Here is a 115,343-nt window from a genome sequence, read left to right on the forward strand (position 1 = left end):
CAACCTAAAACCAAATTAAATTATTACAAAGATATTGCAGTATTGGCATTTCCTAAACCTCAAACAGATATAAAAATAGATGGTTTAGATTATAAAAATTTAACAGATCGTATTCGAAATCATTTGTTACCAGATACAAAAGCGATTACTGCTTCTGCCGTTATTAATAAAAATGACATTATTGATTTAACTTCAAAAATTACTAAAGACGGATTTATTGAATGGAACGTCCCAAAAGGAGAATGGATTATTTTAAGATTAGGACACACGCCAACAGGTAAAAGTAACCACCCAGCACCAGATGGAGGCCGTGGTTTAGAAGTTGATAAAATGAGTAAAAAAGCAGTTGATGTCTATTGGGATGGCGGCATACAACCTATTATTAATAAATTGGGAGATTTAATAGGAACAACTGTTAATAATTGTTTGATAGATAGTTATGAAGTAGGGACTACCAATTGGACTGCCGGATTTGATACTGAATTTAAAAAATTAAGAGGTTATAGTTTAACAAGCTATTTACCAACTTTAGCGGGTTATTACGTAGAAAGTGGTGAAGTGTCAGAACGTTTTTTATGGGATTTTAGAAGAACGATAGGAGATTTAATGTCAAAAAATTATTATGCTCATTTTGGAGAATTATGTCATGAAAACGGCATGAAATTTTCTGTAGAACCATACTGGGGACCTTTTGATAATATGCAAGTTGGTGCAACTGGAGATATAGTAATGTGTGAGTTTTGGAGTGGTGGATATCCGTTTTTCGATTCTCCTAAATTCGTTTCTTCGATAGCACATTTAAGCGGAAGTTCTATTGTTGGTGCCGAGTCTTTTACAGGAATTGGTGGTTGGGACGAGCATCCTGCTGTTTTAAAATCTATAGGAGACCAAGCTTGGGCACAAGGTATTACGCGTTTTATTTTTCATACGTATGTACACCAACCTTGGGATGTAGCTCCTGGTTTAGCGTTAAGTTATCATGGTACAGATTTTAACCGATTAAATACATGGTGGAGTCAAGGAAAAGCCTTTATGGATTATATTGCTAGGTCTCAATTTTTACTTCAACAAGGTCAAAATGTAGCAGATGTTTTGGTTTTTACAGGAGAATCATCTCCTAACACAGCTTTTTTAATGCCAGAAATTAAAGCCATGGGTTTTGATTATGATTTAATTGGAGCCAATAAATTAGCAGGATTAACGGTTAAAAATGGAGATATTTATACATCAGTTGGTAATAAATACAAAGTTTTAGTTTTACCAAATTCTAGTTGGATGAAACCTGAAACACTTTCTAAAATAGAGGCACTTACAGAAGCAGGTGCAAAGGTAATTGGTGAGCGTCCTTATAAATCTCCAAGTCTCGAAAATTACCCAAAAAGTGATGATAAGATTGATAAACTTGCAGAAAACTTATGGAATTCTGGTTTGGTAAAAAAAATAACAATAGAAGAGTTTTTATCAAAAAGTAAAACACCTTCTGATTTTAGAATTGAAGAAGGAGACGCATCAGACATCAGTTTTATCCACAGAAAAACAGAAGATGCAGATATCTATTTTATTGCCAATGCTAAAAAAGAAAGTAGAGAAATTACAGGACGATTTAGAGTAAAAGGAAAGCAACCAGAATTATGGAATTCAGAAAGTGGTGAGGTTAAAAGTCTTGCTGTTTGGGTAGATAATGAAGACGGAACAACAAGCGTGCCTATTCAATTAGGTGTGGAAGCATCTGTTTTTGTTATATTTAGAAAACCAGTTGCAGCATCTGCTCATATTACAAAAATTTCGGAAACACTTAAAAAACCTCAATTAGAACCTTTATCTAATTTGAAAATTATTAAGGCAGAATATGGTTCATTTTTACAAGACGGATTGGTAGATATCACCGATAAGGTAAAGGCAGCTGTAGAGGATAATAAATTAAAACTACAGGCAGGAAGAGGTTTTTGCGATTGTGATCCTGCAATGGGGTATAAAAAGGAATTCCGAATGGAATATAAAATAGGTGAAGAAATCAAGCGAATATACGTAGAAGAAAGAGAGTTTGTAAATATAGATGCTACTGATAAAGGATCTTTAACCATTTTAAAAGCAGTTTTTGGAAAGTTTAAGCCAGAAACTAAAGAGGTACCTAAATATTATAAAACATTTGATATTACAGAGAAAATTAAAGGCATGGTATCCTCTGGAGTTTTAGAAATTCCGATAGAAAAATCTTTAATAGATGGTTATGTTACCGAAGGTAAAAACAAAGTATTGCGTCTTACTTTTTCTACGGATGGGGTAGAGCATGTTGTTTCTGTTCCGGAAGGAAGAGTGCTTAACCTGTCTAAAGATATTTCTAAAACGAAACTGGTTAATACTAATGGAAAAGTAAATTGGGTAACATCTTATCCAGGAGAAATAACATACCAAACTTCTTTGGGTATGAATAAAACGATTAAAGTAAAATCGGTTCCAAAACCAATAGAGTTAGTAGGTGACTGGAATATAGAATTTAAAGAAAATTTAAGTACACCAATTAAAACCGTATTTAATAATTTGGTGTCGTGGTCTAATTCAGATAATAATGCTATTAAATATTATTCAGGAACAGCAACATATCAAAAAAACTTTAATATTTCTAAAAAGATATTTAAAAAAGACACCTCTTTTGAGTTAGATTTAGGAAGTGTTGGTGTAATAGCAGAAGTAATTATAAATGGTAAAAATGCAGGTATATTGTGGAAAGCACCGTTTAGAATTAATATTGATGATTTTGTAAAAGCAGGACAAAATACGCTAGAAGTTAGGGTAACCAACCTGTGGCCAAATCGTTTAATTGGAGACGAAAATTTATCGTTAGATTTTGAAAGAAAAGGAGAAAAAACAAAAAGTTTACCAAATTGGTTGCTAAATAATACACAACGACCGAGTAAGAGAACCACGTTTCCGGCTTGGAAGCATTGGAGTAAGAATGATGCCTTATTTGCTTCAGGGTTATTAGGACCGGTAAAAATTAATGTATTTCAAAAAATTATTTTAGAATAAAATATTTAATTATGAAATCTACACATTTAATATTTTTTATTGTTGCGTTTTTAAGTTTAGCCTGTCATAATAAAAAGTTGGTTAAAAATGAAAAAGTCGATGTCAAACCGAATATACTGTTTATCTCGGTTGACGATTTAAACAATTGGATAACACCTATTGATGGATTTTCAAATGCGAAGACACCTAATTTTGACAGGTTAGCAGCCATGGGAGTTACATTTACAAATGCACATGTTCAGGCACCTTTATGTGGGCCCTCGAGAGCATCTATCATGTCAGGATTGCGTCCTTCTACAACAGGTATTTATGGTATGACACCAGATAATGAAATCCGAAGATCAGGTAATCCTGCTACCAAAGACATTACATTTTTACCAGAATATTTTGAGAATAACGGCTATCATACCATGGGGATTGGTAAACTGTTTCATATTCACGCACCAGATAGTGTTTTTAATGAATCTGGAGGTCGTGTTAAAGGTTTTGGGCCCTATCCAGAAAAACGTTTTCTTTGGGATGGTTATGGAAAAGGTATCAAAGGAACACACGGAAGAACCAGCACAGACTGGGGCGCATTTCCAGAAAACGATACCTTAATGCCAGATCACCAATCTGTAAATTGGGCTATTGAACGCTTACAAAGAGCATACGATAAGCCATTCTTTTTGGGACTCGGGTTTTTACGTGTACATGTGCCGCTTTATGTGCCTCAAAAATGGTTTGATATGCATCCTTTGGAAAGCATACAAACACCAGCATATTTTGCAGATGATTTAAACGATATTCCATCTGTAGGTATGCAGATAAACGATTTACCCATGATGCCTTCCACAGAGTGGGCAATACAAAGTGGCGAATGGAAAAAGATTATACAAGCCTATTTAGCTTGTATGAGTTATGTGGATAATGAATTAGGGCGCGTGCTAGATGCATTGGAAACTAGTAAATATGCAGATAATACTATTATTGTATTATGGTCTGACCATGGGTACCGTTTAGGAGAAAAAGGCACCTTTGCAAAACATGCCTTATGGGAAACCGCAACAAAGGCACCTTTAATGTTTGCAGGACCTAATGTACCAAAAGGCAAGAAAATTGATGCACCAGTTGAGATGTTATCTATTTACCCAACACTTTTGGAATTAAGTGGATTACCAGCTTATGCTAGAAATGAAGGGAATAGTTTAGTTGCTATGATCCAAAATGATGAAGGATTGGAAGAGGCTAGAGCTATTACAACCTTTGGTATGAATAACCATAGCATTAAGGCAGATGGCTATAGATACATTCGTTATGAAGATGGAACTGAAGAGTTTTATGAGCATAGTAGCGACCCTAATGAGTGGAAAAACGAAGCTAGTAATCCTAAGTTTAAACATAAAATTGAGGCATTACAAAAACTATTACCCACTGTAAATTCCAAATGGGATGAAAAATCTAATTATACCTTTCAACCTTATTTTGTAAACCAAAAGATGAGGGTAAATGGAAAAGATACCGAGCCTGTAAAAGTTATTGGAGCAGATAGATAGTTAGGAGGAGTAGGCCAAATTTTGGAGGCCAATGGATAAAAATAAAATAATTAAGTGTAGTTAAAAACTAAAATTTATGTGTAGAATATTGCTAATAATCATGTTTTATATCGTTTCAACTTGTACTGTGTTTTCACAAATAAAGGTGGTTAACGAAAAGATCTCTATTGTTGATAAAAATGCGCTTACCGTTGAAGGTAGATTTTCTAGCGGAATAAACGGGCGCACATTTCAGAAAGACGCGTTGATTTCTCATAAGGGATACCAATATATTGTGAATTATAATAATGAACGTCGCGTTTGTATCAGTAGAAGAAAATTACCTAATGGAAAATGGAAAACGATTACGTTTTTAGATTATCACTTTAAAAGTAACGATTCTCATAATTCTATATCTATGGGTATTTGCCCTAATGATGGAACCATACATTTAGCTTTTGATCATCATGTAGATACCTTACATTACAGAGTTTCTAAAAAAGGATTGGCAAATAATCCAGAAACTATGAGCTGGAATGCTTCCGCTTTTGGTCCCATTATTTCAGAACTAGAAAAAGGAAAGAAAATAAAAATAACTTATCCAAAATTTTGGCAAACTCCAGATGGAAACCTTCAGTTTAATTATCGTGTTCGTGGGTCGGGCGATGGAGATCGTATGTTGGTAGATTATAATGCTAAAACGGGAAAATGGGAAAATACACGCCAGATTGATAATGGAAAAGGTGTCTTTCACGATCAATTAGGAATGAGTGAAACCAGGTGTTCATACCCTAATGGATACGATTATGATAATGAAGGAGTCCTACATGTTACATGGACTTGGAGAGAAAACAGCCAAGGTGCTAATCATGATTTAGTTTATGTTTATAGTGAAGATAACGGATATTCATGGAAAAATAATTTCGGTAAAACCTTAACAGAAATTCCTCACGTAAATTCAGAAGATATTGTGGTGCAGTCTATTCCTCGGGTATTAGGTTTAATGAATGATCAAGGGCAAACCATAGATTCTAAAAACCGATTGCACGTAGTTATGTATCATTGTACAGAAGAAACCATAACCAATGCAGGTAGTTTTTTAGGTGAATTAAGATGGGGGCCAAATGAAGCTAAGCGGTACCACCATTATTGGAGAGATACATCTGGGAATTGGCACAGTTTTGAAATGGACTTAAAAGTTGGCAATCGCCCAAAAGTATTCGCAGATAAGCATAACAATTTAATTATGATTTATGCCGGTAATGCTAAAAACGATTTGATTATAGCTACAGCAACAGCTAAAAAGAAATGGAACGATTGGGCTATTACACATACAGTTAAAGGCCCATTTATTAATGATATGTTGGGGGATTTTTATCGTTGGAAAACGGATGGTGTTTTGTCTATTTTAGTTCAAGATATTCCAAAGCCAAATAAAAAAAATAGCACTTTTAAAGTCGTCGATCTAACTTTTGACTCTAAACCATAAATAAGACCAAATTTTTATCTATTCTGATTATGAAATCATTTCTAACTCTATTATTAATAATGTTGTTAGTTTGAAAGCAAATGAAATAGGTATTAAAGAACAGCTATTAGATTTAAATATAGACTCTTTCTATAACTACATATTTTACCAATGATGTAAATTAAAAGATAATTTAGAGAGATTATGATATATATAACAGTTGGTTTTTAAGGAGTTCTAAAAATATTTCTAGATTAAAATAAGCCAAGCATAATTAATAAAAATTGCTGAGTAGTAAAGTTATAAAAAGATAACCTATTAAATTAAAGACATGTTATATAATTTTAAGAAGTTAAATATAATTTTTATAATCATTTTGGGTTCGCAGCTTGTTAAAGCGCAGTCTGTAAAACACCCCGCTATTTGGGTAACGCAAGATGAAAAACACGATGTTTTAAATCTTATTGAAAAGTATGATTGGGCCAAGAAATTAGAGCAGGATTTACATGTTGTTGTAGATGAAAAAGTAGAAGCGCATCAAAAAAATCCTTCAGCAATATTATCCCATATTCCAGAAATACCAGCCGATAATTCGTTAACCGAATTTGAAGCTGTAACCGTAGAAAATCACGCTGCAGTACTAACAGATGCCTCATATGCAGCTATGTTGTATTTCTTGACGGGTGAAGAAAAATACGCCCAATTTTCGGCAGATATATTATGGCATTACGTGTCTGTTTTATCTGATAGAAATCCTGAAAACACCACTATTTGTGGGAATCATTTTTACGATCCGCGTACATCTTACGCCCAATTTGCACTAGCATACGACTTCATTTATAATTTTTTAAATACACCTACAACCAAGGTTTATAAGGTATCTGAACGTAAGCAGCAAACTTTCGATAGAGACCTGTTTCAAAAGGTACTTTTAAATATGGTTGGCAGTAGCTTACAGGAATATGGCCGCCCGGATACGCATGGTAAATTTATTTCTAATCATCCTATTTTAACCGCTCCAGGAGTGCTTTATGGTATTCTATGTATTGAAGATGATAAAGAAAGAGAGCGTTTGTTTGATGTATTTTGGGAGAAAGGAACTGCACATCAAAATTCTTTTAAAAATACCATTTTACCAATGTTTGGTAAACAAGGTATTTGGCCAGAATCTACCAGTTATAGTTTTATGCCTGCTGTTACTCTAGTTTTAAATATAATAGATCGGGTTTACCCTGAAATGCATGTTACTCAGAATTACAAAAACATTTATAAAGGAAACTTTTTGTTCGATAATTTAAGAATGCCAGATGGTCGGTTTGTGAGATATGGTGATTCTAAAAGAAACCACGATGGTACCGAACAGTTATATAGGTATACACTAAACTTAGCACAACGCCGAGGATATTCAAATTTAGAAAAGCAGGCTAAAATAGCCTTAAGCCAAGCTTATCAGAGACTGGGTGGCTACCAACCAAAAATTTATCCTGCTACTTTTGATAGCACAGGACCTTTAAAATTATTTTGGGGTATACCTATCCCAAAAGATATAGATTCTAAAATAGATTTTAAAAAGCCTACAGTTTTGGTAGAACATGCTGGTATTGCCTTGCAACGAAATTATGTTGAAAAAGATAACGTATTGTATGGCTTATGCGGTATAATAGGAGGTGCTCATTATGTGCATTCTCATGTTACCGGAATAACTATGGAACTTTATGGAGCTGGCTATGTAATGGCGCCAAATGGAGGTTTGCCTCCGTCTGTAAAAGAAAGAAGGATTCCTTTACACGAAAATTATTTTAGACTCTATGCAGGTAATAATACGGTAATTGTTAACGGAACATCGCATGGTAGTCAGCCTGGTTCTTGGAAGGGAAGAGCTTATGTTTGGCAAAATACAGCAGTGAATATTGCATCGGAACCTAAACATTTAGAAGATCCTATTAGTAAGCATTTTAGCTTTGCAACTCAGTTTTTAAGGGATACTATTAACCATAGTGATCAAGAGCGTACATTGAGTATCATTCGTACTAGCGATAAAACGGCTTATTATTTAGATGTGTTTCGTTCTAAATCTTTAGACGAAAACAAGTTTCACGATTATATCTATCATAACATAGGAGATACTATAACACTTGAAAATGATAACGGAAAAGCGTTGAAAACTCAAGCTACATCACGGTATCAAACAGATATTGGAGACCCTGTCCAATCTCCAGGATGGCGTTATTTTAAAAAAACAGAATCAACTAAAGCGATCAAAGATGGAATAAAGGCAAAATTCCAAATAAAAAATGATAACCGATTTATGCATATGTATGTTCCTAATGGAATGGCACGAAATTATACCACAGCTTTGGCTCCTCCAACCCGAGAAGCAGAAAATGGATATGTTGATAAACCGACTCAAGTTTTGGCAATACGGCAACAGGGTGAAGCTTGGAAAAATCCTTTTATCGCCATTTTTGAACCTACTCTAAATGCAATCTCTAGTGTGCAAAAGGTTATGACTTTAAAGGATGGAGATAAGGTAGTAGGGGCTACTATCACTTCAAAAGTTGAAGGTAAAACCATTACTGATCATGTGATTTCTTTGGATAAACCGGAGGCTACATATTATAGTAAGAAATTGGATTTAAAATTTAAAGGCCGATTTGCAGTCGTTAGAGTGGAAACTTTTAAAAGCAAACAAAAGACCAAGCTTTATATAGGAGAAGGAAGTGAACTCTATTTTAACACTTATAAACTGGTCAGTGGAAATTTAAGAAAAGCCACTCAATCTTATGGCGGCTTGTAAAGGAGTAAAATAAATCTAATTTAAATTGGGTTATTGTTGAACTATGAGCTAAGTCAGTTTCTTAAATAATTGATAATTTATGAGTCTATGTTAGATTTTCTCTAACTTACAAAAACGGAATATTTAAAAATTTAGCGTTGTACAGGATAAGGCAGTATAGCATTTATATTTTAAATAAATAAATTAGCAATCACTATAACAATAAAATAAAGAAATAGTATGATTAAAATTTTGAAAGGGGCTGTTATTATATGTACAGCTATTTGTGTTTCAAGTTGTGCTCAGGTTAAAAATAGCGAAGTACCATGGGTATCTTTAGTTAAAGGTAATACTTTGGAAGGGTGGAATATAAAAGGAGGAAATGCTACTTATACCGTAACAGACGGCGTAATTACTGGTACAACTGCAAATAATACTCCAAATACATTTTTATCGACAAATGAATACTATGATGATTTTATTTTGGAAGTTGATTTTAAAGTAAATCAAAGTATGAATTCTGGAATTCAAATAAGAAGTAATAGTTACCCTTATTATCAAAATGGTAGAGTACACGGCTATCAAGTAGAAATTGATCCTTCTAAAAGAGCTTGGAGTGGTGGTATTTATGAAGAAGGTAGACGAAAATGGTTAAACCCAATTGACGACCAAAATTTAGAAGCAAAAAAAGCTTTCAAGAAAAATGAATGGAATCATTATAGAATTGAAGCTATTGGTGATACCATAAAAACTTGGATAAATGGTATGCCTGCCGCATATTTAATTGATGATAAAACAGCTACTGGGTTTATAGGTTTACAGGTGCATAGAATTAACGATGCTCAAAAACCAGGGAAAACTATTTCTTGGAAGAACATAAAAATATTAACCCAAGATCTAAGTAAATACTCTAAAAAATCTACTTTGAAACCAATCGTGACAAAAAATCAGTTAACAATTGATGAAAGTAATAAGGGCTGGAAAATGCTTTGGGATGGTAAAACTACAAATGGATGGCGTGGAGCCAAATTAGATGCTTTTCCAAATAAAGGTTGGGTAATTGAAAATGAAGAACTTATTGTGTTGTCGTCTGGTGGAGCAGAGTCTGCGGCAGGAGGAGATATTGTTACTGAAGAATTATATGGAGATTTTGAACTTAAAGTAGACTTTAAATTAACGGCAGGAGCTAATAGCGGAATTAAATATTATGTAGATACAAATATTAATAAAGGCGAAGGCTCTTCTATAGGCCTAGAATATCAAATTTTAGATGATGCACTTCATCCTGATGCTAAATTAGGAAACCATGAAGGGAGCAGAACAGTTTGTTCGTTATACGATCTAATTCAGGCAAACACTGAGAAACCAATAAATGCAATTGGAGAATGGAATAGTGCCTACATTTTATCTAAAAATAATCATGTAGAACATTGGATAAATGATGTTAAAGTTTTGGAATATGAGCGAGGAAGTGACGAGTTTTTAAAGCTAGTTTCAGAAAGTAAATATGCCAAATGGCCAAACTTCGGCCTATTAGAGAAAGGTCAAATTTTGTTACAAGACCATGGAGATAGAGTTGCATTTAAAAATATAAAAATTAAATCCCTTTAATACTTATGACATCAAGAAGAAACTTTATAAAAAAAACAACTTTAGCAGGTGCAGCTATTACAGTAGGTAGTTCCGCCATGGCTATGTCTGCTAAAAGCTATAACAATATTATAGGTTCAAACGAACGTTTAAACGTTGCAGTAGCAGGTTTAGGTAGAAGATTAGGGGCCTTTACGGAACCTATTGGGCTAAAAGAAAGTAACGTGAAATTACTTTATTTATGCGACGTTATGGAAAGTCAACGTTTAAAAGGTCTAAAAGAATTTAGGAAATATATTAACTACAATCCTGCATTAGAAAATGATATTAGAAAAGTATTGGATGATAAAGATGTTGATATATTAATTAATGCAACTCCAGATCATTGGCATGCACCAGGTTCTATTATGGCCATGAAAGCAGGCAAGCATGTCTATGTTGAAAAACCATGTAGCCATAATATGTACGAAAATGAACAATTGGTAAAAGCGTCAAAGCATTTTAACAAGGTGGTACAAATGGGAAATCAGCAACGTTCTGCAGGTCATACTATAGAAATTATTCAAGAAATTCATAATGGTATTATAGGAAAACCATATAAAGCTGTGGCTTTTTATAATAACAGCCGTGGATCTGTTCCTCATCAAAAAAGTGCGCCTGTACCAAACGGTTTAGATTGGGATTTGTGGCAAGGCCCGGCTCCTAGACGTGATTATACATCAGAGACATGGGATTACAATTGGCATTGGTACGGTTGGGACTATGGTACAGCAGAGGCAGGTAATAATGGAACACACGAATTGGATGTAGCACGTTGGGCACTAGAAGTAGATTTTCCTCAGCATGTATATGTAGAAGCTGAAAAGCGTCATTTTGTTAATGATGGTTGGGAAATGTATGACGATATGGAGGCTACCTTCAAATTTGCGGACAACAAAGTTATTAAATGGGACGGAAAGTCCAGAAATAGTTATGGTACTTACGGCAATGGTAGAGGTACCGTTATTTATGGAACAGAAGGAACTGTTTTTGTAGATAGAGGTAAGTACATTTTATATGATCGTAGAGGAAAAGTTATTAGAGATAGTAAAACAGTCTCAAATGAATCAGGAACAGCTTTAGGTGGTGGTGGTGCAATATCAACAAAACACGTTCAAAATCTTTTTGATACCATCCGTGGTAAAGCTAATTTAACAGCTCCTATTGATGATGCTAGTAAAAGTATGGCGTTAGTGCATTATGCTAATATTGCTTATCGAATTAACAAAGGGTTTGATGTTAATGATAATACAGGTGCCATGTATAATCGTGATGCTATGGCGTTATGGAGTCGTAAATACGAAGCGGGTTGGGATCCTAAATTTTAATATTAGGGATTAATTAATAGACATGAGTTCGAATAGAAAGAAGTTCTATAATTAAAAAGAAATATGTTAAAGGAAACCGTAGTTAAGTAATTAAATTTATTTTTTGGGTTAGTTTAGTTTGAAAGAGGCAGTAATAATATTACTGCCTTTTTGTATGTATTTGTACTTAAATAAGGGGTAAGACGATATGCTAAATTGAATTTCGATCAATAAGACTAAATGGGTTTTTAATTTTACCTTTTTTATTATTAATAATCATTTCGGCAGCTGTTTCTCCCATTTTTTCAAAATCTGTTGAAATAACAGCGATATCTAATAATCTTTTAAATGGAGTCTCATTATACGATATGATTCCCACATCTTGCCCAATAGTAAGGCGTTTGGTTTTTATTATGTCTAGTAGTTTAACCAAATTATCATCAGAAATTGTAATAAATAATTGTCTAGAATTAATACTTTCATCTTCTTTAATTTTATTAAGAATTTTAAAATTAAATAGATGTTCATTGCAGAATTTTATAAATCCACAACGTATTTTATGAAAATAGGGATAAGTTTTTCCTTCTGGAATAACTAAATTCAACCTTTTGTAGTTAGCTATTTTTTTTAATCCGGTTTTGAGTGCATTGTAAATATCATTTTCAAAATCTTCATATATTTCTATGATATCACCATCTATGGTTAATTCGTTATTATCCATTAAAACAAGTTTTTCTCTAGGTATACTTGTTATGGCTTTTAGTGCGTCATTCTTAATATTTATTTGGTTAACATTGCTACATTTAAAATGTGGTATTATAACATAATAATCATACCTCATTTTATTCTTTTCCATCAAGTTAACGCAAAATGATTTTTCACTATTATAAATTTCAAAATCCGTATGATATTCATTACCAATGTTTTTTAGGAAAGAATGGTATGTTTCTAATTTGTAAGCACTTAATTTATTGACAAGAAATAGAATGTTTATTTTTGAGATTAATTTAGTTCTGTTTATATAAACGCCCTTGCCCTTTATCCCAATAATTATTTTCTTATCCTTTAACACGTTGTAAGCCTTTTCTACAGTGTCTCTAGATACTTTGTATTCTTTGCTAAAAACATTAATCGATGGAAGTTTTTCATTCATTTTAATGCTTCCTTTTGATATGTTGTAGGTAAGACTATTGGCTATTTGTAAATATAAGGGAGTTTTATTGCTTTTTTTGAACTTTAAGTCTTTAAGTAAATTCATAAATGAGAAATTAACTAATAGTTAAAAAGTGAAAACTTACACTTTTATAATAAGAGTTTAGGAACTAAAATCTTTTAATATAGTACTGTTTTAAAAGAACTTGTTGTTAAAAAAAAGGTAATCTACTTAATTAAATAGACTACCTTTTTATTTTAAAATCTCTTTAATATTAGAAATATTTAGCATAAACTACTTTGGTTTGCAAAAACTCTTCCATACCATGCTTGCCATCAGCGCCTCCAATACCCGATTTTTTCCAACCAGCGTGGAAGCCTTGCATAGCTTCAAAGTGTTCGCGATTTACATAGGTTTCGCCAAACTGGAGCTCGTTGGTAATTTTCATGATATTATTAAAATTCTCAGAAAACACAGAAGAGGTTAACCCAAATTGAGAATCGTTTGATAAGGATATAGCTTCGTCTATTGAATTAAACTTCATGATAGGTAACACAGGGCCAAAAACTTCTTCTTGAATAATTTCCATTTGTTGAGAAACATTCGTTAAAAGTGTTGGTTCGTAGAAATAACCTTTATTAAAATTTTCGGCACGTTTTCCCCCAATTAATACTTCTGCACCTTCTTTTTTTGCGAACTCTACCATTTCAGAAATCTTGTCGATTTGAGATTGAGAAACTAAACTACTCATATCGGCATCGATTCCTGTTAGGGCATCGTCAATTTTCACCTCACTAATTTTTTTCGTAATTTTTTCTACAAACTGATCATATATATCGTCTTGAACATAAACTCGCTCAGCACAATTACATACTTGTCCGCTAAAAATAACTTTAGAAGACACAATAGCATTAACAGCTAAATCTAAATTAGCATCAGAGCACACAATAGCAGGTGCTTTTCCTCCTAATTCTAATGATACTTTTGTAATGTTTTTAGCAGCAGCTGTAATAATTTGTTGTCCAGCACCAACGCTTCCAGTTAAACTAATAATGCCTGTAATAGGACTTTTAGAAAGCGCATTCCCAATAAGTCTACCAGATCCACAAACAAAGTTTAATACACCTGGAGCCATACCAATATTCTGAATCAATTCAGCAAATTCCATAATGGTATTTGGTGCTTCAGAACTTGGTTTAATTACGCATGTATTGCCAGTAATTAAAGATGCCGCTACTTTACGTGCCATTACAAAAAACGGGAAATTCCAAGGGCAGATACCTACCGCTACACCAATGGGCACTTTATGTAAATAGATATGTTCTTTTTCACGGTCACTTTGAATAATTTCACCTTCAATTCGTCTTGCCCAACCGGCGTTATAATCAAAATAATCGGCGGTAACATCAATTTCTACTTGGGCTAAACCAATAACTTTAGCTTGTTCTTTAGATAATGTTTCAGCCAAATAAACTCTATTTTTTCTAATAATATCTGCCATTTTATGTAGAAAAGCACCACGTTGTACAGCAGGTAATGCTTCCCATTTTGGTTGTGCATCTTTAGCGGCTTCTAATGCTAAATTTGCGTCTTCAGCAGAACCTGTTGGGATTGAGCTAATAACTTCTTCATTACATGGGTTTAAGACGTTAATTCGAGTTGTAGAGGTTGAGTTTATAAACTGACCGTTTATATATTGTTTATATGTTTTCAAAGTATATTGATTTTAATGTTATTATAAATAAGTTTAGTTTTTTTTGTTTTGAAAATACTTACTAAATATTAAGAAGAGTAGTCCGCATAATAACCAAGCAGGCAGTGTGACAAATGATAGAAAGACATCAAATTGTATAGATATGAAGTAGAATAAGCCAAAGCTAATAGCCCAAGCCCAAAATACAGATTTGCTAAAAGATAGGTTTGCCGCCTCAGCGTAGTTTTTTATAATACCCGCTTTTTTATGAAAAAAATGTTCGAATACAATGATAGCTCCAAAAGGTGCTAAAATAAAACCGTATAGCGCAACAAAGCCTAAAAGCTTCATGGCGAAAGCAGGAAACAGACCGGCAATTGTTGCTAATGTACCAGCTAAAATGGTCACTTTTGCAGTTGATAATTTAGGTAGAATAGCTTGAAAGGCTAAACCAGCTCTATAAATTGTTGGGTTAGCGGTTGTCCAACCAGCTAATACTACGGCAATAATTCCTAAAACACCAATAGCGTTATATGCCATGGGACCAGGAGCTACAGGAGGAGCTTGTCCGTTATTTAAATATGATAATGCTTCTGGAGACTGAATATATACAGCATAAAGTAGAGCAGCAGCAATCCATGCCATATAGTGCCCTACGTACATTCCTGCGGCAGTAGCCCATCCAGCTTTTGCTTCTTTTGCGAACCTAAATACTGATAGATCGGACATACCAATATGCATGGCGCCATTAGCAAACCAAGACCAAATAACAACATGCCAAAAGGTGAATTTTGTTTGACCAGGAAAGGGTTCTGAACCTTCACCCCAAATATCCCAAAATTTAGAAAAGCTATCTACACCTAGTTGGCTCAAAGCTACAATTCCACAAGCAATAAAAGCTAGCACAATAATTGGAGACATCCAATTTGCTGCTTTGGTAACGGTGTCATAACCGCGTGCCGCAATTAATGAAATTACGGCTCCAATTACAATTACTATAATAACCCACGTCATTCCATTTGGAAGTGTATCATCCAATTTTGGCATAGGCATATTAAAAGGAATACCTACGGCAGTAGCAGAAACCGTGATCATAGAACCTGCTAAAAAGCAGAATAAAATACCGTTGGCTAAGTTATAGCCTGTTACCAATTTTTTTCCGCAAATTTTTTCTAATTGATAATATAGAGTCAGCCTATTTTTAACAGCTATTTCAGCTGTTAAAAAACGCCAACTTAATACTGCTAATAAATTTCCTATTAGTAAACCTATAATTAAATCGAATGCACTTACACCGGCTGTTAGAAATAATGGACCAATCATAAATTCTGTTCCAGCTGCATGTTCACCGGCATACATACCTATAAAGCTTTTCCATCCTTTTAATTTGGATGTTGGTACCGGGGTTCTTTCAAATTCTCCTCCTGCAATATCTTCAATTGCATCTTGTTCTATACTTACTTGGCTCATTTAGTTGGTTGTTTTTTTTATACGATGTATTAGTATTTATAATTTTAGTGCTGTTAGGATAAAAACTTTTTTCTTAAATCTTCAACTTGGTCATCATTGATAGGTACCATTTGTCCTAAAGAATTTCCTAAAACAATAGATTTAGCACTGAATTCAGCAACTTCCAAATAATCAAAAGTTTGAAGTAATTTATCTCCTGTAATAATGACTGAATCATTTTCAATAATTAAAGCCGTAGCGCAGTTATCAACTATGGTAGAATTGTTGTTTTTTCTAAAATGATCCCCATATTTTACGACATTAATGTCTTGTAAAAAGATCCAGCTTTCTGGTATGGTACGTACATTTAAGTATTCTCCAGTGACTCCGAACGCCATTAAGTAAGGTGATTGCGTCATAATTATAGAATTTACATCAGGGTTACGATTGTAAATTTCTTGATGAATCCAAGCCGCTCTACTTGGTGTTTTACCAGCTTCTCGTTTTCCGTCTTTAATTTGGACAATATCATGAATGTTTAAATCCCAACGGTTACTTCCTGTTGGAGTAATAAGAAAGTCATTCTTGTTCCAGCGCATAGATACCGTACCGTAAGAACTTATCATTAAGCCTTGTTGGCATGAGCGTTGAACAATTTTACAAATTTCTAAACGTTTTTCAACTTCGTCTGAAGGATAATGAACGCTCTCCATTTCAGGCAATACACCGGTTGCTTGTGCTTCAAACTCTTCAATTTGTTCATCTGTCAAATATTTAGGAGTTCCAATTTGAGAACCATATAAAATGGTACTTGCACAAAACTCTAAAGCTTCAAAACGTTCAAAAGCGTCAGTTAAGTCGCTTCCCCCTAAAACAGTACCATGATTTTCCATGATAATGGCTTTGTACCCTTTTTTAAACTCGTCGGCAATAACATCGCCTAAATCTTCACTACCAGGCAACCTATACTTTGCATAACCAATAGGGCCACAAATATGTTTTGCTTGAGAAATAATATTTGTGTTTGGTATTTGTCGTACAATACTAAATGATACTAATGCAGGTGGATGCGCGTGAATTACAGATTTAATATCTGGACGTGCTTCATAAATAGCTTTATGGAATGGAAATTCGGAAGAAGGTTTGTGTTTTCCAATAACAGTTCCATCTTTTTGTACACAAATAATATCTGAAGCTCTTAAAGACCCTTTGTCTATAGCCGAAGGTGTAACCCAAATATTACCGTTATCATCAATAATTGAAATATTACCACCAGATGTTGTGGTCATGCCTCTTTTGTATATTCTACTAATAATAGTAGTAATTTGATCTCTTGGATGTTCTAAATTTATTTTCTTAGACATTGTAAGTATTTTAATAATAATTAGTAGTTAATCACCTATTATAAACGGGACGTGTTTTTTTAGAGCGTAATTCTTTTTTAAGAATTTAGAGTTTAAACGTGTATCTGAAATAGATATGGCAGCTCCAAGTGCAGAGCCTAGAGACGCTTGTGTAGTTCGTAATTTTTTATCCCTAAAGTAGTGTGATAGCAATTTTATATAAAGGTCGTTGTCGCTAAACCCGCCGTCTACATACAACCTAGTAATGTCGTCATTACCAATGGCTTTTTTTACACATTTAATTTGTAATAAAACGAGCTCGGTCATTAATTGGTGGTAGGCGTGATCATATTCAGTATACGCTAGTTGCGTTTGTTCTGGCATATCTTCATCTATTAAGCCTTCCCATTTAAAAGCATGTTTAAAATCTTTTACAATTTCTAAATATGTATCATAATTAAATTTTACTTTTCTGTGGTAATCTTCATCAACACCGTAGCGTTTATTTAATTTTTCAACCTGAATTTTATATTCGTTACCTAAAAATAATCGAGAGGCTTTAACTGGTTTACCGTTAATACGCATGTAATTAATGGCATCTCTATCATTAGTATCCTCTGATATTGGGTTTTCTGTAAACGGGTTAAATGCTATGCTCCAAGTGCCTGTAGAAATAAGTACAAATTTTTTATTGATACTTCTAACGTAGGGGAGTAAAGCCGCAGAGCTATCGTGTATTCCTACACCTATTTTAATACGGTTACCATTGTAATTCATGTTAATGCTCGTTTCTGTAGAAACGATAGGAGGAAGAATTTTATTTAAACCTTCCTTATATACCCATGGGTGGTAATCTTTCGCTTGATAATCCCAAAGTGCAGTATGGCACCCAATACTTGTATATTCGCTTAAAGGCACCCCAGTGAACACATAACTTAAATATTGAGGTAAGTGCAAAGAATACTTAATTTTATTAAATACTTCGGGTTTTGTTTTCTTTAACCAATAGAGTTGTAAACCGGAATTGAGCATGCTTAAATCGGCACACCCAGTTTGTTTTAAGAAATCTTCTTTTGGTCCATATTCCTCAAAAAAAGAGGTAATAATGTCCTCGGGGAGCGCTTTAGTGTAGTTATATAAAGGAGTTACGGGGTTGCCCTCTTCATCAATATGAACAAAGCTTGCACCATAAGTAGAAAAGTTAATCGCTTTAACCTTGAATTGTTCTGCTTTAAGAATACGATTAAAAACGTCTTTAAGCCATTTTTGCAATGCAATAAGATTCTCAGTTGGATGGCCGTCTTCATCTTCTATTTCATCAAATGAAATATATTCCTTGTGTACTTCTTTAAAATCTTTATCGAATAGGAAAAACTTTTTATTAGTTTTTCCTATATCAAAAACAGCTGTTACATTTTTCATTTTATTTTAAATTAAAGGCCTGTAGCAATTGTGTTCTTTCCTCTTTCTTTTATAAGTCCGCCGCGAACATCTAATGCTCTGTAAGCATTAATAGGGCTTAAAACACCGCCTCTATTTAATCGTGCTTTTTCTAATAATGGCCTTACATCGGTACGGTAAGCACCCTGTAAAATTTCTTGACATTTCACCACATCATTATCCATTTGTGCTGCTTTTAAAGCGGCTTGATCGATAAGTAATGCTTTGGCATAAGCTTCCTGAATGGCTTCTAAAGATTGAATTAAATCTTCTAAAGGATCTTTTACATTATGGCTCGCATCAATCATCCATGCTAAATCTGGATTTTGAGGATTATTTTCCATGCCGTAAACCAATTCGTTAAAAATTAAGAACAAGGCATAAGGTTTAATGCTTCCAACAGTTAAATCATCGTCACCATATTTACTATCATTAAAATGAAAACCGCCTAATTTTCCTTTTAGTTGAAGGATAGACACAATTTGTTCGATGTTAGAATTTGGAAGATGATGTCCAAGATCGACTAAAGTGAATGCTTTTTCACCACATTCGTTAGCTAACATCAATGAAGCTCCCCAATCTTGAATAACGGTACTGTAAAAATTGGGTTCGTAAGGTTTGTATTCAATAAGTAATTTCCAATCGTCTGGCACACCTTTGTAAATATCCTTTAAACTATCTTGTGTATTTTGAAATGCCGTTTGAAAATTATTTTGTCCTGGAAAACAAGACCCATCAGACAACCAAACCGTTAAGGCTTTAGAGCCTAGTTTGTTTCCGATATTGATAACATCTAAATTATGTTCAATAGCTTGTTGACGAACGGCTTCGCTGGTGTTACTTAACGAACCGTATTTATAACTTTCTTTTGCGTTTTTTTGATCTTGAAAAGTATTTGAATTTACGGCATCAAACTTAATATCTAATCCGTTAGCCAATTCTTTAATCGCATTATAATCTGATGGCACATCCCACGGAATGTGAAGCGATACTGCACCTGCCGTTTGTGTTAAAGCGTGTAAAACACCAACATCTTCAATTTTTTGTTCTAAACTAGAAGGTTCTCCATAAAATGAAAAACGTCCAAAACGGGTCCCACCAGCACCTAATGCCCAACTTGGTATAGCCACTTGGAAATCGGCTAATTTAGATACAATGCTAGTAACATCATGTCCTTTTTTTGTTAATTTGTTGGCTAAAAAATCAAAGCTTTCGTTATGACTTTCTAATCCATTTTTATTATAATCAGAGATTTGCTCTTTTTGTATTTTCATAATTTTAATATCTTTTTAAAAGTAAAAACTCCCATAAACTTCAACTAGAACTTATGGAAGTTTTTCACTAAACAAACTATAACTAAACTAATTTTTGTGTTGTTAACGAACAAAGGCATTCGCCATGCCACCATCAATATTTATAATATTTCCTGTCGATTTATCTAAAATTCCAACTAAAGAAAATACGCCATTAGCAATATCATCTGGAGTAATAATTTCATTTAAAAGATTTCTTTTTGCATAAAACGCAGGTAATTCTTCAACAGTAATACCGTTGGCTTTTGCACGACCTTCGGCCCAAGCACCTTCCCAAATTTTACTTCCAACGATAACGCCATCTGGGTTTACGGTGTTTACTCTAATTTTGTCTTTTGCTAATTCTGCAGCCAATAAACGAACCATGTGTTGTTGTGCTGCTTTTGCTGTACCATAAGCCACATTGTTTGGCCCTGCTACTAATCCGTTTTTACTAGCAATAGCAATATAATTTCCACCTAAACCTTGTTTGCGCATAATGGCTGCCGATTGTTTTGCTAAATCGAACTGTCCTTTTACTAATATATTTTGTAGAATATTCCAGTCGTTATCCGTAGTCTCTTCTAATGGTTTTGAAATGGCTAAACCTGCACTGTGCACGATAATATCGACTCCGCCAAATTCTATACATGCTTTTTTGTAAGCCGATGCAATAGAATCGGTGTTTGTTACATCGCAAATAGCATAAGTAGAAACATCACGCTTGTATGTTGCATGCGCTTCTTTTAAACTATCTTCATTAATATCGGTAAGTACTACATTAGCCCCTTCAGCAGCTAGTTTGTCTGCAATAGCTTTACCAATTCCACCACCAGCACCTGTAACCAAGGCTACTTTTCTAGATAAAGGTTGCTCTTTAGGCATACGTTGTAATTTGGCTTCTTCTAACAACCAATACTCAATATCGAATGCTTCTTGTCTAGGTAAAGAGGTGTAAGCGGTAATGGCTTCTGCACCGCGCATTACATTGATCGCGTTAATATAAAACTCATTGGCTACACGTGTAGTTTGCTTATTTTTGGCAAAACTAAACATCCCAACACCTGGATAAATTATAATTACTGGATTTGCATCACGCATATCAGGACTGTTTGCTTTTTTACATGTATTATAGTAATCAGCATATTCTTGTCGGTAGGCATCAAAAGCAGGCTCTAATTTCTTTAAAATAGCATCAGCATCTGATACATCTTCGTTTTTATTTAATGTTAATACTAGCGGCTGAATTTTTGTACGCAAGAAATGGTCAGGGCAAGAGGTTCCCATTGGAGCCAGACGTTCTAAATCATTACTATTTATGTATTTCATAACCACATCTGTATCAGAGAAATGACCAATCATTCTGTTCTCAGAAGAGCATAAACCTCTTAAAAGTGGCATAATTTGAGCCGCTTTTTCTAAACGCTCTTCTTTTGGTAAGCTTTCAATTTTTTGACCACCAAATACACTCCCTTTTTCTTTTATTTTTTTCTCAATAAATTCAGAAGCCATTTCAATAACTTCTAAACTGTTCATGTAACATTCATAAGAAGTGTCTCCCCATGTGAATAAACCGTGACTACCTAATACAATACCTCTTATTCCAGGATTGTCTTCTAAACATTTTTCTATTTGAAGACCTAAATCGAACCCTGGACGTTGCCAAGGCACCCATCCCATAGTATCTCCCCAAATCTCTTTGGTGACTTGTTCACTATCTTTCGCTGCTGCAACTGCAATGAGTGCATCTGGATGCAAGTGGTCTATATGAGCGAAGGGTAATAAGCCATGCAAAGGGTATCAATTGAAGGCGCTTTACTATCTAAATCATAAATACAGTGGTTAAATAAACCTACCATGCGGTCTTCATCTTCCAAGCCTCCGTAGACATTTTTTAAATCGCGTAACCTGTTGGTATATATGCCTGCAATACCACTTCTGTTTAAAGTGCCAATATCACCACCGGAACCTTTAATCCACATTACCTCAACATCTTCATTGGTAAGTGGGTCTTTTTCTATGGTTCTGCAGCTTGTGTTACCACCACCGTAATTCGTAATTCGTAAATCTGCCCCTAAAATATTAGATCGGTATAAAAATAAATCTACTTGGTTATCACCTAATGATAATGCCTTTTGATCGTCCCATAAATAATCGACGTATTTAAAAGTTTTCGTATTGTTTTCCATAATGGTTTGTTTGTTAAAAATGTTAGTTCAAAAGTATATTCATTAACCAATTTGTCTATCCTGTAGTACCTTGTAAATTATAAGTGAAAAGAGTAATTATTTTAAGTGGTTTTGGTGTTAATTAATTGATTATTAGTTATTAATGATGTTTGTTTAGAATGATTTTAAATTAAAAAAAATGAAGCGATTTTTGCTCATTTCAGGAATCATGATGAGACCTTTTTCTGGGTTAATACCCAAATCTGCAAATTGTGAAAATCCAGAAATCACTTCTTTTACATCACCTTTTTTGTTAATTTTTAGTAATCTTCCTCCTGTCCAATCCGTAGCGTAATAATATGGACCATATTTAATGACACCGTCAAAGTTTGCTATTGGTAATCCTTTTCCAATAGGACTTATTTTTTTTGTTTTTAGGTTTATCGTCTTTAGAGTTCCTTTTTTGCTTGTTTCAAATGTAGCGCGATTGGTCATTGGTCCCCAAGTAGCTACAATTAATTCATTTTTATCTACCCACAAACCATTTGGGTATTCTAACAGGTCATTTTTTACAAAGATTTCAATATTACCACCTTCCGGAAGTTTATAAATGGTATTAGTAAAGGTATCAGATATATAAATATCTCCATTTCTAGAAGCGGCTACATCATTAATAAATTCAGAGTTTGGTAAATTTATTTTCCTAATAATTTCACCTGTTGAAATATTAATTTCTACCAAAACTCCACGGTCTCCTACATATAATAGATTTTTATATGAAGCCATTCCGGTAGGTGCATCTAAGCCTTCTATCCATCTATTAGAAATAATGTTTCCGTTTTCGTCTAGTCGTGTTATCCAACCATAACCATCTTTCTCAAGAGTTACTTTTTCGCCTCCTAAATTTGAAATAAACCACGATTTTGAAATGCTATCCCAATAGGCATTTTCTGGATTGTCTAAAATATGATTGAGATCATTATTTTGGATTTTATAAGTTGAATCTACCATAGTATTCCACTTTGTTATAGAGCGCGATAGATGCTCTTTAGGTTCATCTTCAATACCAAAGGTGTGTAACATCGTTTTACCTTTGAATTTTATTTTTTGTAAAACGGAAACAAATTTAGAAACGTCATAATCGCCTTGATCTAGTGGTTTTATAGCGTCAGACCAATTTGCTTTATCATTTGCAAACATGGTTACATTAGTGCCGGAAATAGAAGCGAATTTTAAATATGGCGCTGCTTTTATAGCAACCTCAAGAAGGCGATTGCCATTTCCGGCACGCATTTCATGGCATAAATGTAATGTTAGAAATAAGTTTGGTTCATTAACTTCTTCAATGTATGGAATAGCTTCTTCTGCAGATTCTATAAAACAGTTATCATGTGGATAAATAACAATATCCTTATTAACTTTTTGAGCTTCTTGAGCCATTGTTTTTAATAGAAGGAGCGTCTTTTCTTTGGTGGCATTTCCATTTATAATAACCCACATTGCTGTTCCTTGAGGTAGCGCAGCTAAGGTTCTTCGCCACATTATGTTTTGAGTTTCAATATTATTTGAGAAATTGAAACCGAAAAACACAACGGGTATGGTAAGCTTACCACTAGAGAATTCCTTAGTCTCTAAATAAGACTTTAGTATATCCCTTTGTTTATCGGATTGCACTCTAAGTGTTGTACCGCTATATCCTAATTTAGCAAACAGTTTTGCGCGTTCGGCTATCGGGATGTGCTCCATTTTAAAATCAAAAGCATATAACGACTTATCTATGCCTTGTGCATTTGTAGATATTGAAAGAATAAAAAATAGTAATTTTAATAGTGTTTTCATTTTAATGTTATTGGTTATTTTACTGATTTTAAATAATGATTTCTAAATACTGAATCTTGTTCGTTAAAATCTTTTGTTGGTATTCCAGAGTTTTTAAGTTCCTGTCCCCATTGTTTTAATCTTTTCTTTAATACTTTCGCTTTTCGTGGATATGTATTTATTAGATTTTCGTTTTCATGGGCTGCTGAAGTAACATCAAATAGGTACTCGTGTTTTCCTGACTTTAAAAATTTATAATCTCCCATTCTTACAGCTGATTGTCCCCAAAACCTCCAAAAAAGGGCTTGATGTGGATCGCCTTTTTTTGTGTTATTTAAGTAGGGGATAAGGTTGGTGCCATCTAACTCATCTGTTTCTGGTAAACCAGCCAAAGCAATGCAGGTTGCGGCAACATCTAGTGAAATAACAGGCTTATCATAAACTAAACCTTTGGGTAAACCTGCTGGCCAATTTATAATATAGGGTATTCTTATGCCTCCTTCCGAGAGCATACCTTTTTCTCCAACCCAAGGTGTGTTTTTAGAGCCATCCCAACCTGGTCCAACACCTGGGGTATCGGCCATGTTTAGTTTTATTGGCGCACCATTATCACTTATAAAAAAGATGACTGTATTTTCGTCTAGCCCCAGTTTTTTTAGGGTCTCTTTTATTTTACCAACACCATCATCTATAGCAGACATCATGGCTAAGCAATATTGTCTTCGTTTTGGCATATCTTCAGGGAAACGATCCATGTATTTTTTTGTAGCCCCTAAAGGTACGTGTGGCGCAAAATAGGATGTATAATAAAAGAACGGCTTGTCTTTGTTATTCTCTATAAATTTTACCGTTGCATCGGTTTGAATATCCAGTCTATAGCCCGCTTGTTTTATCCAATGCGCTTCCATATTTCTTTCTCCGTCTAACGTATAAGTTGTCCAATAGTCTTGAATATAGCCTTGAAATGTGTCATCAAAACCTCTATTAGAACTCATATAAGGTATTTTTCTTTCGAAAGGAATATCACTTGGTTTCACTGTTTTAATATTTAGTTCGGGCATATGTTCTTTTAACCATTTTTCTTGTTGATGGTTAGGTTCTAAATGCCATTTTCCTGTCATACCAGTAACGTATCCTGCTTTTTGCATACGTTGGGATATTAATGTTTCGTCTAAGGGCAACGGTATAGTGCCATTATGATCTAGTCCAAAACGTTGTTGGTATCTACCAGATAATAGTCCTGCTCTAGAAGGAATACATTGTGGAGCGGTTACATAGCCTGCTGTCATTCTAACTCCAGTTTTTGCCAATAAATCAATGTTTGGGGTTTTAATATCATCAACTTGCCCATTTACACCAATGTCGGCGTATCCTTGGTCATCTGTGAAAATGACAATAATATTAGGCTTGGCTTGTGCAAATGTTTGTGCATGAATTAAAAAAAGTAGAATTAAAAAGGAGGTTTTCTTCATATCATTAATATTTAGAATTATATAGGCTTCCTGTAAGTGTTTTAGAGACCTCTAAAGTATTTAGAAAGAATAATAATACTATCATGCCCTTTCTGTAGACGTACCGTATTCAACAGGATAGTTTTTTGAAAAATGCAACGTATTTTTACCTTTGATAAACAGTATTACTATGGAAAAGTGTCTTTTGTTTTTTTTTATATTCCCTATTTGTCTTTTTTCTCAAACTGGCGCTACGACTTTAAATGTAGATACCCAAAAGTATAATCAGATAGAAATAAGTGTTTTAGAGGATGATGTATATGATGTTAAGACTTTGGGAGAAGACCCTTATGTATTTATAAAGCCTTTATCTCATAATTTAATTAAAGAAAATAACCAACTTTCGTTTGAGTATTTCTGTCCAACGGGTTTAGACCATATAGAGGTGTATTTTTATCCCTTAGGGGAACAGGTTAAGAGTGTTATGGTTGGTGATATAGGCAGTACCGAAGGATGGGTTTTGTTTAGAATGGATCTTAGTGAATATGTTGGAGAATGGGGAAAGGCAGGAGATTTTTTAAGATTGGATTTTGGAACTGCCCCAGCTTTGAATATTCAAATAAGAAACTTAGAACTTCGGGCTATGAGTGCTAGAGAGTTAGATATTCAATCTAATAAGGAGGCAAAGAAGCAACAGGAATTAAATTTTGAGAATGATTTAAGATTTTATTTGGATAAGGAATTTCCAAATAGCATATCAAATGTTTTGGTTACCAACGACAAAGTGAAATTGGCAGGAGAAATTTCAAAAACAAAAAACTATTATATAGCCGAAATTGATGTTCATGAAAATGGAACAGAATTGGAGAAATTTGAGTTTTTGGAACCTATAAAATCTAAAAACGGGCACTTTGATGTTGAAGTAAATCGCTATGTAAAACGTAATGGATATAAACAAGATAGATTGTTGTCAAAATGGATGATTGTTGAAAAAGAAGATAATCAATACAAAGGCGTTTCTCATGCAAGATATACCGATTCTGTTGTTCCGAAATATCGCTACCCATTTGTTAAACCTGCTACTAAAAAAGGGTTGGGAGGTTATAGTATCAATCGGGCAGCGCCATATACCGATTTGGATAGTTTAGGTATTACTAGCGTGACGGTGAATATCATGATAAATAGATTTTTTCGCTCTGGTCCATCGCCCCAAAATATGTCTTTTGAATATATGGGAGAAACCTATTATGTAGATAAAAAAGAAATAGACCGTCAAGATAAAACGTTTTTAAGTACTGCCGCAAGAAATATTGAGGTGTCTGCCATATTACTTGTGGATAAGGCTTCAAAATCTTTAGATAAAAAAATAGGCGCTATTCTAGAGCATCCAGATTGCGATCCTTCTGGTATTTATACCATGCCCAACCTAACCACACCAAAAGGTGTTAGGTATTATGCTGCTGTTTTAGATTTTTTGGCGAATCGCTATATGAGGCCTGATAAAAAATATGGGCGTATCCATCATTGGATAATCCATAACGAAGTGGATGCTGGATGGGTATGGACGAATGCAGGAGAAAAAACCGCTTTAGTTTTTATGGATATATACCATAAATCCATGCGTATGTCTCATAATATTGCAAGAAAATATAATCCCAATTCAAAAGTATTTATAACACTTACTCATTACTGGAATTGGACGTCCAATCCACATTTCTATCATTCTAAAGAACTGCTTGAACAATTGTTACAATACTCTAAAGCTGAGGGCGATTTTGAGTGGGCTATTGCGCAACACCCTTACCCTGAGTCGTTACGAGAGCCTAAGACTTGGCTCGATAACAAAGTAAGCTTTGATTTTAATACTAAGCTAATTACTTTTAAGAATTTAGAAGTGCTAGATGCTTGGGTAAAACAGCCTGAAGTCCTTTTTAAAGGACAAAAGAAACGACTTGTATACTTGTCTGAAAACGGAACAAACTCTCCAACTTACAGTGCCCAAGATTTAAAAGAACAAGCGGCAGGCATGGCTTATGCTATGAAAAAGTTGAAGTTTTTAGATGGTATTGATGGTTTTCAATATCATAATTGGCAAGATAATCGTAAAGAAGGCGGACTGCGTATTGGGCTAAGACGTTTTCCTGATGATAAAGAAGACCCTAGTGGTATTAAACCCGTTTGGAAGGTGTATCAAGCTTTTGGTACCGAAAAAGAAGCCGAAGTTTACGACCAGTATAAAGAAATTATTGGAATTGATCATTGGGATGAAATTCATCATAAGGATCCAATTAAATAGTAAAAACAGGTTATTTAAAACAAAATTCATATTAAATAATATATTTATGACAGTAATAAAAAATAGCATGTACTGCTTAATAGGACTACTCTTGGTAGGTTGCCAATTTAAACAGGACAAAAAAAATAAAGAGGAAGTGGAAGAAATTTCACGTCCCAACATTATTTTTATTCTTGCCGATGACTTTGGTATAATGGATAGCCAGGCTTATGCCAATAAGTTTACGGGCACGCATCCGGATGAAATGTTTTATGAAACTCCAAATATTGACAAACTAGTAAGTGAAGGCACTTCGTTTTCACAAGCTTATGCCAACCAATTATGCTCACCTACACGAGCAAGCATATTAACCGGTAAATATGCTGGACGTGTTGGTTTTACTACAGCAATGCCACCAAGAGCAACTTATTATAATCAAAAAGCAGACGTGCCTAAAGGCTTTTATGTACACGATGTTTTTGAGCATAAAGATAATATTAAGATAGAGCAAGCATTAATAAATGGAATTTCTAATTCGGCCGTTCCAACAGGAAATGCCATTGATGGAGGTAGAGATGAACTCTCTATAGCAGAAGCTTTGAAAGATTATCATTCAGCTTTTATTGGTAAATGGCATGTGGGTGGTTTTGGAGCAAAAGGGTATCAACCAAAAGACCAAGGTTTTCAACCTTTAGCATGGTATGATGCCGGGGGATCAGCTTATTATAACTGGAAAGGGGCTTGGAATAATAGAACCAATAAAATGTTTCCAAAAGTTTCTCCTGAGGCTCTAGAAATTGGTGATTCGGGAAAAGAAACTAACGAGGATTATTTAACCGATGATCTTACCTCACAGGCGCTTGAATTTATAGAAAATAAAGCTGGAAATACCGATAAACCTTTCTTTTTATATTTTTCACATTTTGCAATTCATACACCGTACCAAGGAAAAGACGACGAAATAACTCATTTTCATGTTAAAGAAAGTAAAGGATGGAACGGGCATAAGGACCCGGTTTATGCATCTATGATAAAGAGTTTAGATCGTTCCGTTGGTGCTATTTTAAATAAATTAAAAGTATTAAATATAGAAGAAAATACGCTTGTTGTGTTCATGTCTGATAATGGAGGTATAGATGCAGAAGTTACTCCAAATGATAAAGGAACCAATAACGACCCATTTTTAGGAGGAAAGGCATGTGTTACCGAAGGTGGAATTAGAGTTCCTTTAGTTTTTAGATGGAAAGGTAAAGTGCAAGAAGGGAAGTGGGTAGATGTTCCTGTAGACTGTACGGATATTTATCCGTCTCTTTTAGAGGCGGCAGGATATAATTCAAAAGAAATTGTTGCTCAAAATAATTTAGATGGCGAAAGTTTAATAGCTATGCTCTCAGATTTAGATAATGAAAATAAAAGCTATTCAAAAACAACTCATTACTGGCATTATCCGTTTAATGTAATTTATAATAGTCCATATGAGCCTTTTGCGCTTACACCACATTCTGCTATTAGGGATGGTGATTATAAGCTTATTTTTGATTGGTATGGTAGATTGTATTTATATAATTTAGAAAAAGATCCTTTTGAAAAACACAATTTAGCTGAAGAACGCCCAGAATTAAAAAAAGAGATGTTTAATAAATTAATGAATTGGTTAAAACTAAATATAGATAAGCGCTATTGGCCAAGTGTAAATAAAAATTATAATCCTAAGAAAGAAGTAAGAGAGCAGCCGTTTGTAGATCTGTTTTCGTCGTATAAAGAACAGATATAATCTTTATTTTAGATTTGTGATTAAAAGAAAAGCTCTTTAGTTTAAAACACTAAAGGGCTTTTCTTTTTATAAGCTGTTGCTTTATAATTCCATTATCTCGATATTTTTAAATTCAACAGGATGGCTTTCACTTTGGAGTGAGATATAGCCGCTTTTTAAAGGTATTCCCTGTTTTGTTTTCCAAAATTCGGCGTTAAAATTTACATTGCCGCCATACTGCGGTTTACTATAGCGTAATACCTCTTCTCCATTGATCATGTGTTTGATAATAGAATCATTTCTAACCTCTATTTCAACATGTACCCACTGCTCTCCATGATAGGTTTTTGAAGTTGATTGCACAATATGCTGTGTAGTTAATGTATCGTTGTATTTTACATGTGTACCAGGAGAGCATAAGTTTCCTGTAGAACGCTCATCGGTGCCATTGCCTCCTAAAAGTTGTACTTCAATAGAAACAGGGAAGTTTTGGTTTAAACCAATACCATTTGGGTCTTCGCAATGAAACATAATACCACTATTCCTCTTTGCCCATGGAGCACCATCCGAAAGTTGATTGCCAGTAAATCTGTAGTCCATTCTAAATTTATAATTTGAAAATGGTTTTTTATAGTAAATATGTCCAAAAGAATTATTGAATACATTATCATATTCGTCGTAGTTTACTTTCAAAATACCATTTTCAACTACAAAAGTGTTCTTGTAATTATTACCAACTTCATGCCCTTTAATTTTAACAATCCAATCGTTAAGATCGTTTCTCGTTAATAGGTTTTTCCATGATGTTTTTTTTATTTCCGAAGTTTTATTTTCTTCATTTTTTTTACAATTGAATAAAAATGAAATGCAGAAAACAAGGTAGAGTATTTTGAATAATTTTGTCATCCTTTTTTAGTTTATAAAGACCAAGCTCTTCCATTAGGAACATCTTCGATAGACATACAACCTATTTGAATTCCTGGTACAGGATCGTAATTTAATATTTCTTCTCCAATTTTTTCAGAAGTAAAATACCCAAATAACGTATATGTTCTTACAGCAATTAAAAACTTATATAAGGCACGGTTTTTTATCTGTGGAGTTGTTAATTTTTCAACAGGAAGCCTTTGTTCTTTAAAAATAGTGGCAGTATCTTTACCAGAAATATCGAAATAAGATGCTAAAAGCGTTTGAAACTGTTCATTACTGCCTTTTGCTACGTCAGAACCAAACTGAGTTTTAAATTTTTCAGAAAAAATTGAAGCCCCTTTTTTAAATAGGTCTTGATTTTCTTTGGTCTCAATATCATAATACATCATATCTAAAAATTGAGGCACATTAACATCTAAAGCACCTGGCGTGTCTGAAGCTGGTAAAATAATATCCACCAACAGGGTTACTATATGTTTTTCTTCAGAAGATAAAAATAGAGGAGACCAAGTGTCAACTTCTGCCGTACAAGAAGATAACATATTAAAAATAGTTGGTGCTGCTACTGTGTAGCCCAAACTCATGGTTAAATTTTTTATAGCGGTTCTTCTGTTCATGATTTTAAGTGTTTTTATTTTTTTTGAATTCGGTTGCGGCATGGTTCGCTGCTCTAGCCGTTAATGCCATATAAGTTAGGGATGGGTTTTGGCAAGCAGATGATGTCATACAAGCACCATCAGTCATATAAACATTTGGTACGGCATGTATTTGATTATGTTTATTTAAAACTGATGTTTTTGGATCTTTTCCCATTCTTGCAGTTCCCATTTCATGAATGCAGGCACCCAAAATAGGTTCTCTTTCATGACCTCTCACATTTTTATACCCTGCGGCATTTAACATGGCAACCGCTTGGGCTTTCATATCTTTTCGCATGTTACGTTCATTCTCTTTTATTTCAGCATCAAAAGTTATAGTTGGTAAGCCCCATGCATCAAGCTTATTGTAATCTAGTATCATTTTGTTTTCGTGATATGGTAAGCATTCTCCAAAACCACCCATGCCTATGCGCCATGGGCCTGGTTTTAAAGCTTTGTCTTTTAGTGCCTTTCCAAAGCTTAACTCTGCAACGGCATGCTGCCAATTGGTTCTACTTGCTCCACCTTGATAACCAAATCCGCGAACATAGTTTTTAGTGTTTGTTTTGTCATCACCAAGGTTTTTAAATCGAGGGATGTAAAACCCATTTGGACGTCTGCCTTTGTAATATTTATCATCAAAACCTTCAACTTCTGCTGATGCTCCAATGCCATAATGATGATCCATCAAGTTATGCCCAAGTTCTCCGCTATCATTACCCATACCGTTAGGGAATCGTTCAGATTTAGATTGCATTAAAATACTTGTAGATGCTATAGCAGAAGCACAATTAAAAATAATAGATGCCTTAAAAAACAGTTTTTCTTTGGTGTTTGCATCAATAACTTTTACACCCGAAGCTAATCCTGTTTTTTCATCATAAGCAATTTCATAAGCTATAGAATCTGGCCGTAAATGCATATTGCCCGTACGTTCTGCTGCGGGTAATGTTGAAGAGTTACTACTAAAATAGCCTCCAAAAGGACAACCACGAACGCAACGTGCTCTAAATTGGCAGTTTGAACGGCCTTCATGCATAGCGTTTCCTGTTAAATGCGCCACACGACCAATAGTTAGTAATCGATCATCATCAAATTCGTTTTTTAAGATTTTTTGTAAATCTAGTTCCACACAATTTAACTCCATGGGCGGGGATAGTTTTCCATCGGGTAATTGGGATAAGCCTAGATTTTGCCCAGAAACACCTATGAATTTTTCAACTTTGTCGTACCAAGGTTCAATATCTTTATACCGAATGGGCCAATCCACACCATGTCCATCTTTTTTGTTGGCTTCAAAATCCATTTCGCTCCAACGGTAACTTTGTTTACCCCACATAATGGAGCGTCCACCAACATGGTAGCCTCTTATCCAATCAAATTTTTTAGATTCATTATACGGGTGCTCCTCATAATTTGCAAACCAATGTTTAGAATATTGATTGATAAAACCGCTTCTACGGTTTTTTGTTTGCCCTTTTATTTCATCAGGAGCAACTTTACCACGATGTTTTAAATCCCAGTCATCTGTATACATTGTAGGATAGTCTTCAATATGTTTTACCATTCTACCTCGGTCAAGGACTAGCGTTTTTAATCCATTCTCACAAAGCTCTTTTGCAGCCCAACCTCCGCTTATTCCTGTACCAATTACAATGGCGTCATAGGTAGTTGGGTGTTTAGTTATTTTTTCTTCAGTCATTTAAGTTGTTTTATTTGTAATAAAAACAAAAAGAATCTAGATACTTTCGTTTTTTATTTTTGGAAATAAATTGGGTGTAGTTGTTTTATTATAATTTTTACAGGAAGGTCTCGGTGTCCTTCAGGGTGTTTAAATTTAAAAAACTTTTTAAAAATAGTTATCCTGTACTATCTGCCTATAGGTAATACCAAATGTAAATTTATTAACCTTAAACTACTTAACATGGTTTTACAGGATAGTTTTTACTAGAGTATTTGTTTTATTTATACAAGGAATTAAAATTATAATCCTAACACTATGAGACTTAATAAATTTAAAATAGTATTATTTGTTTTTACAATGGTTTTTTTTAATCTTATTGTTTTAGCGCAGCCTAATTTAAAAACTAAGGTTTCAATTAAAGATAATCAGTTTTATATTAATGAGGAATTAACGTATAAAGGGCGATTTTGGGAAGGCAATAAAATTGAAGGATTACTTATGAATTCCAGAATGGTTCAGGGAATTTTTGATGATTTGAATCCTGAGACTGTAGATGTGTTTAAGTATCCAGATACTAAAAAATGGGATGCCAATAGAAATACCAATGAGTTTATTGCAAATATGGCTGAATGGCATAAACACGGTCTATTAGCGTTCTCATTAAATCTTCAAGGTGGGGGCCCATTTGGATATAAAAACCACAATTGGATTAATTCTACTTTTGATGAAAAAGGAAATTTGAGACCAGCTTATATGGCACGTCTTGAAAAAGTATTGAACAAAGCTGATGATTTGGGGATGGTGGTTATTTTGGGGTATTTTTACTTTAGGCAAGATGAAGATTTAGAAGATGAATCAGCTGTATTGAATGCTACAGATAATATAACTGCATGGATTCTTCAGAAGGGGTATAAAAATATTCTTATCGAAATTAATAATGAATGTAACGGACCATACGATCACACCATTCTTACACAACCTCGTGTACACGAACTCATTCAACGCGTAAAGAAAATGAGTAATAATAAATTACTGGTAACAACGAGTTACGGAGGCGGGATTATTCCGCAGGAAAATGTACTTAAAGTGTCAGATTTTATTTTGATTCATGGTAATGGTGTTCATAAACCTTCTGGAATTACCGAGATGGTTGAAAAAACTAAAAATGTTGCCGGATTTTCAAACCAACCAATTCTGTTTACAGAGGATGACCATTTTGATTTTGACGCAGATCACTACAATTTTAAAGCAGCAATAGAATCGTATGCCTCTTGGGGGTATTTTGATTTCCGCTTGGATGGAGAAGGTTTTGAAGATGGTTACCAAAGTGTACCTATAGATTGGGGAATTAATTCACCTAGAAAAAAAGCCTTCTTCAAAAAACTTAAAGAAATTACAGGATTCTAAATAGATATACTTTTTATTTTAAGTTTGAAGTAATTATATATTTACCAGCGTGAAGTGTTAGTTTTTCGGCTATGCCTTGGGCATCTGATATCTTGTTAGTTTCTACTTTAAATGCTTTTGAATCCTTTTCAACATTAATAAGGGTGCCAGGAACTCTTAACCTAGCTTCAGCACCTGCAGGAATTTCAACTTGCCATGTCAAGGTAGATTTATTCTGATTCCAAGAACTTTCAATCATGCCCATAGGAGATGAAAAACGGCATTTAACCCATTCTAATTCAGGAATAATCTGTGGTTCTAAATGGATTAAGCGATAACCTGTTAGTTTTGAATTTGGCTTAATTCCCGCTAACCCTTCATAAAACCAACTCACAAAGGCTGCTTGAAACGGATGGCTCATGGACTGTTTATAATTATCTAAGTTCTCGTTTTCGGTTGGCCAGACTTCCCAAAATGTGCTAGCGCCTTTACTCATAAGATGTTTAAAACTTGGTGCGTTTTCATTTTGAAGTACTTTCCATAGGGTTTCGTGATATCCGAATCTTCCAAGTACAGGCCATAATGATGGCATACCAAATACACCTGTTTCAAAGTGATAATTAGCAGCAATAACTTGTTGGTTTAGGGCTTCGGCTGCTTGCGCTTGATGCTCATGGGATAATACATTCCAATCAACTGCAATGGCATTAATTGTCTGGTCTGGTATCAATATTCTGTCTTTTCCATAGAAAGCTTTAGTAAATGCTGTACGAATGTCACTAGCCAGTTTATCGAAATATAAATAATCTTCTTTATTACCGATAAGTTGCGCTGCATCAGCAGTAATTCTTGCACTACGGTAATAACAAGCCGTAGAAAGCATGGGTGTTATTTTGCCATAAATTTCACGCTCGGTTTTTCCTTCTGGGTTGCTTACTATGGGTTTACACCAATCGCCCATGCCAGAATATACAATGCTGTTTGTTGAAATACCTTGTAAATGTTCTGTCCATTGTTTTATGGAATTATAATGCTCTTTTAATGATCTTATATCTCCTGTATGTGCATAAATATCCCATGGGATAAAAGCGATGGCACTTCCCCAATCTGGAGAGCCTTCGCCGATAAATCGTTTACCTGGCGCAACCATTGTGGGAATACCATATTTTTTTATCTGTTTTGTACGTTCGCCAAACTCATCTCCAAAGCATAACATAGGAGCTGAAACTTCTGCTGTTGTGGCAATATCGGTCGTGTATTTTCGCCACATACTCGCGGCATCAAAACGATACATGGTGTAAGGAACGGTTAAATGTGCGTCTCCTGTCCAACCACAGCGTTCACGAACAGGACAATCCATAGGTATTCCCAATACACCACCAGATTGTGTCCAATGTGCCATGTCAAAAATTTGATTTAGAGTATCGTCTGAAGATGAAAACTCGCCAGTTACAGTCATATCTGTATGAACAACCATACCTTGAAGTAAATCTTTTGTTGGTATTTTATTTTTTAATTCGCCATTGCTTATTGTTACTTCAGCAAAACGAAATCCGTGATAGGAAAACCGAGGTTCCCAAATTTCTTCGCCGTTACCTTTACAAATATATGTATCTGTTTGGATGACTTTTGTTGCACGAACGCCACTCGTTGCAAAGTTTAATTCGCCAGTAGAAAGTTTGTCTTCTGCAAAACGAATAGTGATTTTAGTATTTGGCGTCGCATCAATTTTCATTTTTGCCCAACCAACAAGATTTTGTCCAAAGTCAAAAAACCAAGTATTTGGATGTAATTGGTTAATCTCTTTTACAAATACGGTGTCTGTTATGCGGCAAGGTGGTAATTGTTGAGCAACTAATGTTTTTCCTGGTACGGTTTCTAAATTTACAGGTTTCCAGCTACTAGTGTTGTTTTGATTTTTAGACCATAAAGGGTCGTATAGATTTGAATTGTAGTTCTCGCCAGCATAAACATTAGAGGCTGTGATAGCACTAGATTTACAAAGCCAGTTTTCATCTGTTGCAATGATAGAGGTGCTGCCATCATCAAAAGTGATTTCAAGTTGGGCCAAAACTTTTGGTTGTCCGTAACTCAATCCGTTTGCTCCCCAAACTCTATCTTGGTTGTAAAAGCCATCTCCTAACCAAAACCCAAGTGTGTTTTGACCTTGATTTAGTAATTTACTCACATCGTGGGCAACATAAAAACTTCGGATATTGTAATCTGTTTGAGCAGGTTGTAATAGTTCGTTTCCTATTTTTTTCCCGTTAAGCCAACTTTCATGCATGCCTAATCCACATACGTAAAGTCTTGCTTTGGTAATGGTTTTATTTATTTCAAATGAATTTCGAAACCAAGGTGCTGATTTCTGGCGAAGTTCAGGATGCATACCAATCCATTTTCCAGACCAATCTGACTTGTTTTTTAAACCAATTTCAAAATGAAAAGTCTCGCTCCATGCTCCTCGACTATCATCTTCTAATACGGCTCTTACCCGCCACAAAGCAACAGTTCGTGCAGGAAGTTTCGAAGCATCAAAATAGAACCAAGGACCATTTTCGATTTTAGTAACCGTTAATTCGAGGAGGTTTCCATTATTCTGCTCTAAGTCATTTTTGTTGTCTGCAACGAGTAATTCATAGCCAATAACTTTTTGTTCGGATATATGAGAAATAGGTTGCCATGATAATTTTGGCATTGCTTCGTCTGTAACTATCCAATGATCAAAACCTTCAGTTTTTAAGTGGCCAATTTCACCTTCTTTGTTGCCATTGCTAGTATTACAACCATTCAGAGAAACTAGTAAAACCATAATAAGAATAATATGAAACTGACTAATATATTTGGGTTTATTTTTCATTATAAATGCTATGTTTTTACCGATTATTTTTTGACTGTGGACTCCAAGATAGAGAAATTTCAAGTAATTTAGGAGGACCGCTAAGCGATTCGTCATCACCAACTTCTATCATTCGTTTTGATATCATTTTGCGTAACGATTTCAGTTTCTTAGAATATTTTGACAGTGCTGCAAGATTATTTTGTTCTAAAGGATCTTGCTCAAGGTTATATAGTTCCTCAGCGGGATTACTATGATAATCTTTTAAAAAATCGGCCGCAGCAGGATCTGTTTTTGCCGCTTCAAGATAGGAAGCCCAGTGTGGAGCAGAACTTTTAGCTTTTATCTTATTTTTTGATAAAACATCCGTATGCGTGGTGTATGCAAATTCTGGATGTAAATTCCGAATGTATTTCCAATTGTCTACTCGAACCGATCGGATAGGATATACATTCATTTGTTTATCCCCTTTATGTGTAGCATATATTACTTCTCTATGCTTTTTCTCTTTTCCATAAAGTACATTTGCAAATGATTTTCCATCAATGTTTGTTGGTATTTCTCCATCCATGATGTCAATAATTGTTGGAATGATATCAATCCAGCTTACCATGGCACTTGTTGTTGTATTTGGGGCAATTTTACCAGGCCATGAAACAATTAATGGACAGCGAATCCCTGTTTCATAAAGAGACCATTTTCCAAAAGGCCATGCCATTCCATGGTCTGATGTAAACAAAGTGACGGTATTGTCATTCTTTAAGTAATGTTTGGTCATTTTTCTTACTGTACCGAGTTTTGAATCTAAGTTTTCAACGGCTTGAAGATACCTACTCATTTCTAATTTTGCTTCAGGTGTACTGTAGATTCTTTTGTTAATTACTACATTTTCTGTTCTGACTTTCGTGTTTTTTAAGCTAGGATACGGTCTGTGTGTATCAGTAAATCCAACAAATAAAGCTATTGGACGTTTGTCTTTTCTAGTTTTTAAAAAGTTTTCTAATATGGATAATTTGAGGTCGCTTTTTAAACCACTATCTAGTACTGTAACCTCATCAGGAACATAGTCTTGATGATGTTTCTTTTTACCATGTGCTACTTTTCCTTGAAAAACAACTTGGTATCCTTGCTCAATTAATTTTGGTACTAAAGAGCTTACACCAGGCTTTAATGGGAATTCATGATTTCCTACGATACCATTGTTATAAGGCATCATTCCTGTAAAAAGAGCAGCTCTACTAGGTCCACAGGCTGGTGAAGCAACATAAGCATTATCAAACCGTATTCCCTCGTCTGATAGTTTTTGTATATGAGGTGTTTTTATTCCTGTACTACCATACGGTGAAGAATGGTAAACCCCATGATCGTCTGCAATTATGATAACTAAGTTTGGTTTTTTTTCTTGAGAATGAGATAGTATACTTGTGAAAAAGCAGAAACTTAAAATTATTTGACTTATGAATTTCATGATGTTAATTTTTTATTTTCGATTTCATAATTGAAAAGTTTTCAAGTAATTTTGGTGGACCACTTAGGGATTCATCATCATTAACTTCTTTCATATGTTGTGTCACTTTTTCTCGAAGTGAAGCAAGTTTTTTAGCACATTTAGGTTCTTCCGCAAGATTGTTTTGTTCTAAAGGATCTAACTCAATATTATACAGTTCTTCTGGAGGGTTAGTATGATAATCTATTAAAAAAGCAGCTGCGTTAGGATCTTTTTTTGCTGCAGCTAAATAGGAATTCCAGTGACGGCCAGCATGATTTGCATGTAGTTTTGTCATTGGGATTTCCGTAGCCCAAGCATCAGTATGCGTTGTATAGGCAAACTCTGGATGTAAATTCCGAATGTATTTCCATTTCCCAATTCTTAGTGAACGAATAGGATACACATTTTTTTCATTATCTCCTTTATGAGTTGCGTAAATAGCGTCTCTGTGTTTGTTTTTCTTTCCTAAAATGACTGCAGTAAAAGGTTTCCCATCAATATTTTTAGGTACTGTTCCATCTGCAATATCTATCAATGTAGGAAGTAAGTCAATCCAACTAACCATTGCTTTTGTTGTTGAATTTGGTTGAATTTTTCCTGGCCAAGAGATTAGTAATGGTGTACGTATTCCTGTTTCATAAAGAGACCATTTAGCAAACGGCCACGCCATTCCATGATCTGATGTATATACCGTCATCGTATTTTTTTTGTCTAAATAGATATCTGACATTTTTAGGATATTTCCAAGTTTGGTATCTATAGATTCTGCTGCTTGGATGTATCTACTCATTTCTAATTGAGCTTCAGGAGTGGTATAGATTCGTTTGTTTATAATAACATCCTCTGGTTTTATTCTTGATTCACCTGCTGGTGGGTAGGGGGTATGTGTATCTGTACATCCCACAAATAGTGCTAGTGGACGGTCATTATTTCTTGTTTTTAGAAAATTTTCTACAACACTTAATTTTTGATCTTGTGTAGGTGCTCTTTTTAGAATTTTCACTGCTTTAGGTACATAGCCTTTATGTTCATTGTTACGTGCATGTGCAACTTTACCCTGAAAAACTACTTCATACCCTTGTACTATAAGATTAGGAACTAAAGATAATACACTGGGTTTTAAATTTTTTTCATGATTTCCAACGATTCCATTATTATAAGGCATTAAACCAGTGAACAAAGCAGCTCTACTAGGAGCGCAGGCGGGCGATGCAATATAGGCATTGTCAAAACGCATTCCCTCATCTGCGAGTTTTTGCATATTTGGAGTTTCTATAATTGTTGATCCGTAAGGTGTAGAATGAAATACACCATGATCATCCGCAATTATAATAACCAAATTTGGCTTTTTCTGTTGTGCTGAACAGATACTAAAAAAGAGAAGGAAGCAGCTACATATTATTTTTTTTACAGTTATCATGTTTTAAATTGTAATTTTATTTTTTTATAGTCAGTATTTTTACTGGTCCCATAAGTCCTGAATTTAAAAGTTTAGCATCTGCTTTATAATGATTATGAGCAGCGTATGTTTTTCGTTTTGAAGTTGCAGGAATTCCCGTTCCATCCATTAGCCAACTAGGAAGTGTTTTATTAGAATTATTGAAGTTAGGATATTGTGCATCTCCAATAAGACGATTTGGCCAAAGGTTAGTTACTTTAACTTCTAATGTATTCTCTCCTTTTTTTAGTACGTCTTTAATTTCTATTTGGAATGGAGGTTTCCATAATGTTCCAAGATCTTTTCCATTCAATTTAACTTCTGCTATTACTGCAACTTGTCCTAAATCTATTAGAATGGATTTCTTTTTTTTACTTGTATCAAATTCAAAATTTGTTTTGTAAGTAGCTGTCCCAGAATAATATTTGATATCCTCATTGGTATGTTCATTCCAAGGAGTTAATTTTTTGAATAGTATCGTTTCATTTGTACCAAAATTCTCGTTAAAAGTTACATTCCAATCACCGTTGATATTTTGAATCGTTTTATAAGTAGGAGAATTGAATGTCCCCCTAGTTTTTTTAGTTTCCTTTTGGAATACAACAAATATAGATTGTGCAGAAGTCATATCTAATTGAACTTCAGTAGTTCCGTTTTTCAATTGTTTCCAGTTGAGGTTTTTAGAAATCTTACCTGTTTCAGGATCCCATAGTTCGGGTTGTTTTCCTGTTACTCTAAAAGTGCAAGTCCCTTTGTTAGCATCATAACATTGATTGGAAACAAAATAGAAATCACTATTGTCAATTTTATGATGAGCATACTCCATTCCTAACGGTAATTTACAATCTGGAGTTACCGCACTTAATGACTTTTTATAAGTTGATGGTAAGTGGATCAGTCCCGAGTCCCAATATTTCTTAACCAATTCATTAAATTCTTTCGTTGCGTTTGGATTGGTTTCTATTCCCGGAGTTCTTATTGGTTTTTGAGCAATTACAATAGCTCCATCTTGAGCTAGTTTTCCAAGTTTTTTAATAGATTCTATTCGCATTAATAGATCTCTTTTTAACGAGAGTATTCTGTAGCGAGTATCCAATAACTTCCCTTCGTAGCTTACTCTAATTTCTCCATTTTCTCCGACACTCAAATCATCTAATGAATCAATACCTGCTACGTCAAATTTATAACCTTCTAAAAAGTCAAAATCTAAACGTTCTACTTTTCCTAAAAAATTATTAAATCCACGCTCGTCACCATACATAACCAATGCATCTGCTTGGTTCGTTCCTGTTTGCATTATAAATTGACATCTAGCAATATAGTCAAGCCATGGTTTAGATTTATAAAACCAAGTATTGTTTCGATGTATGTTAGATCCAAATCTACTCATTGTCATTCCTGGCTTTATATTATCATTCCAAGGTTGATGTGCAGAGGTGTGGAAATAGTAGCGATTAATTCCTTCTGTAAAAGCTTTGTCTCCTATAATCTTTAAATTATAAGGATGTACCGACCAATCTCCTTTCATTCTTGTAAATGCTTCTGCACCTACAACTGATCTGCCAGATAAATGTGCCGCTGAAGACGAAATATGGCTGGTCCATTTCCAAATATTTCTTTGTCCTTTCGCTTTATCTTTATGCCAAAATTCAGTCATTGGGATGTCAACAAGTTTACTCACTTCTGGAGCATCAAAAGATCCAGAACCGTATGCTTCTGTAGCTAATTTAAGTCCGTTCTCATGACATTTTTCTTTGAAGAATTTAAAGTAGTTCTCATACATTTCATCTGCAACAGTTTTTCTGAAATCCCATAAAACACGTTCAGAATATTCATTACTTTCTATAATACGACCAGTTGCACAAAGCAATCTAGGAGTTAAATCATACCCACGCTTTTCTTGAAAAGCATCTTCAAAGTTGTCCGTCCAATTTTGATGCCCTACTTCATAACTATCTATAAGAATTGTAGTATATGCCTTGCTTCCTTTAGCATCCTCTGTTGTTTTATCTAGTAAGGCCTCCCAGTGAATTGTAACAGCTTCCTTACTTAATTTATCTAATTCTAAACCGATACCACCTTTTGAGGCAGGTCTAGTTTTTGCAGCTGTTGTTGTGTAACCAATACGAACTACTGTCCAATTATCAGATGGAGGTGTCCAATTCAGTTTTCCATTTGCGTCCATTTTATCAGTAAGAATTACCACATCGCTTAGTTTTATAATGGCTTCTTTAGGAGCTTTTTTAGAAGTAGGAGTAAATTCATCTGCTTTCGCTTTTAAATCTGTCAATGACTTTGCTTCCCAGTTAGAAATTCTATACGCAGCATTTTTTGGTTTTGGAAAGGCTAGAATCGCAATGTCTTCATAAAAATAAAATTCTTTTTGAATTTTATTTAATTCAGGAAGTTCTAAATAAATAGGGCTAGTTGTTTTCTTATGTATTTCTTTCTCACTCCAAACCAAAACCTTCATAGAGTTTTTGGGTTTGATCCATGGCCCACCCGTACTAGACCACCCCGATGCGCTATTAATACCCATTTCTAATCCTAATCTATCAGCTTCTGCAATAGCAAATGCTACTTTGTCGTGATACTCTTTGGAGTTAAAAACAGTTCCTCCATGAGGAATCCTCAGTCCAACATCAAATAATTGAAATCCACTTAAACCTACTTTTTTAAAAGATTCTAAATCTTTGGTTATCCCTTCTTTGGTAACATTACCATTGACCCAATGCCACCAGGTATGTGCGCCTGCTGATTCTGGTGGATTCACGAAGGCTTTTTCTAATCCGTTCTGAGCTGAACAACTTGATAAAATCAATAAAAATATTAATGAAATATGATTGTAAAATGCAGGTTTTAAAAATTTATTTTTCATAATAATACTTAGCAAAGCGCTTTAAATTTATGTTTTTTTGAGATAGTGCTTATTTGATTTTAGTTATTTTAGAATCAATTTTTTTGTTAAAGCCCCCACTTTCACAAAGTATAATCCTGTAGCTCCAATCTGGTTTGTTGGTATTGAAATTTTGTTACCAATTATTTCATTTGAGGAATAAACAAGTGCACCAAGCGCATTGAAAACATTTATTTTAGAATTAATATTAGAGTTATTTAAAACAATGTTTATCTGGCTTTCGGCAGGGTTTGGAAAGAGTTGAAAATCATCTTTTTTTTTATTTTCAAAATCTGAAACAGAAAGTAAACTAGCATAATAGGTGTCTAATTGCGTAAAAGCCGTTTTAATTTCGGCTGGAGTACCTTGAAGTAATATCGTTTCTTGGCGTAATTTTTCATAAACACCTGCGTATTCACCAGTTAGCTTCGATCTATCAATTAATCCATTTAACTCACTTCGAAAACCAATCCAAGACATTGATGGTGTACGATATTGTCCGTCAAGATAAAAATCTGAAGTTGTTCTATTGTCGACATATACTTCAGAATTATCTGATTCTTTTACTCCAACAACATTAAATTCGTTTAAATAAGATAACGGTAAATAAAAGCCTAAAGCGTTTCCTGAGTTTTCATCATTTGAATCGGCAACAATAAACCTAAGTTTTAACTCCTCTATTTTTCCTTGAAATTGTTTTTGACGAGCTTTAATTACCCAAACTCCATTTTGTTTTTGTTGGTATCGGTAACCTGGATTCCAAATAGCTACGTCATTTCTAATACTCCAAGATAAAATGATACTGTTCATATTATCAATGCCTCCAGGATATACACCAACAGGATTTACAACCGAAATATCTGATAAAAATTTACTATCATTCCATTTGCCCGCTGCTTTCAGTCCAACCTCGTTAAATTGTTTCATAGCAGCTTTTGGTTCGGTAGATGATCTTACAAAACGATATTCTAAATAATGACGGATAGCTGGTATAGCGAGTCCTGCTTTCGAAGTATAATCTTCATATTCTCCGTAATAATCAAAATCGCTATGCACTTCAGCTTCTTGTCTTGTGAAGACCTGCCCATCTATAGTAACTGATAGATTCGTTTCGTCAATACCATCGTTATCGCTATTTCCTCCATCATCATTGTATGGATCAACCCTTATATTTTCAGATTCAATATAGTCATAACCACCATCACCATTATATAAAATACAGCCACGGCTTGGTACAACTAATTTACTACTTGAGACTGTTGTAATACTACATTCCGTTCCTGCATGATCACTAAAACCAGCTTGAGTTGGGTTATATTGTCCACCTCTTCCCATATCACGAATTGAAGATTGACCTCCACGACCATATCTCTGAGCTTGAATTCCCATAATATTTCCAATGCCAGGAATTTCAATTTGTGTGATATAACCACCTCCATATTGATTGATTCCAACAATAAATCCATTAGAATTTATACTATGCGTAATGTCTCGTCTTTTGCCAATATTATTAGAAATAATTTTAAATTCTTGTGCAGGTACTATATCTGTAATAAAAAGAAGAATAGCTAATGGTAATAATTTTTTCATTTTGATATTTTTAAGTGAAGATTATCTTCATAATAAGGTAAAAATAGAAGGCTTTTTTGAATTATTCATCCTGCCGAATCTGTGGAAATATATTTGAATATTGAAATTTAATTCATGGGGTTTTTCATTGCTCGTTAAATCATAGAAGCGTTTTTTAACATGGTTTTACAGGATGGTTATAGCAATTTAATTGCTTTAATTTATGAGATTTTAAGTCAACAAATTAATCATCATATAGATTTTAAATTATACCATGAAAGAAAAAGTAATATTTGTTTTAGCATTAGTAATATCTCTAAGCGGTTGTCATTCAAATAAAAAGAAAGAGGTAGTTGAGTCATTAGAAAAGCCAAATGTTTTATTTATAGCTGTAGATGATCTTAATGATTGGATAGGTGTTTTGGGTGGACATCCGCAAGCTAAAACACCTAATATGGATAAATTAGCTTCCCGAGGTGTGCTTTTTAGTAATGCACATTGTCAAGCACCTGTTTGTAATCCTTCTAGAGCAAGTATGATGACGTCTTTATACCCAAGTACTTCAGGGATTTATTTTTTAAATCCAGACATTAAAGATTCGCCTATAGCAAGTAAGAATACTGTGATGCCAAAGCGATTTCAAGCTGAAGGGTATACTGTTTTTGGAGGCGGCAAATTATTGCACAATGGCGAAGGGATAAACGAAACTCATATTCCAAATTACGCCGGACAATTTGGAGGTTTTGGGCCTATGCCAAAAGAAAAAATTAGTACATATCCAGGGCATCCATTATGGGATTGGGGTGCTTTTCCAGAGACAGATAATCAAATGCCAGATTATAAAATAGCCTCTTGGGCAGAAAGTAAATTAGAAGAAAATTACGATAAGCCCTTTTGGATGGGGGTTGGTTTTTATCGTCCGCATGTGCCACAATTTGCACCGCAAAAATGGTTTGATATGTATTCATTAGAAACTCTTCAATTACCAAAAACTATATCAGATGATTTGGACGATATTTCACCTTATGGAATAGATATTACAAGAGAAAAACACGTGTCTCCAACTCATGAATGGGTTTTAGAAAATGATGCTTGGAAACCTCTTGTGCAATCTTATTTGGCGTGTGTAAGTTTTGTAGATGAACAAGTAGGACGCGTGATTACCGCTCTGGATAATGGCGAATATGGTGATAATACATATATTGTATTCTTCAGCGATCATGGATTTCATTTGGGCGAAAAAGAACGTTATGCCAAACGAAGTTTATGGGAAGATGGCACGAGAGTGCCTTTAATAATTGTTGGTCCTGGTATTGAAAAAGGAAAAGTGTGCAATAAACCAGTACAATTATTAGATGTCTATCCTACCTTATTGGAATTGACAAATATTAAATCAGATTCTAAACTAGAAGGACATTCTTTAGTGCCACTATTGAAAAATCCAAATTCAGAATGGTCTCATTTTGCACGAACCAGTTTCGGGCCAGGTAACTATAGCATAACTTCTGAAGACTATCGTTTTATTCAGTATAAAGATGGTTCTGAAGAATTTTATAATCATAAAATGGATCCCAATGAATGGTATAACGAAATAAAGAATAAAAAATATACTGCAATCATTGCGAAGCATCGTTCCCAGTTACCTAAAAAACAATATAAAATATTAGGAGAAGGATCTACAGGACATTTGTCATATGAAGCATCTGATAAAAACAGCAAAAACAATTAAAAATGAGATACACTGAATTAATGTAATAGGTATTCATTGGACAGTAAAATGAAGCAGAAAACCTATTTTGATAGGTTTAATTGTGCTAGAGATATTCCGTTAGAGATTGCCTTATGGTTGTGCTCTGGAGGGTATATTCAAACAATCACCTAGCTTAATACGATAGACCTTTAAGATGGTCAAGATTAAAATAAATCAATCATTTAATACCCATTAAAACTCGAAAAATGAAAAATTGTAAAACCTTTCTCTTAGTGTTCTTTTTAGTAATAACATTAACAACAGTAGCAACCGCACAGCCGAGTCGCTCTAAAGTTGGTATAAGACCTTATCCTCGAGACAGTGCTCATGAAATGACTGGAGGAGACAGGGTTGCTAATTGGCGGCCCGGTATAGGAAATTATGATGATGTGTTGAAAGCCGATGATTTTACCGCTTTGAATATCGATGTAGTAAAAGGATACAATGGGGTCTTTCGTACCAAACAACGTTTTTTTGAACATTACATCCATCAACAAGGTGGAGATTGGGTTGATGCCAATCCGAAAACCAATAAGCTGATAATGACAATTCGCCAATACGAACAGGATGGGAATGAGGTTAAACATATCATCATTTGTCGTGAAGGCTGGCTGTATGACAAAGTGAATGGTGATACAGGACCAATTGATGGAGACCCAAGAATACTTCATCAAAGAGATGTAGACGATACACGAAAAGTATTCAAAGATGCTCATGCTCTTGGACTGATAAAAAACGACAATTACAAACTGATACAAATGGTTGTTCATCCTGCCGTCTTTCTTGACGATCCAAAAGCAAGAGAAATTGTTAGTACGATGGATGGTGTCTGCATAGAATCTCATCAGTATAATCGCTATTGGCCTTTAGGAAATGAGATATCAAACCCTGAGGAAATAGCAAGAGGTGCTAAATGGGTTTTAGAGCAAGGTAAGGATTATCTTTTTTATTATGGACCCTACCAGTATAAGGATTGTGATACTTACACCGACTTTCTTGAAAGAGAGTGGCTGAAGGCTTTTTGGAAAAGAGGATTGCCAAAGCATCATGAAAACATGTATTACTACCTGAATGCGTTTCCGCATGGCTGTGGTAATACTAGACCGGTTGGCCCTGAATCAGATCCGAACTCCTACCTCGGGTTTGCCAAATGGCTGATAAAGGAATTGGAAGGAGGAAAATAAGAATAGAATAGTAACTAATAACAATTAGCTGATGGTATCAAGAAAGAAACTGCTCATGTTGATTAGTCTCGTGGTTATCGCTTTTAGCGCAATAGCACAGGACGACTTGAAGAGCAAAGAGCAACAACTTATCAATACCGATAAGGAACCCAAAATGACGAGTAAAAAATTCAAATTCCTTTTTGATGGTGAAACATTAAACGGATGGACGCCAAAGCAGGGAACCATGAAATTTGAAGTTGTTGATGGTGAGATTGTGGGAACATGCAGCGAAGGGCCCAGCACTTTCTTATGTGCCGACAAAGAATATGTAGACTTTATTTTTACTTGCGAAACCAAGTGGGAAGTTGATGGCAATACTGGTGTGCAAATTCGGTCAAGAATTAGAAAAGATGAGAATCGAAATACGGTTTTTGGCCCTCAAGCAGAAATGGAAGATTTAGACAAAAAAGGCCGTGGTTGGTCCGGAGGCATTTATGGTCAGAGTTGTGGTGGTTGGTTTTATCCGCTAAAGGCACCTGAACATGCGCCATTGAAAAATGCCATAGATCGCAGTGGATGGAATCGGCTCACGATTAAAGTGGAGGGCAATGTGTTTAAAACCTGGGTAAATGGAATTCCTGCTGCGCATTGGATTGATGAAGAGAACGAATACCCAAAAGGGTTTATTGGCTTGCAGGTACATGGCGGGAAACAGGGTATTATTCACTGGAGAAATCTGAAAATAAGGGAACTGTAATCTGATTCTGAAACATTTTCAAACTAAACATTATTAAAAAATTGCTAGACTATGAAGAAATCAATCCTTTTCTTTTTTCTTATTGGGATGTTCGTTCAGCTTTCAGCTTCTAATGAACAAAATCTGTTGACCAAGGCTGCTAATCTTGATCAGCTCAAACAAATGCTGGCAATGAACCAGGAATGGGTTTCATATCCGGCATACTCCAACCGATCGGCTTGGATCAAACTCCTCGGAGAAAATGGAGAAATCATGATTCGTGACGGAGAGGGATATTTGAGTTATGAATGGCAAGTGGTTCGAGCAACCGATTACCTCGATTACAAGCGAACGGGGAACCGTAACACTATGCAAGAGCCTTATTTTGAAAATCAGCGAGCCTTTAGTGCTTTGGTTTTGGCTGAACTTGCCGAGGGTGAAGGGCGTTTTCTCGATCAGATTATTGATGGGGTTTTTGTGAATTGCGAAATGACTTCCTGGGTGCTCTCCGCACATTTTAAGATTTCAGCAAAAAAGGAGAAAAACCATTTTCCCGATGTAAAAGAAAATCTTATTGGATTATACTCATCACAAACAGGTGCGATGTTATCCTGGACTTATTATTTTCTTCATGATGAATTTGATAAAGTAAATCCGTTGATCTCAGAACGTTTACGTTCTGAACTTCAAAAACGAATTCTTGATCCATACATGAATATGAATTACTGGTGGACGGCACTTCCTCCATTTCAGGATGAAAGACTAAATGTAAATAACTGGAATCCATGGTGCAATGCTAATGTTTTACAATGTTATATGTTACTCGAAAATGATCGTGATAAATTGGCTCAAGCAGTTTATCGTTCCATGCGCTCGGTCGATCAGTTTATTAATGCCAATAAAGATGGAGCCTGCGATGAGGGACCCAAATACTGGGGGGTGGCAGCAGGTAAAATGTATGATTACCTCTCATTGCTTGAGAAACTTACTGATGGCCAGATATCGCTGTTTAATAAACCGGAGATTAAGAGTATGGCTGAATATGTTTATCGGGCCAATGTCGGAAATGATTGGGTAGTCAACTTTGCAGATGCTTCAGCAAAATTGCAGGGAAATCCGTACCTTATTTACAGTTTTGGGCGTGCTGTAGAAAGCGATGATATGATGCATTTTGCTGCATACCTTAAAGAAAGGAATCCTGAGAACAGTATTGTTAATTCTCGCGATATTGATAGAACTTTGAGAAGCGCCTTAATATCTGGAGAATTGGAAGCTACGGAACCCAAGTTTAACGTCCCGGCTTATTCATGGTATCCAGAAACGGAGTATTGTTTTATGAGCGATGATCAGGGAAGTTTTGTAGCTGCAAAAGGCGGTGACAACAACGAAAATCATAACCACAATGACGTGGGGTCTTTTATTTATTACTCCAATTCATTGCCCATAATTATGGATACGGGAGTAGGATCATACACGGCAAAAACATTTGGGCCGCAACGCTATAGTATTTGGACGATGCAGAGTAATTATCATAATGTGCCGCTAATAAATGGTGTTAGTCAACATGCTGGTGCTGATTTTAAAGCGATGAATACAGCATTTGATAAAGAAAACATGCGATTTACTACAAATATTGTAAATGCTTATCCAAAAGAGGCTAAGGTGAAATCATGGAAGCGTTCCTATAACTTAAAAAATGGTACGCTGATCATTGATGATCTGTATGTCTTGGAAAAAACAATTGAACCGAATCAAATTAATTTCATGACATGGGGTGATGTCAATTTGGATGTTCCGGGAAAAGTGATTATTAAAGTGAAAAATGAAACCGTGGAACTCCGCTACGATAAGAAAAAATTGAAGGCAACAATAGAAACAATTGAACTTGAAGAGAAAAAGCTGTCACAGGTTTGGGGGGATGCAATTTACAGACTTTCGCTAAATGCTAAAATGCTGGAAACGGAAGGTAATTATCAGTATAGCATTCGAAAAGTTAAATAAAGACCAAATAGAGGTGACTGCGTTTAAGATTCGATGAATCTTTCCTTTGGATTAAAGATGGCCTACAAGATCCTTTGCCCAGTAGGGGAGAGCCCGAAGAGGATTAAACTTGAATTAAATTGACATAAATAAACTACAATTTATTCAAGAAAAACTAAACAATAGACCTCGGAAAATCATTGGTTATAAAACATCTAAAGGGATGATAGATTTTGAACTAGAATTTGTAGCTTATTAAAATCGAAAAAAAAAATGATAGGTCCTGGAATTGAAAAAGGAAAAGTATGCAACAAACAGGTGCAATTATTAGATGTGTATCCTACCTTATTGGAATTGACAAATCTTAAATCGGATTCAAAACTAGAAGGAAATTCTTTAGTACCATTGTTGAAAAAACTAAATGCAGAGTGGTCTCATTATGCACGAACCAGTTTCGGGCCAGGTAACTATAGCATAACTCCTGAAGACTATCGTTTTATTCAGTATAAAGATGGTTCTGAAGAATTTTATAATCATAAGATTGATCCACAAGAATGGCACAACGCTATAAACAATCTCGAATATGTTGATGTTATTGAAAAGCATCGCGCTGAAATACCTCAAGAGCACTATGAGATTTTAGGTGAAGGTTCTACCGGGCATTTATCTTATGAAGCATCAGGAAAGAGAAATATTAATAATACCAAATATAAATTATGAAAAAAGGAATGATAAAATTAAGTGCGTTGTATCCAAATACAGAAGATAGTTATTTTGATATCGACTATTATTGTAATACGCATACTCCAATGGTTGCTAAGTTTTTAGGAGATGCAATGAAACATGCTGCTGTAGAAGAAGGTTTAAGTGCTTTTGATAGAGGCTCTGAAAAACCTTTCATGGCTATCGGCCATTTGTATTTTGACACTTTAGATGACATGCACAATGCTTTTGAGCCTTATATGGAAGAGATTATGGGAGATATAAAAAACTACACTAATGTGCAACCCTATTTTCAAATAAGTGAAGTTAAAATTTAAGTATTTCTTATAAAAAAATACAAGAAAACACTCCTAATTAAAAACTTAGATTTTTAATTAGGAGTGTTTTTCATTTTACCTTTTTAACAGGAATACCATAACGTAGCAAAATACTTTTCATTAAACGTCCCGGATAATTAGTATATCGTTTGTTTAGTGCTACGGGTGTTATAGACCAATTTGCAAATTCATCCTTTAAACTAGCGGTTTCCATACCACAATCATCCAGAGCGGTAAGCGCAGCTATAACAATTAATATATTGTCTTTTCTTTGAGCTAACTCAGAAAGAAGTGTTAATGCTATTTCTGAAGTTTTAGAATTATTTCCATGTTTAACCAAAGCCCAAGCTGCTGCAATTTTTACATCATCCGAGGTATCTGATAGTGCCTTTTTTAATGCTTTTTCACTTTTTGATACAGCATCTTTACCATGAATCATCATACCCATAGTGGCCCAATATCTAACAATGTTATTCTCATCGGTCATTCGTTTTTGTAGCTCACAAACATCATCCGGATTCATAAATGAAGCTATTTCAGCTGTAGAAAATATGCGTTCAAAAGGATATAATTTTTCATCATGACCAAAATCATAAGGTGCCATATTACTATTAAATCGTTCATTCTCTGGAATAAATCCAACATCTCGAATATCAAGAGCGTAATCTTGTTGTGCTTTACGCATGGTTTTTAAAATAGCTTCGTGTTTTTTTGAATTCGCGAGATTATTAACTTCATCCGGATCATTTTTAAGATCATACAGTTCTTCTGGAGCCTTTGGTGTTTCCCAAAAAAGACTTTGTGCCTTGTTCAGTTTTCCTTGGTCATAGAGTTTTTTCCATACTGCAGTTGAGGAGAAAGACATACGAATTTGTGTATCTAACCATTGCCCTTGTGAAAACTGGGGCATGTAATTTCTAAGATAAACATAGCGTCCGTTAGAAACACTTCTTACTAAGTCTAAACGTTCGTCCATACGACCACGGAATCCATAAACAAATGGTTGCTCTTCAGTTTGATAATCTCCTGCGAAAGCGTGTCCTTGCATCCATTTAGGTGGCGCAATACCCGCAATACTAAGCATGGTTGGTGCGAAATCCACAAAACTTATTAAACGATCAGACCGCCCACCAGCTTTATATTCTTTAGGAGCAAGATGTTTCCATTTCTCAGGAAAATAAACCACGACTGGTACTTGAAGCCCCGCATTATTAGGCCAACGTTTATTACGAGCAAGTCCACCGCCATGGTCGGCGAAATAGAAAACAATAGTATTATCTTCTAATCCAGCTTCTGCAAGTTCAGCAAGACGTTTACCCGCAACAGAGTCTACCACAGTAATACTATTATAATAAGCAGCCCATTCTAATCGCATAGCTTCACAATCTGGATGGTATTTTGGTAATTTTACTTTGGCAGGGTCGTGTAAAGATGGTTTCCTCTTGTTTTTAGCAGTTCGAGTTATGTCATGTATATGGCCTTCATGACTTTGTGTATTATTAAAATAGGCGAAAAAAGGTTGTCCTGGTTTGCGCTTATTGTAATGTGCTCTGTTAGAAGATTCATCCCAAACCCCTTTAGGAGTACTTAGATTATAATCTTCTTTTCCATTACCAGAACAGTAATATCCAATATCTCGGAGATATTTTGGAAACATATTTTTCTCCATTGGATAAGGAGACATACTACGCATGTGCTCTCCTCCTGAACTTGGTCCAGAAATGCCAGACCAGAGTGTGGTTCGAGCAGGAGCACAAACGGGAGCAGAAGACCATGCGTAATTAAAACACATGCCTTTTTCTGCAAATTTATCTATGTTTGGAGTGGTAGCAAATGTATCGCCATAAGCACCCATATGGGGGCCATGGTCTTCAGCAACAAGCCATAGGATGTTTGGTTTAGAAAGAAGCTTCTTGTTGTGTTGATGTTGAGCATTTAAGAACATTGTGCTTATAAGAAAAATAACTAGTGATTTCATTGGTGTTAGTTGCTAAGGTTTAGGTTTTGTTGGTATTGCATTTCAAGATGAAGTCCGTTTTTTCTTATCGGACTATATTTTGAATTGTTTATTATTTAATAACTCTATTAGTGTATTTAGGGAATTAAATTTTCTTTAATTTTATATATTTTACCATCAGATTTTGTTAAAAGATAAATATTACCATCACAATCTTGACCAAATCTTAAATCTACACGTGAGCTTTTAGTTAGTTTAGACATTGTTGTTGGTTTGCCATGAATGGAAACCTTTAGTTTTTTTAAATTCCGTTGTTTTGCCTCAAATAAGTCTCCTATATAGAGCGATCCTGTAGGAATATCTCCGAATATATATTTTCCACGAAATTTTTCACCTCTTGCAAAAAATCCGCCACTAATAGCTACACCGTCTTTTTGATTGTATTGAAAAATGGGATATGTAGCTCCGTAGTCGGCATCATTATCGGGTAAAGCATAAGCTAAACTTTGATTTCCATTGGGATTTAGAGCAAAATTTCCTTCGCGTATAGGCCAGCCATAAAATTGTCCCGAATCTATCAAATTTACTTCTTCCATAATTTTATGACCAATATCACTGGCAAATAACCTACCGTATAAATCCCAAGAAAAACGTGTAGGGTTTCGGAGTCCGTAACTCCAAATTTCTCCTTTTAAAAGGGCTTGTTTAACAAATGGGTTTTCTGGAGGAATTCCGTAAGCGCCATTTTTACTATTGTTTCCCATTGGGTCTATTCGTAAAATTGTTCCCCAAATTTGCGAACCTCCATGCTGGGCAACTTGAGGATACCCTTTTATCACGCCGCCGCCATCACCTACACCTATATAAAGCATTCCATAATCAGATTCATCTTTAGTGGTAACAGGGTTAAAGCCCATTTCCTGTATACCATGCATAAAGCCAACAAAATCTATTCGTAATAGTTCTCTGGAATCTCCCTTAAAAATGTTTTTGTTTGGAGTTTTAGTTTTCCATTCTTTTACAACCCATTGTATTTTAGCAGGAATACTATCGGGCAAACTAAAATCTGAAGGTTTACTTAATTTTGGTTCGGAGTGTGCTGTATAGAATAATCCATTTTCCTGAAAATCAGGATGAAAGGCAAAACTACTAAAACCTGCACCTAAGCCTGGTTCGTGAATAAAATCGGGGTTATAATCAATTAAAGAAAGGTAGGGCTCTACTTTTTTATCCCTTAATTCGTAGAGGCTACCTCTCATGTCATTAATAAAGATACGGCCAGAACTCCCTGCACAATCCAATTTATTAAGTCGCGCTAAAATAGGTTTTTGGGTTGTTGCAGGTGCTTGAGCCACAAACTCCAATTCTGCAACCAAATGAGAGTATTGTAAGGTGTCCTTTATAGTTTCTTTAATGACATCTAAAGAGTTATTATTTTTTAACTTTTGGTTTTCCTGTTTATGTATATAACTTAATAGGGCGTCTAAGTTGGTCTCCGAAAGATCTTTAAATCCGGGCATAGGGATTTTGTAAGTTTCAAGTAGTTGTGTTGCTCTTGAGTCATTGTCTGCCACCATTTGAAGTGGGTTTTTAATAAACTGTTTTATCCACGAAGTTTCAACACGTCTTGTAAGTCCACGGAGGTTAGGTCCAATAGCATCTTGTTTAAAATTATGGCAATGACTACATTTTTGCTCAAAAATGGCCTTTCCTTTTTTTATAGATTCCGGTTTTAAACTAATAGTATGTCCTAATTTTTGTTTTGTTTCAGATTGACAGCTAACAATAAATAGGACTAAAATAATTAGATGATAAAATTTCATTTTTAGGAATATTCTTTTTTTTAACTAAATTTTTGATTCAAATTTATAACGGCCTGAGCCTATCTCGTATATTTTATAGTTTTCATGTTGGCCTAAAAATTTTATTTGTTTTGAGTTTATGGGTATACCGCTTTCGGTAACTGTATTTTTTTTATTCGAAGGCATGTAAATTTTACCAGTAGTATTTACAGGAAGTTCAACTTCTAAAGAAAAAAGAGTTCCGTTAATGTGCCATGAAGAAACAATATCTCCATTTATAGACCCATATGTTGCGTTGAGATTTGATACGGATTTATCGCCTAGTTTCGGACGAATGATAATCTTATTAAAGCCTGCATCTTCCGTATTGATTCCTGCCATATCACTAAACAGAAACTGAGAAAAAGCGCCAAAAGCATAATGGTTAAAAGAATTCATTTTGGCATTCATTTCACCATTGAAACCTTTTTCGGGGGTGTAACTGTTCCAACGTTCCCAAATAGTGGTGGCTCCATTTGCAATTTGAAAGCCCCAACTAGGATATTCTTTTTTGAGTAGTATCTGGTATGCTAAATCTGAACGGCGAATTTTAGATAAAGCAGGAAGTAATTGTCGAATTCCTAAAATACCTGAGGAGGGTAAATTATCATTTTCTTCTAAAAGATTTACTAAATGTTCTCCCGCTTTTATTTTTAGTGCTTCGGGGAGAATATCAAAATAAATAGCTGTAGCGTAAGCCGATTGAGTATGTCCTGTAAATCCTTTTTCGCCTTCAAAATAGCCTTTTCCATCCCCATATATAGTTTCATCTATTTGAAATTTTCCGTTTTCATCTATATAATGTTTTATAAATGCAGCTACTGAAGTTTTATAAGTGGATTGATAATAATCAGCCTTTTCTTGGTTACCTATGGCGGCACTCATTTCTGCCATTATTTTTAATGCATATTGATAATACATCGACGCCATAATATCGTGTGCCAGATGTTTGTCGGTCATGGATAGCCAATCTCCAAAACCTCCTTTTGGTTTAGCTTCTGCCCATGAATCTTCAGGATAAAATTTATCGTTTTTACTTTTTTCTATATGATAATCCATAAAGCGCGTCATAGACTCATAATGGTCTTCTACTATTTTAGTATCTCCGTAAAACTTATACGTATTGTAAGGTACCATAACACCTGCTTCCATCCATCCTGGAGAAAACCATTCTAATTTGGGGTAGGGTTGAGGTGCAAAAACAGCGTAAGGTCCAAAATCATATTGAGCATCACGAACATCAGCAAACCATTTTTTATTAAAAGCACCAAGATTAGCATTGTATAATGCCGATTTAGAAAAAATTTGAACATCGCCCAACCAACCTAAACGCTCATCGCGTTGGGGACTGTCTGTTGGAACTTCCATGAAATTAGAACGCTGCGTCCAAATCACATTTTCAAACATTTTATTTAAGATAGTATCGGAGGATGTAAATGAACTTTCCATTGGTGTGGACGAGCCAAAAGCGATACCCGTTATGGTATTATGGTCTGGTTTGTTTTTTAGTCCAGTAACCTCAACGTATTGAAAACCATGATATGTAAATTTTGGTTCCCATATTTCAACACCTTCGCCTTTTAAAATGTAAGTATCAGTTGCTCTGGCAAATCTTAAATTTTCGGTCATGAGCTTACCATCATCGTATAAACGTTCGCCAAAACGCATGATAATCGTGTCGTTTTTGTTTCCTTGTACATGTAAACGTGTATGACCAGCAAAATTTTGTCCCATGTTAAATACATAAGTTCCTTTGGTTGGTTCTGTAATTTCTGCAGGTTTTAATTCATCATAAATTTGGATGCTATTTCCTGGATAGGCTTGAAGCACACCTTTTGTCCCTTCGTGAATGTATACGTTATCCCAATTTTGGTCGTCATAATTAGAAGTATTCCAATTGGGTAATTCTAAATTAGCGTTATAACCAGTTCCCATAAGTAAATCGGCATATACTATGGGACCTTCCTTAGCTTTCCAACTTTCATCTGAAACGATGATTTTTTTGGTGCCATCTTCATATTGAATTTCTAACTGAGACAATAATGCTGGATGTGATCCATAGAGTTCTCTATTTCTCGGTTTTGATAATACTTTTGGCCCAACATAACCAGCATACCAACCATCGCCTATAATAGCACCTAGTGTGTTTTCTCCTTGGTTTATAGCACTACTAACATCATAGGTTTTGTAATAGATGCGTTTGTTATAGTTAGTCCATCCAGGCGTTAATAAATCTTGTCCTATTTTTTTTCCATTTAATGCTATTTCAAAAATGCCTAATGCCGTGACATAAAGTGTAGCTTTTTGGATTGTTTTGTTAACTGAAAATGATTTTCTTAAATATGGAGCAGGAGGTAAGTGTAAAGTGTCTTTTTTATTCTTATCGTCTGTTTTAAAACCAATCCATTTTGCTTCCCAATCCGTTTGATTTAGTAAACCCGTAGTCCAAAAATTTGTGTCACTCCATTCTGAAGCGACATTATTTTCGTCCCAAACTTTGATTTTAAAATAGCAATGTTGTCTCGAATTCAGTTTGCTACCTGCGTAACGAATTTGTGAGTTTTGATGTGAATTTAGCTTACCAGAATCCCATAACAGGTTATTATCATATTCAAGGGCTTTTTCAGAACTAGCGACTTTAATTTGGTATGCAGATTGTTTCTTGTTTCTTTCATTTGAAACCATGGACCAACTGATACTTGGATGTGGATCATCAATTCCTAAAGGGTTTTCAAAATAGTTTACGGTTACTTTTTTAATAGAAATACCTTCGTTAGTTTTTTTACAAGAAAAGACTAGGGTTAGTAGAAAAAGAAGCACTATTTTTTTATTCATTTGTACTAATACTTTTGGGTTGAGTAATACTATGCCATAATTATTACTAACAATATTAGGATTTTAAATAGGTTTTAGTATCCTGTTGCTTCATGTTTAATAAAAAGGTAAAGGTTTGATGTTTTAGACGGCACTCGTTATAAACGAGCGAGAGTTAGGGCTTTATTCCCACGCTACCACAGGAATCACTTGGTGTGGTAATAGGGACCTAAATACATAAAAAAAACGCCTTAATTTCTTAAGGCGTTTTTTTTAAGGAACATAATTTATAGTTAATAAATTCACTTATTCCTTTGTCGTTTCTCCAATGACTCTATTTACAACGTGCAAAATACCATTTGTAGCTTGTAAGTCACTTATTGCTGGAAGTATTCTGCCAGTACCGTCCTTGTCTGTAAGTGTTGAACCAGCCATATTTACAGTAATTGTTCCTCCATCTAAAGTTGTTATTTCTCCATCAACAAACCCGTCAATTGGTGTTATTCCATTAACAATATGTCTTAACAAAACAGCGTCAACTGTTTCTGTAGGGATATCTTCTATATTTTGAACTCCTAAACTTGTTTTTAAAGTGTTAAATGCAGATCCTAATGGTGCAAAAACGGTAAAAGGACCTAATTCTGTTTGGTTATTTAAAACTTCACTGTATGATGGTTGAAGTGTGGGAGAACCTAAATCTTCTACATGAATAATAGCATCAACTAAACCCGAAAAGCTGGGATTTGAGCCAATTAATATTGCAAGAGTAGCTGGAGGAACAACACCATTTACAACATGTATAGTCCCATTTTTAGCGTTAATTTGATTACCAGTTACAGGTACAGAGTTAAAAGCTAATCCAGATATTCCATTAAAATAGATGTTTACGTTAGTATTATTTGGTCCTGTTGCCAAAGTTTTATCATATCCAGTTCTTAGCGCTTTAAGGCTTGTAGTCGTGTAACTGCTATCTGGTATAACGTGGTTTAATAAAAGTTCGGTTAAAACTGTATCTGGTATATCCTCAAAACTAAGAAAATCATTATCATCAATATAATTTTCAAAAGCGTCATTTGTTGGTGCCAATATGGTTTTCTTTCCATCCGCAGCTAAAACACTAGTTAGGTTAGCTTCCTCTAAAAATGCAACAAAAGAACTAAAATTCGGATCCGCACTTAAAATTTCAATAATATTCAGTTCTTCAGTATTTATAGCATTACCATCATCATTCTTAATTTGAGTAATACCATCTTCTTCACAAGATGAAATTACAAAAGTCGCTAATGCGATTAAAGATATTTTTTTTAGATAGCTTAATGTTTTCATATTTACAAGGTTTTAGTTTATTTGTTGAAGCAAATATAAAATTCCACTATGTAATTCGCATCCTGCCGTTCCTGTATTAGCTTTAAGCTGAACTAGGTGTAATTTGAGTAATATTTCTATCCTGGTTTTGTTGTTTTTTCTAAAAATGAAGATATTTTTAATTTTATCATCATTTTTTAGTATTTAAATATTTTTTCAGTTTAAATTAAATACCCAAACTAACATCCAAAAGTGCAATAGCATCCATAATTTCCTGAGGTGTGCCATAAAGTATATAAACTTCATTTCTAAAGGCTTCATAAGTATTTGAATCTAATCGTGTTCTGTTGATCATACCTCTAATAATGTTTACAAACCCATATTTACTCATAGAAGCAATCCGCTTAGGGGAATATTGTATGACATCCTTAATAGCTCTATTGTCTTCATAACTAATGCTTCCATCTGTTTCATTAAGGCCTATAATCATATTTCTATTAATATCTGTTTTAGGACGATAAATAGCCAAAGCTCTGCCTTCAGTTTCAATATTAGATTCAGCATTTATAAATAGGGTATGATCGCCATTTGGAAACTCATCATCAGTTTTACCAACATCATCCATAATAAGTGTTTCCCATTGTCCGTTTGTTTTTCTATAGTAGGTGTAGGTTGGCGTCCATTTAGCCCTGTCATGTCTTAAAGACCAAACGCTCGTCATTCTATTCATATCCTTGTCAGATCCTTGATGTACACCATCAGGAGCATTTCTTGAAATATCAGGCTGAACCGCATTGGCGTTCCATAGTTTTGTGCCAGCTCTATGTTGATTGATGCAATGTCCTGGCGGACGGATAAAGGATATTTGGTAGTAATGACGTATGATGGCTATATCAATGCCATTTTTACCAGAAAGGTCTTCGTAAGTGCCATAATAGTCGAATTCACTTCGTACTTCATCCAATTGTTTTCCAGGTAAATCTTCCTCATCTAATCCATCTTCATCGGTATTTCCGCCATCTGTTTTGTATGGATCGGCCCCAACATTTTCCCATCTAGTAAAGTCATATTTCCCATCACCATGCCAAAGCGCCAATGGTCTTGGTTCAACGACTAGCGTTTTATAATCTGAGGATTGAGTAATTTCACATTTTGAGCCTAAGGTTTCATTAAAACCGGCTTGAGTGGGGTTATATCGTCCGCCATGAGAAGCGTCCCTAATGGCTACTTGTCCAGCTCTACCATATAGATCGGCTTCTTTATCCATAATATCGCCTAAACCAGGAATAATCACTTCATTGATTACACCACCAGCATTTGAGGTAATACCAATTTGAAATCCAGATGAGCCAGATGTTAAATGGTGTGTTGTAATTCTAGGATTAGATTCTGAGATGATTTCAAAAGTTCCATTTTGAGTTTCTTCCTCCTCTTCTTTTTGGATATCTTCAATATCTGAGTCCTTTTGGCAGCTATTTACCAATGGTAACATTGTAAGTAATATGATGCCTAAAAAAATAAGTTTATTTCTGTTCATAACGCGTGCTTAAAATTTGATATAAAAAATATTAAGAATGTCAAATATATCTTTTTGAAGTTCTATTTGTATCCTGCCGTTTATGGTTTAAGCTAATTATAGCTACTTGTTTTTCCTATTGAGTAATTAGTAAAAAAAAGGAATGTGTTTAATAAGGTACTACACTTATATAATCTCTAGTTTATCTTCTTAGCCTAATAGTGATAGGCAGTAAAGGGCAGGATAGATTTTATAACATTTATGTGTTTATTTACACAAACTTATTGAAGAGTCTAATAATTACAAGTTGTATCACGTATGAATTTTCTATTGAAAAATTTTAAAATTATCATAGTTTTAACCGCACTTATATTCCATAGTTGCGAAACACCGAATGAAGTTAAAAAGCCCGATTTAGGGAAGTTGAAAACCGGATTTGTAACCCCTTCGGAAGACAATACATTATGGTGTTATTGGTATTGGATTGGTGATGATATTTCTAAAGATGGAATTACCAAAGATTTAGAAGCTATGAAAGCTGCTGGTATTGGTGGCGCTTTAATAGGAAATATAAATCCTGATGAAAAAGATGGTAAAGTGCCTATGCTAAGTGAAGATTGGTGGAGCCATATGGTACACGCTGTAAATGAAGGAAAGCGTATCGGTGTTGATATAGGAGCATTTAACTGTCCAGGATGGAGTCAATCAGGAGGCCCTTGGATAACATCAGAAATGGCGATGCGCTATGTAACGTATTCTGAAGTGAAAGTTGAAGGCGGTAAAACTATAGATTTAAATTTGGTACAACCTGAAAAAGAATTCCAAGATACTTATGTTTTAGCGTTCCCGTCAATAGGTTACGAAGCGAATACGACTTCAGTAAAAAACACCAAAATTGTGGTAAAACCGAGTATCAAAAACGCTATGAATCTTATAGATGCTGATACGGTATCTGTAGCCAGTTTTTCAAATAGCGTCGGTAATTATGAAATTGAATTAACTACAGAAAAAGCATTAAACGCTAATAGTTTGCGCATTATTCCTGGTAGAAAAAACATGTTTTTAAGTGGAGAGATTTTTGCTAAAATGGATGGTGAATATAAAAAGATTAAAGCATTTACTGTTGACAGGAGAAAGCTAACACCAAATGTGGGGGCAGATAAATATGCACCCTTATTGGTAAGCTTAGCAAATATAAAATCTAACAGTTTTAAAATAAAATTTAAACAATTAATAAAAGGGAACCCTGCTCAGCAAAAAGGTGAATGGGATCTAGCAGAGGTTTCTATTTCAGAAGCTTCAGGAATGGAAAGTTATGCTAGAAAAAGTTTAGCAAAAATGCACCCAACACCTTTTCCGGCTTGGGATAGTTATAAATGGAATCAGCAAGAATCTGTAGATTCAGCTTTAAAAGTGGGTTCTAACGCAGTTATTAATATCAGCGATAAAATGGATGCTAATGGAAAACTTAATTGGGAAGCTCCTGCAGGTTTGTGGACCATTCAGCGTTTTGGGATGACTCCAACCGGTACAAGAAATTCACCATCGGCACCGCAAGGAAAAGGGTATGAGGTTGATAAAGCTAATAAAGCCTTGGCTCAATTTCATTACAAACAATTTATTGGAGAATTTTTAAAACGCATTCCAGAAGAAAGCAAAAGTGCTTTTAAATATGTTATTGCAGATAGTTATGAAATGGGGTCGCAAAACTGGACAGATGGTTATGCTGAAAAATTTGAAGCCAAATTTGGTTATAGCCCTATAAAATACTTACCTGTTTTTACAGGCAGAATTGTAGGAAGTGTTGAAGAATCTGAACGTTTTTTATGGGATTTACGTCGTTCTATTGCAGATGCCGTAGCTTATGAATATACAGGTGGGCTTAGAGAGTCAAGTAATGAGGATAATTTGCAATTGTGGTTAGAAAACTATGGACATTGGGGGTTTCCTTCAGAGTTTTTAATGTATGGAGGGCAGTCGGATCTGGTAAGTGGTGAATTCTGGAATGAAGGTACTTTAGGAGATATTGAATGTAAATCGGCTTCTTCTGCTGCTCACATTTATGGAAAAAACAGAGTCTCTGCCGAAGCGTTTACCGCAGGACAACGTTCTTATGTTAGGCATCCAGCAATGCTAAAAAAACGAGGCGATTGGTCTTTAACCGAAGGTATTAATCATTTTGTATTGCATTTGTACATTCATCAACCAGATGATAACAGAGTACCAGGAGTTAATGCTTGGTTTAGTACAGAATTCAACCGTCATAACACATGGTTTAAAAAATCGAAAGCTTATTTTGATTATTTGAGAAGATCACAGCATATGCTACAACAGGGTAAATATGCTGCAGATGTGTGTTATTTTATTGGTGAAGATGCACCAATAATGACAGGGGTTAGAAACCCTGAATTGCCAGAAGGCTATTCCTATGATTATATTAATGCTGAGGTTATTTTAGATAGAATGACGGTTAATGATGGCAAATTTGTATTACCAGATGGTATGAGTTATAGCCTAATGGTGTTACCACCGTTTGACACGATGAGACCAGAGTTATTAGAGAAAATAGAAGCGTTAGTAGCCCAAGGTGGAAAAATTTACGGACAAGCACCCAAAAAATCTCCAAGCTTACAAAATTATCCGGAAAGTGATATTAAAGTTAAAGAAATAGCCAATAAAATGTGGGGATCTAGCGACGAAGCATTAAAAATGTATGGGCAAGGGGCTATTGCTGATGGTTTGGAATTACAAGAGGCACTTACAAAATTAAATATTGATAAAGATGTTGATTTAAACGGACAAGCATCTGTGCTTTGGACACACCGAACAATGCCAGGAATAGAAATTTATTTCTTAACCAATCAGAGTGATAAAGCTATTGAGTTTACACCTTCATTTAGAGTAAAAGGGATGAAACCTCAACTTTGGGATGCCATTAATGGAACAATTAAAGATTTACCCGATTTTAAAGAACTAAATGACCGTACATCAGTACCAATAAAAATGGAAGCTTTGCAAAGTTGGTTTGTTGTTTTTAGTACATCAAATAACATGGGTGAAACATTAAAAAGTGAAAGTAATTTTCCTGAAACCAATATCGTTCAAACATTAAATAATCCATGGAAGGTTGATTTTAAAAACAAAGACATTGGACCAAAACAAGTTTTAGAACTTCCTAAATTAACAGATTGGATTGAAAGTGAAAATGATAAAATAAAGTTCTATTCAGGTACTGCTGTTTATACATCTAATTTTAAGTATTCTAAAGAAGAAGAAATGACAAATGTGTATATAGATTTAGGAAAAGTTGGAGTTATGGCATCTGTGAAAATTAATGGAAAAAATATAGGTACCACATGGATCGCTCCTTTTAAATTAAACGCAACTTCTGCTCTTAAAAATGGCGAAAATACTATAGAAATAGAAGTGGTTAATGTTTGGAGAAACAGATTGACGGGAGACCGAGAATTAGATAAAGATGAGCGAACTACTTGGGTTATTGTTGATAGTGCCAAAAAAGAAGAGGAATTGATTTCATCAGGACTATTAGGGCCTGTAACTATTCAAACAGTAAAGAAATAGCTAGCCATGAGAAATTTTATTGTTGGAGTGTTAATTCTATTAACTATAATAAGTTGTGAAGGTTTCAAGAAAAACAAAAAAAAACAGTTGCAACAATCGTAGATACAAACTTAAAGGAAGTTGGCATAGATAATGGTATTTTAGAATTAAAATTAGATTTAACCAGAGGTGGGGCTATTTTTTATATTTCGGAATCTGGAAAAGAAAGAAATATTGTAAATGTGCATGACGAAGGGCGCTATATTCAGCAATCTTATTATGCAGGAAATATGTTAAATAGGGTTAAGGAAGGTCAAAATCCAAATTGGTCGCCATGGACGTGGAATCCTATTCAGGTAGGAGATTCTTTTGGAAATAGAGCGGAGATATTAGCTGCTACAAAAACAGAGAACACATTATACGTAAAATGTATTCCTATGCTATGGGATATGAATAATAAACCTGCAGAAGCCATAATGGAGCAATGGAGCACCTTAGAAGGTAATGTTATAAAAGTACATAATAAATTAACCTGCCACCGTACAGACACTATTTATGGAGAAACGGGAGCAAGAAGTCAAGAGCTTCCTGCAGTATACCCTATTTCGGCACTTAAAAATTTATATAGTTATTTTGGAGAAGCACCATTTACGGGCGATACGTTAGATAATCCTGAGGTTGAACATTTAGAAGATGGTTTTTGGGGGCGTTATAATGAAAATAAAGTTACAGAACATTGGATGGCATTTGTAGATGATAATAAATGGGGTATGGGTGTTTATACGCCAATATCTTCAAATTTTTTAGCAGGAATGGCGGGTGCTCCGGGTTTTGAAAGTACAGATAGTCAAACCTCTTATATCGCACCATTAAAATCTGTACAATTAAAGAAAAATGATGTTTTTGAATACGATTATTGGTTAGTCATAGGTAGCCTTGATGACATTCGTTTAGAAATTTATAAACTAAATAATCGCCTTTAATTATAAATAGTTAAGGATTAAATCATGATTAAAAAACAGTCGTATATAATTTGCTTAACTTTTTTGTTAGGATTGTCATTATTCACTTTTGGTCAACGCGGTAAGGAATATAAGATTTATCAGTTTCCGAAAAGTGAAATTCCTAGAATTGATGGTCGTTTTTCAGATTGGGAAAATGTTCCGAGTACTTATGGCATCGGTTTAAAAGATATGAAAAAAACTGTAAGAGGTTTAGGTTCAAATTTAGACCCAAAAGATTATGATATTGAAGTTAAAGTAGCATGGGTTAAAGACTTAGATAGACTCTATTTTTATGTTGAAGCTTATGATGATTATTGGGATTTTAGTGAGAAAGGACTTCGTCAGGATATTTTTGAATTAGTAGTTGATGGTAATTTATCTGGAGGGCCTTTCATTAAAAAAGATAATGGCAATTTAGATCATTTCACTTTTGAAGCATTGCATTTTAAAGGCCATGGCGCACATGCTCAAAACTATCATATTTTCACACCTGTCCTAGATAAAGATCCAGCTATGGTTTGGGGCAATACACCTTGGATAAAAAATTTTCCGTATTTCAATATTGCTTACGACTATAATTTTAAACATGGCGAAAAAGGAAATCTTAAAATGGAGTTTTGGATAACACCTTTCGATCATGCAGACATTTCTGGAATTGATAAATCAACAATAAGTCAATTAAAAGAAAATGAAATCATTGGTTTGTCATGGTGTGTTATTGATTACGATGGCGAAAAATCTAGAGACTTTATCCATTTGGCAGACGACCTCAAAATGATTCGTGATGCCAGTTATTTGAATTTCTTTCGGTTAATGCCTTTAGATGAAAATCACAGAAAACCAATAGAAGCAAATTGGTCATTTCTAGAATTAGATAGAAAAGAACGATGGATTCAGTTTAAAGATGAGTCATTTGGAGTAATAGAAACATGGCATTGGGATTTTGGAGATGGAAAAGAGTCTTTTGAAAAAAGTCCATCTCACTTTTATGATAAAGCCGGAGAGTGGATTGTTGTTTTAACAGTATCTGGACCTAAAGGCGAAGACATACGTTCAAAAGTTTGGGATGTAGTTACCGAATAATTTGTAGATTAATTAAAATATATAAATACATGATACCATTTAAGAAACTAAGCCTTTTGGTTATAGGCATTACTATGTTACTTTCTTGTAACTTAAAAAAAGCGAATACCACTCAAGTAACAAAAGAATCTAAACCCAATGTCCTAATTATTTTGGCAGACCAATGGAGGGCCCAAGCAACAGGGTATGCCGGGGACCCTAATGTAAAAACACCAGCCTTGGATAGTTTAGCGGCAATAAGTGTTAATTTTAAAAATGCGGTATCAGGAATGCCTGTATGTTCTCCTTTTAAAGCATCTCTATTAACAGGACAGCGACCTTTAACACATGGTGTTTTTATGAATGATGTGCAATTAGATACCAATGCGGTAACTATGGCAAAAATTTTAGCAAAGGAAGGATATAGTACAGGTTTTGTGGGTAAATGGCATATTGACGGACATGGAAGGTTACAAAATGTAATGCCTGGTAATAGAAGACAAGGATTTCAATTTTGGATGGGAAATGAATGTACGCACAATTACAATGGATCTGTATATTATGATAATGATGATCCTAAAAGAAAAATTTGGAAAGGTTATGACACGTTTGCACAAACTGATGCTGCTATTAATTATATGAATGATAGAAAATTGGCTAACAACCCATTTTTAATGTTACTTTCTTATGGAACGCCTCACGCTCCTTACCATTCAGCCCCCAAAGAATATAGAGACTTATTTAACCCAGACGATATTAAGTTACGTGAAAATGTTCCTGTTAATATGAAGAAAAAAGTAAGAGAGGATCTCGCTGGTTATTATGCACATATTACGGCCTTAGATGATATGATAGGAAAGGTTGTCCGAAATTTAAGGGAAAATAGCCAGCTAGATAATACTATTATTGTTGTAACCGCAGATCATGGAGATCTTTTGGGGTCTCATGGCGCCTATAAAAAACAACAACCTTATAACGAATCTGCTGGAGTTCCTATGTTATATTATATTCCTGAAAAATTAAAAATAGCTCCAGGAATAAAAGATGCTTTGATGAATTCGGAAGATATATTACCAACTATTTTAGCTTTGTGTGATGTTAAAATTCCTGACACTGTAGAAGGTATTAACTATAGACCTTATTTGGAAGGCAAAGAAAAGAACGTTGGAGAGTCTACTTTGTTAACCTGTGTACAGCCATTTGGACAATGGAATAAAGTGCAACATGGAGGTAAAGAGTATAGAGCGCTTAAGACTAAAAGATACACTTATGCGAAAGACTTAGACGGTCCTTGGTTGTTATTTGATGACGAGAAGGATCCGTATCAAATGAATAATTTAATTGGAAATGTAGCCTATGCTTCGTTACAAAAAGAGTTAGATAAAAAGCTAATAGAACGCTTAGTTGAAACAGAAGACGATTTTCTTCCAGGCATGGAATATATTAAAAAATGGGGATATGCTTTAGACGCAACTGGTACTGTGCCTTACACACAATAAACTAATAGTTTTTTAGCTTATAAATATAAAAGAAAGACCTCCTTTACTCATCCCAATGTTAAGGAGGTCTTTTGTATTTACAAATTTGTTTAAAGTCTAAGTTTATTATTTTGTATCTCCTTTTGGACCATCATAGTCATATTGAAACCAACCAATATCAATATATCCTTTTGCTTCTGAGTTCATGCTGTAATAGCCAACCATATTGGGTGTGAAACCACTAAATAGTAAACGGACTTCATTTCCAAATTGTGTAAACATTTTTCCGTCTAAACTATAATAAAAAGTAGCTAAACCATTTGTGACTTTCGCCTGAAACCAAATCATTTTTTGATTTATAAAGCTTCCTTTTTGAATATTAGGAGCGTCATTTTTACCAGATCTAAACAAGAGTTGTAACTTCTTTTTTTCTTTTTTGATAGCAATGGCATTATTTTTAAGAGAAGAAATATGAAATCCAATTTTTTGTCCAGACTTCATTTTAGAAAGGTCTATTTTGATTGTCATTACATTATTATACCGACCCATTAAACGTTGTCCGATTATATTTGGAAGTTCATCTAGACTGTTGTTTTTTGAGGAAGAAGGGACAGATGATTTTAATCTTAAAAAACCAGGTCTTTCTGTGAGTGACCATTTTGACATATCCATTACAAGCTTGAATATAAAGAGGTAAGAAAGGATTTAGAAAAACTAACATTGACTTGGATGAAGGAATATAATGATGAATTCTATGGAGCTGACGAATTTAAAAAGATATACCCTAATAAAGAAAAGTGGAAATATAATTACACAAAAAACATTACAGAATTATTTGCAGAAACCCCAATTAACTAAATTCACAATAAAATGAAGGTAAAGAGAAGTAATATAGTGCGGTTGACGGTTAATGGAATCGTGTGTTTTTTTATATGTGTATTAAGTCTGAAAGCTCAAGATAAAGGGCCAAATATTATTCTGATAATGGCAGATGATTTAGGGATGGAATGTATTGAAGCATATGGAGGAACTTCTTATAAAACTCCTCATATAAACAAACTTGCTATGCAAGGTATTCAATTTGAAAATTGCCACGCGCAACCAGTTTGTACACCTTCACGTGTACAAATAATGACAGGTAAATATAATGTGCGGAATTATACACGTTTCGGGGAATTAGATAGAAGCCAAATAACTTTTGGAAATCTTTTGAAAAATACAGGTTATAAAACTGCTATAGCTGGAAAATGGCAATTAGGAAAAGAAGAAGATTCTCCGCAACATTTTGGATTTGATGCATCCTGTCTTTGGCAGCAATCTAGACCAAGATTTGATAGTTTGAGACATGATACTAGGTTTTCAAATCCGGTTCTTCAAATTAACAATAAAGTACAGCATTTTACCAATGGGGAATTTGGCCCTGATATTGTTAGTGACTTTATTTGTGATTTTATTGAAGAGAATAAAAATGAGCAATTTTTTGCTTATTACCCAATGCTTTTAGCACATTATCCTTTTGTTCCCACTCCAGACTCTAAAGATTGGGATTCAAAAAGTATGGGCTCTCTAATTAATAAAGGAGATCCTAAATATTTTGCAGATATGGTTGCATATATGGATGGAATAGTTGGAAAAATTGTAGCTAAAGTAGAAAGTTTAGATCTTAGTGAAAATACAATTATTATTTTCACTGGTGACAACGGAACTGAAAAACTGATAACCTCAATGCTAAACGGTAAAGACTATCCAGGAGGAAAAACACGAACTACAGATAATGGAACTCACGTTCCTTTTGTGGCAAGGTGGGATGGGAAAATTAAACCAAATACGAAAAGTTCTGACTTGATTGATTTTAGTGATATTTTGCCAACAATTTGTGATATTGCTAATGCTGATATACCTTCAGAATTCGTTGTGGATGGAACTAGCTTTCTTCCTCAGCTTCTTGCCGAAAGGGGGACTTCTAGAAAATGGATTTACAGTTGGTATTCTCCTCATGGAAACCTAAGAGTACTAAAAGAATTTACTAGAAATAAAGAGTATAAGTTGTATTCAACAGGGAAATTTTATAATGTCAAAGATGATTTTTATGAGAAGAACCCTCTTCCAATGGCAGGCCTCAGTGAAAAAGAGAGACAAGTGTATAAAGAATTAAAAAATGCACTGAAAATTTATAAACTTGCTAGAGTAGAAAAGAAGTAAAAAGACATTTTCTATTTAAATAGAAAAAATAGTTTTGACAAAAAAGAAAGTCGGAATAGAATTTAATAAGTAGATGGAAAAATAGGAATCTCTCGCAAAATAGAATTAGACAAAAACTTTTAAAACAAACTGGGGACGAAATTCTTACAGCTATTGATGGATATGTTAAAAAAAAAAGGGCTTTGAGATGAAAACAAGTTGGTAGTTTTTTTATAAATTTATTAGTATAGATGTATTTATTAGTTTTTTTTTTTTTTTTTTGAGTTTATTGGACATTGAGGTAGGTACGCTTACCAGAGCCTTTATCTTCTTGAGTAATGTAATGTATGCTCTTAGCTGTGCTTTTAGAGGTGTAGATAGGTTCATCATTTTGTTCTTTCCGTTCATGGGATGGGAGATTGGTGTCCGCCTAAAGGAATTGGTAACATTTAATGCCTTGTACAGCAAGATTGATTTAAAGTATTACTTTTTTATATTTCGTATTTATAATTTCTGACAATTTGTTGTATTTCATAAATACAACAATCCTTTAGGAACTAATTAAACTTGTCTTAATAAAAGTCTTCTCATTTGGGGATTTAAAAAGAGGGGAGGTGAAATAAGTTTGATGTATTGCTTGTTTTTAACGTGATTAATACAAGTAGTCAATCTTGTTATAAGAATAATTTCCATTAATAAAAATAGGCCTCCTTAATTTTTTTAGAATTAGGGAGGCCTATAGTTTTAGTTATTATTATTTCACCAATAGCTTTTTAACAATAGTTTTATTATAATCCGTGTTTATTCTTACGAAATACATTCCTGAGTTTGCATTTATAAGGCGTATGGTGTTCCCCGTTATTTCTGATGGGATTATACGCCCCGTAATGCTGTAAACAGTTATGTTTATTGCATCATGATGTTCTTCTATACCTTTTATCTTTACTAGCTGGCCAGAAACACTAGGATTAGGGTATAACGCGAGGTTATCTTCTAAAGAGCTATTCTCTATAGATAAAGGTTTACATATGTTTTCTGGATCAACAGCATTATTTGCACGAATCCAATCAATTTCAAAAGTGACATTAGTATCTGAAACAGGATCTATTCTAAGCCCTTTAATTATTTTACCTTGCCATTCGCTATTAGAACTTAAATCGAAGGAAAGCGTTTGGTAATTGCCATTACCCGTGTAGTTTGCAAATACCGTTCTAACTGCCGCAAAATTTCCTGTTTCATTTTTCCAAAATATTTGCACTCTAGTATTGGCTTTATTGGCTTTCATTCTTATACTTAGTGTACTAATATCGGAGCCTGACATTTCTAAAAAGTCATTTTTTAAAATTTGAGCATCACCACTCGTGGCTGACGATGTACCCTTTAAAACGCCCGAATCTTCCACTACAGTTCCATTAATATTTCTTTTTGTAAATCCATCAAAAATACTACTGTCACCGTTAAATTCTAATGCAAAATCTGAAGCCGTATTGGGGTCGCGACATAGGCTTATTTCTTCAGCATCTAACAGACCGTCTCCATCAGAATCTTGAATTATAGCGGTCGATGAAACACTATAATTTATTGGTATGTCGGCTCCAAGTTGTATGGAGTTAATTTGTACATTAGAGGAGGATACACTGTGGATGTTTCCCATATTAGATTCATGAAAACGCAGTATTAATTTTTTAACTTTTGTGAATTTATCAAATTCAGAGTCTTGGCCTATACGAATGTTTTCAATGTCAGAAGAAGCGTAAGTTCCTAAGCTTAATGTTCCTCCTTCAGTATCCTCCATTAAAACTTCTACATCAGGTCCGGTATAATTAATATTTAAAGTATTGAAATATTCCCAGACTTGTCTGCCTTCTAAAGTAATAGTGTAATCTGTATAACCTTCTATACCATTGCCATTATTTTCTGCTGAAAATGATACATTGTTGCTTCCGTAAGAAAACGTAGGTGCAGTTAAACCATCGGTAGTGGCGGATGTATCTCTAATGTCATCTCCCTTGCCATAATCAATAAGGGTAACAAAATCTTGAATACTTGTTCTATCGTTACAATTACCATCTACACAAATTCTAAAAACTAGGTTTTGAAATCTAAAGTCTTGACCAAATTGCCATTGAGCAGATTGAGGTGCAATTCGATTGGTTATAATTTTCGCATAGATTGTATTATCCTTAAAGAGGTAAGCTTGAGTTGCGCTATTTTTTAATTGTGTAAAATTAGCTACTTCAGTAGCTCCAACTACAGTTGCAGACGATGGCATATTTGGATACACAAGAATTGTAGTTTCTGAATTTGTCTTAGCGCCATCCATTCTTGCTATCATATAATTTGGAAACTTATGATATTGGAAATAATATTTATAGTCTAAATCATTAGATATAACCGGTGCATCAAAATATATGTTTTGAGTTTGTATATTAAAAACGGCATGTGTTGTTTTATCTGGATATTCTGTAATAAAATAGCGTGGTGTAAAAGGACCATTGGATTTATCTAAATTATCAAGATCTCTTAAATAGTTATATTCTGTTACAGAGGTTATCCAAGCACCCCATTCTGGCTTTTCAATAATATTTGTTTGTTGAGCGTTAGCACCCTTTTCATAAAGATTTTTGCCATTAGGGTTTGGTGAAATAATTGGAGATATACGGCTGCCTGCTGTTCCAGTCAGACTTCCATCTTCATCAATTATACCGCTTAAATACATATAACTTACAAAGGATGTATTTGTAAAATCAAATTTATTCGCTTCGGGTATAGCGGGGTCGAAAGTTATACCTCTGGCAAAATGATTGGTCGATTTTCTTGACGCACCGTTTGTTTGAAAACAATAGGCATTAGCACCGTTAGAATCAAAACCAGCAAAATGTGTATCTACAATTCCAGATGGGCCATCGTATATGCTGTGACCTCTAAAGCCATTGTTAAAATGTTTTGCACCTAAGCTAGGGTAGGGTAATGTTCTACCTGCTTCTATTTCGCTTGCAGAGGTAGGAGTCCCTATATTATCAGATTTACCTACTACTAATGAATTAAATAATGTTTGAGTATAAGAGAAAAAATCTGAACGACCGTTATCAGCAAATGTACACTCATGAAAATCCATTTTATTGGCTCTAATCCAAACATTTCTATCTACTGATTTGTATCCGGTAAAACGATTAATAATGGGTACAAATTGAGTTCCATTAGCATTTTGTGGTCTGTAATGTCCATTGGTTAATTCTTCTGTTACTTTATCTACGCCACTATCTATTCCCCAATTAAATAAGTTTGAATGTGCTTTGTTATCATCAAAAATACCCATAGGTTGAATCCCTGGTTCATAGCTTGATCCAGATTCATTTATAGGTTCTTCTAAAACGAGATGCCAAAAACCCGAACCATCCGACCCTGCAGCAACATTTCCTATAAAATCATTGTTGGGGTTTGTAATCCAAAATGTTGAAGGAAAAGCTTCTTCGGGTACTCCTCTGTCTGCTCCAATTCCTATATCATTAGGTGTTACTTCTTCTCCTATAACTGGTCTTTTACATAACACGCCTAAGTTATTTATGAAACTATTTCCTGTTTCATCCCCATCTTCAAGAAAAAAACCATGTCCAACAAAATCAAAACCAACATTGCCTTCAACAACGGTATTATTAGTACCATGAACGGTTATAAGTCTGTTGAAGGAGTGATGGATTCCAGCGTTTTTTATATACTGCCCTGTGGCATCACTTACTAAGTGCCAATGCCATGGATATTTAGCTACTTTAGATTTTTGTCCCATTCTAAACAACTCAATATTGGATGCTCTAGATACCGACCCAGGCATAGACATAATGTGTCCGCCAAAGCCATTTGTTTCACTAGACGCATCTCCTCTTACTTTTAAATTATGGGTTAATAAACCAACTTCTGCTCTTTCATCTAAAGTAAGGTCTACAGTACCATTATTGTAAATTTGTTCAACACCCCAATGCATATAAGTTAATGGTGTATTTAAGCCTATTGTAGTTCCTGATACTGAAGTTATTGTTCTTTTTTCTGCTTGATGTGGGTCGAAATCTGTAGATGCAATCACTATTTCATCGCCTATTTCCCAATCCATAGTTTCTTTTAAGGTAATGCTAGTTACTCCAGATGAAGCGGTTGCGTTTAATTGTGTCCAAGTTTTTTTAACGATGCCATGAAGTTCTAATCTTGCACCAGACATCACACCAATTAATTTTGTACCCATAAAAGCATTCCCCATTAAAACACCATTTGGATCAGATCCTGTAAGGGTTACGATACCATTTGCTGAATATGGGTTAGCAACACTACCTACTTGCATGAGTCCTCCGTCTTGAATCATAATACCTTCGGTAATTAATTCAAAATCTGTTGTTAAGTTAAACGGACTTAAAATACCAGAAACACTTACGCTTCTTGCTTCCATTGTGCCGGATAAAGTAACCCTAATGCCATTAGGAATTATAACGTCGTCTATGTTTGATGGCACTTGATTTGTACTCCATGTAGAATTGCTATTCCAGTCACCGTTAGAAATAGCAGAAATTGATGCTAGCGTGTTGGGGAGACAATTGTATTTTGAACTAATTAGTTCTTTTTTTTTATCAATTTTAGTGTAAGATGAAGTAGTTACAGTAACACATAAAACAGTGAAGTAAAGTAATAATTTTTTCATAAATATTAATTTTTAAATGAGTTAAAAGTGTATAATATTTAGTAAAAATCGCTAATAACCTTAAGAAAACCATCCTGTTATTTCTGCCCTTTATTTAAAGGGAGTTTAGTTAATTGGTTGGTTTTTAGGCTGTGTAAATGTTTAAGTAGTTGCTGTTGAAATTCTTTTTGAAGTAAAGAGGTTTGTACGTTGTTAAATAAATTTGTCCATTCCTTAGGGGCTTCTTTCAAATCATAAAACTCGCCAGTAATAATATGTTTTTCAGAATAATCTAAGGCATTTTCTTTTCTGTTGAAGACTAAAATAAGTTTATGGTTTTTTGTTCTCCACATAAAAGCAGCTTCTCCAGGACGCTCGTGTAAGGCTGAAAAAGCAGCTTCGTTTCTATTTTTATTGAAGAGGTTTTCTCCTAATAAAGGTTTGTCTTGATCTATTCTAGAAAATTTTAATAGGGTAGGCAAGAGGTCTGTGTTTTCTGCAGATAAATCATCAACTGAGTTTGGTTTTATATCTTTTGGTAAAGCTGTTCCTGAAATAATCATAGGCACTCGTACACTAGCATCATATAAATTATATTTATTGAATTTGTAATAACGCGAGCCTAACATTTCTCCGTGGTCGGAAGTATAGACGATTAAAGTGTTTTCTAATAAGCCTTTTTGCTTTAAGGCTTTTAAAGTTCGCCCCATCATATCATCTATCCAAGTTATGTTGGCATAATAGCGCAGGGTCATTAATTTCCATTCTTCTTCTGATGTATTTTTCCAATAGTCCTCATACATTTTTCTTCGGTTTACACCTTCAGAATGTGGTGATTGATCTTGCTCCCAATTCGGTTGTTCCGGGTATGTAATGTTGTCTAAATCATATAAATCTTCATATCCATTAGGAACGTTATGTCCAGCATGTGGTTTCATATAAGACAGATATAAAAACAAAGGTCTGGCGTCATTTCTATTCTCTATGTAGTTAATGGCTTGTTTTGTTATCCATCCGTCTCTGTGATCTGTTTCATCTAATTTACTTGTAAATCCGAGATAGCCTAAATTATTTTCTTCCCCTGCACCCATATCCTTTATTTCGGCATCATATCGCTTTTTAGATTCAGGATTCATTTCTAGCATACTTATAGAACCATCTTCTTTTATTTCAGAAACATAGCGCGTTTCAAAACCTCTTGTGTTTGTTTTAAATTTCCCCCAATGGGTTTTTCCAAAACCAGCCGTTTCATAACCTGCTTCTCTAAAATATTCTGCCATGGTTTTTACAGGAACATCTTCATCTTTTAAGCCGTCACTATTTCTATAAACACCTGTTTCATTTGGGTATAAACCCAACATCATAGAGTTCTGCTAGGCACGCACATAGGCGCTTGACAAACGGCTTGATTATACAAAACGCCCGTTTTTGCTAAACTATCTAGAGTAGGCGTGAGGACTTGTTTATTGATGATTCCTAAAGCGTCATAACGATGTTGATCATCCATTAAAAAAATGATGTTTGGCCGCTTTAATTTGACTTCTGAAGTTTGTTTTTCTTCAGATTTATCTTTACCGGATACGAAAATGCAGAGTGTAATAAGTAAAGCTATTTGTTTTAGAGTTTCCATAAAATTGATGAAAAAAGCGTATTTAAAAGTCTATTATAATCGTTTAATGTATAATTAACTTCTTGGTTATAAAACTATTTTCATTTTGAAAACGGAACTTTATAAAATATAACCCAGCATCGGCATTGGTTAGTTTTATCGTATTACCCTCAGAATGATATTGAATTGTTTTACCTGTGATATCTGTTACAATAATTTGTTCAATATTATCAGACTTTAAATTTTTGAAATTAACAACACGCCCTTTTTTTGATGGGTTGGGGAATAATTTAATAGCACTATCATCAAGTTCAAAGTCATTTGTAGATAAAGCTGCATATCTAGTGTTATCAAAAGCCTGTGCTTGGGTTGGACCGCCATCTAAACCTTGAAATAAACGTCTTTGTTCGATTAGAGATAAAGCGATTCCCGTCATAGTATTATCATAAGTAGTACCATCATTTATGGTTTCAGGATAAAAAGTAAAAGCATTATTATAAGTTACAGGCATAATAATGACTCTATTACTTCTCATAAAATTAAAATCCATTAGGTCTGTACCAAGCCATCTCACAAAATCTCTAAATTGTTGAAAACCGCTAGGTGTTCCATAAGGATTGGTCATTGTATTTACCGGAACTTGAAAAATAATACGTTTGTTGATGGTGTTTGGATTCGTCCAAAGCCATTTAAGCAACGTTTGTCTTGAACCTGCATTATCATACCACAATTTCGGTTTAGCTTCAATAGTAATGTTATCTACCAAATTGCTTTCGCACCAAGATCTGCTTTCAGCACCATTATTTCGTGCATTATAGATGAGTTTTACATTAGGGAGGTTGGCATCCAACCAAGTTCTCATGGTTTGAACTTCTTCTAAAGTATATTTATAAACCACTCTAGTACTTGGGTTGCTACCTACAAAATTATCAAAAAACATAATTCCATTTACTGTATAACCTGCATTATCTATTTGAGTGAATTTTTTTTCTAGAAAAGGTATTAAATCGTCTCTGTCAGGGAAAGCATCACTTTTAAAAAAAGTTCTAGGAACTGGAATAAAACCGTTTTTACCACCTAATTCATAGGTGTTTACTAGATTATTAAATTGACCAGTAGTCAGAGACTCTTCGCCTTCACTTGGTGTTCCTGCAGCTGGTCTTACAGGCGTATTATTAATATTTAAACCTTCAACTAATTGAGCTGTATTTGCCCAAGTTTCTTTTTTGAAAATGGCATTTTTTGGTGTGCAAGTGGTCCCTAACCAAACTTCAAATTGACTATGGCTATTTATAGACACTAGTACAAAAGCTAATACTATTACTATTGAGGATTTATTTTTCATGAAATTTTTTAAGGTTTCACTTAAAGAATATTTTTTTAGTTTTTTGATTGACCAGCTTCTCTGTTTCCTGTGCCTTTTTCAATACCAACATTTAAATCTCCTAATTCTTTACGAGCATATTCTACCACTTTCATTAGTTCTTTTTCTTTTTCAGGATATGTTGCAATAACGTTGTATTGTTCCCCAGGATCACGAGTCATGTCAAATAGTTGGGGTTCTGTAATAACTACATTTTTCCGTTTACCATTTTGTCTATCGTTTCCTATGTCGTTTTGATAGCTTTTGTATGTATGAGGTAATATGAGTTTCCAGTTTCCTTTTCTAACACCGTTTAGGTTGTTTTTTCCGTAGTAGTATAAAATGGTTTCTCGTGGATCAGATGTGAAATCACCTTTAAAAAGGGAACTAATATCAACACCATCAATTTTATTTTTAGATAATTTTCCTTTTGACATTGCTGCTAGAGTAGGAAGTAAGTCAATAGCACAACCTAATTTATTACAAACCGTTCCTGCTGGGATTTTATTTGGATAACGAATGATGAACGGCACACGTTGTCCGCCTTCCCAACTACTTAGTTTACCTTCTTTTAAACCACCAGATGAACCTGCATGGTTTCCAAAACTAAGCCATGGACCATTGTCTGAAGTGAAAATAACAATGGTGTTATCCATAATATTATTCTTTTTTAAGGCTTTAGTAATCTCTCCGACAGACCAGTCAATTTCCATCATGACATCACCATACATGCCTTGTTCACTTTTTCCTTTAAACTTGTCAGATACTCCTAAAGGAATATGTCCCATGCTATGAGGTAGGTATAAAAAGAAAGGTTTATCAGCATTCTTATTTATAAATTCCACAGATTTCTCTGTATACATAGTGGTCAAGTTATCTTGATCTTCAAAACTGGTAATATTACTAACTGTTTTATTGCCTTCAATTAAAGGCAGGTCAGGAAGCTTACCACGTCCTTTATCTTTTGGAAGTCTTTCTCCTGTCTGGCTACTATAGGGCCATATATCATTTGAGTAAGGCAATCCAATAAATTCATCGAAACCATGTTGTAATGGTAAAAATTCTTTCTGCCAACCTAAATGCCATTTACCAACGCAAGCTGTTGCATAACCTTGATCTTTAAACATTTCAGCAATAGTGTACTCATCTGAGTTCAATCCCGTATTATGAAATGGAAATAACGCACCGTTAATGCCAACTCTATTTGGGTAGCATCCAGTCATGATTCCAGCCCTAGATGCACTGCATACGGGTTGTGCTGCGTAAAAATTAGTAAAGCGCATGCCTTCGCTTGCCATTTTATCAATATGTGGCGTTTGAAAACCAGTAGCTCCATAGACACCAACATCTCCATAACCTTCATCATCTATAAATACAATGATGACATTTGGTTTACCTGAGTTTTTACTTTGTGATTGCATCGTTTTGTAGCTAAAAAAAAGGGATGCAATTAGTATTAATAGAATGTGTTTTTTCATTTTTAGATGCGTTTATTTACTGAAGTTAAACGCGTTAAGGTGAACAAGCTCGCCTTTATTGCCTTTAAATACGAAATATAGATTATGCGTTTTCTTTTTGTTTTTTAATGTAGTAGATACGGTTTTGTAACTGTCCCAACTGCCTGTATTTGGTATGTTACAGGTGCCTAATAATTCTCCTGTTGGACTATCTAATCGAATTTCTATGGTTGCATTATCAACTTTTGAAGCCACCTCAAAATTAATAGTAGTATTAGCATCCATTTTTATGATGCTTGGAAAGTTTACATAGTCGTTATTTTGAATATTTTTCAAAACAAAACCATCTTGTCCTTCTTTTTTCTGAATGCCTTCAGACTTTTTAAAAAACCATTCAGCCTCGATAGTATCCCATAATGCACTATAGCTTCCAACACCAGTTTCATAATATTTACCTGTTTCTATAAAATTGGGGTCGCTAATCATATCACCATTATCTTTATAGTGTAAATAAGTCATCATAACTTGCCTATATGCTCTATTGTCATAAGGAGCGCATGTAAATTCCCAAGCATGGTAACTTTGCCCATTGTAATTTGCAAAACTAGCGTGTCCTTTGGGTTGTCCAGTACTTCTTTCATTAACGTAAGGCCCTTCTATGTTTTTGGACGTTCTATAAATTCCTGCACAGCTTAAATAATACGTGTCTCCATATTTATGAAAATATTGATGATCTCTAGCTCTCCCTTTTTCTCCAAAACCAAATTCGGTATCGGTTTTTAACGAAATTGGTTCTCCTTTTAGTGAGACCATATCATCGTTTAATTCAATAAGTTGGTAGTACAACATTTTATTTAGAATAAACCCATTTCTACCGTATATCAGATAGTGTCTCCCATCGTCATCTGTAAAAGTGGTTGGGTCATATTCGTAATTTTCAGACATTCCTTTTGGTAAAAAGGCTTTGTTGTAAATATCTACGTAAGGTCCTTGTGGAGTATCTGCAACCAATAAACCTGTTTCTTCGCCAGCGTTAGAAAAGTAGAAATACACTTTATCATTTTTAAAAGCAAGATCTGCGGCCCAACATCTTGTGCTAGCTTCACCTAAATAAGTATCTTTTGGATCTATATGTGCTTCAACTTTCCAATCTCGTAAATCGGTAGATGAAATAATAGTCCAATAGGTCATTTTAAATCCTTTGTTTCCAATAGCATCGTCTTTGCCAATAGCCATATACATTTTTCCATCATGAACCTTCATGGCGGGATCTGCATAGCCTCTTATAATTGGATTCTGAGAATATGCTTTTTCACAATTTATAAGAACAATAAAAGAGAGTAATAATATTTGAAAAACAGTTTTCATAAGTTTTTTATTTTTTAGTAGCTTGGATAGTTTTTAATAGGAAATATTGGGGGTATTCCAAATTTTGATTTACTTCCTTTTTTATAATTAGGATTTTTTACTGGAACTAGAGCATCAATATCGTTAAGATAATTATCGAGCATTTTTGTCATGCTCTGAACTAGTTTTTCTTTATTTGCCGCAATGTTATTGCTTTCAGAAATATCTTCTTTTAAGTTGAATAATTTATATTCGGGAGTTCTGTTAGGTCCTTCACCATACACTTTTAGTAATTTATAATCTTCGTGCCATACTGCTGTTGTAGGATAGTTGCCTGTGGCGGGAACATAATGTGGAAAGTGAGAAAATACCGCTTTTCTGTTTAGTGGTTTTTGTTTAGTTAGTAAGTCACTTAACGATATACCATCTAGTTTTTGCTCTGGGTTTTGCTTTGTATTTGTTATATCTAATAGGGTTGGATAAAAGTCGGTGCTTTGAATGATTTCATCTGAAGTAGAATGTGGTTTAATTTTACCTTTCCAAGATACAATACAAGGCACTCTAATACCGCCTTCATAGATATTTCCTTTACCAAAACTTAAAGGGTAGTTGTTGGTTGGAAAATCTCCATTAACCACGTCGTACATGTTTCCACCGTTATCAGAATAGAAAACGATAACCGTATCTTCCATAATATCAAGAGCTTCTAATTTATCCAAGATGGCACCTAAACTCTCATCTACTTTCTCCATCATGCCTCCCATAATTGGGCTGTTTTGTTTGCCACGAGGATCTTTTTTAGCCGCATATTTGGCAATTAATTCTTTTGGTGCTTGATAAGGGGCGTGGACACCATATTGCCATACGTTTAAGAAAAAGGGTTTGTCTTTTGTCTGATTGTCAAGAAAATTTACTGCTTCTTTTGTAACTCTATCTGTTATGTATTCGTGCTTTTCTCCGTTTGGTAAATTCGGTATTTTATAAGGCGAAAAATAACTTGGAGGTCCTGGATGTTGTTGGCCGCCAATATTTATGTCGAATCCATGATCTTCTGGCCAATAGCCTTTTTGACCTAAATGCCATTTACCAATATGAGCGGTTGTATATCCATTATCTTTTAAGGCTTCGGCAATAGTAAATTGATTTGTAGTAAGAAAGGTTCTTGAATCTGGTGTTGCCATTTTTTGCCAGGGCGCTCCTTTTTTTGCACTTAAATCTTGATTTGGGTTTGGAGGTAAATGGCCTCCAGGCATAGTAATACGAACTCTTGCAGGGTCTTGACCTGTTAAAATACTAGATCTGGTTGGCGAGCATAGCGGGTTAGCTGCATAGGCATGGGTAAATTTCATTCCCATTTTTGCTAACCGCTCCATGTTAGGGGTTTCGTAGTATTCACTTCCGTTTATACTGGTATCCATCCAACCCATATCATCAACTAAGAAGAAAATAATATTAGGTTGTTTTACTGTTTTTATCTCTTTTTTTGTGTGAGAACCACATGCAAGCACGCTTGTAAGAAGCGTTGCTAAACCAAAGGTTTTTAGTGTTTTTATCATGAATTTATTGAATTACTTTTAACCCTTTTGGAGCGTCTATTGATGTAGTTATTTTACCGTTAGATTCTTTTTTATGACCGACTTTTAATACTCCAAATTTTGTTGGAAACGTACCGTTAACAAATTCTAAATCGCCAAGGTGTGGTTCTAGTTTTATAGTATTTCCGCCATCTAAAACATTTACGCCTAACACATGCTGTGTTAACCAAGATGTTGGTCCGCTTGCCCAACCATGGCATAAACTATGTCTTAATCCTACATAACAAAAGGCTCCAAAATCTTTATGAATATCACTTTTGTTTTCAGTGGGAACTTCGTCAATTCTTCCGCTAATTTTGCCTTCTGTAATATTAAAACCTTCCCAAAACGTTGTAGCACCTAAATCTAACATGCCACCCCAATAGTCTTTAATAACATTTATAGCCCCGTTGTAATCATCGGCTTTAGCCATAGCTTCTAAAATATAATAGCCATAAAATGTAGACATATTTTCTACACCATTTTTTGTTAAAATTTCTGAATTAATTTGTTTTGCTTTTGCAATATCTGCCAATACCATTAAGGAGGCTGCTTGTTTGGTTGTGTTGCCTTCAGGGATATGTTTCTTTAAATTTTTAGATATTTTTTTATATTTTTTCTGAAGATCGGGTCTGTTAAATTCTCCCATAATGTCCGAACCAGCCTCAAAAGTCATAATCATCATAGCTTGTAAGCCTGCATGAATAGCTTTAGGGTCTGTACTTGTTGGCCAATCTAAAAAACGCATTCCGTTTAAAACCTCTTTATTATCGTTATCTATAAAAGTGCTTAACTGATCTAACAATGCAATCATATAGGTTTCTTGTTCTTTTAAGTATGGTAAATCACCATGATAATCGTACCAATTTTTATGAATTAATAACCACCACATTGAATACGAACTAATGGTATTCATCCATTGTGGTAACGGGTGTTGGTCTCTTGCCAAATCTAAACTTTTAGGGACAATACTATTTTTTCCAAAAACAGTATTAATCGTCATCACTTCGGGATGCATATCGCCAACCCAAACTAAACGATCTCTTTTTATACCGTCCCATAAATAACTTTGCATGTTTAAATGCACAGTATAAGCACCTGTTAGCCAAATATCATTTAAACGTTTATCGCTACTTTCAAAGGAGCCTAAATAGGGAATGTCTCTATATGTAAATGCTGCTGCAATTTCTTTTAATGGTGCGTTTTCATTGGCATCAACTAAATCAATTCTAAGAAAACGAAACCCAGTTTCTCCAACTTCCACAGCGCCTAACCATGGGACTTCAATAATAAAATCTCTTAAAGAGTGTTCGTTTGTTGCTGTGTTTTCACCACCAACATCAGACATGGTTTCTGAGACCGATTCACCAAAACGCAATCTTAATTTAAGTGGTGTTTTACTCGGTCTAATGCCCATTGATATTTTTACACCACCATGAATTTCTTTTCCGTAGTCTAAAATAATACCGGGTTTGTGAGTGTCTGTGCTTATTAATCTGAATTGATTTTTATCATTCACAGCTACTTGGCCGTTTCCTTTTTTTAATAAGGTTTCTTCGTTTTGGATATACGTATCTGTATCATCCGATTGCCAAATGATTTTTTGCGGGGTTAAATAGGTTTTAACCATTTTTGAATGACTCGCTCTAGCTTCATCACTTTCGTTGAAAATAGGAGGGAGTTGCCCGAAAAATAAGGTTTGGCTTAAAAGGAAAACCAATAATATAGCGTGTGTTTTTTTCATTTTTTGACTTTATTGAAAAAGATTAATAATTTTTATGTGTTACACTGGCTTGTAAAAGTACCTCAGAATACAATAAATAGTATCCTGTTGAAACCTGTTGCCTTTATATATTAAATGAAAGGCGGTTACTTGTTTTTGGTTTTAAATCATTGATATAAAAAAGGAGTATAGCAGATATAGCAGGATACATTAGGGGATTATATTTAATATTTTTGAGGACTAATTTAATATGTGATTTTATGTTTTTTGCTAGAATTCGATTTACTCTTCTAATCATTAGTGTTTCTATGTGGTTTCAAAGTTGTAAAAGTCAAAACGATGTAAAAGAACGAATTGAGGATACACAGCCATTAAACGTTGTACTTATTTTATTAGATGATCAAGGTTATGATACAGCCATAGATGGAACAAAAGGTATTAAAACACCTAATTTTGATAAGTTTTCAAGAAAAGGTATGCGTTTCACTAATTCTTATGCTAGCGTACCATCATGTTCGCCAAGTAGAAGTTCTATTAATACCGGTATGTTTCCGCATGCAAATGGGCATTGGAGAAATACCATAACACCAAAATTAAGTGATCCAGATAGTTTCTTTGGAAAAGAATCTCCAACGGTTGATGCAGTAGGTATTCATGAATACATTAAAACTTTACCAGAAGTGTTGAAGGAATATGGGTTTTTCACAGCTATAACTCAAAAATTTCACATGAGTCCACCTTGGAAATTTCCATATTCAGATAGGAATCCTGTTCATAATAATCCGGAGGAGTATAAAAGGGTGATTTCAGAATTTATAGATAATGCAGGAAGTCATCCGTTTTTTTTTCAAGCAAATATTTCGCCGCCACATAGAAATTTTGACACTCATATGAATGAGTTTCCTGAATATATGGTAGACCCAAGTATCATTACTGTTCCAGAATATTTACCAGATACGCCGTTAATGCGTGAGGATTTGAGTAGATATTTTGGGTGTATACAGTTAGCCGATGCTTGTGCGGGAAGTATTATAGAGGCTTTAAAACTTAAAGGGAAATTAGAAAACACCCTAATTATTTTTACTTCCGATCAAGGTCAACCTTATCATAGAGCGAAAGCCTCAGCTTATGCCGAAGGATTACATGTGCCTTTCGCTGTTGTTGGTCCAAATATTAGAAAGAATAAAATCTCTGAGGCGTTAGTTTCTCATGTAGATATTATGCCTACTATATTAGACTTTTTAAATATTCCTGTACCCGAGACTGTTCAAGGTAAATCTTTAATTCCTATTTTATCTGGTAGAGCAAAAAAAATACAGAACAGAAAATATATTTTTGGCGAGCATAATTCTCATGGACCAAACCCAAAGGAGCACTACCCAAGTCGTATGGTGTTTGATGGTGAATTTTATTTTATTAAAAACTTAATGCCAAATAAAGATTATTTACTTCCTGCCGATTTAAGTGATGTTAAAGGTTGGAATAATAGAAGTTATCAGGCTACTATACAGGCTAAGTTTAGCCATCCAAAACAGTATAAAATTTTAAGGTTACTAGAATCTGGACGGCCAGAAGAGGAACTTTATAACATGAAAACAGATCCATATCAGCTTGTTAATTTGGCTAACGATGCTAGTTATAATACAAAAAAAATGGAGTTAAAAAACGCATTGAAGACGTGGCGAAAGGAAACAAACGATGAAGTTGAAAATCCAGCAAAAATAAAGACACGACAAAACATACGTTAACGTTTTATAAAAGTAAATAGGTTTTATAGTATAACAGATAAGTGTATAAGTGGTGGTCTTTTCGTGCGTAATAGAGATAAATAAAGTCTTGTTTCAATAAATTACTAGTGTTGTATCTTCCAAAGGAAGTGACAGAAGAAATATGAAAGCATTCTTTTTGTTTCCTGTTTGTTATTGTTTTAAGCGTGTATCTTGTAATATAAGTTGTTATTGCAGATGCGGCAGGATGCAATTATGTTAAGATTATATTAATATTGTTGAAGTTAGAATTAACCATTAATCATCAAGATTAAAAAAAAATAAAAACTAAATTATGAAATTAATTAATTACGAGAATGTCTTGAAGAAGATTCTATTCTTTTTCTTTATTATGCTTTCTTTAGGAAGTTATGCTCAAGAAATTGTTAAAGGTGTTATTAAATCTTCAAACGATTTACCTTTGCCAGGTGTTGCTGTTGTACAATTAGGAACATCCAATGGGACGGTTACAGATTTTGATGGTAATTATGAAATCACTTTAAGGCCGGGGTCGAAAAAATTAACATACTCATATATTGGGTTTACATCTGTAGAACGTCTAATAAATAGTTCGGGTACTGTAGATATTACTTTAAAGGAAGATATTCAATCATTAAACGAAGTGGTTGTTATTGGTTATGGCGCGGTAAAAAGGGAAGATGTAACAGGTGCTATAAGCTCTGTTAAAAGTAAAGATTTAGAAGATCAATTTTATACAAGTATAACTGAAACCCTTCAGGGGCAGGCTTCAGGTGTACTAGTTTCTCAAGATTCAGGTGAACCAGGCGGAGGGATTTCTGTAAATATTAGGGGGATAAATAGTATAAGTGGAAGTAGTCAGCCGTTATATGTAATAAATGGTATTCCATTAGGTTTAGATACTCAGGCAGAAGGGGATAACTTTTTCACAAGTACTAACCCGTTGGCAGATTTAAACCCAGATGATATTGAAAGTATTGAAGTTTTAAAAGATGCATCGGCCACCGCTATTTATGGTGCTCGAGCAGGAAATGGTGTTGTTTTGATTAAAACGAAGGAAGCCAAGGCTGGTAAAACTAGAATTGAGATGTCTTTTAAAACCTCTGTTTCTAATATAGGTACACCTTATGAATTAGCTACTGCAAGTCAATTTGCGCAGTTTGCTAACGACAGACAGGTCTTGCAAAGCCCTCAATTGACGTATCAACAATTGGTAGATGATGATAGAATTCAATTTGACGGATCAGAACCAAATAGACCTCTACCTGAAAATGCTGGTGTAGGTACCAATTTTATGGATGCTATTTTTAGACAAGGTTTTAATAATACTGTGAATTTTAGTATTTCCGGTGGTACAAAAGCATTTTCTCAGCTATTATCTGTGAATTATAATGAGAATGAAGGTAATATTATAAATTCGGTTTTTCGTAGAATGAATTTGAGATATAATTCCAAAATGAAAGTTGGTGATAATTTTACACTTAATACAAATCTTCAATTAAATAACACTAAAAATCAAAGGGTGCAAACTAGTGCTAGAAGTGGTTTGGCAGGGGTTGTCTTTTCAGCGATGAGGATTAATCCATATGTTCGCTTATTTGATGAAGCTGGCGACTTAAATGAGTTTGATCAAGAAGGTGATATTGTACAAAACCCTTTGATAGAAGCAACACAAGCAGATAATGTTGTACGAGGTAAATCAATGATATTTTCTACAAGTGGGGTGTATAACTTAGCCAAAGGTTTAAACTGGACCAATAGAATTGGTTTTAATTATAACAATAATTCAAATCAAAGTTTTCAAAACAAAAAAACACGTTCTGGACGAAATGCTAATGGACGATTATTTCTTTCTGATGCTGAAACAAATAGGTTTACAGCCGAATCATTTATAAATTATAATAATCAAAACTTCAACAGTCATAACATTAATGTTACAGCAGGAGCTAGTTATACCGATGTTACAAGTTTTAGAAAAAGCACACTGTATAACGATTTTACATTCGATGATTTAGGCGTAGATGCTATCCAGTTGGCAGGAACTATTTCGGATCCTAAATCTTTTAAATCAAATAATTATATCCAATCCTTATTATTCAGGTTTGTTTATTCATACAAAAAGAAATATACCTTTACAGCAACAGGTAGAAATGATGGGGATTCTAAATTTAGTCAAGGAGAGCCATGGGGATTCTTTCCTTCGGCCGCGCTTTCTTGGGATATAAATAAAGAAGGATTTATGAAAAAAATAAGATCCATTTCTCAATTTAAGTTAAGAGTCTCTTATGGTGAAGTTGGTAGTTCTATTGGTGTAGGGCCGTATTCAACATTAGATACTTATGCAATAGGTAGAATAGGGTTAACAGACAATACATTAAATACTGCTACTTTTTCTGAACGTATTGCAAATAAAAACCTGACTTGGGAAACGAGTAGAACATTAAATTTAGGTGTAAATTTAAATTTCTTTAAAAACAGGTTAAGAACATCGGTGGATGTTTATGAAAGAATAACTGATAATCTATTAAACAACCTACAAATACCATTACAGAATGGTTTTGGATCAATACCAATTAATGATGGTGAATTAGAAAATAGGGGTATTGAAATAGATTTGGGGTATGATATTTTTAATAATGAAAAGTTTTCATGGACAACCAAACTAAATTGGACGAAAAATGTGACTAAGTTGATTGAATATGGTACAAATGAGTTTATTCAAGGGCCTAATTTAGCGACCAATTTCTTTGGAATAGATGGAACAAGAACAGCTCCGGGACAAGAATTAGGTTTGTTTTATGGTTACAAAGTTACAGGGTTAATTCAAGTGGACGATTTAGTAGATTACGCTAATGGTAACTTCAATATTAGAACAGAGCCAGGGATAGATTCTGACGGTAATCCAGTCGATGTTCAAATTTTTGCAACCACAGCTCGAAATAACAATGGTAATGGTAACCCACAAGCAAATACACCAGGGTTATGGAAGTTTGACGATCTTAATGGAGATGGCGTAATAAGTATAGAAGATAGGCAAGTTATAGGTAATCCTAATCCAGATTTTTTCTTCGGATGGAACAATCAATTTAAGATTGGAGATTTTAACATTTCCATGTTCGTACAAGGCTCTGTCGGTAATGATATTCTTAATCTTAATAGAGGTTTTATTGGCTCTGGTTGGGTAGGTGCTAATAGTTCTCAAGATTATCTTAAAAACCGTTGGACCCTAGATGATCAGCATAACGATATCAGATACCCAAGTAATGGAAGTCCTGAAGTTGTTAATATTCCAAATTCTGTTTATGTAGAAGATGGTTCGTATGTTAGACTTAAAAACTTAAGTGTGAGGTACAATTTAAGAAAGGTTCCCTTTTTTAAAAATGCGTCTATAATTGCAACAGGAACTAACATGGTTACTATTACAAACTATACCGGGCCAGATCCAGAAGTTAGTACAAATGGAAATGGCGCCTTAAATAGAGGTATTGATTATTCGGCTTACCCAAGACCAAAGGTGTATACATTAGGAGTAAACTTAACATTTTAATAGTCTAAAATAAAAAAATATATTATGAAACTTAAACATATAATAGTTTTCTGTTTAATGATTGTAGGCCTTGTATCGTGTGATACTGCCTTAGAAGAAGAAATATTTTCAACCTACAGTAGTGATACGTTTTATCAAAATGAAGATCAGTTACAAGCTCAAAATCTTGGGATTTACGAAGCGTTTAAGCATGTTGTTTGGGAACAGGATATGTATATGCTAGGAACTATGGCAGGAAGTAAATATGCTACTTCTAGGAGTCTTGGTTTTGCTATTCATTCAGCTTATTTAACTCCAGAACAACAACCTTTTAGGTACGACCGTATATGGCGTACTGGTTTTATTGCGATTGGACGGGCTAATACCATTATTAAAAATTTGCCTTTATCTCCATTTTTTATAGAACAACCAGAAATAGCTAATCGCTATTTAGCAGAAGCAAGATGGATGCGTGCATATACTTATTTTCAGTTAACACAAGTTTTTGGCGATTTACCTATCTATACAGAACCAGTAACATCGGCAAATCCAGATATTTTATTTAAAGGAAGAAGCTCTGTAGGAGATGTTTATAATTTAATAATTGAAGATTTAATATTTGCAAATGAGAACTTACCAGTAACTTGGACTAAAACAGGTTCAGGCCGAGTAACAAAAGCAGGAGGAGCTTTCTTATTGGGTAAAGTGTATTTAACTTCTGCAGGATTACCTTTGGAAAGAACAGAGAATTATCAAAAAGCTATAGAGGTTTTAAAGCCGTTGGCAGATAATCCTCAAGATTACGATGTGGCATTAGAAGATAATTGGGGAAGAATATTCGATATTTCTAATGAAGGAAATAAAGAAATTATTTTTGCATTTGGAAATATTTACGAAAATGGACTTGGAGGCGTATTACCTGTTTGGGCAAATCCTAACTTAAGCACTGTTGGAGGAATACAGTCAGCAAATGGTAGTAATTATTTATTAGCATGGCATCCTGCTATTTTAGATCTTTACGAGGCTGATGATGTGAGATTGGTTCAAGGATATCAAAATACATATATCAATAAGCGTACAGGTAATGAAGTACCATATAAAGCAACCCCGCTTGTATCGCGTGGAACGACTTATCAGGGTAGAAGTGGTATATGTTCTACTAAATACATGGATGGTGGCGCTACGAATAATGTAGCACACACAAAAGATCATATTGTTTATAGGTATGTTGATGCCTTTTTAATGTTGGCAGAAGCTTATAATGAAAATGGAGAGGCAGCAAAAGCATTGCCATATTTAAAAATTGCTAGAGATAGAGTAAATGCTAGTGAAATTACAGAAACAGATCCGGTTGCTCTAAGAACCATTATTAGAGAAGAGAGAACAAGAGAACTTTATGCTGAAATGGGAGAACTTTTCGATTTAAGACGTTGGGGGACTGTAGAACAAGAGTTTGAAGATCACTTATTAAGAAAATGGAGATACCCAAATAATAGTTGGGATGATAAATTTATTTTATCTCCATTACCTAATGCTGAAATAAGTAAAAATCCAAATTTATTGCCTAATAATCCAGGATGGTAGTATCACATTTTAGAAGAGTAAAAGCCGCAAATTTTATGTTTGTGGCTTTTATTACTAAACATTAATTAGTTTTTTATAGTCATATCAGTATAGAATATGAGATGTATATATATATTATTTAGCTTAGCTGTACTGTTGTCTTGTAAGTCTAGAGTTTTAGAATCTAGTGAGATAACTTCGCAAAAATCACCAAACCTTGTTATAGTGCTCTCAGATCAACACTCTGCCGATATGGTTGGAGCATATGGCAATTCACAAATAAGAACTCCAAATCTGGATAAGCTAGCTCATGAGGGCATGTTACTTGAAAATGCATTTTCGAGTCAACCCGTTTGTACACCTTTTAGAGGGATGTTAATGAGTGGCATGCATCCATTAAAAAATGGAGCCTTTGTTAACGATGCGCCTTTATTGCCTAATAAAACAAATTTGTTGGCAGAAATATTAAAAGAAAAAGGCTATCAAACCGCGTATTTTGGAAAATGGCATTTATTGGGGGGCGATAGAGATAGACCTATTCCTGAAGCGTTAACTTATGGTTTCGATACTATTTTAACCAACAACTGTCATGTAGATTTTAGGGCAGGGAAAGCCTTTTTTTGGAATAAAAACGGGGAAAAGGAATTTTTTAGCGAGTGGGAACCCTATGGGCAAACACGTCAAGCTATTAATTATTTAAAGCAAATAGATAAAACCAAACCATTCGCCATAATTTTGTCTTTACATCCACCACACGATTGGGGCAAGTTTAAAGGAGAGGATGGTAAAATGCATTATCGATACGACACAGAGGATGAGTTGATGAATTTGTATAATCGAGATTCTATAATTTTACGTCCTGGTTTAGAAGATACTCCAGATAGAAGACGCATGTATCACGGCCATATGGCACAAGTTACAGGAGTAGATATTGCTTTAGGTAGATTGATGGATCAATTAAAGAGTATGGATGTGGAAGATAATACCTTGGTAGCATTCTCTGCAGATCATGGAGATATGTTAGAATCTCATAACGCCGTTTTGCCAAAGCAATACCCACACGATTATTCTAACAAAATTCCTTTTATCATTAAATATCCTAAGAAAATAAAAAGCGGCTTAAAAACAAAAACGCTTTTTGGGACTTTAGATATTTTACCTACCCTTTTAGGGTATTTGGATATTGATACGAAACAAGAGTTTGATGGTCGTGATTTGTCGGCGGCATTAATAAAGAACCAATCTGATAAAGATAATTATGTACCACTTTGGGTATATCGTCTTGGCCATGCAAATAACATTAATTGGCGAGGTGTTGTTACAGAAGAATTTACATTTTCTATGGATAAAGATAATAACCCTATTACCAATACTTTGTTTGATAGAATAAAAGATCCATACCAATTAAATAACTTATATGAAGATCCAGAATACAAAGTTATTAAGAGTCGTCTCAAAGAGTTGACTTACCAATGGATGGATAAATACCATGATGACTTTTATGGGGCTGATGAGTTTAAATCCGTTCAGCCAAAAGAAACATGGCAGTATAATTATACCAAAAATCCTGTTGAGCTTTTTGAAGCTAAAAACAAATAATAATTCGATAAAAATATTAAGATGAAAAAACTGTTTTTTTTAATTTTAACTTGTGCCTTAATCACTAGAATAGAGGCTCAAAATAAACCCAACGTAGTTTTTATTTTAGCTGATGATTTAGGCTGGAGCGATGTTACACTTTACGGTAAAACTAAACTATACGAAACTCCAAATTTAGAGCGTTTAGCCGCTAGAGGTATTACTTATACAAGAGCTTACGCAGCAAGTCCATTATGTTCCCCTACAAGAGCAAGTGTTTTAACAGGACAAACACCGGCTAGAACAGGTATTACAGCGCCAACAGCACATTTGGGAGAAGTGAAATTAAAAGCAACACTACAAAAAAATCCAGCTCCTGGGAATAAAGCGGTCATGTTAGAATCTGTTTCAAGACTAGATAATCAATTACCAACTTTAGGTAAACAATTTAAAAATGCGGGGTACCAAACAGCACATTTTGGAAAGTGGCATTTAGGAAAAACACCTTATTCTCCTTTAGAACATGGTTTTGATGTTGATATTCCACATTGGCCAGGGCCAGGGCCTGCAGGTAGTTTTGTTGCTCCATGGAAATATCCAAGTTTTAAAGAAAAATATACTAAAGAACACATAGAAGATAGAATGGCAGACGAAGCCGTTTCTTGGTTAAGATCTATAGATAAGTCTGTGCCATTTTTTATGAATTATTGGCAATTTTCTGTGCATGCGCCTTTTGATGCCAAGGAAACTCTAAAAAAATATTATAGAACAAAAGTAGATTTAACGGATGCACAACACTCAGCAACTTATGCAGCAATGATTCATTCTATGGATGATGCCATCGGACGATTGCTAGATGAATTGGATAGATTAAATTTAAGCGAAAACACCATTATTGTTTTCACGAGTGATAACGGAGGGAATATGTACAATGGGGTAACAGATGTTTTACCAAATGGAGACGAATATGTAGCTCCACCAACAAGTAATAGACCTTTACGTGGCGGAAAAGCAACGATGTTTGAAGGTGGCGTAAGAGTGCCAACAGTTATTTCATATCCTGGAATTACTGCACCTGGAACAACGAGTGATGCATTAATTCAGTCTACAGATTTCTATCCAACGTTGTTGCATTTAGCAGGTTTAGAAATGCCTAAAAATTACACTGTTGATGGTATTGATATTACCGAAACTTTAAAAGGTAAAGATGTAAAAAGAGAGGGGATATTTACATATTTCCCTCATCAACCGGGAGTTCCTGATTGGTTACCAACAGCCATGTCTGTGCACTCTGGAGATTGGAAATTAATTAGGTTATTTCACCAAGGAAATAATTTTAAGCACGATTATTTATTGTACAATTTAAAATGGGATGTGAGTGAGCATAATAATTTAGCTAAAGTATATCCGGAAAAAGTTACGGAATTAGATAAATTAATTGAGAAACATATTCATGATACAAAAGCTATTATACCCATACAAAATCCAAAATTCGATATAACCAAGTACAGACCAGAAAGTGTTGGAAAACAACTAAAAGGATTAAAAGGAAAGAAACTAGAAATTAATTAAAGAAAAACACCTATTTCTAGGTTATTCTATTGGTGTTTAGAAACTATAAAAAAAATATTTATGAAATATTATATAAAGCTAGCATTCATTTTTGCTTTTTGCGTTTTAAATGCGCAATGTCAAAGTACAAACGACACCGCGAAAAAGAGTGCTGTTAATAAAGAAAAATCCAAACCAAATTTCATTGTCATTTATACAGACGATCATGGGTATTCAGATCTTTCAATTCAAGGTATCAAATATGACGTTAAAACTCCAAACATAGATAATTTAGCTCGTAATGGGGTGCGTATGGAAAGTGGATATTCTACAGCGCCTCAATGTGTGCCATCTAGAGGCGGTATTTTAACAGGACGTTTCCAATCTAGATTTGGATTAGAACTTAATGGTGATTCTTTGGAAGGATTTGATGCAGAAACCACTATTGCAGACAGGCTTAAAAGTGCTGGTTATGCTACTGGTATGGCCGGAAAATGGCATTTGGGCCCTGGAAATCAAATAACCAAACATGGTTTCGATCATGTGTTTTACAAAAACAGTGCGCAACCAGGAGTAGCTAATTTTAATTTTGAAGGTAAGTCTATTCCTTTAGCCGCTGGAACTACTAAAATGTATCATTTAGATGCGTGTAGTAAAGCGGCAACAACTTTTATAGAAATGCACAAGGATAAACCGTTCTTTTTCTATTTAGCATATAGAGCACCACACGTACCATTGGATGCGACACAAAAATATTTGGATCGCTTTCCTGGTAAAATGCCTGAACGTCGTCGTCAAGCTTTAGCCATGCTTTCAGCAGTAGATGATGGTGTTGGAGAAATTATGAAAACATTAGATGAAAATAATTTAACAGACAATACGGTTATTTTCATTATTGGAGATAACGGCGCTCCTTTAAAGATTACAAAAAAAGATAAACCTGGTGGAGGGCCAGGATGGGATGGTTCGTTAAATGATCCATTGAATGGTGAAAAAGGCACCTTAATTGAAGGAGGTATTAGAACCCCTTTCGTGGTGTATTGGAAAGATAAATTGGTAAAAGGAACATATAAGCACCCAGTGTCCTCCATGGATTTTGCTGCAACGGCAGTAGAATTGGCGGGATTATCAACAGATGATAAGCTAGATGGTGTTAATTTAATTCCCTTTTTAAACGGAGAAAAATTGGAAGCTCCTCATGATAAATTGTGTTGGAGATGGGGAGGACAATCGGCCATTAGAAAAGGTGAATGGAAATTTTTTAAAGGTGATGATAGAGAATATCTTTTTAATTTGGATCAGGATATTGAAGAAAAGAATGATTTGCTTGCTAAGCATCCGGAAATAGTTAAGGAGCTAAAAAAAGAATTATTGGCATGGAGTAATGGATTGACTCCAACCGGATTTTCAAAAGGAGGAATGTCTAAAAATGCTAACGCCTATTTTGATTATTATCTAGATGGAATAACTAACAAAAAGGTAAGTGTAAAAACTGAAACAGGAAAAAATAAAAAAAAGAATAACAAGAAAAAAAGAAACTAATTAGATATGAAATATTACTTCAAATTTTTACTTCTTTTTAGTGTGTTTATTTTAAGTACACAGTGTAAAAGTATAGGTAAAGAACAGAAGGATGCTAAAGATCAAGAGCAAAAAGCAAAGCCTAATTTTATTGTTATTTATACGGATGACCATGGGTATTCAGATCTTTCAATACAAGGTATTAAGGCCGATGTAAAAACACCAAACATTGATAGATTAGCGCGTAATGGTGTGCGTATGGAAAGTGGTTATTCTACAGCGCCACAATGCCAACCATCTCGTGCAGGTCTGATAACCGGGCGTTTTCAATCTAGATTTGGATTTGAAATGAATGGCGATTCCTTAAATGGGTTTAAATCAGAAACAACCATTGGAGAACGGCTTAAAAGTGTCGGCTATACTACAGGTATGGCTGGAAAATGGCACTTAGGCGCAACTGATGAGATAACTACCCATGGTTTTGATCATGTTTTTTATAAAAATAGTAATCGTCCAGGATTGACTAATTTCAATTTTGATGGAGAATCTATTCCGTTAACTACTGAAACTACTAACATGTATCATTTAGATGCCTGCAGTAAAGCGGCAACTACCTTTATAGAAATGAACAAGGATAAACCCTTCTTTTTCTATTTAGCCTACAGAGCACCACATGTGCCTTTGGATGCCACAAAAAAATACTTAGATAGATTTCCAGGCGAAATGCCAGAGCGTCGTCGTAAAGCTTTAGCCATGCTTTCTGCGGTAGATGACGGGGTAGGGGCCATTATAAAAACTTTAGAGAAAAATAACTTAATAGATAATACAGTTATTTTTATTATTGGAGATAACGGCGCTCCACTAAAAATCACAAAGGAAGATAAGCCTGGAGGAGGTCCTGGATGGGATGGTTCTTTAAACGACCCATTAAATGGCGAAAAAGGAACCTTAATAGAAGGTGGTATAAGAACTCCTTTTGTTGTGTATTGGAAAGGTAAATTGAAAAATGGCACTTATAAACATCCGGTATCTGCATTAGATTTTGCTGCAACGGCAGTGGAGTTGGCAGGCTTGTCAAAGGATGATACATTAGATGGTGTTAATTTAATTCCTTTTTTAAATGGTGAAAATACGGGTGCTCCACACGATAAGTTGTGTTGGAGATGGGGGGGGCAATCTGCTATTAGAAAAGGTGAATGGAAATTTTTGAAAGGTGATGATAGAGAATATCTTTTTAATTTGGATGAAGATATTGAAGAAAAAAATGATTTGCTTTCAAAACATCCAGAAATTGCAAAGCAGCTTAAAACAGAATTATTAACATGGAGTGAAGGGTTGAAACCTAAAGGTTTTTCAAAACGAAATATGTCTAAAAATGATAATATTTTTTTCGATTATTATTTAGAGGGTGTACCTTATAGGAAGCCTTTGGATGGATTGCTATATAAAAATAATAAAATAAAAACAGATAAAAAATAAAAGAATAGTATAAATAAAAAAAACAGAAAAATTGATGATGAGAAACTTTAATAGATTCATCAGAATTAATTAATCAATGTCGATGATAAGGATAGTATTCAATATAAACCTTAATAAATAAAATATTTTAAAATGATAAAACTAAAAACGACATTCTTGATAGTCATAGGATTCATGCTTATTTCAGCAAATTCTTCATATGCCCAAGAAAAAAAGGAGGTTTTTCTTGAAGGTGTTATTATGGATGAATACAATATGAATGTGCCTTATGCTGCTGTTGGGATTCCTAAAAAATATGTGGGTACTGCAAGTAATGACGAAGGCGGTTTTCAACTATCACTTGCTAAAAGCAACCTGCAAGATTCTTTAGAAATTTCAAGTATTGGCTATAAAACATATAAAATAAAAGTTCAAGATTATTTAGACCAAAAAGAGAAAAGTATAGTCCTAAAAGAGGATATTGTATCACTTTCAGAGGTTAAACTTTTAAATCCTAGTGCGTATGTTAAAAATGCTGTAAAAAAGGTTAAATCTAATACGTTAAGCTCTAAACATCAGTTAAACATGATTTACAGGCGCTCTTCTGTAGAAGATGGCAAAACCCGTTTTATGGTAGAGCATTATCTTAAAATATTAGATTATGGGCCTACAGTGCCAAGTTTTGATGAAATGGAAATTGCAGAGCAAAGAAAATCTGCCGATTATCGATTCGTTAATAAAAAGCAACCTGTGCATACCGTAATTGTAATGGCTCAAATAGACCCAATAAGGCAAGGTTTTTCATTAAAAGACTACAATTGGAGTAAAACAGGTGATACCTCTTATGATGGTGAGGATATTGTTATTATTGAAGGTCGTAAAAAGGATAAGAAAATGGATTTTATAAGACTTTATATTGGTATCGATACTTATGGGATTTATAAAATGGAATTATCTAGATTAAATTCTCTTTTTCTTTATAAGAAAGATATTAATGGAAAATTAGTTTTAAGCTACCATAACAGAAACCCGTCTATTCAGGGAACTATTAGTGAACAAAAAAGGAAACTTTTGAAGTTGAAAACTACAAAAGTAAAATGTGCTTACAGACATGAAGCCATAGTTTTAAGTGTGATTTCGGATAGAAAGAAATTTGATATTAAAAATATAAATAGTAAGCGTAGCGATATGGGAGACTTTGATATAAAATACAATCCTACCTTTTGGGATACTATTAATTTGCCTCCCGAAACCGCATTTTACAAAAAAAGTGTAAACGATTTAGAATCTATTTATGGTGTGCCAATAGAAACACAATTTAATGCCGTAAATAAATAAATAAATAAATATAATATTTAAGCAATAATACTAAGTTGATTATGGAGAATAAGCATATAACTTTGGGTGAGTTTATCATTGAAAATCAAAAACATTTTAAATACTCCTCTGGTGAACTTTCAAGATTATTAAATTCTATTAGATTGGCTGCCAAAGTGGTAAATCATGAAGTTGGAAAAGCTGGTTTGGTAGATATTATTGGGACGGTAGGAGAAACTAATATTCAAGGTGAAGATCAACAAAAATTAGATCTTTTTGCTAATGATGTTTTTAAAACAGCCTTAATTAACAGGGAAATAGTATGTGGTATTACTAGTGAAGAGGAAGAGGATTTTATTACAATTCAAGGTAAAACAAATTCACATAGAAATAAATATGTGGTATTAATTGACCCATTAGATGGGTCGTCTAATATTGACGTTAATGTAAGTGTAGGAACCATTTTTTCAATTTACAGAAGATCAACCCCTATGGGAATGCCGGTAAAAAAAGAAGATTTTTTACAAAAAGGAAATGAGCAAGTAGCAGCAGGGTATATAATTTATGGTACATCTACTATGTTGGTTTACACCACAGGACATGGAGTTAATGGCTTTACATTAAATCCTGCCATAGGGTCGTTTTATTTATCGCATGCCAATATGCGTTTTCCCGAAAATGGAAATACGTTTTCTATTAACAATGGTAATTACACCCATTTCCCTCAAGGAGTAAAAGATTATTTAAAATTTTGCCAAGCAGAAGAAGGAAACCGGCCCTATACTTATCGCTATGTAGGTTCGATGGTTTCAGATTTTCACAGAAATTTAATTAATGGCGGTATTTATATGTACCCTACAAGTTCTAAAAATCCAGAAGGAAAGTTGCGTTTATTATATGAGTGTAACCCTATGGCGTTTTTGACAGAACAAGCTGGTGGAAAAGCTAGTGATGGTTACATAAGAATTATGGATATAAAGCCGAGTACTCTACATCAAAGGTGTCCAATTTTTTGCGGCAGTAGCCTTATGGTTGAGAAGGCAGAAACGTGTATGAAGAAATATTTGCTAGAGGAAACACCAACAGCTTAAACTTCAAAATTTGTGTATTTGTTTAAATTAATATTTTTATAATGCCTTCATTTCTATTGATTTTCAAACTGTTTAATTTGTTGTTATTCAGTTTATTGTGTATTTATTTTTTTCGTTATTGAAGACATATCACCTCTTGTAAAAGCTATATTTCCCCGATTTTTTTTTCGTTCTTAGGTAATTTTGAATACCGCTTTTTTTATTAGATATTAATAAATGAAATGAGTTTATAAAATTACATGTAAGGATTTAGGAACGGTTTTTTTTCAACTTTAAAAAAATAAATTTTATGGAAATATCAAATTTTGTTCAAATTGATGAGGATTCAAGAGAATCAAAATATCAACAAATTGTAAAATCAATAATTCATAATATTGCCATTGGAAATTTAGAAATGGATGAAAAGATTCCATCAATTAATAGTTTCAGTGAAGAGCTTTACGTCTCTAGAGACACCGTTGAAAAGGCGTATAATATTTTAAAGGAGCGTAATGTTATTTCATCAATTAGAGGTAAAGGATTTTATATAGCAAGAACCAAACTTATTTCTAAAATTAATATTTTGTTTCTTGTTAATAAATTGAGTTCTTATAAGATGAGAATTTATAACTCTTTCGTAAATGGTATGGGGGCTAATGCTCAAACCGATTTACATATTTATCATTGTGATGAAACGCTATTCTTAAATTTGTTAACCAAACATAAATCGTCTTATGATTATTATGTAATTATGCCTCATTTTAAAACAGAAAAGCTTCAGCATGTTAGTATGACTGAAACGGTATCTTTAGCTTTGAAAAAAATACCAGAGAATAAGCTTATTTTAATGGATAATGCATTGGAGAGTGACGAAAATGAGATTATTACGGTTTATCAAGATTTTGAGAATGATGTTTATACAGCTTTAAAGCTTGGGATTCAAAAATTATCCAAGTACAAGAGGGTAGTGCTTGTGTATCCAAGAGAATCTGTTTATCCTTATCCAAGAAGAATTTGGCGTGGCATCGGAAAATTTTGTGGAGAATATCAATTTGATTTTGAAGTGTTGGATGAGATTTATGATGATATCATAATGAAAAAGGATGATTTATTTATAATCATTGAGGAGTCTGATTTAGTAAATTTTATAACACAGGCTAGAGAACAAGAATATGTGCTAGGAGAAGATATTGGCGTTATTTCTTATAATGATACTCCTTTAAAGTCTCTTTTTGGAATTTCAGTTGTATCTACAGATTTTGATATTATGGGAGAAACAGCAGCTAAAATGATTTTAAATAAGGAGAGAGGGAGATTTAAAGTACCTTTTAATTTTATTGATAGAGATTCAATTTAAATAATAAGCACTAAGTGAATATTTTTATGGCAATCAGTTTCGATTTTCATTATTTTATTGGCTTTGTTTTAATTTATAGTTTTTCTATAATATTGAATTAAAATTTTATTGAAATAAGCATGGTCGTGTTTTATAAATTTGGTTAAATGGCATGCATAGAGTTACTTATGTCAATATTGCATATTAAGTTATTATAATACAAAAGGCTCATAGGATTTTAAAACCTATGAGCCTTATTGTTTATCTAATATTTTTAGCTTTAAGCAAAAGCAAAAATGAATGTTATTGCTTTACAAAGCGAATAGTTTCTGTTGTATTGTTTTCAAACTTAGCTTTGAAAAGATATAAATCATTTGATAAGTTGGAAATATCAAATTCTTTTTGATTATTAAAAGTTCTAATTTCTTTTCCTAAGGTACTATATATAATGGCAGAAACAACCTTTTTAGATACTCTAATGGTGTTTGTTGCAGGATTCGGGAATAATTTAAAACTAGGTGTAAGTTCATGTTTATTAGTTGATAAGGTTGTACCTGCCGCAATAGAGAAGTAAGCATCCCAATCAAAAACAGTGTCATTGGAGTAATCATTTACTCCTGTTGCTGTAGGTACAAATAACGTACCGCCTGCAATTGGAGCAACTATACCATCAAAAGAGTTTGAATTTACTGTAGCAGGAGGTACATCACTCCCTAAATACATTGTTTTTAAAGCAGTACAATTAGCAAAAGCCAAGGGACTAATGATACTGATAGCAGTGCCGGAAAAGTCTAAAGTTTCTAAACTAGTACAACCATTAAAAAAACCTGTAAAAATCCTAGAGGATTGCGCGTTGTTTTTAAGAGTGAAAGATGTTAAACTTGTGCACCCGTTAAATACATTTGAACCTTGTTTGTTTGCGCCAGAAGTGCCATGTCCAATATTAACATTAACCCCCGTTAAATCAACACTAGTTAGTGAAGTGCATCCAGCAAAAACAAAATTTTCCATTTTTACTACGCTTGTATCTAGATTTGAGGGCGCAAAATTAATTGAGGTTAAATTAGTTAAACTTCTAAAAGCATTAAAAGCTAAATAATTTATACTGCCTGGAAACGAAATAGACGTTATAACGTTATTGGCTCCACCGGTAGCATTATTATAAAATGCGGCAGGTACCACTCTAACAACCGTATATTCAATGCTGGTATTTGCGTCTGTAACTTTTTCAGGAATAACTAAATCTTCGGTTTCCTGCCCTGGGACAAAGCCCGTTACGCTAACTGTAAGTTTCGTTGTGTTTATAATGTTGTATGATAAATTTCCAACATCAAAGGCTTGTGCAGAAGCTTGGGTTAAGCACATTACAAGTGTAAAAATAAAAAGTAATTGTTTTTTCATAATAAAGAGTTTTGAATTAATATACTGTGTGTTTTAAACAATAATACATTCAAAACCCCAAAATTCCATCCTGTTGTTTCTGTGATAATAAAGAATATTTTGTTAGTATGTGTCTTATTTATAGGTGGTTGTGTAGGTTGTGTCATGCTTGTTAGTTAAATTAGTTTGGATAATTTTCTCTTTACAGGATACTTTGGTATTAATTTATACCTAAATTTAGCACAGTTATTTAATTTTAAAATATCAATAAAAAATTGAAGAAATTTACTTTTCTCATTCCTTTCTTATTTCTGTATTCATCAATGTTTTCGCAATGGCGGTTAAACCAGATAGCCGGCGAAGAAGGCTTATCTCATAACTCTGTAACAAGTATTATACAGGATAAAGGAGGGTATTTGTGGTTTGGCACTTTAAATGGAGTGAATAAATATGATGGTTACTCCATGAAACAATATCATTATGGTCATAATAATAAGGGGCTTAGTAGTAATGTGGTGTATAAATTGTTTGAAGATAGAGCAGGTTATGTTTGGGTAGGAACAGGTGAGGGCTTGAACAGAATAAACCCAAATACAGATGAAGTTGATGTTTATTTTAAAGGAAGAGGAGAGCCTCGATATGAAGGTAAAGTTAGTATTCAACAATCGAAATCTGGTGTTTTCTTTATTAATGATTATAACGGAATAAAATTTTTTGAAATAGATGATCAAGGGAAATTAGAATATGAGTTTTTTTTAAGTAAATATGGCGGCTTAAACTTAAATATTCAAAATATAATTCCTTCTAAAAATGATAAATATTGGTTTTTTACACCAAATCAAAAAGTGAAGTTACATCAAGTTGATATAATTAGGGACGGTAAAACACCACAATTAAGTATTGAATCTACCAATTATACAGATACCTCATTTACTAAGGGGACTGTTGTGTTGGATATGTTGGAATATCCAAAGAATACCATTTGGATTATTAATAATAAACTTGAGCTATTAAAATTAAAAGTTGATGCAGATTTTAAGGTTACCGCATCCGAAAAAATAGAACTATATTCAACAATAAACTACGATGAATCGGAAGTTGTTCGGGGTGTAAGTATATGCAGTGATAACGAAGGCCGAATATGGATTTCAGGTAATAAATTACTTCTGAATTTTGATACCGAATCTGGAGTAATTAATGACCTATCCAGAAATAATCAATTAAAATCCTTGATAGGAAGTCAGGATATCCGAGACATCTTTATCGATAATTCTAATATAGTTTGGCTATGTACTTTAGATTTTGGTTTGTATAAAATGGATTTAGATAGCCATACGTTTTACAATTCTACCGAATATTTAAATTCTAATCAATCCTTGGAGTTGTTCAGATCGCCGATAGTATCTATGTGTGAAGATCTTAAAGAAAATATTTGGATAGGTACTAGAGACGGTATTATTAAAGCTTTTCATAAAAGCACTTTAAAGGATGAGACAGGAACTAAACCTAAAACACCCATAGTATATAGTTCTTCAATTAATAAAGAGAAAATAAATAAGCCATCTCCTTTACCAGAAGTTAAGCGATTAATGAGCGATAAAGAAGGGACTATTTGGGTGGGCGCTTTAAATGGTTTATTTAAGATTGAATTTGAAGAGCAATCTCAACAGTATAAAGTTAAAGAAATAGAGGACATAAAGGACAACCTGGGTAATAAAATAAATAGTCGTGTTTTTGCAATAGAAGAAGATAGAAACGGGGCTATTTGGTTTGGGGCATGGGAAAATGGCTTGATGAAAATGGTTTTTAATAAAGCAAATAATGCCTATCAAACCGTGAACTATAGAATGTCGAGTAGAGATTCTACAAGTTTATCTAATAATAATATAACCGATATCGTAGAGGATAACTATGGAAATCTTTGGGTAGGGACCATTAAGGGCCTTAATAAATTGAAACGTTCTAAATCTGGAAATGTAACTTTTGAGAAATTTTTTAATCATCCCTTAGATAATAATACTTTAAGTAGCGATCATATACTCGATATTCATCAAGCTAAAAACGGGGATCTTTATATAGGAACTTATGGCGGCGGTTTAAATCGCTTAAGTTATTCAAATACGGGCAAGGTCGAGTTTACTCGTTATAACGTGGAAAATGGTTTACCAAATGATGTGGTATCACAAATAAGAGAAGATTTTGAAGGAAATATATGGTTAATGCATATTAGGCAAATTTCAAAATTAAATCCTACTACCGGTGCTTTTATACATTTCGAAAGAAAAGATGGATTTAATGTAGACCAATTTATGGGAAATGCTATGGAGTTTACATCTTCTGGAACAATGCTTTGCGGGGGAGTTAATGGTTTTACATTTTTTCAGCCAAATAATTTAACGGTTAATACTAAAAAGCCACAGATAACGATTACCGATTTTAAACTTTTTAATGAATCTGTTCAGGTTAATCAAAAAGTTGATGGACAAATTCTATTAACGTCAGGTATAAATGATACCAAAAAAATAGCGTTACCTTATAATTTGAATTCTTTTGAATTTGTTTTTTCGAGTATGCATTTTTCTAGCCCCAAAAAAAATAGATATAAATTTATTTTGGAAGGGTTTGAAGATAAATCACAGGCTTCTGTAATTCGGGAACGTAAATTTTCTTCTTATACAAACATACCTCCAGGTAATTATGTTTTTAAGGTTTACGGTTCAAATAGCTCGGGTGTTTGGAGTGATTCCCCTAAAGAAATTGCCATTACCATTGCTCCTCCATGGTATTTTACAAAATTAGCTATTATCACTTTTATAGGAGTTATTATATTAATTATATATGTTGTTTTTAAGGTGCGTTTACATCAATTGCAACTAAAAAATAAACTTAAATTAGATAGTGCGCTTTATGAAAAGTCTGAAGAAATAAACCAAATGAAACTTCGTTTTTTTACCAATATTTCTCACGAATTAAGAACACCATTAACTTTAATCATTGGGCCACTTGAGCAGATTATGAAAGGGAGTAATGATGTAGAATATTTGCAGCGTTTAAACGCTATAATGTATAAAAATTCAACACGTTTGTTGCGCTTAATCAATCAATTGCTTGATTTTAGGAAAGCAGAATCTAGTAATATAAATTTAGTAGTAGAGCAGAGCGATTTGGTAAGCTTTTTGGAAGAAATACATCGTGCTTTTCAAGAAATAGCTAAAGAAAGACAAATAAAATTTACTTTTAAAACAAGCGAAAGTTTTATTGATGCATGGTTTGATAATGATAAAATTGAAAAGATAATATATAACCTTTTATCCAATGCCTTTAAATTTACGGCCCCAAATAAAAGCATTGAGTTAATCTTGGAAACAGAAATTATTAATAATAAAATGTATGCTGTTATTAAGGTTGTGGATCAGGGTATAGGGATACCTCAAGAGGAACTATCAGGTATTTTCGAAAGGTTTTATCAAGTTAATAAGGAAAGTAATGCTATACAAGTTGGGTCTGGGTTAGGGCTAGCGTATACAAGAAGACTTATTGAAATTCATAAAGGAAAAATTAGTATCGATAGTGTTATTGAAAAAGGAACCACAGTGTCTGTTACTTTTCCTATTTCTAAGGAGGATTATGAAGTAGATTCTATACTGGAATTACAACCAAAACAATATGATTTTAGTTTTGTAAAGAATGAAGTTAAGGATTTTAAAGACATGCTTACAGAGTCGTCTAAGGTGATTAAAACGGTGAAACACGATAAACGAACTCAAACTATTTTAGTAGTAGAAGACAATAAGGATCTAAGGGAATATTTATTTGAATACTTTCAAAATTTCTATAATGTATTAACCGCTTCAAATGGAGAAGAGGGATTAAAAATAGCTCTAGAATTGGCCCCCGATTTAATTATTTCAGACTTAATGATGCCTAAAATGACAGGCATAGAAATGTGTAAAAAAATTAAAAATAATTTAACAACGAGCCATATTCCAGTGATAATACTCACTGCTAAAGCAGGTATAGAAAACGAAAAAGAAGGCCTGGAAACAGGTGCAGATGAATTTGTTTTAAAACCATTTAATATGGAAGTGTTAAGACTTCGTGTTAATAATATTTTAAGAACAAAACAACAATGGGCAGAAAAATTTAAAACAAAGTCCACATCCTCTTCTTGGAAAGAATTATCCAGTAAATTAGATAAAGAGTTTTTAAAAAAATCTTTAAAAATAATTAAGAAAAACATTGACAATTCCGGATATTCTTCAGAAAAATTTGCGTCAGATATGGGTATGAGTCGCTCTGCGCTTTTTAATAAAATTAAGTCTATTACTGGGGTGTCAACAACAGAGTTTATTAGAACTATTAGAATAAAACGAGCAGCAAACCTTATTAAGTCTGGGCGCTATTCAATAACAGAAGTCGTTTTTATGGTTGGTTTTTCAGATCCTAAATATTTTAGAACTTGTTTTAAAAAACAATTTAAAAAAACGCCTAGTGAATATCTAAAAACTTTTAAAATGGACAACTAAGTTTAAGTTGTTCAAGCTGTTTTTTTAGTTTAGATTCGGGTTTTGAATAGATTATAATAACGCTATAACAGTTTGTTTTGTTAATGTTTAAAGTCTCTGGATTTTAATAATCTATAATTTCAAGCTACTTTAGGTTGCCTTTGGTTTGAAGGTGTATTTAATTTATAGAGTACTTTTCTTTAAGTTTATCGGGCATGGCAGTTGGTACATATTTGAGGCCAGAGCCTTTATCTCCTTGTGGTGTGTAATGTATGCTAGTAGCTGTGCTTTTGGGCGTGTAGCTAGGTTCATTACTTTGTTCTTTCCACCAGTTCAGCCATTTTTTGTCTAAATTACTTGTTTTTTTATTTAGTGTTTGGGATAAATCATTTGTTTCTAATGGATCTTTTTTGGTGTTATATATTTCCCAACCAGAACCATCTACTTCCACTAAACTGAAGTTTTTTGTACGTATGGCTCTATTATCCATAAATTGAAAATATAATGCTGATTTCCTATTAAACTTTTGCCCTTTGAATATCGAGGAGAACGATTCTCCTACATAATTATCTGATATACTTGTGTCTCTTTTATAGGAATTTGTAAGATCTAAAATTGTAGGCATAATATCTACCATATGTAAGTCTTCAGTATATATTGCCCCCTTCTTTTTAATTCCTTTAGGCCAATACGCAATTGCCCCAGTTTTTACACCTCCATTATGTTGGCTAATTTTGTATAGTCTATTGGGAGTAACACTAGCATAAGCCCATCCTGTTCCTGGTTGGTAATTAGAGCCTACATCGCCTGGTAGCAATCCTTTTTTTAGCATCACATCATCCATTACAGAAAAGGAGTCGGTGCCATTATCACTCATAAATAGAATTAACGTGTTTTCTATTTGGCCATTGGCATCTAGTGCGTGTAATAGTTTATCTATACCATTATCCATACGCTCTACCATGGCGGCGTATACTGACATGCGTAAATCTTCCAAATCTTTCTGTTCTGGAGTTAAAGTATCCCAATTGGGTAAGTTTTTAGGATAATCTGGTAATGGAGTTTCTTTGTTTATAATTCCAAATTTAATCTGATTTTTTATTCGGGCATTACGGATAGCCTGCCATCCTTTTAAATAATTTCCTCTATGTGCCATAATTTGTTCCTTTGGCGCTTGCAGAGGATTATGTGGTGACTGATAGCTTAGATATAAAAAAAAGGGTTTGTTATTTTTGGTTTTTTGTGGATTTATAAAATCAATAGCATAATCTGTAAACGCATCTGTGCTGTAAAAATCATCTCCAAAATTATTAAAAGGTTTTTTATTAATACGATAATCTTTACCACCTTTATAGTAACTAGAATAACCACCTAAAAATCCGAAAAAATAATCAAACCCTTTATCATTAGGCGCTCCGTTAAGGTGCCATTTGCCTATTAAACCTGTTCGGTATCCAGATGCTTTAAGTTTTTGTGCAATGTTCGTGTCGTTTTTTATACCGTAACCAACTTTGGGCCACCATTTTCCTGTTAACATAGAGCTTCTAGAAATTACGCACATACCTGCGTTATACATGCTAGTTAGTCTCATGCCTCCATTTGCCATTTGGTCTAAAGCAGGGGTTTTTATTTCGCCTCCATAACATCCTATATCGCTATAACCAAGATCATCAGCAAGAATTAAAATAACATTAGGCCTATCTGTGTTTTGGCTTTGTAAGCTAAATAAAATAGTAAAGTGCAAAAGAGAAAAAAGTAAAAGTGATTTTTTGTTCATAATTTAAATGTTTAGCCCGGTAATTTTGCTTCAAAGGAAGCGCAATGTAAAATTATATATTAAGAAGAATATAGTTATCCTGCAATACCCTGCTTTTTAATTTTTTGTCTAAAAAATAAATTGTAAACGGCCATACTTTGGGTCATTAGATTACAATATAAAAAAATCTATTTAAGAAAGAGTTGTGGTTATTCTCCTAATATTATTTAGGGTTAGCACCTATAAAGATTGTGTATTTAAGCTTCGTTTGTTTTTACTATAGAAGTTTCTTCTTCAAATCAGTTTTTATTTCATTTATTATTTATAAGTCTTTGTTTGCTAGTTTGTTTGCAGGGTTTTGCAGGATGCGTTTATAATAAAATCAATTTATTATTACATCAATCAACTTAATAACCAATTAAACTAAAATAAATGATATGATGAAAAACAAACGCATTAAAAAAATGAAAAAAACATTATCGTTCTGTTTAATAATATTCTCGTTGGGGATGTTTGCGCAGGGGAATGTTGCAAAAGGAACAGTGACTTCTGAAGATGGTATTCCTTTGCCTGGAGTTAATGTTTTGCAAAAAACTACAGGCAATGGAACGGTAACAGATTTTGATGGTAATTTTGAAATTAAATTGATAAAAGGAGAACAAATATTAGTATTTTCTTATGTAGGTTTTAAAACCCAAGAGTTCTCTGTTAATGGAAAATCTAATATTAACCTATCCTTGGAAGAAGATGCACAGAGCCTTAATGAAGTAGTTGTAGTTGGTTATGGAACACAAAGCAGGGCTGATTTAGTCGGTTCTATAGGTTCTGTTAAAGGAGAAGATATTGCTTCAATGCCAGTGCCTACATTTGATATGGCACTTCAAGGTAGAACTGCTGGATTAGATATCGTGAATACATCTAGTGAGCCTGGAGGAGAGGTTACAATTAGGATTAGAGGAAATAATTCTATCTTGGGAGATAATTCTCCGCTGGTAGTCATTGATGGGTATCCCATGCCTACAGGGTCTGAAGCAAGTGCGAATGGTGCTGGGGATGGTAACCAAACTTCATCTAATATTTTAAGTTTCTTAAACCCAGCAGAGATTGAATCTGTTGAGATTCTCAAAGATGCATCATCAACCGCCATATATGGCTCTCGTGGTGCTAACGGAGTAATCATTGTAACAACAAAAAAGGGAGCCTATCAGCAAGCAACTCAAATTAACTTTACGGCTGAAACTGGATTTAGTAATATTCAAGATTTTCCCGAAGTTTTAGATGGTCCAACTTATGCAGCATGGAGAAATGAAGTAGCCTTAAGAAACGGTGATGCAGAACTACCCTTTGATGGAGACCCAAGACCATTACCAGAAAACACATCGACTACAGATTGGTTGGATAGAATTTTGAGAACAGGTGTAACAAATAGGTACCAGCTTACGCTATCTGGAGGTGGAGACAAGTCTAGATATTTCTTATCGGCTAACTATTTAGAAAATGGAGGAGTTGTTAAATTTACTGATTTTTCTAGAGGTAATATTAGATTGAATATCGATAATACCCTTACCGATAGGTTAACCACAAGTACATCTGTAAATTATGTGCGTACAAAAAATAACAGATCAGGAGAAGGTTCTGGAGCCATAATTAATTCGGGAGCAGTTTTTTCAGCTTACAAAAACTCTCCTACAGCAACGCCTGGCGATAATATAGATGAAGGTGATGGAACAACCAATTTTTTTACAGATCCACTAGTCGAATTGGCAGATACCCGTAACGAAACCTATAACGAAAACTTAATTATAAGTATACTATCAAGATATAAAATATCAGATAATTTAACCTTTAATCTGTCTACAGGAACTACTAGTTCGAACAGTAGAAGAGAACTGTTTTTTCCGAAAACAACAAGAATAGGTTCGTTACGAGATAGTAGAGCAGTTTATAATGTAAGTTCTTCAAGTAATTATTTAGTTGAATCTTATTTGTCTTATAATAAATCATTTAATTTAGGCAATATTGATGCAACTGCTGGTTATTCTTATCAAATTGATGATACACGTCGGCTAAATACTATTGTAGATGGTTTTCCGGTAGATGTTTTAGCAACTGACAATATCGGTTTAGGTTTGGTTCCTTTTATACCAACAAGTTCTAGAATTGAAAGGGTATTGTCTTCTTACTATGCAAGATTAAATTACAATTATGATAAAAGATATTACATTTCATTAACAGGGCGCGCTGATGGCTCAAGTGTTTTTGCCGAAAATAGAAAATGGGGTTATTTTCCTTCAGTTGGTTTTGGCTGGACGGCGTCAAATGAAGCGTTTTTGGAAGATGTCGATATCATGTCCAATTTAAAATTTAGGGCAAGTTATGGTATAACAGGTTCGCAATCCATACAACCATTACAATCTTTAACACTTTTAGGTACTGCTAATGCTGTATATGGAGATGTACTATATTCAGGTTTGGCTCCTACAAGAATTGGGAATCCAAATTTAGAATGGGAAAAAACAAAACAACTTAATGTAGGGGTAGATATAGGGGTTTTGAAAAATAGATTTTCTGCATCTTTTGATTATTACAACAAAACAACGGAGGATTTATTATTAAATTTTCCGCTACCAACATCTGCCGGACTAGGTTCTATTACAGCAAATGCTGGAAGTATTGAAAATAAAGGAATTGAAATTGTAGTTGGAGGTTATGTTGTAGATAATAAAGATTTTAAATGGAATAGTAACTTTAATTGGAGTAATAATAAAGCAACTGTTTTAAGTTTAGGAGATACAGATGCAGATATTTTTGGACCTGGACCCGCAGCAAATATTGTTACCGACCCATCCAATATTATGCGAGTTGGAGAAACTTTTGGTGCACTATATGGTTATAAAGTTATAGGTTTACTTCAAGAAAGTGATTTTGACAGTGGTGGAGCCGCAACAGTGCCTATTTTTGGAACAACACCAGAGCCAGGACAATATAAGTATCAAGATATATCTGGCCCAGAAGGAATTCCGGACGGCGTTATAAACGCACAAGATAGAAGTATTATTGGAAATACTAATCCAGATTATATTTTTGGTTGGAACAACGATTTTTCGTATAAAAATTTCACTTTAGGCATATTTATTCAAGGTTCAGTAGGTAATGATTTAATGAATATTAATAACCTTTTTCTAAGCACAGGTAGAACTGCAAATAATGTTTTTAAAGATTGGTACGAAAACAGGTGGACTCCCGAAAACCCTACAAATAACCCGAGGTATGTTGACCGTGTTGGTAATCAATATTTACAACCAAATTCTGCAATTGTGGAAGATGGGTCATACATTAGACTAAAAAATGTAAGTCTTGGATATAATATTCCAACAGAAAAAATAAAAGGTGTAAATTCTTTAAGAGTTTATGCTACAGCCACAAACTTGATAACTATTACAGATTACTCAGGATTTGATCCAGAGGTTAATATACGTGGTGGAAATAATCTTTCTCAAGGTATTGATTTTGGTTCTTATCCTAGAGCTCAAAATTTCACAATCGGTCTTAATATTGGTTTATAATCATTGTCTAATTTAAAATAAAATAATAATGAAAAAATTAAAATATATAATTCTATTTTTCGGGCTTGTAGCGTGTTCAGATTTAGAAGAACAGGTGTACTCAGAAATTAGCCCATCAAATTTTTATCAAAATGTAGGTGAGGCAGAGGTAGCATTAACTTCGATTTATAATTCATACAATAGAGCTGTAAGTCTTTTCGATTTTGGTTTGGCCTCTTTAGCGGTAATGCCTTCTCCAAAAATGATTGCCAGAGTTCCTTGGAGAAGAATGTGGGGTAACTATACTACAAGCGCAAGTGATGCCGTTTCTTTGCCACGTGTTTGGAATCCGTTATATCAAGGTGTTTTTAGGGCTAATGTGCTTATGTCCGAACTAAAAGGAAGAGAATTTGAAAGTGAAGCAGAAGAAATTAAGCGTAAAGAAATAATTGCTGAAGCTAAATTTTTAAGGGCATGGTCCTTTTTTAATCTAGTGCAACTTTTTGGAGATGTACCACTGCCTTTAGAGCCTACAACTACAGTTGTAGGAGCTCAACTACCAAGAACAGCAATCGCTAAAGTGTACGAACAAATTATTTTAGACTTACAAGATGCTGAAACAGGTTTACCTAGTATTAAGCGTGGCGAAACAGAAATAGGACGGCCTATTCAAGCTACTGCTAAGTTTTTACTAGCAAAAGTGTATTTAACAATGGCTGGCTTGCCTTTGCAAGATCCTACAACTATGGCCTTAGCTCAAAACAAATTACAAGAAGTGCTTAATTTAGAAGATACGCCTCAAGGGTATAGCCTTTTAAGTAGTTATGAAGACGCTATACGAGTTGATAATAATAATGAGCGCATATTCGCGATGCAACAAACACAGGTATCTGCAGATCAAGGTACCGCTTTTGGTCATGTTTGGGGAGCAAGTAACAGGTTTGATCCTTCGTTAGGAATTGGGCAATTTCATGGTGGATATACCCAAGAGTTTTATGATTCTTTTGAAGAAACGGACGAGCGAAGAGATGTTACCATGTTGTATTCTTATGAAGATAATACAGGTGTTATACGCACTTATAAAGGTGAAGAGTATGATGAGCGTTGGGGGATTTTTCAAAATAAATATGTTGATTTCGATCAGTCCTGTTGTGATGGAGATCCAGATATGATTATTTACAGGTATGCAGACGCACTGTTAATGGCTGCTGAAATTGAAAACAGCTTAAATGGACCAACAGAAAAAGCCTATGGGTTTTTAAATAGAGTAAGACGTAGAGCCATTGCTACTGATGCCCTAGTAGGTATGACACAGTCTGAGTTTTCCGAATATGTTTACGAAGAACGTTATAGAGAACTTTCCTTTGAATTCCAAGAAGTATATGATATTAGAAGGTTAGGTAAGGTTGAAGAGGCTTTATCTCAGCATGCTGAAAATATAACTTTTTCGCCAACACATACAGAATATAAAGCAGGCTTTAATTTATGGCCGCTACCAATAGCGGAAGTTCAAACAAATCCCAATATACTAACAAATAATCCTGATTGGTAATGTCTTATTCTAAGATGTTTTAAATCACTAAAGGCTACTGTAAAGTAGCCTTTTTGCTTTTTAGTATAACATATTTTTTTTTGAAAATAACTCAACACTAAGTACCCATTTAATAATGATAATCCATGGAGTTTTTATAAATAAAAGTGAAAGTATACAGGTTTTTACAGGATACTTTTTTACGGAAATTAGATTAATATTACTTTAATTATTGGAATTCAATAATATAGAGCAAAATATGCTTGTTTAGGTAAGCAATCAATTTTTAAACACAAATAACACCCATGAAAATGAAATTTTTAACTTTATTTATTACACTTTTATCTTCTAGTTTCCTGTTTGCTCAAGATGTTAACAGCAGAGTGATTACAGCTAAGGAGCTTCGGTTGGAGTATCAAGTTAACCCAAAAGGCATTGATGTTTTAAAACCTAGATTTAGTTGGGTTTTATCAGGCGAAGGAAGAGGTAGAACGCAAACGTCATATAGAATATTAGTGTCATCCTCGCAAAAAGCATTAGATAAAAATGAAGGCGATGTTTGGGATAGTGGAAAGACGGCCTCTAATAATACCAATCAAATTGTATATAACGGTATTTCGCTTACTTCAAATAGAACTTATTTTTGGAAAGTAAAAGTTTGGGACGAATCTAGTGCCGAGTCTAACTGGAGCCAAACAGCGCATTGGTCTATGGGGTTATTAAAGTTTTCAAATTGGAAAGGGCTTTTTATTAGTCATGATGTTGGCTATGATAAAACAGATAAATACGATAGTTTATACTTGCCACCAGCTAGATACCTTCGTAAATCATTCACACCTGCAAAAAAGGTGAAAAAAGCCACGGCTTATACAACGGCATTAGGGTTGTATGAATTGAGATTAAATGGCAGTAAAGTTGGAGATGATTATTTTGCACCTGGGTGGACAGATTATAACAAGCGTTTATATTACCAAACGTATGATATCACCGAAAGTATAAACCAAGGAGAAAATGTTATTGGTGCTGTTATTGCAGACGGATGGTATGCCGGATATATAGGCTATGGCCTATTAGTTCGCTTAGATAAAGTACGCGAATATTATGGCGTAAATCCATCATTTATGGGACAAATACATTTGGAATATCATGATGGTACTACTGAAATTATTGCTACCGATAGCTCTTGGAAATCTAGCCAAGGCGCCATTCGTGAGGCCGATATTTTAATGGGAGAAGTTTATGATGCAACTATGGAAAATACAGGTTGGGATGCTCCAGGCTATAATGATGTATCTTGGAAAAAGCCAAAAGTATACACTTATCCTAATGGAGAATTACAAGTGCATCCTGGTGGTTTAGTGAAAAACACTGAACGTATTCGTCCGCTAAAAATCACAGAACCAGAACCTGGAACTTATGTTTTTGATATGGGGAAGAATATAGCGGGTATTGCCGAGTTAAAAGTTCAAGGACCAAAAGGCACTAAAATTCAGTTGCGTTTTGGGGAGATTTTAAAAAGAGATGGTAACATTCAAACTGAAAACTTGAGACTAGCAAGAGCAACCGATACTTATATTTTAAAGGGTGATGGTGTTGAAGTGTGGCAACCAAAATTCACTTATCACGGTTTTCAATATGTTGAGGTAACCGGTTTTCCTGGGAAACCAGATCTTGATGCCATAACGGGTATCGTGCTAAGTTCTACAGTGAATGATGCAAGTACCTTCAGTTCATCAAATGCGATGAACAACCAACTTTATGAAAACATAAAAACCACACAAAGTGCTAACTTTTTTGACATTCCTACAGACTGTCCACAAAGAGATGAACGTTTAGGTTGGTTAGGCGATGCACAAACTTATATGCGCTCTGCCACTTATAATGCAGATGTAGCTCCATTTATGACCAAGTTTTTAGTAGACCTTGATGATGCTCAACGTTGGTATGGAGCATACCCTAATTTCGCACCGTTTCCGTATTCGCGACCAGCTCAATATTCTCCGGCTTGGATGGATGCAGGTATAATTATTCCATACAATATGTATAAAGTATATAATGATACCCGTGTTTTAGAATATATGTATGAAGGTATGGAGAAATTTATGGAATTTCAAGCTGATGCCAGTACCGATTTTATTCGCCCAGGAGGAGGAAACAATTGGGGAGACTGGCTGTCTGTAAACGAAACCACTAGCCATGGTTATGTTGGTGCTTCATTCTATGGTTTTGATGCTAAATTAATGGCTGAAATGGCAGAAGCTCTAGGTAAAAAGGAGGATGCTGCAAAGTATAAAACACTTTTCGAAAATATCAAAAAAGCATTTGTTAAAAAGTACATTTTAGATACGGGTTATACTTCAGAAGATACACAAACTACCTATGCATTTGCATTATATTTTGATT

At 34.2% G+C, this 115,343-nt stretch carries 65 protein-coding genes and 3 pseudogenes (2 of these 68 cut by a window edge); 36 read left to right on the top strand and 32 right to left on the bottom strand.

Features of this window, described 5'->3' with window-relative positions; all coding sequences use genetic code 11:
* From QWY92_RS00835 to QWY92_RS00860, 6 genes are all read left to right on the top strand, one after another.
* Nucleotides 1-3,030, top strand: the 3' portion of a protein-coding gene (locus QWY92_RS00835; RefSeq protein ID WP_290267876.1) for a glycosyl hydrolase. The gene continues 486 nt to the left of window position 1, outside the view; the window shows 3,030 of its 3,516 coding nt (coding positions 487-3,516); its start codon lies beyond the left edge, outside the window; it ends in the stop codon at nucleotides 3,028-3,030.
* Between the two features lie 11 nt (nucleotides 3,031-3,041).
* Nucleotides 3,042-4,565: a sulfatase gene (locus QWY92_RS00840; RefSeq protein WP_290267877.1), complete on the top strand. Its 1,524-nt coding sequence runs from the start codon at nucleotides 3,042-3,044 to the stop codon at nucleotides 4,563-4,565.
* 76 nt (nucleotides 4,566-4,641) lie between these two features.
* The gene (locus QWY92_RS00845; RefSeq protein WP_290267878.1) at nucleotides 4,642-6,033 is read left to right on the top strand and encodes a BNR repeat-containing protein; all 1,392 of its coding nucleotides are present in this window, start codon (nucleotides 4,642-4,644) and stop codon (nucleotides 6,031-6,033) included.
* A gap of 310 nt (nucleotides 6,034-6,343) precedes the next feature.
* Nucleotides 6,344-8,809: an endo-acting ulvan lysase-like protein gene (locus tag QWY92_RS00850; RefSeq protein ID WP_290267879.1), complete on the top strand. Its 2,466-nt coding sequence runs from the start codon at nucleotides 6,344-6,346 to the stop codon at nucleotides 8,807-8,809.
* Nucleotides 8,810-9,028: 219 nt separating this feature from the next.
* Entirely contained in the window at nucleotides 9,029-10,399 is a 1,371-nt protein-coding gene (locus QWY92_RS00855) for a 3-keto-disaccharide hydrolase (protein WP_290267880.1), read from the top strand.
* 5 nt (nucleotides 10,400-10,404) lie between these two features.
* Complete coding sequence (locus tag QWY92_RS00860) at nucleotides 10,405-11,745, top strand: Gfo/Idh/MocA family protein (protein WP_290267881.1); 1,341 nt, start codon at nucleotides 10,405-10,407, stop codon at nucleotides 11,743-11,745.
* A gap of 190 nt (nucleotides 11,746-11,935) precedes the next feature.
* Here QWY92_RS00860 and QWY92_RS00865 read toward each other — a convergent pair whose 3' ends face one another.
* The 9 genes and pseudogenes from QWY92_RS00865 to QWY92_RS00905 all read right to left on the bottom strand — a co-directional run bounded on the left by QWY92_RS00865 (nucleotide 11,936) and on the right by QWY92_RS00905 (nucleotide 25,552).
* Entirely contained in the window at nucleotides 11,936-12,982 is a 1,047-nt protein-coding gene (locus QWY92_RS00865) for a GntR family transcriptional regulator (RefSeq protein WP_290267882.1), read from the bottom strand.
* A gap of 169 nt (nucleotides 12,983-13,151) precedes the next feature.
* A complete protein-coding gene (gene aldA, locus QWY92_RS00870) occupies nucleotides 13,152-14,591 on the bottom strand; it encodes an aldehyde dehydrogenase (RefSeq protein WP_290267883.1) in 1,440 nt (479 codons plus the stop codon).
* A 33-nt stretch (nucleotides 14,592-14,624) separates the two neighbouring features.
* Nucleotides 14,625-16,040 carry a purine-cytosine permease family protein gene (locus QWY92_RS00875; protein WP_290267884.1) on the bottom strand — a complete coding sequence of 472 codons (1,416 nt, stop codon included), beginning with the start codon at nucleotides 16,038-16,040 and terminating at the stop codon, nucleotides 14,625-14,627.
* Nucleotides 16,041-16,093: 53 nt separating this feature from the next.
* Nucleotides 16,094-17,383: a class II aldolase/adducin family protein gene (locus QWY92_RS00880; RefSeq protein ID WP_290267885.1), complete on the bottom strand. Its 1,290-nt coding sequence runs from the start codon at nucleotides 17,381-17,383 to the stop codon at nucleotides 16,094-16,096.
* A 27-nt stretch (nucleotides 17,384-17,410) separates the two neighbouring features.
* Nucleotides 17,411-18,784, bottom strand: a complete 1,374-nt coding sequence (locus QWY92_RS00885) for an FGGY-family carbohydrate kinase (RefSeq protein ID WP_290267886.1) — start codon at nucleotides 18,782-18,784, stop codon at nucleotides 17,411-17,413.
* An 11-nt stretch (nucleotides 18,785-18,795) separates the two neighbouring features.
* Nucleotides 18,796-20,076: a sugar isomerase gene (locus QWY92_RS00890; protein ID WP_290267630.1), complete on the bottom strand. Its 1,281-nt coding sequence runs from the start codon at nucleotides 20,074-20,076 to the stop codon at nucleotides 18,796-18,798.
* Between the two features lie 102 nt (nucleotides 20,077-20,178).
* Nucleotides 20,179-22,283, bottom strand: a pseudogene (locus QWY92_RS00895) (bifunctional aldolase/short-chain dehydrogenase).
* A gap of 153 nt (nucleotides 22,284-22,436) precedes the next feature.
* Nucleotides 22,437-24,101, bottom strand: coding sequence for a TIM barrel protein (locus QWY92_RS00900; protein WP_290267887.1), 1,665 nt, complete (start codon nucleotides 24,099-24,101; stop codon nucleotides 22,437-22,439).
* Nucleotides 24,102-24,115: 14 nt separating this feature from the next.
* Entirely contained in the window at nucleotides 24,116-25,552 is a 1,437-nt protein-coding gene (locus tag QWY92_RS00905) for a sulfatase family protein (RefSeq protein ID WP_290267888.1), read from the bottom strand.
* Between the two features lie 169 nt (nucleotides 25,553-25,721).
* Between QWY92_RS00905 and QWY92_RS00910 the strand changes: the two genes are divergently transcribed.
* Both QWY92_RS00910 and QWY92_RS00915 read left to right on the top strand, forming a co-directional pair.
* Nucleotides 25,722-27,827: a DUF5722 domain-containing protein gene (locus QWY92_RS00910; RefSeq protein WP_290267889.1), complete on the top strand. Its 2,106-nt coding sequence runs from the start codon at nucleotides 25,722-25,724 to the stop codon at nucleotides 27,825-27,827.
* Nucleotides 27,828-27,873: 46 nt separating this feature from the next.
* Nucleotides 27,874-29,580, top strand: a complete 1,707-nt coding sequence (locus QWY92_RS00915; RefSeq protein WP_290267890.1) for a sulfatase — start codon at nucleotides 27,874-27,876, stop codon at nucleotides 29,578-29,580.
* Between the two features lie 81 nt (nucleotides 29,581-29,661).
* On the opposite strand, the gene QWY92_RS00920 is transcribed toward QWY92_RS00915, so the two are convergent.
* From QWY92_RS00920 to QWY92_RS00930, 3 genes are read right to left on the bottom strand one after another with little or no spacing between them, the layout of a single operon-like run.
* On the bottom strand, nucleotides 29,662-30,465 hold the full coding sequence (locus QWY92_RS00920; RefSeq protein ID WP_290267891.1) for a 3-keto-disaccharide hydrolase: 804 nt from the start codon (nucleotides 30,463-30,465) through the stop codon (nucleotides 29,662-29,664).
* Between the two features lie 11 nt (nucleotides 30,466-30,476).
* A complete protein-coding gene (locus QWY92_RS00925) occupies nucleotides 30,477-31,106 on the bottom strand; it encodes a gluconate 2-dehydrogenase subunit 3 family protein (protein WP_290267892.1) in 630 nt (209 codons plus the stop codon).
* A 4-nt stretch (nucleotides 31,107-31,110) separates the two neighbouring features.
* Complete coding sequence (locus tag QWY92_RS00930) at nucleotides 31,111-32,829, bottom strand: GMC oxidoreductase (RefSeq protein WP_290267893.1); 1,719 nt, start codon at nucleotides 32,827-32,829, stop codon at nucleotides 31,111-31,113.
* 297 nt (nucleotides 32,830-33,126) lie between these two features.
* Here QWY92_RS00930 and QWY92_RS00935 point away from each other — a divergent pair, with 297 nt between their 5' ends.
* The gene (locus tag QWY92_RS00935) at nucleotides 33,127-34,218 is read left to right on the top strand and encodes a hypothetical protein (protein WP_290267894.1); all 1,092 of its coding nucleotides are present in this window, start codon (nucleotides 33,127-33,129) and stop codon (nucleotides 34,216-34,218) included.
* A gap of 13 nt (nucleotides 34,219-34,231) precedes the next feature.
* On the opposite strand, the gene QWY92_RS00940 is transcribed toward QWY92_RS00935, so the two are convergent.
* The 5 genes from QWY92_RS00940 to QWY92_RS00960 all read right to left on the bottom strand — a co-directional run bounded on the left by QWY92_RS00940 (nucleotide 34,232) and on the right by QWY92_RS00960 (nucleotide 44,449).
* Entirely contained in the window at nucleotides 34,232-37,057 is a 2,826-nt protein-coding gene (locus QWY92_RS00940) for an alpha-L-rhamnosidase (protein ID WP_290267895.1), read from the bottom strand.
* Nucleotides 37,058-37,073: 16 nt separating this feature from the next.
* A complete protein-coding gene (locus QWY92_RS00945) occupies nucleotides 37,074-38,504 on the bottom strand; it encodes a sulfatase family protein (RefSeq protein ID WP_290267896.1) in 1,431 nt (476 codons plus the stop codon).
* A gap of 4 nt (nucleotides 38,505-38,508) precedes the next feature.
* Nucleotides 38,509-39,945, bottom strand: a complete 1,437-nt coding sequence (locus tag QWY92_RS00950) for a sulfatase family protein (RefSeq protein WP_290267897.1) — start codon at nucleotides 39,943-39,945, stop codon at nucleotides 38,509-38,511.
* A gap of 16 nt (nucleotides 39,946-39,961) precedes the next feature.
* A complete protein-coding gene (locus QWY92_RS00955; protein ID WP_290267898.1) occupies nucleotides 39,962-42,841 on the bottom strand; it encodes a glycosyl hydrolase in 2,880 nt (959 codons plus the stop codon).
* Nucleotides 42,842-42,904: 63 nt separating this feature from the next.
* Nucleotides 42,905-44,449 (bottom strand): T9SS type A sorting domain-containing protein, encoded by a 1,545-nt coding sequence (locus QWY92_RS00960; RefSeq protein WP_290267899.1) that lies wholly within the window; start codon nucleotides 44,447-44,449, stop codon nucleotides 42,905-42,907.
* Between the two features lie 253 nt (nucleotides 44,450-44,702).
* Here QWY92_RS00960 and QWY92_RS00965 point away from each other — a divergent pair, with 253 nt between their 5' ends.
* The 7 genes and pseudogenes from QWY92_RS00965 (at nucleotide 44,703) to QWY92_RS00990 (ending at nucleotide 51,100) form a co-directional block, all read left to right on the top strand.
* Nucleotides 44,703-46,157, top strand: coding sequence for a sulfatase (locus QWY92_RS00965; protein ID WP_290267900.1), 1,455 nt, complete (start codon nucleotides 44,703-44,705; stop codon nucleotides 46,155-46,157).
* 227 nt (nucleotides 46,158-46,384) lie between these two features.
* Nucleotides 46,385-47,362, top strand: coding sequence for a hypothetical protein (locus QWY92_RS00970; protein WP_290267901.1), 978 nt, complete (start codon nucleotides 46,385-46,387; stop codon nucleotides 47,360-47,362).
* A 55-nt stretch (nucleotides 47,363-47,417) separates the two neighbouring features.
* A complete protein-coding gene (locus tag QWY92_RS00975; protein ID WP_290267902.1) occupies nucleotides 47,418-48,101 on the top strand; it encodes a 3-keto-disaccharide hydrolase in 684 nt (227 codons plus the stop codon).
* Between the two features lie 51 nt (nucleotides 48,102-48,152).
* Nucleotides 48,153-50,081, top strand: a complete 1,929-nt coding sequence (locus QWY92_RS00980) for a heparinase II/III domain-containing protein (protein ID WP_290267903.1) — start codon at nucleotides 48,153-48,155, stop codon at nucleotides 50,079-50,081.
* A 118-nt stretch (nucleotides 50,082-50,199) separates the two neighbouring features.
* Nucleotides 50,200-50,319 (top strand): annotated as a pseudogene (locus QWY92_RS20735) (IS30 family transposase); the annotation flags it as partial.
* A 14-nt stretch (nucleotides 50,320-50,333) separates the two neighbouring features.
* Entirely contained in the window at nucleotides 50,334-50,780 is a 447-nt protein-coding gene (locus QWY92_RS00985) for a sulfatase/phosphatase domain-containing protein (RefSeq protein WP_290267904.1), read from the top strand.
* Nucleotides 50,777-51,100, top strand: coding sequence for an EthD family reductase (locus QWY92_RS00990; RefSeq protein ID WP_290267905.1), 324 nt, complete (start codon nucleotides 50,777-50,779; stop codon nucleotides 51,098-51,100). Before QWY92_RS00985 ends, QWY92_RS00990 begins: the two co-directional genes overlap by 4 nt.
* 70 nt (nucleotides 51,101-51,170) lie before the next feature.
* Here QWY92_RS00990 and QWY92_RS00995 read toward each other — a convergent pair whose 3' ends face one another.
* From QWY92_RS00995 to QWY92_RS01015, 5 genes are all read right to left on the bottom strand, one after another.
* On the bottom strand, nucleotides 51,171-53,078 hold the full coding sequence (locus tag QWY92_RS00995) for a sulfatase-like hydrolase/transferase (protein WP_290267906.1): 1,908 nt from the start codon (nucleotides 53,076-53,078) through the stop codon (nucleotides 51,171-51,173).
* Between the two features lie 116 nt (nucleotides 53,079-53,194).
* Nucleotides 53,195-54,880, bottom strand: a complete 1,686-nt coding sequence (locus QWY92_RS01000; protein ID WP_290267907.1) for a PQQ-dependent sugar dehydrogenase — start codon at nucleotides 54,878-54,880, stop codon at nucleotides 53,195-53,197.
* Between the two features lie 24 nt (nucleotides 54,881-54,904).
* Nucleotides 54,905-57,733 carry an alpha-L-rhamnosidase gene (locus tag QWY92_RS01005; protein WP_290267908.1) on the bottom strand — a complete coding sequence of 943 codons (2,829 nt, stop codon included), beginning with the start codon at nucleotides 57,731-57,733 and terminating at the stop codon, nucleotides 54,905-54,907.
* 285 nt (nucleotides 57,734-58,018) lie between these two features.
* Nucleotides 58,019-59,038: a fasciclin domain-containing protein gene (locus QWY92_RS01010; RefSeq protein ID WP_290267909.1), complete on the bottom strand. Its 1,020-nt coding sequence runs from the start codon at nucleotides 59,036-59,038 to the stop codon at nucleotides 58,019-58,021.
* A gap of 205 nt (nucleotides 59,039-59,243) precedes the next feature.
* Nucleotides 59,244-60,554: an alpha-amylase family protein gene (locus QWY92_RS01015; protein ID WP_290267910.1), complete on the bottom strand. Its 1,311-nt coding sequence runs from the start codon at nucleotides 60,552-60,554 to the stop codon at nucleotides 59,244-59,246.
* 309 nt (nucleotides 60,555-60,863) lie between these two features.
* Here QWY92_RS01015 and QWY92_RS01020 point away from each other — a divergent pair, with 309 nt between their 5' ends.
* The 4 genes from QWY92_RS01020 (at nucleotide 60,864) to QWY92_RS01035 (ending at nucleotide 67,659) form a co-directional block, all read left to right on the top strand.
* Nucleotides 60,864-64,115, top strand: coding sequence for a glycosyl hydrolase (locus QWY92_RS01020; RefSeq protein ID WP_290267911.1), 3,252 nt, complete (start codon nucleotides 60,864-60,866; stop codon nucleotides 64,113-64,115).
* A gap of 221 nt (nucleotides 64,116-64,336) precedes the next feature.
* The gene (locus QWY92_RS01025; RefSeq protein ID WP_290267912.1) at nucleotides 64,337-65,077 is read left to right on the top strand and encodes a hypothetical protein; all 741 of its coding nucleotides are present in this window, start codon (nucleotides 64,337-64,339) and stop codon (nucleotides 65,075-65,077) included.
* Between the two features lie 24 nt (nucleotides 65,078-65,101).
* Complete coding sequence (locus QWY92_RS01030) at nucleotides 65,102-66,181, top strand: PKD domain-containing protein (RefSeq protein WP_290267913.1); 1,080 nt, start codon at nucleotides 65,102-65,104, stop codon at nucleotides 66,179-66,181.
* A 29-nt stretch (nucleotides 66,182-66,210) separates the two neighbouring features.
* Complete coding sequence (locus tag QWY92_RS01035) at nucleotides 66,211-67,659, top strand: sulfatase family protein (RefSeq protein WP_290267914.1); 1,449 nt, start codon at nucleotides 66,211-66,213, stop codon at nucleotides 67,657-67,659.
* A 105-nt stretch (nucleotides 67,660-67,764) separates the two neighbouring features.
* On the opposite strand, the gene QWY92_RS01040 is transcribed toward QWY92_RS01035, so the two are convergent.
* The gene (locus tag QWY92_RS01040; RefSeq protein ID WP_290267915.1) at nucleotides 67,765-68,310 is read right to left on the bottom strand and encodes a beta-xylosidase family glycoside hydrolase; all 546 of its coding nucleotides are present in this window, start codon (nucleotides 68,308-68,310) and stop codon (nucleotides 67,765-67,767) included.
* Nucleotides 68,311-68,367: 57 nt separating this feature from the next.
* On the opposite strand from QWY92_RS01040, the gene QWY92_RS01045 reads away from it, so the two are divergent.
* Both QWY92_RS01045 and QWY92_RS01050 read left to right on the top strand, forming a co-directional pair.
* Nucleotides 68,368-68,496 (top strand): hypothetical protein, encoded by a 129-nt coding sequence (locus tag QWY92_RS01045; protein WP_290267916.1) that lies wholly within the window; start codon nucleotides 68,368-68,370, stop codon nucleotides 68,494-68,496.
* A 12-nt stretch (nucleotides 68,497-68,508) separates the two neighbouring features.
* Nucleotides 68,509-69,840 carry a sulfatase family protein gene (locus QWY92_RS01050; RefSeq protein ID WP_290267917.1) on the top strand — a complete coding sequence of 444 codons (1,332 nt, stop codon included), beginning with the start codon at nucleotides 68,509-68,511 and terminating at the stop codon, nucleotides 69,838-69,840.
* 733 nt (nucleotides 69,841-70,573) lie between these two features.
* On the opposite strand, the gene QWY92_RS01055 is transcribed toward QWY92_RS01050, so the two are convergent.
* From QWY92_RS01055 to QWY92_RS01085, 7 genes and pseudogenes are all read right to left on the bottom strand, one after another.
* Nucleotides 70,574-74,506, bottom strand: a complete 3,933-nt coding sequence (locus QWY92_RS01055; protein WP_290267918.1) for a G8 domain-containing protein — start codon at nucleotides 74,504-74,506, stop codon at nucleotides 70,574-70,576.
* Between the two features lie 77 nt (nucleotides 74,507-74,583).
* Nucleotides 74,584-76,115 (bottom strand): annotated as a pseudogene (locus QWY92_RS01060) (sulfatase family protein).
* Nucleotides 76,116-76,158: 43 nt separating this feature from the next.
* Nucleotides 76,159-77,439 carry a T9SS type A sorting domain-containing protein gene (locus tag QWY92_RS01065; protein ID WP_290267919.1) on the bottom strand — a complete coding sequence of 427 codons (1,281 nt, stop codon included), beginning with the start codon at nucleotides 77,437-77,439 and terminating at the stop codon, nucleotides 76,159-76,161.
* Nucleotides 77,440-77,474: 35 nt separating this feature from the next.
* Nucleotides 77,475-78,935 (bottom strand): sulfatase family protein, encoded by a 1,461-nt coding sequence (locus QWY92_RS01070; protein WP_290267920.1) that lies wholly within the window; start codon nucleotides 78,933-78,935, stop codon nucleotides 77,475-77,477.
* A 12-nt stretch (nucleotides 78,936-78,947) separates the two neighbouring features.
* Nucleotides 78,948-80,282: a family 43 glycosylhydrolase gene (locus QWY92_RS01075; RefSeq protein ID WP_290267921.1), complete on the bottom strand. Its 1,335-nt coding sequence runs from the start codon at nucleotides 80,280-80,282 to the stop codon at nucleotides 78,948-78,950.
* Between the two features lie 14 nt (nucleotides 80,283-80,296).
* The gene (locus QWY92_RS01080) at nucleotides 80,297-81,817 is read right to left on the bottom strand and encodes a sulfatase (protein WP_290267922.1); all 1,521 of its coding nucleotides are present in this window, start codon (nucleotides 81,815-81,817) and stop codon (nucleotides 80,297-80,299) included.
* A gap of 4 nt (nucleotides 81,818-81,821) precedes the next feature.
* Complete coding sequence (locus tag QWY92_RS01085; protein WP_290267923.1) at nucleotides 81,822-83,579, bottom strand: alpha-L-rhamnosidase-related protein; 1,758 nt, start codon at nucleotides 83,577-83,579, stop codon at nucleotides 81,822-81,824.
* Between the two features lie 239 nt (nucleotides 83,580-83,818).
* On the opposite strand from QWY92_RS01085, the gene QWY92_RS01090 reads away from it, so the two are divergent.
* From QWY92_RS01090 to QWY92_RS01135, 10 genes are all read left to right on the top strand, one after another.
* Nucleotides 83,819-85,306 (top strand): sulfatase family protein, encoded by a 1,488-nt coding sequence (locus QWY92_RS01090; RefSeq protein ID WP_290267924.1) that lies wholly within the window; start codon nucleotides 83,819-83,821, stop codon nucleotides 85,304-85,306.
* 313 nt (nucleotides 85,307-85,619) lie between these two features.
* Nucleotides 85,620-88,850, top strand: coding sequence for a SusC/RagA family TonB-linked outer membrane protein (locus QWY92_RS01095; RefSeq protein ID WP_290267925.1), 3,231 nt, complete (start codon nucleotides 85,620-85,622; stop codon nucleotides 88,848-88,850).
* Nucleotides 88,851-88,874: 24 nt separating this feature from the next.
* Complete coding sequence (locus QWY92_RS01100) at nucleotides 88,875-90,413, top strand: RagB/SusD family nutrient uptake outer membrane protein (RefSeq protein ID WP_290267926.1); 1,539 nt, start codon at nucleotides 88,875-88,877, stop codon at nucleotides 90,411-90,413.
* Nucleotides 90,414-90,509: 96 nt separating this feature from the next.
* The gene (locus tag QWY92_RS01105; RefSeq protein ID WP_290267928.1) at nucleotides 90,510-91,991 is read left to right on the top strand and encodes a sulfatase family protein; all 1,482 of its coding nucleotides are present in this window, start codon (nucleotides 90,510-90,512) and stop codon (nucleotides 91,989-91,991) included.
* Between the two features lie 21 nt (nucleotides 91,992-92,012).
* Nucleotides 92,013-93,542: a sulfatase gene (locus tag QWY92_RS01110; protein WP_290267931.1), complete on the top strand. Its 1,530-nt coding sequence runs from the start codon at nucleotides 92,013-92,015 to the stop codon at nucleotides 93,540-93,542.
* Nucleotides 93,543-93,602: 60 nt separating this feature from the next.
* Nucleotides 93,603-95,063: a sulfatase family protein gene (locus QWY92_RS01115; protein ID WP_290267933.1), complete on the top strand. Its 1,461-nt coding sequence runs from the start codon at nucleotides 93,603-93,605 to the stop codon at nucleotides 95,061-95,063.
* Between the two features lie 6 nt (nucleotides 95,064-95,069).
* Entirely contained in the window at nucleotides 95,070-96,521 is a 1,452-nt protein-coding gene (locus tag QWY92_RS01120) for a sulfatase family protein (protein WP_290267935.1), read from the top strand.
* A gap of 132 nt (nucleotides 96,522-96,653) precedes the next feature.
* The gene (locus QWY92_RS01125) at nucleotides 96,654-97,838 is read left to right on the top strand and encodes a carboxypeptidase-like regulatory domain-containing protein (RefSeq protein WP_290267937.1); all 1,185 of its coding nucleotides are present in this window, start codon (nucleotides 96,654-96,656) and stop codon (nucleotides 97,836-97,838) included.
* Between the two features lie 41 nt (nucleotides 97,839-97,879).
* Complete coding sequence (gene fbp, locus QWY92_RS01130; RefSeq protein WP_290267939.1) at nucleotides 97,880-98,908, top strand: class 1 fructose-bisphosphatase; 1,029 nt, start codon at nucleotides 97,880-97,882, stop codon at nucleotides 98,906-98,908.
* 289 nt (nucleotides 98,909-99,197) lie between these two features.
* Nucleotides 99,198-100,244, top strand: a complete 1,047-nt coding sequence (locus QWY92_RS01135) for a GntR family transcriptional regulator (RefSeq protein WP_290267941.1) — start codon at nucleotides 99,198-99,200, stop codon at nucleotides 100,242-100,244.
* A gap of 282 nt (nucleotides 100,245-100,526) precedes the next feature.
* Here QWY92_RS01135 and QWY92_RS01140 read toward each other — a convergent pair whose 3' ends face one another.
* Complete coding sequence (locus QWY92_RS01140) at nucleotides 100,527-101,624, bottom strand: leucine-rich repeat domain-containing protein (RefSeq protein ID WP_290267944.1); 1,098 nt, start codon at nucleotides 101,622-101,624, stop codon at nucleotides 100,527-100,529.
* A 254-nt stretch (nucleotides 101,625-101,878) separates the two neighbouring features.
* Here QWY92_RS01140 and QWY92_RS01145 point away from each other — a divergent pair, with 254 nt between their 5' ends.
* Nucleotides 101,879-106,129 (top strand): two-component regulator propeller domain-containing protein, encoded by a 4,251-nt coding sequence (locus QWY92_RS01145; RefSeq protein WP_290267946.1) that lies wholly within the window; start codon nucleotides 101,879-101,881, stop codon nucleotides 106,127-106,129.
* A 157-nt stretch (nucleotides 106,130-106,286) separates the two neighbouring features.
* Here QWY92_RS01145 and QWY92_RS01150 read toward each other — a convergent pair whose 3' ends face one another.
* Entirely contained in the window at nucleotides 106,287-107,885 is a 1,599-nt protein-coding gene (locus QWY92_RS01150; protein ID WP_290267948.1) for an arylsulfatase, read from the bottom strand.
* A gap of 443 nt (nucleotides 107,886-108,328) precedes the next feature.
* On the opposite strand from QWY92_RS01150, the gene QWY92_RS01155 reads away from it, so the two are divergent.
* The 3 genes from QWY92_RS01155 to QWY92_RS01165 all read left to right on the top strand — a co-directional run.
* Entirely contained in the window at nucleotides 108,329-111,430 is a 3,102-nt protein-coding gene (locus tag QWY92_RS01155; RefSeq protein ID WP_290267950.1) for a SusC/RagA family TonB-linked outer membrane protein, read from the top strand.
* A gap of 28 nt (nucleotides 111,431-111,458) precedes the next feature.
* The gene (locus QWY92_RS01160; RefSeq protein ID WP_290267952.1) at nucleotides 111,459-112,961 is read left to right on the top strand and encodes a RagB/SusD family nutrient uptake outer membrane protein; all 1,503 of its coding nucleotides are present in this window, start codon (nucleotides 111,459-111,461) and stop codon (nucleotides 112,959-112,961) included.
* A 290-nt stretch (nucleotides 112,962-113,251) separates the two neighbouring features.
* Nucleotides 113,252-115,343: the 5' portion of an alpha-L-rhamnosidase gene (locus QWY92_RS01165; protein ID WP_290267954.1), read on the top strand. 665 nt of this gene lie beyond the right edge of the window; only the first 2,092 of its 2,757 coding nucleotides appear in the window; the start codon lies at nucleotides 113,252-113,254; its stop codon lies off the right edge, out of view.

Source organism: Algibacter miyuki (assembly GCF_030409805.1).
In the GTDB taxonomy this organism is placed as follows: domain Bacteria; phylum Bacteroidota; class Bacteroidia; order Flavobacteriales; family Flavobacteriaceae; genus Algibacter; species Algibacter miyuki.

Coding starts and splice junctions, on each gene's coding strand:
- QWY92_RS00840 (WP_290267877.1), top strand. CDS start 3,042: ATGAAATCTACACATTTAATATTTTTTATTGTTGCGTTTTTAAGTTTA.
- QWY92_RS00845 (WP_290267878.1), top strand. CDS start 4,642: ATGTGTAGAATATTGCTAATAATCATGTTTTATATCGTTTCAACTTGT.
- QWY92_RS00850 (WP_290267879.1), top strand. CDS start 6,344: ATGTTATATAATTTTAAGAAGTTAAATATAATTTTTATAATCATTTTG.
- QWY92_RS00855 (WP_290267880.1), top strand. CDS start 9,029: ATGATTAAAATTTTGAAAGGGGCTGTTATTATATGTACAGCTATTTGT.
- QWY92_RS00860 (WP_290267881.1), top strand. CDS start 10,405: ATGACATCAAGAAGAAACTTTATAAAAAAAACAACTTTAGCAGGTGCA.
- QWY92_RS00865 (WP_290267882.1), bottom strand. CDS start 12,982: ATGAATTTACTTAAAGACTTAAAGTTCAAAAAAAGCAATAAAACTCCC.
- QWY92_RS00875 (WP_290267884.1), bottom strand. CDS start 16,040: ATGAGCCAAGTAAGTATAGAACAAGATGCAATTGAAGATATTGCAGGA.
- QWY92_RS00880 (WP_290267885.1), bottom strand. CDS start 17,383: ATGTCTAAGAAAATAAATTTAGAACATCCAAGAGATCAAATTACTACT.
- QWY92_RS00885 (WP_290267886.1), bottom strand. CDS start 18,784: ATGAAAAATGTAACAGCTGTTTTTGATATAGGAAAAACTAATAAAAAG.
- QWY92_RS00890 (WP_290267630.1), bottom strand. CDS start 20,076: ATGAAAATACAAAAAGAGCAAATCTCTGATTATAATAAAAATGGATTA.
- QWY92_RS00900 (WP_290267887.1), bottom strand. CDS start 24,101: ATGAAAACACTATTAAAATTACTATTTTTTATTCTTTCAATATCTACA.
- QWY92_RS00905 (WP_290267888.1), bottom strand. CDS start 25,552: ATGAAGAAAACCTCCTTTTTAATTCTACTTTTTTTAATTCATGCACAA.
- QWY92_RS00910 (WP_290267889.1), top strand. CDS start 25,722: ATGGAAAAGTGTCTTTTGTTTTTTTTTATATTCCCTATTTGTCTTTTT.
- QWY92_RS00915 (WP_290267890.1), top strand. CDS start 27,874: ATGACAGTAATAAAAAATAGCATGTACTGCTTAATAGGACTACTCTTG.
- QWY92_RS00920 (WP_290267891.1), bottom strand. CDS start 30,465: ATGACAAAATTATTCAAAATACTCTACCTTGTTTTCTGCATTTCATTT.
- QWY92_RS00925 (WP_290267892.1), bottom strand. CDS start 31,106: ATGAACAGAAGAACCGCTATAAAAAATTTAACCATGAGTTTGGGCTAC.
- QWY92_RS00930 (WP_290267893.1), bottom strand. CDS start 32,829: ATGACTGAAGAAAAAATAACTAAACACCCAACTACCTATGACGCCATT.
- QWY92_RS00935 (WP_290267894.1), top strand. CDS start 33,127: ATGAGACTTAATAAATTTAAAATAGTATTATTTGTTTTTACAATGGTT.
- QWY92_RS00940 (WP_290267895.1), bottom strand. CDS start 37,057: ATGAAAAATAAACCCAAATATATTAGTCAGTTTCATATTATTCTTATT.
- QWY92_RS00945 (WP_290267896.1), bottom strand. CDS start 38,504: ATGAAATTCATAAGTCAAATAATTTTAAGTTTCTGCTTTTTCACAAGT.
- QWY92_RS00950 (WP_290267897.1), bottom strand. CDS start 39,945: ATGATAACTGTAAAAAAAATAATATGTAGCTGCTTCCTTCTCTTTTTT.
- QWY92_RS00955 (WP_290267898.1), bottom strand. CDS start 42,841: ATGAAAAATAAATTTTTAAAACCTGCATTTTACAATCATATTTCATTA.
- QWY92_RS00960 (WP_290267899.1), bottom strand. CDS start 44,449: ATGAAAAAATTATTACCATTAGCTATTCTTCTTTTTATTACAGATATA.
- QWY92_RS00965 (WP_290267900.1), top strand. CDS start 44,703: ATGAAAGAAAAAGTAATATTTGTTTTAGCATTAGTAATATCTCTAAGC.
- QWY92_RS00970 (WP_290267901.1), top strand. CDS start 46,385: ATGAAAAATTGTAAAACCTTTCTCTTAGTGTTCTTTTTAGTAATAACA.
- QWY92_RS00975 (WP_290267902.1), top strand. CDS start 47,418: ATGTTGATTAGTCTCGTGGTTATCGCTTTTAGCGCAATAGCACAGGAC.
- QWY92_RS00980 (WP_290267903.1), top strand. CDS start 48,153: ATGAAGAAATCAATCCTTTTCTTTTTTCTTATTGGGATGTTCGTTCAG.
- QWY92_RS00985 (WP_290267904.1), top strand. CDS start 50,334: ATGATAGGTCCTGGAATTGAAAAAGGAAAAGTATGCAACAAACAGGTG.
- QWY92_RS00990 (WP_290267905.1), top strand. CDS start 50,777: ATGAAAAAAGGAATGATAAAATTAAGTGCGTTGTATCCAAATACAGAA.
- QWY92_RS00995 (WP_290267906.1), bottom strand. CDS start 53,078: ATGAAATCACTAGTTATTTTTCTTATAAGCACAATGTTCTTAAATGCT.
- QWY92_RS01000 (WP_290267907.1), bottom strand. CDS start 54,880: ATGAAATTTTATCATCTAATTATTTTAGTCCTATTTATTGTTAGCTGT.
- QWY92_RS01005 (WP_290267908.1), bottom strand. CDS start 57,733: ATGAATAAAAAAATAGTGCTTCTTTTTCTACTAACCCTAGTCTTTTCT.
- QWY92_RS01010 (WP_290267909.1), bottom strand. CDS start 59,038: ATGAAAACATTAAGCTATCTAAAAAAAATATCTTTAATCGCATTAGCG.
- QWY92_RS01015 (WP_290267910.1), bottom strand. CDS start 60,554: ATGAACAGAAATAAACTTATTTTTTTAGGCATCATATTACTTACAATG.
- QWY92_RS01030 (WP_290267913.1), top strand. CDS start 65,102: ATGATTAAAAAACAGTCGTATATAATTTGCTTAACTTTTTTGTTAGGA.
- QWY92_RS01035 (WP_290267914.1), top strand. CDS start 66,211: ATGATACCATTTAAGAAACTAAGCCTTTTGGTTATAGGCATTACTATG.
- QWY92_RS01040 (WP_290267915.1), bottom strand. CDS start 68,310: ATGGATATGTCAAAATGGTCACTCACAGAAAGACCTGGTTTTTTAAGA.
- QWY92_RS01045 (WP_290267916.1), top strand. CDS start 68,368: ATGAAGGAATATAATGATGAATTCTATGGAGCTGACGAATTTAAAAAG.
- QWY92_RS01050 (WP_290267917.1), top strand. CDS start 68,509: ATGAAGGTAAAGAGAAGTAATATAGTGCGGTTGACGGTTAATGGAATC.
- QWY92_RS01055 (WP_290267918.1), bottom strand. CDS start 74,506: ATGAAAAAATTATTACTTTACTTCACTGTTTTATGTGTTACTGTAACT.
- QWY92_RS01065 (WP_290267919.1), bottom strand. CDS start 77,439: ATGAAAAATAAATCCTCAATAGTAATAGTATTAGCTTTTGTACTAGTG.
- QWY92_RS01070 (WP_290267920.1), bottom strand. CDS start 78,935: ATGAAAAAACACATTCTATTAATACTAATTGCATCCCTTTTTTTTAGC.
- QWY92_RS01075 (WP_290267921.1), bottom strand. CDS start 80,282: ATGAAAACTGTTTTTCAAATATTATTACTCTCTTTTATTGTTCTTATA.
- QWY92_RS01080 (WP_290267922.1), bottom strand. CDS start 81,817: ATGATAAAAACACTAAAAACCTTTGGTTTAGCAACGCTTCTTACAAGC.
- QWY92_RS01085 (WP_290267923.1), bottom strand. CDS start 83,579: ATGAAAAAAACACACGCTATATTATTGGTTTTCCTTTTAAGCCAAACC.
- QWY92_RS01090 (WP_290267924.1), top strand. CDS start 83,819: ATGTTTTTTGCTAGAATTCGATTTACTCTTCTAATCATTAGTGTTTCT.
- QWY92_RS01095 (WP_290267925.1), top strand. CDS start 85,620: ATGAAATTAATTAATTACGAGAATGTCTTGAAGAAGATTCTATTCTTT.
- QWY92_RS01100 (WP_290267926.1), top strand. CDS start 88,875: ATGAAACTTAAACATATAATAGTTTTCTGTTTAATGATTGTAGGCCTT.
- QWY92_RS01105 (WP_290267928.1), top strand. CDS start 90,510: ATGAGATGTATATATATATTATTTAGCTTAGCTGTACTGTTGTCTTGT.
- QWY92_RS01110 (WP_290267931.1), top strand. CDS start 92,013: ATGAAAAAACTGTTTTTTTTAATTTTAACTTGTGCCTTAATCACTAGA.
- QWY92_RS01115 (WP_290267933.1), top strand. CDS start 93,603: ATGAAATATTATATAAAGCTAGCATTCATTTTTGCTTTTTGCGTTTTA.
- QWY92_RS01120 (WP_290267935.1), top strand. CDS start 95,070: ATGAAATATTACTTCAAATTTTTACTTCTTTTTAGTGTGTTTATTTTA.
- QWY92_RS01125 (WP_290267937.1), top strand. CDS start 96,654: ATGATAAAACTAAAAACGACATTCTTGATAGTCATAGGATTCATGCTT.
- fbp (WP_290267939.1), top strand. CDS start 97,880: ATGGAGAATAAGCATATAACTTTGGGTGAGTTTATCATTGAAAATCAA.
- QWY92_RS01135 (WP_290267941.1), top strand. CDS start 99,198: ATGGAAATATCAAATTTTGTTCAAATTGATGAGGATTCAAGAGAATCA.
- QWY92_RS01140 (WP_290267944.1), bottom strand. CDS start 101,624: ATGAAAAAACAATTACTTTTTATTTTTACACTTGTAATGTGCTTAACC.
- QWY92_RS01150 (WP_290267948.1), bottom strand. CDS start 107,885: ATGAACAAAAAATCACTTTTACTTTTTTCTCTTTTGCACTTTACTATT.
- QWY92_RS01155 (WP_290267950.1), top strand. CDS start 108,329: ATGAAAAAAACATTATCGTTCTGTTTAATAATATTCTCGTTGGGGATG.
- QWY92_RS01160 (WP_290267952.1), top strand. CDS start 111,459: ATGAAAAAATTAAAATATATAATTCTATTTTTCGGGCTTGTAGCGTGT.